The 115,069-nt window shown below is 65.4% G+C and carries 96 protein-coding genes and 1 other annotated feature (1 of these 97 only partly in view); of the genes, 40 read left to right on the top strand and 56 right to left on the bottom strand.

Annotated elements, in window-relative coordinates; genetic code table 11:
* Window positions 1–31 precede the first annotated feature (31 nt).
* The 4 genes from rsfS (at window position 32) to rng (ending at window position 3,758) form a co-directional block, all read left to right on the top strand.
* Window positions 32–940 carry a ribosome silencing factor gene (gene rsfS, locus ACTPOI_RS21010; protein ID WP_440112377.1) on the top strand — a complete coding sequence of 303 codons (909 nt, stop codon included), beginning with the start codon at window positions 32–34 and terminating at the stop codon, window positions 938–940.
* A 74-nt stretch (window positions 941–1,014) separates the two neighbouring features.
* Window positions 1,015–1,482: a 23S rRNA (pseudouridine(1915)-N(3))-methyltransferase RlmH gene (gene rlmH, locus ACTPOI_RS21005; protein WP_010458753.1), complete on the top strand. Its 468-nt coding sequence runs from the start codon at window positions 1,015–1,017 to the stop codon at window positions 1,480–1,482.
* A gap of 120 nt (window positions 1,483–1,602) precedes the next feature.
* On the top strand, window positions 1,603–2,217 hold the full coding sequence (locus ACTPOI_RS21000; protein WP_440112375.1) for a Maf family protein: 615 nt from the start codon (window positions 1,603–1,605) through the stop codon (window positions 2,215–2,217).
* 53 nt (window positions 2,218–2,270) lie between these two features.
* A complete protein-coding gene (gene rng, locus ACTPOI_RS20995) occupies window positions 2,271–3,758 on the top strand; it encodes a ribonuclease G (protein ID WP_440112373.1) in 1,488 nt (495 codons plus the stop codon).
* Window positions 3,759–3,802: 44 nt separating this feature from the next.
* Here the strand turns inward: rng and ACTPOI_RS20990 are convergent, their stop codons facing one another.
* The 6 genes from ACTPOI_RS20990 to lptF all read right to left on the bottom strand — a co-directional run bounded on the left by ACTPOI_RS20990 (window position 3,803) and on the right by lptF (window position 9,225).
* The gene (locus tag ACTPOI_RS20990) at window positions 3,803–4,207 is read right to left on the bottom strand and encodes a VOC family protein (protein ID WP_440112371.1); all 405 of its coding nucleotides are present in this window, start codon (window positions 4,205–4,207) and stop codon (window positions 3,803–3,805) included.
* Between the two features lie 197 nt (window positions 4,208–4,404).
* A complete protein-coding gene (locus tag ACTPOI_RS20985; protein WP_440112369.1) occupies window positions 4,405–5,571 on the bottom strand; it encodes a pyridoxal phosphate-dependent aminotransferase in 1,167 nt (388 codons plus the stop codon).
* A 51-nt stretch (window positions 5,572–5,622) separates the two neighbouring features.
* Entirely contained in the window at window positions 5,623–6,564 is a 942-nt protein-coding gene (locus ACTPOI_RS20980) for a CysB family HTH-type transcriptional regulator (protein ID WP_440112367.1), read from the bottom strand.
* A 43-nt stretch (window positions 6,565–6,607) separates the two neighbouring features.
* Window positions 6,608–6,991 carry a sirohydrochlorin chelatase gene (locus ACTPOI_RS20975; protein ID WP_440112365.1) on the bottom strand — a complete coding sequence of 128 codons (384 nt, stop codon included), beginning with the start codon at window positions 6,989–6,991 and terminating at the stop codon, window positions 6,608–6,610.
* A gap of 33 nt (window positions 6,992–7,024) precedes the next feature.
* On the bottom strand, window positions 7,025–8,131 hold the full coding sequence (lptG, locus tag ACTPOI_RS20970; RefSeq protein ID WP_440112363.1) for an LPS export ABC transporter permease LptG: 1,107 nt from the start codon (window positions 8,129–8,131) through the stop codon (window positions 7,025–7,027).
* Complete coding sequence (lptF, locus tag ACTPOI_RS20965) at window positions 8,128–9,225, bottom strand: LPS export ABC transporter permease LptF (protein WP_440112361.1); 1,098 nt, start codon at window positions 9,223–9,225, stop codon at window positions 8,128–8,130. The genes lptG and lptF overlap by 4 nt, the downstream gene beginning before the upstream one ends.
* Window positions 9,226–9,464: 239 nt before the next feature.
* On the opposite strand from lptF, the gene ACTPOI_RS20960 reads away from it, so the two are divergent.
* From ACTPOI_RS20960 to ACTPOI_RS20945, 4 genes are all read left to right on the top strand, one after another.
* On the top strand, window positions 9,465–10,985 hold the full coding sequence (locus ACTPOI_RS20960) for a leucyl aminopeptidase (RefSeq protein WP_440112359.1): 1,521 nt from the start codon (window positions 9,465–9,467) through the stop codon (window positions 10,983–10,985).
* A gap of 5 nt (window positions 10,986–10,990) precedes the next feature.
* Window positions 10,991–11,425 (top strand): DNA polymerase III subunit chi, encoded by a 435-nt coding sequence (locus tag ACTPOI_RS20955; RefSeq protein ID WP_440112357.1) that lies wholly within the window; start codon window positions 10,991–10,993, stop codon window positions 11,423–11,425.
* A 224-nt stretch (window positions 11,426–11,649) separates the two neighbouring features.
* Window positions 11,650–12,021, top strand: a complete 372-nt coding sequence (locus tag ACTPOI_RS20950) for a hypothetical protein (RefSeq protein WP_440112355.1) — start codon at window positions 11,650–11,652, stop codon at window positions 12,019–12,021.
* Window positions 12,022–12,157: 136 nt separating this feature from the next.
* Entirely contained in the window at window positions 12,158–13,285 is a 1,128-nt protein-coding gene (locus tag ACTPOI_RS20945) for a branched-chain amino acid ABC transporter substrate-binding protein (RefSeq protein WP_440112353.1), read from the top strand.
* 210 nt (window positions 13,286–13,495) lie between these two features.
* On the opposite strand, the gene ACTPOI_RS20940 is transcribed toward ACTPOI_RS20945, so the two are convergent.
* Entirely contained in the window at window positions 13,496–14,503 is a 1,008-nt protein-coding gene (locus tag ACTPOI_RS20940; protein ID WP_440112351.1) for a D-2-hydroxyacid dehydrogenase family protein, read from the bottom strand.
* A gap of 134 nt (window positions 14,504–14,637) precedes the next feature.
* Between ACTPOI_RS20940 and ACTPOI_RS20935 the strand changes: the two genes are divergently transcribed.
* A protein-coding gene (locus ACTPOI_RS20935; protein ID WP_440108155.1) for an IS3 family transposase occupies window positions 14,638–15,863 on the top strand; the annotation gives its coding sequence in 2 pieces (ribosomal slippage) (window positions 14,638–14,926 and window positions 14,926–15,863; 1,227 coding nt in all).
* Window positions 14,916–15,032: a sequence feature (AL1L pseudoknot), on the top strand. It overlaps the preceding gene by 117 nt.
* Window positions 15,864–16,817: 954 nt before the next feature.
* Here ACTPOI_RS20935 and lexA read toward each other — a convergent pair.
* Window positions 16,818–17,492 (bottom strand): transcriptional repressor LexA, encoded by a 675-nt coding sequence (gene lexA, locus ACTPOI_RS20930; protein WP_069105745.1) that lies wholly within the window; start codon window positions 17,490–17,492, stop codon window positions 16,818–16,820.
* 86 nt (window positions 17,493–17,578) lie between these two features.
* On the opposite strand from lexA, the gene ACTPOI_RS20925 reads away from it, so the two are divergent.
* From ACTPOI_RS20925 to ACTPOI_RS20915, 3 genes are read left to right on the top strand one after another with little or no spacing between them, the layout of a single operon-like run.
* A complete protein-coding gene (locus ACTPOI_RS20925; protein ID WP_440112349.1) occupies window positions 17,579–18,532 on the top strand; it encodes an asparaginase in 954 nt (317 codons plus the stop codon).
* A gap of 21 nt (window positions 18,533–18,553) precedes the next feature.
* The gene (locus tag ACTPOI_RS20920; protein ID WP_440112347.1) at window positions 18,554–18,970 is read left to right on the top strand and encodes a hypothetical protein; all 417 of its coding nucleotides are present in this window, start codon (window positions 18,554–18,556) and stop codon (window positions 18,968–18,970) included.
* Window positions 18,971–18,981: 11 nt separating this feature from the next.
* Window positions 18,982–19,452: a DUF6152 family protein gene (locus tag ACTPOI_RS20915; protein ID WP_440112345.1), complete on the top strand. Its 471-nt coding sequence runs from the start codon at window positions 18,982–18,984 to the stop codon at window positions 19,450–19,452.
* A 201-nt stretch (window positions 19,453–19,653) separates the two neighbouring features.
* Here the strand turns inward: ACTPOI_RS20915 and adk are convergent, their stop codons facing one another.
* The 6 genes from adk to ACTPOI_RS20885 form a co-directional block, all read right to left on the bottom strand.
* Window positions 19,654–20,310: an adenylate kinase gene (gene adk / locus ACTPOI_RS20910; protein WP_440112343.1), complete on the bottom strand. Its 657-nt coding sequence runs from the start codon at window positions 20,308–20,310 to the stop codon at window positions 19,654–19,656.
* Between the two features lie 284 nt (window positions 20,311–20,594).
* A complete protein-coding gene (gene kdsB / locus ACTPOI_RS20905; RefSeq protein WP_440112341.1) occupies window positions 20,595–21,422 on the bottom strand; it encodes a 3-deoxy-manno-octulosonate cytidylyltransferase in 828 nt (275 codons plus the stop codon).
* On the bottom strand, window positions 21,419–21,601 hold the full coding sequence (locus ACTPOI_RS20900; RefSeq protein ID WP_069105749.1) for a Trm112 family protein: 183 nt from the start codon (window positions 21,599–21,601) through the stop codon (window positions 21,419–21,421). Before ACTPOI_RS20900 ends, kdsB begins: the two co-directional genes overlap by 4 nt.
* 217 nt (window positions 21,602–21,818) lie before the next feature.
* The gene (gene lpxK, locus ACTPOI_RS20895) at window positions 21,819–22,910 is read right to left on the bottom strand and encodes a tetraacyldisaccharide 4'-kinase (protein ID WP_440112338.1); all 1,092 of its coding nucleotides are present in this window, start codon (window positions 22,908–22,910) and stop codon (window positions 21,819–21,821) included.
* 18 nt (window positions 22,911–22,928) lie between these two features.
* Window positions 22,929–23,366 carry an ExbD/TolR family protein gene (locus ACTPOI_RS20890; RefSeq protein WP_440112336.1) on the bottom strand — a complete coding sequence of 146 codons (438 nt, stop codon included), beginning with the start codon at window positions 23,364–23,366 and terminating at the stop codon, window positions 22,929–22,931.
* Window positions 23,367–23,442: 76 nt separating this feature from the next.
* Window positions 23,443–24,090 (bottom strand): MotA/TolQ/ExbB proton channel family protein, encoded by a 648-nt coding sequence (locus tag ACTPOI_RS20885; RefSeq protein WP_440112334.1) that lies wholly within the window; start codon window positions 24,088–24,090, stop codon window positions 23,443–23,445.
* A 352-nt stretch (window positions 24,091–24,442) separates the two neighbouring features.
* Here ACTPOI_RS20885 and xseA point away from each other — a divergent pair, with 352 nt between their 5' ends.
* Both xseA and ACTPOI_RS20875 read left to right on the top strand, forming a co-directional pair.
* On the top strand, window positions 24,443–25,771 hold the full coding sequence (xseA, locus tag ACTPOI_RS20880) for an exodeoxyribonuclease VII large subunit (RefSeq protein WP_440112332.1): 1,329 nt from the start codon (window positions 24,443–24,445) through the stop codon (window positions 25,769–25,771).
* Between the two features lie 155 nt (window positions 25,772–25,926).
* Window positions 25,927–26,508 carry a superoxide dismutase gene (locus ACTPOI_RS20875; RefSeq protein ID WP_440112330.1) on the top strand — a complete coding sequence of 194 codons (582 nt, stop codon included), beginning with the start codon at window positions 25,927–25,929 and terminating at the stop codon, window positions 26,506–26,508.
* 191 nt (window positions 26,509–26,699) lie between these two features.
* Here ACTPOI_RS20875 and ACTPOI_RS20870 read toward each other — a convergent pair whose 3' ends face one another.
* Both ACTPOI_RS20870 and ACTPOI_RS20865 read right to left on the bottom strand, forming a co-directional pair.
* On the bottom strand, window positions 26,700–27,221 hold the full coding sequence (locus ACTPOI_RS20870) for a DUF192 domain-containing protein (RefSeq protein WP_440112328.1): 522 nt from the start codon (window positions 27,219–27,221) through the stop codon (window positions 26,700–26,702).
* A gap of 215 nt (window positions 27,222–27,436) precedes the next feature.
* Window positions 27,437–27,694, bottom strand: a complete 258-nt coding sequence (locus ACTPOI_RS20865; protein WP_440112326.1) for a hypothetical protein — start codon at window positions 27,692–27,694, stop codon at window positions 27,437–27,439.
* A gap of 264 nt (window positions 27,695–27,958) precedes the next feature.
* On the opposite strand from ACTPOI_RS20865, the gene icd reads away from it, so the two are divergent.
* From icd to ACTPOI_RS20845, 4 genes are all read left to right on the top strand, one after another.
* Window positions 27,959–29,218 carry an NADP-dependent isocitrate dehydrogenase gene (gene icd / locus ACTPOI_RS20860; protein ID WP_440112324.1) on the top strand — a complete coding sequence of 420 codons (1,260 nt, stop codon included), beginning with the start codon at window positions 27,959–27,961 and terminating at the stop codon, window positions 29,216–29,218.
* Between the two features lie 367 nt (window positions 29,219–29,585).
* Window positions 29,586–31,064 (top strand): PAS domain-containing sensor histidine kinase, encoded by a 1,479-nt coding sequence (locus tag ACTPOI_RS20855; RefSeq protein WP_440112322.1) that lies wholly within the window; start codon window positions 29,586–29,588, stop codon window positions 31,062–31,064.
* Window positions 31,061–31,528 (top strand): response regulator, encoded by a 468-nt coding sequence (locus tag ACTPOI_RS20850; protein ID WP_440112320.1) that lies wholly within the window; start codon window positions 31,061–31,063, stop codon window positions 31,526–31,528. The genes ACTPOI_RS20855 and ACTPOI_RS20850 overlap by 4 nt, the downstream gene beginning before the upstream one ends.
* Window positions 31,506–35,129, top strand: a complete 3,624-nt coding sequence (locus ACTPOI_RS20845) for an EAL domain-containing protein (protein ID WP_440112318.1) — start codon at window positions 31,506–31,508, stop codon at window positions 35,127–35,129. The genes ACTPOI_RS20850 and ACTPOI_RS20845 overlap by 23 nt, the downstream gene beginning before the upstream one ends.
* A 12-nt stretch (window positions 35,130–35,141) precedes the next feature.
* Here the strand turns inward: ACTPOI_RS20845 and ACTPOI_RS20840 are convergent, their stop codons facing one another.
* From ACTPOI_RS20840 to ACTPOI_RS20790, 11 genes are all read right to left on the bottom strand, one after another.
* The gene (locus ACTPOI_RS20840) at window positions 35,142–36,581 is read right to left on the bottom strand and encodes an ABC transporter ATP-binding protein (RefSeq protein WP_440112316.1); all 1,440 of its coding nucleotides are present in this window, start codon (window positions 36,579–36,581) and stop codon (window positions 35,142–35,144) included.
* Window positions 36,578–37,456, bottom strand: a complete 879-nt coding sequence (locus ACTPOI_RS20835; protein ID WP_440112314.1) for an ABC transporter permease — start codon at window positions 37,454–37,456, stop codon at window positions 36,578–36,580. Before ACTPOI_RS20835 ends, ACTPOI_RS20840 begins: the two co-directional genes overlap by 4 nt.
* Window positions 37,453–38,421 (bottom strand): ABC transporter permease, encoded by a 969-nt coding sequence (locus ACTPOI_RS20830; protein ID WP_440112312.1) that lies wholly within the window; start codon window positions 38,419–38,421, stop codon window positions 37,453–37,455. The genes ACTPOI_RS20835 and ACTPOI_RS20830 overlap by 4 nt, the downstream gene beginning before the upstream one ends.
* Window positions 38,418–40,025 carry an ABC transporter substrate-binding protein gene (locus ACTPOI_RS20825; RefSeq protein ID WP_440112310.1) on the bottom strand — a complete coding sequence of 536 codons (1,608 nt, stop codon included), beginning with the start codon at window positions 40,023–40,025 and terminating at the stop codon, window positions 38,418–38,420. Before ACTPOI_RS20825 ends, ACTPOI_RS20830 begins: the two co-directional genes overlap by 4 nt.
* A gap of 280 nt (window positions 40,026–40,305) precedes the next feature.
* Window positions 40,306–42,495, bottom strand: a complete 2,190-nt coding sequence (locus tag ACTPOI_RS20820) for a TonB-dependent siderophore receptor (RefSeq protein ID WP_440112308.1) — start codon at window positions 42,493–42,495, stop codon at window positions 40,306–40,308.
* Between the two features lie 219 nt (window positions 42,496–42,714).
* On the bottom strand, window positions 42,715–43,131 hold the full coding sequence (locus tag ACTPOI_RS20815; RefSeq protein WP_440112305.1) for a hypothetical protein: 417 nt from the start codon (window positions 43,129–43,131) through the stop codon (window positions 42,715–42,717).
* Window positions 43,132–43,282: 151 nt separating this feature from the next.
* Window positions 43,283–44,224 carry a 3-hydroxyisobutyrate dehydrogenase gene (mmsB, locus tag ACTPOI_RS20810; protein WP_440112719.1) on the bottom strand — a complete coding sequence of 314 codons (942 nt, stop codon included), beginning with the start codon at window positions 44,222–44,224 and terminating at the stop codon, window positions 43,283–43,285.
* A gap of 55 nt (window positions 44,225–44,279) precedes the next feature.
* Window positions 44,280–44,747, bottom strand: coding sequence for a TfoX/Sxy family protein (locus ACTPOI_RS20805; protein WP_440112302.1), 468 nt, complete (start codon window positions 44,745–44,747; stop codon window positions 44,280–44,282).
* A gap of 86 nt (window positions 44,748–44,833) precedes the next feature.
* Entirely contained in the window at window positions 44,834–46,000 is a 1,167-nt protein-coding gene (locus ACTPOI_RS20800) for an acyl-CoA dehydrogenase family protein (protein ID WP_440112299.1), read from the bottom strand.
* A 38-nt stretch (window positions 46,001–46,038) separates the two neighbouring features.
* Entirely contained in the window at window positions 46,039–46,386 is a 348-nt protein-coding gene (locus ACTPOI_RS20795; RefSeq protein WP_440112717.1) for a lysozyme inhibitor LprI family protein, read from the bottom strand.
* 332 nt (window positions 46,387–46,718) lie between these two features.
* Window positions 46,719–48,242 carry a CoA-acylating methylmalonate-semialdehyde dehydrogenase gene (locus ACTPOI_RS20790; RefSeq protein ID WP_440112296.1) on the bottom strand — a complete coding sequence of 508 codons (1,524 nt, stop codon included), beginning with the start codon at window positions 48,240–48,242 and terminating at the stop codon, window positions 46,719–46,721.
* 144 nt (window positions 48,243–48,386) lie between these two features.
* On the opposite strand from ACTPOI_RS20790, the gene ACTPOI_RS20785 reads away from it, so the two are divergent.
* Window positions 48,387–49,286 carry a LysR family transcriptional regulator gene (locus ACTPOI_RS20785; RefSeq protein ID WP_440112293.1) on the top strand — a complete coding sequence of 300 codons (900 nt, stop codon included), beginning with the start codon at window positions 48,387–48,389 and terminating at the stop codon, window positions 49,284–49,286.
* A 17-nt stretch (window positions 49,287–49,303) separates the two neighbouring features.
* On the opposite strand, the gene ACTPOI_RS20780 is transcribed toward ACTPOI_RS20785, so the two are convergent.
* The 14 genes from ACTPOI_RS20780 to ACTPOI_RS20715 all read right to left on the bottom strand — a co-directional run bounded on the left by ACTPOI_RS20780 (window position 49,304) and on the right by ACTPOI_RS20715 (window position 63,213).
* On the bottom strand, window positions 49,304–50,995 hold the full coding sequence (locus ACTPOI_RS20780; RefSeq protein ID WP_440112290.1) for a PAS domain-containing sensor histidine kinase: 1,692 nt from the start codon (window positions 50,993–50,995) through the stop codon (window positions 49,304–49,306).
* A 255-nt stretch (window positions 50,996–51,250) separates the two neighbouring features.
* Window positions 51,251–51,409 carry a DUF3309 family protein gene (locus ACTPOI_RS20775; RefSeq protein WP_069106699.1) on the bottom strand — a complete coding sequence of 53 codons (159 nt, stop codon included), beginning with the start codon at window positions 51,407–51,409 and terminating at the stop codon, window positions 51,251–51,253.
* Between the two features lie 259 nt (window positions 51,410–51,668).
* On the bottom strand, window positions 51,669–51,872 hold the full coding sequence (locus ACTPOI_RS20770; RefSeq protein ID WP_440112288.1) for a hypothetical protein: 204 nt from the start codon (window positions 51,870–51,872) through the stop codon (window positions 51,669–51,671).
* A 111-nt stretch (window positions 51,873–51,983) separates the two neighbouring features.
* Complete coding sequence (locus ACTPOI_RS20765; RefSeq protein WP_440112285.1) at window positions 51,984–53,627, bottom strand: DHA2 family efflux MFS transporter permease subunit; 1,644 nt, start codon at window positions 53,625–53,627, stop codon at window positions 51,984–51,986.
* 15 nt (window positions 53,628–53,642) lie between these two features.
* The gene (locus ACTPOI_RS20760; RefSeq protein WP_440112283.1) at window positions 53,643–54,974 is read right to left on the bottom strand and encodes an HlyD family efflux transporter periplasmic adaptor subunit; all 1,332 of its coding nucleotides are present in this window, start codon (window positions 54,972–54,974) and stop codon (window positions 53,643–53,645) included.
* 50 nt (window positions 54,975–55,024) lie between these two features.
* A complete protein-coding gene (locus tag ACTPOI_RS20755) occupies window positions 55,025–56,500 on the bottom strand; it encodes an efflux transporter outer membrane subunit (RefSeq protein WP_440112281.1) in 1,476 nt (491 codons plus the stop codon).
* A 101-nt stretch (window positions 56,501–56,601) separates the two neighbouring features.
* Entirely contained in the window at window positions 56,602–57,147 is a 546-nt protein-coding gene (locus ACTPOI_RS20750; protein WP_440112278.1) for a MarR family winged helix-turn-helix transcriptional regulator, read from the bottom strand.
* 196 nt (window positions 57,148–57,343) lie between these two features.
* Window positions 57,344–57,997 (bottom strand): AAA family ATPase, encoded by a 654-nt coding sequence (locus ACTPOI_RS20745; protein WP_440112275.1) that lies wholly within the window; start codon window positions 57,995–57,997, stop codon window positions 57,344–57,346.
* 1 nt (window position 57,998) lies between these two features.
* A complete protein-coding gene (locus tag ACTPOI_RS20740; protein ID WP_440112273.1) occupies window positions 57,999–58,331 on the bottom strand; it encodes a TA system antitoxin ParD family protein in 333 nt (110 codons plus the stop codon).
* 193 nt (window positions 58,332–58,524) lie between these two features.
* The gene (locus tag ACTPOI_RS20735; RefSeq protein ID WP_440112270.1) at window positions 58,525–58,827 is read right to left on the bottom strand and encodes a helix-turn-helix domain-containing protein; all 303 of its coding nucleotides are present in this window, start codon (window positions 58,825–58,827) and stop codon (window positions 58,525–58,527) included.
* 85 nt (window positions 58,828–58,912) lie between these two features.
* On the bottom strand, window positions 58,913–60,748 hold the full coding sequence (locus ACTPOI_RS20730) for an ABC transporter ATP-binding protein (protein ID WP_440112715.1): 1,836 nt from the start codon (window positions 60,746–60,748) through the stop codon (window positions 58,913–58,915).
* A 92-nt stretch (window positions 60,749–60,840) separates the two neighbouring features.
* Window positions 60,841–61,308 (bottom strand): CopD family protein, encoded by a 468-nt coding sequence (locus ACTPOI_RS20725; RefSeq protein ID WP_440112268.1) that lies wholly within the window; start codon window positions 61,306–61,308, stop codon window positions 60,841–60,843.
* Between the two features lie 138 nt (window positions 61,309–61,446).
* Complete coding sequence (locus ACTPOI_RS20720) at window positions 61,447–62,835, bottom strand: diguanylate cyclase domain-containing protein (protein WP_440112266.1); 1,389 nt, start codon at window positions 62,833–62,835, stop codon at window positions 61,447–61,449.
* Between the two features lie 66 nt (window positions 62,836–62,901).
* Entirely contained in the window at window positions 62,902–63,213 is a 312-nt protein-coding gene (locus tag ACTPOI_RS20715) for a hypothetical protein (protein WP_440112264.1), read from the bottom strand.
* Between the two features lie 123 nt (window positions 63,214–63,336).
* On the opposite strand from ACTPOI_RS20715, the gene ACTPOI_RS20710 reads away from it, so the two are divergent.
* From ACTPOI_RS20710 to ACTPOI_RS20690, 5 genes are all read left to right on the top strand, one after another.
* On the top strand, window positions 63,337–66,402 hold the full coding sequence (locus tag ACTPOI_RS20710; protein ID WP_440112713.1) for a bifunctional diguanylate cyclase/phosphodiesterase: 3,066 nt from the start codon (window positions 63,337–63,339) through the stop codon (window positions 66,400–66,402).
* Between the two features lie 316 nt (window positions 66,403–66,718).
* Window positions 66,719–70,243 (top strand): chromosome segregation protein SMC, encoded by a 3,525-nt coding sequence (gene smc / locus ACTPOI_RS20705; protein ID WP_440112261.1) that lies wholly within the window; start codon window positions 66,719–66,721, stop codon window positions 70,241–70,243.
* A 132-nt stretch (window positions 70,244–70,375) separates the two neighbouring features.
* On the top strand, window positions 70,376–71,506 hold the full coding sequence (locus tag ACTPOI_RS20700; RefSeq protein WP_440112259.1) for a cell division protein FtsZ: 1,131 nt from the start codon (window positions 70,376–70,378) through the stop codon (window positions 71,504–71,506).
* A gap of 150 nt (window positions 71,507–71,656) precedes the next feature.
* Window positions 71,657–73,744, top strand: a complete 2,088-nt coding sequence (ligA, locus tag ACTPOI_RS20695; protein ID WP_440112257.1) for an NAD-dependent DNA ligase LigA — start codon at window positions 71,657–71,659, stop codon at window positions 73,742–73,744.
* 66 nt (window positions 73,745–73,810) lie between these two features.
* Entirely contained in the window at window positions 73,811–76,129 is a 2,319-nt protein-coding gene (locus ACTPOI_RS20690) for a penicillin-binding protein 1A (protein ID WP_440112254.1), read from the top strand.
* Between the two features lie 108 nt (window positions 76,130–76,237).
* On the opposite strand, the gene ACTPOI_RS20685 is transcribed toward ACTPOI_RS20690, so the two are convergent.
* Both ACTPOI_RS20685 and ACTPOI_RS20680 read right to left on the bottom strand, forming a co-directional pair.
* Window positions 76,238–76,789, bottom strand: a complete 552-nt coding sequence (locus ACTPOI_RS20685) for an NUDIX hydrolase (RefSeq protein WP_440112251.1) — start codon at window positions 76,787–76,789, stop codon at window positions 76,238–76,240.
* A gap of 83 nt (window positions 76,790–76,872) precedes the next feature.
* Entirely contained in the window at window positions 76,873–77,568 is a 696-nt protein-coding gene (locus ACTPOI_RS20680; RefSeq protein WP_440112249.1) for a fumarylacetoacetate hydrolase family protein, read from the bottom strand.
* 219 nt (window positions 77,569–77,787) lie between these two features.
* On the opposite strand from ACTPOI_RS20680, the gene ACTPOI_RS20675 reads away from it, so the two are divergent.
* The 3 genes from ACTPOI_RS20675 to ACTPOI_RS20665 all read left to right on the top strand — a co-directional run bounded on the left by ACTPOI_RS20675 (window position 77,788) and on the right by ACTPOI_RS20665 (window position 79,870).
* The gene (locus tag ACTPOI_RS20675) at window positions 77,788–78,243 is read left to right on the top strand and encodes a MarR family winged helix-turn-helix transcriptional regulator (protein WP_440112247.1); all 456 of its coding nucleotides are present in this window, start codon (window positions 77,788–77,790) and stop codon (window positions 78,241–78,243) included.
* Window positions 78,244–78,320: 77 nt separating this feature from the next.
* Window positions 78,321–78,989, top strand: a complete 669-nt coding sequence (gene maiA / locus ACTPOI_RS20670; RefSeq protein ID WP_440112245.1) for a maleylacetoacetate isomerase — start codon at window positions 78,321–78,323, stop codon at window positions 78,987–78,989.
* Window positions 78,986–79,870, top strand: coding sequence for a polyphenol oxidase family protein (locus tag ACTPOI_RS20665; RefSeq protein WP_440112243.1), 885 nt, complete (start codon window positions 78,986–78,988; stop codon window positions 79,868–79,870). Before maiA ends, ACTPOI_RS20665 begins: the two co-directional genes overlap by 4 nt.
* On the opposite strand, the gene ACTPOI_RS20660 is transcribed toward ACTPOI_RS20665, so the two are convergent.
* Complete coding sequence (locus tag ACTPOI_RS20660) at window positions 79,790–80,146, bottom strand: hypothetical protein (RefSeq protein WP_440112241.1); 357 nt, start codon at window positions 80,144–80,146, stop codon at window positions 79,790–79,792. The genes ACTPOI_RS20665 and ACTPOI_RS20660 overlap by 81 nt on opposite strands.
* 125 nt (window positions 80,147–80,271) lie before the next feature.
* On the opposite strand from ACTPOI_RS20660, the gene ACTPOI_RS20655 reads away from it, so the two are divergent.
* From ACTPOI_RS20655 to phbB, 3 genes are all read left to right on the top strand, one after another.
* Entirely contained in the window at window positions 80,272–81,972 is a 1,701-nt protein-coding gene (locus ACTPOI_RS20655) for a PHA/PHB synthase family protein (RefSeq protein WP_440112239.1), read from the top strand.
* Window positions 81,973–82,171: 199 nt separating this feature from the next.
* Window positions 82,172–83,350, top strand: a complete 1,179-nt coding sequence (locus tag ACTPOI_RS20650) for an acetyl-CoA C-acetyltransferase (protein ID WP_300472268.1) — start codon at window positions 82,172–82,174, stop codon at window positions 83,348–83,350.
* A 310-nt stretch (window positions 83,351–83,660) separates the two neighbouring features.
* A complete protein-coding gene (gene phbB / locus ACTPOI_RS20645) occupies window positions 83,661–84,398 on the top strand; it encodes an acetoacetyl-CoA reductase (RefSeq protein ID WP_291517367.1) in 738 nt (245 codons plus the stop codon).
* Between the two features lie 528 nt (window positions 84,399–84,926).
* Here phbB and ACTPOI_RS20640 read toward each other — a convergent pair.
* From ACTPOI_RS20640 to dapC, 6 genes are all read right to left on the bottom strand, one after another.
* Window positions 84,927–86,990 carry an ABC-F family ATP-binding cassette domain-containing protein gene (locus ACTPOI_RS20640; RefSeq protein ID WP_440112236.1) on the bottom strand — a complete coding sequence of 688 codons (2,064 nt, stop codon included), beginning with the start codon at window positions 86,988–86,990 and terminating at the stop codon, window positions 84,927–84,929.
* A 114-nt stretch (window positions 86,991–87,104) separates the two neighbouring features.
* The gene (prmB, locus tag ACTPOI_RS20635) at window positions 87,105–88,076 is read right to left on the bottom strand and encodes a 50S ribosomal protein L3 N(5)-glutamine methyltransferase (protein WP_440112234.1); all 972 of its coding nucleotides are present in this window, start codon (window positions 88,074–88,076) and stop codon (window positions 87,105–87,107) included.
* Window positions 88,073–89,272, bottom strand: coding sequence for a succinyl-diaminopimelate desuccinylase (gene dapE, locus ACTPOI_RS20630; protein ID WP_440112232.1), 1,200 nt, complete (start codon window positions 89,270–89,272; stop codon window positions 88,073–88,075). Before dapE ends, prmB begins: the two co-directional genes overlap by 4 nt.
* A gap of 35 nt (window positions 89,273–89,307) precedes the next feature.
* Window positions 89,308–90,471 (bottom strand): PilT/PilU family type 4a pilus ATPase, encoded by a 1,164-nt coding sequence (locus tag ACTPOI_RS20625; protein WP_440112230.1) that lies wholly within the window; start codon window positions 90,469–90,471, stop codon window positions 89,308–89,310.
* Between the two features lie 70 nt (window positions 90,472–90,541).
* On the bottom strand, window positions 90,542–91,375 hold the full coding sequence (gene dapD, locus ACTPOI_RS20620; protein WP_440112227.1) for a 2,3,4,5-tetrahydropyridine-2,6-dicarboxylate N-succinyltransferase: 834 nt from the start codon (window positions 91,373–91,375) through the stop codon (window positions 90,542–90,544).
* A gap of 8 nt (window positions 91,376–91,383) precedes the next feature.
* The gene (dapC, locus tag ACTPOI_RS20615; RefSeq protein ID WP_440112225.1) at window positions 91,384–92,589 is read right to left on the bottom strand and encodes a succinyldiaminopimelate transaminase; all 1,206 of its coding nucleotides are present in this window, start codon (window positions 92,587–92,589) and stop codon (window positions 91,384–91,386) included.
* Between the two features lie 164 nt (window positions 92,590–92,753).
* On the opposite strand from dapC, the gene ACTPOI_RS20610 reads away from it, so the two are divergent.
* Window positions 92,754–94,241: a methyl-accepting chemotaxis protein gene (locus ACTPOI_RS20610; protein ID WP_440112223.1), complete on the top strand. Its 1,488-nt coding sequence runs from the start codon at window positions 92,754–92,756 to the stop codon at window positions 94,239–94,241.
* A gap of 102 nt (window positions 94,242–94,343) precedes the next feature.
* On the opposite strand, the gene rsxB is transcribed toward ACTPOI_RS20610, so the two are convergent.
* From rsxB to ACTPOI_RS20595, 3 genes are all read right to left on the bottom strand, one after another.
* Complete coding sequence (gene rsxB / locus ACTPOI_RS20605) at window positions 94,344–95,069, bottom strand: electron transport complex subunit RsxB (protein ID WP_440112711.1); 726 nt, start codon at window positions 95,067–95,069, stop codon at window positions 94,344–94,346.
* Window positions 95,070–95,113: 44 nt separating this feature from the next.
* Window positions 95,114–96,745, bottom strand: a complete 1,632-nt coding sequence (locus ACTPOI_RS20600) for a polyhydroxyalkanoate depolymerase (protein ID WP_440112221.1) — start codon at window positions 96,743–96,745, stop codon at window positions 95,114–95,116.
* A 139-nt stretch (window positions 96,746–96,884) separates the two neighbouring features.
* Window positions 96,885–97,985: a GTP pyrophosphokinase gene (locus ACTPOI_RS20595; protein ID WP_440112219.1), complete on the bottom strand. Its 1,101-nt coding sequence runs from the start codon at window positions 97,983–97,985 to the stop codon at window positions 96,885–96,887.
* Window positions 97,986–98,329: 344 nt separating this feature from the next.
* On the opposite strand from ACTPOI_RS20595, the gene ACTPOI_RS20590 reads away from it, so the two are divergent.
* A complete protein-coding gene (locus ACTPOI_RS20590; protein ID WP_440112215.1) occupies window positions 98,330–101,035 on the top strand; it encodes a bifunctional diguanylate cyclase/phosphodiesterase in 2,706 nt (901 codons plus the stop codon).
* A 48-nt stretch (window positions 101,036–101,083) separates the two neighbouring features.
* Here ACTPOI_RS20590 and dusA read toward each other — a convergent pair whose 3' ends face one another.
* A complete protein-coding gene (gene dusA / locus ACTPOI_RS20585; protein WP_440112213.1) occupies window positions 101,084–102,133 on the bottom strand; it encodes a tRNA dihydrouridine(20/20a) synthase DusA in 1,050 nt (349 codons plus the stop codon).
* A gap of 425 nt (window positions 102,134–102,558) precedes the next feature.
* Between dusA and ACTPOI_RS20580 the strand changes: the two genes are divergently transcribed.
* Window positions 102,559–103,146 carry a lysophospholipid acyltransferase family protein gene (locus ACTPOI_RS20580; RefSeq protein WP_440112211.1) on the top strand — a complete coding sequence of 196 codons (588 nt, stop codon included), beginning with the start codon at window positions 102,559–102,561 and terminating at the stop codon, window positions 103,144–103,146.
* Between the two features lie 24 nt (window positions 103,147–103,170).
* On the opposite strand, the gene ACTPOI_RS20575 is transcribed toward ACTPOI_RS20580, so the two are convergent.
* Together ACTPOI_RS20575 and ACTPOI_RS20570 are read right to left on the bottom strand one after the other, a co-directional pair.
* Complete coding sequence (locus ACTPOI_RS20575; RefSeq protein ID WP_440112209.1) at window positions 103,171–105,024, bottom strand: AMP-dependent synthetase/ligase; 1,854 nt, start codon at window positions 105,022–105,024, stop codon at window positions 103,171–103,173.
* A gap of 217 nt (window positions 105,025–105,241) precedes the next feature.
* Window positions 105,242–105,877, bottom strand: coding sequence for a GntR family transcriptional regulator (locus tag ACTPOI_RS20570; protein WP_440112207.1), 636 nt, complete (start codon window positions 105,875–105,877; stop codon window positions 105,242–105,244).
* Between the two features lie 143 nt (window positions 105,878–106,020).
* Between ACTPOI_RS20570 and scpA the strand changes: the two genes are divergently transcribed.
* From scpA to bioB, 7 genes are all read left to right on the top strand, one after another.
* On the top strand, window positions 106,021–108,189 hold the full coding sequence (scpA, locus tag ACTPOI_RS20565) for a methylmalonyl-CoA mutase (RefSeq protein ID WP_440112205.1): 2,169 nt from the start codon (window positions 106,021–106,023) through the stop codon (window positions 108,187–108,189).
* Window positions 108,186–109,214, top strand: coding sequence for a methylmalonyl Co-A mutase-associated GTPase MeaB (gene meaB, locus ACTPOI_RS20560; protein ID WP_440112203.1), 1,029 nt, complete (start codon window positions 108,186–108,188; stop codon window positions 109,212–109,214). Before scpA ends, meaB begins: the two co-directional genes overlap by 4 nt.
* A gap of 41 nt (window positions 109,215–109,255) precedes the next feature.
* Complete coding sequence (locus ACTPOI_RS20555) at window positions 109,256–110,788, top strand: acyl-CoA carboxylase subunit beta (protein ID WP_440112201.1); 1,533 nt, start codon at window positions 109,256–109,258, stop codon at window positions 110,786–110,788.
* 155 nt (window positions 110,789–110,943) lie between these two features.
* Entirely contained in the window at window positions 110,944–112,992 is a 2,049-nt protein-coding gene (locus tag ACTPOI_RS20550; protein WP_440112199.1) for an acetyl-CoA carboxylase biotin carboxylase subunit, read from the top strand.
* Window positions 112,993–113,164: 172 nt separating this feature from the next.
* A complete protein-coding gene (locus ACTPOI_RS20545) occupies window positions 113,165–113,638 on the top strand; it encodes a VOC family protein (protein ID WP_440112197.1) in 474 nt (157 codons plus the stop codon).
* A 23-nt stretch (window positions 113,639–113,661) separates the two neighbouring features.
* Complete coding sequence (locus ACTPOI_RS20540) at window positions 113,662–114,120, top strand: YiiD C-terminal domain-containing protein (RefSeq protein ID WP_440112195.1); 459 nt, start codon at window positions 113,662–113,664, stop codon at window positions 114,118–114,120.
* Window positions 114,121–114,481: 361 nt separating this feature from the next.
* A protein-coding gene (gene bioB, locus ACTPOI_RS20535; protein ID WP_440112193.1) for a biotin synthase BioB crosses the window boundary here: on the top strand, window positions 114,482–115,069 show its 5' portion. The gene runs 489 nt beyond the window's last position; the window shows 588 of its 1,077 coding nt (coding positions 1–588); it begins with the start codon at window positions 114,482–114,484; its stop codon lies beyond the right edge, outside the window.

Genomic DNA, 115,069 nt, shown 5'->3' with positions numbered 1-115,069 from the left:
ATTGACTTATTCCCCTTCTATTCCACGCCTGATGACCACCTCCACCAAATCGGAATCCGCAGCCAAAAAAGACGTCACCAAACTCCAGCGCGCCATCGTCGACGGGCTGGAAGACGTCAAGGCGCAAGACATCCAGGTGTTCAACACCGAGCACCTGTCGCCGCTGTTTGAACGGGTGATCGTGGCATCGGGTACCTCCAACCGCCAGACCAAGGCGCTGGCCGCCAGCGTGCGCGACGCCGTCAAGGAAGCCGGCTTTTCCAAGCCGCGCATCGAAGGCGAAGACAACGGCGAGTGGATCATCGTGGACTGCGGCGCTGCCGTGGCGCACATCATGCAGCCCGCCATCCGCCAGTACTACCGCCTGGAAGAGCTGTGGGGCGAAGTGCCTGTGCGTTTGAAGCTGGGCGCGGCCAAGCCGGTGTCTACCGCCGCGGCCGACCTGGCCGACAAGAAGTCGGCCCAAAAGGCCGCCAAGTCGGACGCGAAGGCCGCCGGCAAGGCACCTGCCAAGAAGGCCGCCGCACCCGCAGCACCCGCCCGTTCCGGCAAGGCCACCGTGAAGGCCGTGGCCAAGAGCGCGGCCAAGGTGGCAGCACCTGCCAAGTCCGCTACAGCCAAGCCACCGGTAAAGGCGGCAGCCGGCAAGCCCGCCACCAAGGCCGGGGCCGCCGCAGTAGCCGCCAAGAAGCCGGTCACTGCCAAGACGCCGGCAAAGACGACTGCCAAGGCCCCGGTCAAAGCTCCCGTCAAGGCGCCAGCGAAGGCACCTGCAAAGACCGCCGTCAAGACCGTGGTGGTCAAGCCCGGTGGCGCCAAGAAGCCCGCCGCCAAGAAGTCGTCGCCAGCCGCCACCAAGGCGCCAGCACGCTCGGCGGCCAGGCCAGCCGCTGCAGGCACCAAGCCCGCAGCCAAGAAGGCCCCGGGCCGCAAGGGTTGAGCGGCACGCGCCCCGTGCGCCCCGCCGGGCGCGCGGCGCGACCTGTGTTCTTTTCGCATCCGGGTTGACCATCCATGAAGCTGCTCATCGTGGCGGTCGGGCAGCGGGTGCCCGACTGGGCCCAGACGGCGTATGACGATTACGCCAAACGCTTTCCCCCCGAACTCAAGGTCGAGCTCAAGGCCGTCAAGACCGAGCCACGCGGCTCCAAGACGCTGGAAACCCTATACGCCGCCGAGCGCGAGCGCATCGAGGCCGCCATACCCCGTGGCACGCGCGTGGTGGCGCTGGACGAGCGCGGCACCAACCTGACCACCAAGGCACTGGCAGAGCGGCTCAAGGGCTGGCAGCTGGGCGGCGACGACGTGGCCCTGGTCATTGGCGGGCCGGACGGGCTGGACCCGGCCTTCCGCCAGGGCGCCCACGAGCGCATCAGGCTGTCTGACCTGACCCTGCCGCACGCCATGGTGCGGGTCCTGCTGATCGAGCAGCTGTACCGCGCCTGGTCCGTCAACGCTGGTCACCCGTACCACCGCGAGTGATCGGGGTGGCCGTGCGTAGCGGGCTGCCTGCTGTGCGCGCAACGGTTGATGCTCCTCTTTTGATAGCTACCAGCGCATGTGATGCAAGCGCTACAGCCCAATTTCACTCAAAATCGCCCCATGCCCGACTTCATCTACCTTGCCTCGCAAAGCCCCCGCCGCCGCCAGTTGCTGGAGCAACTGGGCGTGGCCTACCAGCTGCTGCTGCCCAATGTGGACGGCGACGACGTAGAAGATGCGGAGGCGATCGAAGCCGTACTGCCGGGTGAGGCACCTGCCGCCTATGTGCAGCGCGTGACCGGCCTCAAGCTCGACGCGGCCGTGGCCCGCCGCGTGCGCCGTGGCCTGCCCGAGGCGCCCATCCTGTGCTCCGACACCACCGTGGCGCTGGGCGACACCATCTACGGCAAGCCCGACGATGCCGCGCATGCTGCGCGCATGCTGCAGGCGCTGGCCGGGCACGAGCACCAGGTGCTGACCGCCGTGGCGCTGCAGCATGGCGCACGCCGCCTGCAGGCGCTGTCGGTATCGCGCGTGACCTTTGCTGCGATGACGCCCGCGCAGATCGACGCTTACGTCGCCACCGGGGAGCCCCTGGGCAAGGCGGGTGCCTACGGCATCCAGGGCCGGGCCGCTGCCCATGTGGCGCACATGGCGGGCAGCTATTCGGGCATCATGGGGTTGCCCATGTTCGAGACCGCCAATCTCCTGCACGAAGCAGGTTTTGCCGTCTGAACCGGGCACGGGCCGGAGCGCTGCGGCCCCTACAACGATAAAACCGAGACACCATGCAACAAGACATCCTCATCAACTGGTCGCCCCAGGAAACCCGCGTGGCCGTGGTGGAGCACGGCGCGGTGCAGGAGCTGCATGTGGAGCGCACGCTGGAGCGCGGGCTGGTGGGCAACGTGTACCTGGGCAAGGTCTCGCGCGTGCTGCCCGGCATGCAGTCGGCCTTCATCGACATCGGCCTGGAGCGCGCAGCCTTTTTGCATGTGGCCGATGTGTGGCACCGCCAGCCCGACGGCGAGCCACCGGCCTTTGCGCGCAAGACCGAGCCGCAGATCCCGATTGAAAAGCAGGTGTTCGAGGGCCAGTCCCTCATGGTGCAGGTCATCAAGGACCCCATCGGCACCAAGGGCGCGCGGCTGTCCACGCAGATCAGCGTGGCCGGGCGCCTGCTGGTGTTTTTGCCGCAGGACGACCATGTGGGCGTGTCGCAGAAGATCCCCGGCGCCGAGCGCGACGCACTTCGCGCGCGCCTGCAGGCACTGGTGGGGGACAAATCCACGGGCGGGGGCGGCGGCTTCATACTGCGCACCAACGGCGAGGATTCCACCGACGCCGAGCTCTCTGAAGACATTGCCTACCTGCGCAAGACCTGGGCGCGCATCAAGGAGGCATCGCTCAAGCTGCCTGCAGGCTCGCTGCTGCACCAGGATCTGGACCTGCTGCAGCGTGTGCTGCGCGACATGGTGGGCGAGGCTACGCAGAGCATCCGGCTCGACTCCATGGAGCAGTTCCACCGGCTCCGCGCGTTCGGGCAGGAGTTCATGCCCGCCGCCGCAGGCAAGCTGCAGCACTACAAGGGCGAGCGGCCGATTTTCGACCTGTACTCCATCGACGAGGAAGTGGCCAAGGCCCTGGGCCGCCGGGTGGATCTGAAGTCGGGCGGCTACCTCATCGTGGACCAGACCGAGGCGCTCACCACCATCGACGTGAACACCGGCGGCTACGTGGGTGCGCGCAATTTCGACGACACCATCTTCAAGACTAACCTGGAGGCCGCGCAGGCCATTGCGCGCCAGCTGCGGCTGCGCAACCTGGGCGGCATCATCATCGTGGACTTCATCGACATGGTGCGCGATGACCACCAGCAAGCTGTGCTGGCGGAGTTCAAGAAACAGCTGGCGCGCGACCGGGTCAAGACCATGGCGGGCGGCTTCTCGCAGCTGGGCCTGGTCGAGATGACCCGCAAGCGCACCCGCGAATCGCTGGCCCACATGCTGTGCGAGCCCTGTGAGGCCTGCCAGGGCAAAGGCAGCGTGAAGACCGCGCGCAGCGTGTGCTACGACATCCTGCGCGAGATCCTGCGCGAAGCCCGCCAATTCAACCCGCGCGAGTTCCGCGTGGTGGCATCGGCGCGGGTGGTGGAGTTGTTCCTCGACGAGGAAAGCCAGCACCTGGCGGGGCTGTCGGACTTCATCAAGAAACCCATCTCGTTACAGGCCGAAAGCGCCATGGGGCAGGAGCAGTACGACATCGTGCTGCTGTGATGCGGGGGTGAACGCACCGCGGCCGCTTCGGCGCGGGTGCGTGGTCAGGCAGGCGCCGCCGGGTCGTCATGGCACACCACGCACAGCTTGTTGCCGTCTGGGTCGCGGAAGTACGCAGCGTAGTAGTGCGCGTGGTATTCGGGCCGGAGGCCCGGGGCTCCCTCGCTGCGGCCGCCGTGCGCCAGGGCCAGGGCATGCACTGCATCCACTGCGGCCCGCGTCGGTGCCGTGAAGGCCACCATCTGCCCGTTGCCTGGGGCATGTGGCGCCTGGTCGTACGGGCGCCCGATCAGGAACAGCGGGCGCGGACCGGGTGACGACTGCCAGCCAGCCCATGGGCGGCCGGGTTCCGAGAACCGGAACTCGACCCCCAGTGCGCCGAGTACCGGTTGGTAGAACCCCATCGCCCGGTCGAAATCGGCGACGCCCACCATGATGTGCGAAAACATGGCAATCCTTTCTGGGGCCGCAGGCCAACGCTGCCGGGTGTGTGGGTGAGGCGTGCTGCGCGGCAGGGTGTTGTGCTGGATTGTTGCTATTCAATTAATAGCTATCCAGGCAATTAAATCCTGGGCTTGTGGCCAAAAACGCCTGAAAACTGCCTGAACTTGCTCCACAGGGCCCACAGCTATCCTGGCCCATTGCCTCACAACTTGCGCAGCCGCTCCAGCGCCGCGCGCAGGGTGTCGTCCTTCTTGGCAAAGCAAAAGCGCACCACGCGCTGGTCGAACCCGTCGCCATAGAACGCCGACAACGGAATGGCCGCCACGCCCACCTCGCGGGTGAGCCACTGGCAGAAATCGGCTTCGCCCAGGTCGCTTACGGCGGAAATGTCCACACACTGGAAGTAGCTGCCAGTGCTGGGCAGCAGCCTGAAGCGCGAGCCTGCCAGCCCTGCGCGGAACAGGTCGCGCTTGGCCTGGTAGAAGGCGGGTAGCTGCAGGTAGGGCGTGGGGTCCTGCAGGTAGGCGGCCAGGCCGTGTTGCACCGGCGTGTTGACGGTGAACACATTGAACTGGTGCACCTTGCGGAATTCGGCCGTCAGCGGTGCGGGCGCGGCTACGGTGCCAACCTTCCAGCCAGTGACGTGGAAGGTCTTGCCAAAGCTCGACACGATGAACGCTCGGGCGGCCAGGCCTGCAAAGCGTGCGGCGCTTTGGTGCTCGGCGCCGTCGAACACCATGTGCTCGTATACCTCGTCGCTGATGAGGAGGATGTCGGTCGGGGCCAGCAGCGCTTCGAGCTGGCGCATCTCGTCCGCCGTCCAGATGGTGGCGCTGGGGTTGTGCGGGCTGTTGATGAGGATGGCGCGGGTGCGGGGCGTGATGGCCGCCCCGATGCGCGCAAAGTCGGGCCGGAAGGTGCCGGGCGTGAGGGGCACGCGCACGGCCTTGCCGCCCGCCAGCTCGATGTTGGGCACATAGCTGTCGTAGCACGGGTCGAGCACGATGACCTCATCACCCGGGTGCACGATGGCCAGGATGGCCGTGATGATGGCCTGCGTGGCGCCTGCCGTGATCGTGATTTCGGTGTTGGGGTTGTAGGCCTTGCCGTGCAGCGCCTCGATCTTGCGGGCCACGGCCTCGCGCAACACCGGCACGCCGGGCATGGGCGGGTACTGGTTTTGGCCTGCCTGCATGGCCTGCGTGACGGCGTTCACCAGTGCCGGATCGCATTCGAAGTCTGGGAAGCCCTGGCCCAGGTTCACGGCCTTGTGCTCGGTGGCAAGGGCCGACATGACGGTGAAGATGGTGGTGCCCACGTTGGGCAGCTTGCTGGCAAATTCTGGGGTGCGGGCAGTGGCGTGGGTCATGGCGCGACGGGGGCTGGGCGGCAGGTCAGGGCGGGGAAACAGAGTGGCGGTTTACAGCTCGTAGTCGTTCACATGGCCGGACATCGCCCGAGCGATGAGGTCGCGGCTCAGGCGGTCGCTGAGCAGTTCGGCAAATTTGTACACGAAATTGCGCAGGTACGCGCCGCGTTTGAAAGCCACCCGGGCCACGCTCTGGCCAAACAGGTGGCCCACCGGGCGCACGGCCAGGTCGCCCACCGGGTCGTCACGCATGGCCATCTCGGCCACGATGCCAATGCCCAGGCCCAGGCGCACATAGGTCTTGATCACGTCGGAGTCGATGGCCTCCAGCACGATGCGGGGTTCGAGCTTGCGGTTGGCAAAGGCCTGGTCGATCTTGCCGCGCCCGGTGAAGGACGGGTGGTAGGTGATGAGTGCCTCGTGGGCCAGGTCTTCCAGCCCGATGCGTTCTTTCTGGGCCAGCGGGTGCTCGTTCGGAACGACCAGAACGTGCTGCCATTCGTAGCAGGGCAGGGTGACGAGTTCGGGGTAGTCGGCCAGCGATTCGGTCGCCATGCCGATCTCGGCCACTTCGTCCAGGATCATGCGTGCCACTTCGTGCGGGGTGGCCTGGTGCAGGCTGATGTTGACCTTGGGGTAGGCCTCGCGCAGCCTGGCCACCGGCACGGGCAGCACGTAGCGGGCCTGGGTGTGGGTGGTGGCAATGCTCAGGGTGCCACTGTCCTGCGCGCTGAACTGCTCGCCAATGCGCTTGAGGTTGCCTACCTCGCGCATGATGACCTCAATGCTCTTGAGCACATGCTGGCCCGGCTCGGTAATGCGCTTGAGGCGCTTGCCGTGGCGGGCGAACACGTCCACGCCCAGCTCTTCTTCCAGCTCGATGATCGCCTTGGACACGCCGGGCTGCGAGGTGTGCAGGGCCTTCGCGGCTTCCGTCAGGTTGAGGTTGCGGCGGGCGGCTTCCTGGACGAAGCGGAACTGGTGGAGGTTCATATCTGATTGCACCTAAGGAGGTGCATCATTATGCTCCAGGGTTCTAACGTGTGGGCGCGGAAGGTGGAGTCTCGCAGGCGATTTCTGCCATGAGGGCGGTCATGCGCGGATCTTCGCCCACGGCCTGCTGCACAGCGAATTCGATGCCCGGGTGCGCTGCACGCAATTCTTCCACCAGCACCGGCAGGTCTTCGCGGGCGTGTTTGCCGGTACCCAGAAACATGGGCACCACCGTGATGTGCGTGGCGCCCTGCGCCGCCTGCACTGCGGCTGCGTGGGGCAACGATGGTTCGCACAGCTCGAGGTAGGCACATGCCACCGGTCGCCCGGGCTGCTGCGTGGCGATGCGTTGGGCGACGGCCTCCATGGGGGCACGCCAGAGGGGGTCACGCGAGCCATGGGCAAAAAGGATGATGGAGCGGGTCATGGGTAGAGCAGAAGTGTGTAAATGCGCCAGCGGCTACCGCCGCAGCACCAGCCAGCCAAACGCGGCCAGCGAGAGCACGCTGTAGATCAGGCCCGGCGCTGCCGCCGTGAGCCAGGGGGACCATTGCTGCAGGTTGCCTGCGTAGCCAAACACGTTGTTGAGCAGAAAAAAGCTGATGCCCGCCATGACGCCGCCAAACACATACCCTGCAATGCCGCCCGAGCGAAAGTGCAGGTACGCAAACGGCAGCGCCAGCACCACCATCACCAGGCAGCTCAGCGGGTAGAACACCTTGCGCCAGAACTCGATCTCGTACCGCTGCGCCGACTGGCCGTTGGCATCGAGGTGGCGCACGTACTGGAACAGATCGAGCGTGGCCATGCGGTCGGGTTTGAGCACCGATGCCGACACCATGTCGGCGCTGATGCGCGTGGCCCATTGCAGCGACGGGGCCTGCAGGTGCTCCACGCGGGCGCCATCGTCGCCCTGGTGCTGGAAACTGCTGCGCTCGACTTTCTCCAGGTCCCACGTGCCATCGGCGCCAAACTTGCCCGAGGCTGCCCGGGTCTGCGAAGCCAGGCGGCCCTTGCCATCGAACTCGAAGATGCGCACGCCCAGCATGCCGCCATCAGGGGTGAGGGCGCGCACGTTGACGGCGTACGACCGGTCGTCCTGCTTTTCCTTGAGCCAGGCACCGGTGGCGCCCGTGGTGAGGCGCCCCAGATACTTGGCCTTGACGAGTTGCGCGGCCTTGTCGCTCAGCGGCGCAATGTAGTCGCCCACGGCAAAGGTCAGCACCACAAAGAAACCGCCCAGGGTCAGCAGCGTACGCAGCGCCTTCCAGGGGCCCAGCCCGCTGGTGCGCATGATGGTGAATTCGGAGCTCTGGGCCAGGCGGGCCATCACAAAGATGGTGCCGATGAGCACCGTGATGGGCAGCAGCTCATACAGGTGGCTGGGAATGCTGAGCACCACGAACAGCAGCGCGTGTGACAGCTGGTAGCCGTCGGCGCCGGTCTTGCCCACCCAGCGGAGTTCATCCACCAGGTCAAAGAAGAAGAACAGCGCAAGAAAGCCCGCGGTGACAAAGCTCACGGCCACGAGGGCCTCGCGGTGGATGAAGCGGCGCAGGGTTTTCATGGCTGAACGGCCTGACGGCGCAGCAGGTTACGGATGGACCACTGGTTGTGGCGGGCTGCGAGGATGGCGGCGCCCACCACGAGCATGCCTCCGTGCAGCGACGCCATGAAGGGGATCAGGCCCAGCCTTCCGGCGCCCACCCAGCTTTGGCCCAGCGTCATGAGGTTGTAGTACACGATGAAGGCAAACAGCGCGAACACCAGGCTGGTACTGCGCGCTGCGCGCGGGTTGACGCTGGCCACCGCCAGGCCCAGCACCACGAAGTTGAGCGCAGCCAGCGCCAGGCCTAGCCGCCAGCCCAGCTCCGCCTTGAAGGCAGGCAGAGGCTTCATGAGGAGTTCATGGGTGGGCCGGGTCTTGACGGCCAGCTCTTCTGGCGAGCCTGCGGGTGCGGAGCCGATGCGCGTGCCGTACTCCTCGAACTCGCTGATCTTCACGCCCGGCTGGTCGCGCGATGTCTCCAGCCGCTGCCCGTCGCTCAGGATGGCGATGCGCTCGCCGTTCTCGATGGTGATGCGGGCGCTGCGGGCGGACGTGACGGATTCGCGCGAGCCATCGGTCGCGGCGATGAAGATGTTGTTGCCCGCCTGGTTGTCCGGCGTGTCCTTGTCGATGAAGAACACCCGGCTTCCGTTGGATGACTCCTGGAATTCACCGGGGGCGATGCGGTCGATGTCGCTACGCTGCTCGTAGCGGGTGCGCAGCTCCTGGATCTGCGAATTGGCCCAGGGCCATACCAGCAGCGAAAGAATGGCCGTGATAACGAGCACCGGCCATGCAAACCGCAGCAAGGGCCGCAGCAAGGTGACCAGACCGCGGCCGCTGGCAAACCAGATGACCATCTCGCTGTCGCGGTACATGCGCGAGAGCGTGCCCACCACCGAGATGAACAGGCTCAGGCTCAGGATGGTGGGCAGCTGGCCCAGCACCGTAAAGCCCATCACCAGCATCACGTCCGAAGGACTCACGCTGCCGCGCGATGCCTGCCCGAGCGTGCGGATCAGCATCATGGTCATGACCACGGTCACCAGCACGACAAGGGTCGCCCCGAAGCTGCGGGCCAGCTCCTTGCGAATGGATGAATCGAATAACATAGGCTGAGAGCGTGTTGTGAACTTTTACGTGTCTGCGCAGACATCCGGACCCCGATGCCCTGCACCGCGCTGCACGCTGATATGCGTCCCCTGTGCACGGCGCCCACCATCAGCAGTACCAGTTGCGAGGGACTGTCGGATGACGGGCATGCAGCAGCCAATTCGCCTCACCTGCCAGCCGCCTCGCACAACGCCAAACCACAAGAACTGCAAGATTCGCTCGAAGGAAAACGCCGATTATGAACTTTGATCTCAAGACCCTGGCCCCTGCCGCAGCCGCTTCGGAAAAGTGCGACCTTCTGGTCGTGCTGGTGCCGGAAGGCTTCAAGCCGGGCAAGGATGCGCTTTCTTCCCTGGCAGCGCTGGCGCTCAAGAATGGTGACTTCTCCGCCAAGCCTGGCAAGCACCTGCAGATGTACCAGGTGCCTGCGGTGGCAGCACGCCGCGTGGTGCTGGCGGGCGTGGGCGACGGCACGGCACGCGCCGTTCGCCAGAGCCTGCTGGCGCTCGGTTCTGCCATCAAGGCGCCGCTGACCCGGCGCGTTGTGGTGTGCTTTGCAGCGCCCTCTGTGCCTTCCCAGGCCGTCAGCGCCGCAGTGCAGGCCGTGGCAGAGGCCAGCTATGTGTACACCACCACGAAGTCCAAGGCAGAGCCGCGCATCCTGAGCCGATGCATCCTGGGTGTGCCCGATGCCGCGCAGGTGCGCGAGGGGTTCGATGGCGGGGTGGCGCTGGTGGCTGGGGTAGAGCTGGCGCGTGAATGGGGCAACCGCCCCGCCAACCACGCCACACCCTTGCTGCTGGCCGACGCGGCCAAGGCGCTGGCCAAGCTGCCGCGCATCCAGTGCAAGGTACATGGCCCCGCAGAGGTGGCGCGCCTGGGCATGGGCGCGTTCATGGCTGTGGCCCGTGGCTCCGAAGAGCCCTTGCGTTTTATCGAGCTGCGCTACAACGGCGGCACCCGCACCGATGCGCCGGTGGTGCTGGTCGGCAAGGGCATCACGTTTGACACGGGGGGCATCTCCATCAAGCCAGCTGCCGAAATGGACGAAATGAAGTTCGACATGTGTGGCGCGGCGAGCGTACTGGGCGTGTTCCGCGCGCTGGGCGAACTGCAACCGGCCATCAACGTGGTGGGCCTCATCCCCGCGTGCGAAAACATGCCCGACGGCCGCGCCGTGAAGCCGGGTGATGTGGTCACCAGCATGAGCGGCCAGACCATCGAGATCCTCAATACCGATGCCGAAGGGCGGCTGGTGCTGTGTGATGCGCTGACCTATGCGGCGCGCTTCAAGCCTGCTGCCATGGTGGACATCGCCACGCTGACCGGTGCCTGCGTGATCGCGCTGGGCGGCGTTCGCAGTGGCCTTTTTGCCAACAACGATGCGCTGGCGGCTGCCTTGCAGCAGGCCGGCGACGCAGCGCAGGACCTGTGCTGGCGCATGCCGCTGGACGACGAATACTCGGAAGGCCTCAAGAGCAACTTCGCCGACATGGGCAATGTGGCAGGGCGCGCCGGCGGCTCGATCACGGCAGCCAAGTTTCTGCAAAAGTTTGTGGGCGAAACCCCCTGGGCGCATCTGGACATTGCCGGTACGGCCTGGAAGGGCGGTGCGGCCAAGGGGTCCACAGGCCGCCCGGTTGCGCTGCTGGTCCAGTATCTGGTGGCTCAGGCTGAGGCGGCGGCAGTGGGTGCCCCGGCTGCGGCCTCTGGCCGCGCCAGGGCATCCAGGGCTGCCAAGATTCCCAAAGCCAGCTGACCTTCATGACCGAGGTCGCATTTCATTTCAACGCGCCCGACAAGCTCGCCTATGCGTGCCGCTTTGCGCGCAAGGTGCAGCGAAGTGGATCGCGGCTCGTGATCACCGGGGGGGCCGACACGCTGGCCGCGCTCGACCGGATGCTCTGGCTCATGGCGCCGCAGGACTTCGTGGCGCACTGCCTGGCGGGCGCGGACGAGGAACAGGTCCTGGCGTCCCCTGTACTGCTCGCTGAGGATGCGCGCGGCTCTTTGCACCACGACGTGTTGCTCAACCTCACGGACGCGGTGCCGGAAGGCTTTGGGCGTTTCGATCGGCTTGTGGAGGTGGTCAGTGCGCATGACGAGGCCGACCGGCTGCAGGCGCGTACCCGCTGGCGCCACTACGCCTCGCGCGGCTATGCCATCACGCGCCACGATCTCGTTTTGAAAGGCGGCTGATGGCCATACCACCCAGAACCCCTCCGCGCTTTGTGCCAACGCTCACCGAAGTGGTGCAGGTGCCCGGCGCGAAACCGCTGAGCCCGGCGCCCGTGGTGGGTCCGCGTACCTCCGTGATGCCCCCGCACGCAGTGCCTCCCGCTGTGGTGGCCAGCAGCCCGGCTGGCAGGCCGGCTAACACAGCACCAGTGCAAGCGGCGCCTGCGCCACCGGCTGCTGCAGCCATGCCGCGTGCCAGCATGCCGCCCGCCGGAACGCCGGCTATGGGGGCGCGCGTGGGTGCATTGGCAGCTGCGCCAGTTGCCGTTGCAGGGCCTGTTGCTGCAGCCCGGGTGCCTGCGGCGAATCCATTGCCGGGCGTCGCTTCCGCGGCGCGGCTGGCTGATGGCACCGAGGAGTACGTGGTTCATCGCGTGATGCAGCGCGTGGACGTAGTGCTGGAAAAGCGCCTTCGCGACGCTATAGCCACCGTAGTGCAGGAGCAGACCAGGTCGGTATTGCCCCGGTTGCGCGAGGAGATCGAGTCGGTGGTCCGGCATGCTGTCTACGAGGCTGTTGCCGATGAACTGGCCAGCTCTGCAACGCCCCGTCAGTGAGATGACAGGGTATTCCCCTGTGGGATTTCACGCGTTTTATCGTGTTCCCTAATGATCTGGCCCGTAAATTGCGATATGTTCCCCTGCGTTGAGACACAACCCTATTTCTCAGCGTTTATCTTTACTGGAGATTGATATGCAATTGAAGTTGAAACTGACCGTGGTTGCTGCTATCGCGGCTGCTGCTGGTGTGGCCTCTGCACAAGAGCAGGTGGTCAAGATCGGCCACGTGGCTCCGGTTTCCGGCGCCCAAGCCCACTACGGCAAGGACAACGAAAATGGCGCCCGCATGGCCATTGAAGAGCTGAATGCCCAAGGCATCACCATTGGCGGCAAGAAGATCAAGTTTGAGCTGGTTGCAGAAGACGATGCCGCTGATCCAAAGCAGGGCACGGCCGCTGCACAAAAGCTGTGCGACTCCAAGGTCGCTGGCGTGGTGGGCCATCTGAACTCCGGTACGACGATTCCTGCTTCGAAGGTCTACAACGACTGCGGTATCCCCCACGTCACCGGCGCAGCGACCAACCCCAACCTGACCAAGCCCGGCTACAAGACGACGTTCCGCATCATTGCGAATGACAACGCACTGGGCGCTGGCCTGGCTGCTTACGCAGCCGATACCCTGAAGCTCAAGACGGTTGCCATCATCGATGACCGCACCGCTTACGGCCAAGGTGTTGCCAATGTGTTCAAGACCATTGCAGCCCAAAAGGGCATGAAGGTTGTGGACGAGCAGTTCACCACCGACAAGGCCACCGACTTCATGGCCATCCTGACCGCCATCAAGGCCAAGAACCCTGATGCGATCTTCTACGGCGGCATGGACCCCCAGGGCGGCCCCATGCTGCGTCAGCTGGAACAGCTGGGCATGAGCAACGTGAAGTACTTCGGTGGCGACGGTATCTGCACGTCGGAAATCGCCAAGCTGGCTGCTGGCGCCAAGACCCTGAACAATGTGGTCTGCGCTGAAGGCGGTGCATCGCTGGCGAAGATGCCTGGTGGTACGGCGTGGAAGGCCAAGTACGACGCCAAGTACCCCAACCAGTTCCAGGTCTACAGCCCGTACACCTACGATGCAACATTCCTGCTGGTGGACGCCATGAAGCGTGCCAACTCTGTGGACCCCAAGGTCTACACGGCTGAGCTCGCAAAGTCCAACTTCAAGGGCGTGACTTCGACCATCCAGTTCGAACCCAACGGCGAAATGAAGAACCCTGCCATCACGCTGTACGTGTACAAGGACGGCAAGAAGACTCCGCTGTAATCAGGCGGGCACGGGGCTGGCCATCATTGGTGGCCACTCCGCTCAAGCAAAAGGCTTCCCGACGGGAAGCCTTTTTTCATGGGCATTTCAACGCGCGCCAACGCGATGTTCGAGCGCATGAGTCCAGTTCTTCGGCAGAGCCCAAGGAGCTGGCTTCACCCGCACGGGGTAACGGCGGGGCTCAGCCGCGGCGGGGCAGGGGGTGGCGTTTCAGCGACGGACCTGTAGCGAACCGGGATTCACGATGTTGGTCGGTGTGCCCTTGATGAAGTTGACCACGTTATCAAACGCCGCGCCAAAGTACAGTTCGTAGCTGTCTTGCTCCACATACCCGATGTGGGGTGTGCAAATGCAGTTCTCGAGCCGCAAAAGCGCGTGGCCCTGCAGGATGGGCTCGCTCTCAAAGACATCCACAGCCGCCATGCCCGGCCGGCCGCGGTTAAGTGCGGCAATCAGCGCATCCGATTCGATCAGCTCGGCACGGGATGTGTTCACCAGCAAGGCGGTGGGCTTCATGCACGAGAGGTCCTCCAGTGACACCACTCCACGCGTCTCATCGGTCAGGCGCAGATGCAGGGAGATCACATCGCACTGGGCAAAGAACTCTTCCTTGGTGGTGGCAGCCTGGTAACCGTCAATCAGCGCCTGTGCGCGCGACGCTTCGCGACCCCACACACGCACGTTCATGCCGAACGCACGGCCGTACCCGGCCACGAGCTGTCCAATGCGTCCGTACCCCCAGATACCCAGGGTCTTTCCGCGCAACACAGTACCCAGACCAAAGTTGGCAGGCATGGACGCAGTCTTGAGGCCCGACTGCTGCCATGCCCCATGCTTGAGGTTGGAGATGTACTGCGGTAGCCTGCGCATGGCAGCCATGACCAGGGCCCAGGTCAGTTCGGCGGGCGCCACGGGGGAGCCGACTCCTTCGGCAACCGCGATGCCGCGTTCGGTGCAGGCTGCCACATCCACATGGCTGCCCACCTTGCCAGTCTGGGCGATCAGCTTCAAACGGGGCAGTTTCTCGATCAGCTGGCGGCTGATGTGCGTGCGTTCACGCACCAGAACGATGATGTCGGCGTCCTTGAGCCTGACCGAAAGCTGGCCGATGCCCTTGACGGTGTTGGTGTAGACCTTGGCCGTGTAGGCATCCAGCCGGGAAGCGCAATGAAGCTTTCGCACCGCATCCTGGTAGTCATCGAGGATCACAATATTCATCCTCATATTGTGCCTTGCAGCTCTACCGTGGCCCCGAATGCTGGCGAGTGAGGAATCAGGTAGAGAGGGCAGACCCGCGTGCAGTGAACCGCCCCGGGTTTCGAGGAGGCTCAACACTCTGAGAGGATTGAGCCATGAAGAAGACGAACAAGTTCTCGCCTGAGGTGCGTGAGCGCGCAGTGAGGATGGTGCAGGAGCAGCGCGGGGAGTACCCTTCACTGTGGGCCGCCATCGAGTCCATCGCCGCCAAGATTGGCTGCGTGCCACAGACACTGAACGAATGGGTCAAACGCGCCGAAGTTGATGCAGGTACGCGAGAAGGTGTCACCACGGCCGAAGCCCAACGGGTCAAGGAGCTGGAACGCGAGGTCAAAGAATTGCGCCGGGCCAACGAGATATTGAAGCTGGCCAGCGCGTTTTTCGCCCAGGCGGAGCTCGACCGCCGGTTGAAGTGATGTACCGGTTCGTGGACGAACACCGCGAAGTCCACGGGGTCGAGCCGATGTGCAGGCTGCTGCAGATCGCCCCGTCGGCCTATCGCAGGCATGCAGCCCGGTTGCGCGACACCGGCCTGCTCAGCCACAGGGCCCGGCGCGATGCGGTGTTGATGCCGACCATCGAGCGGGTGTGGAACGCCAACTTGCAGGTCTACGGCGCCGACAAGGTGTGGATGCAGCTGAACCGCGAGGGCGAGGTCGTTGCTCGGTGCACGGTCGAGCGCCTGATGAAGCGAATGGGGCTGCAGGGTGTCAGACGCGGTAAGGTGATTCGCACGACCATCAGTGACCGTAAGGCACTGTGCCCGCTGGACAAGGTGAATCGGCAGTTCCATGCACAGCGGCCGAACCAGCTGTGGGTCTCGGACTTCACCTATGTCTCTACCTGGCAGGGCTGGCTCTATGTGGCATTCGTCGTTGACGTCTTCGCCAGGCGCATCGTGGGCTGGCGCGTGAGCACATCGATGACCACGGACTTCGTTCTCGATGCTCTGGAGCAAGCGCTGTACGAGCGGCAACCCGAGCGCGACAGCAGCCTCATTCACCACTCGGATCGCGGCTCGCAGTACGTTTCGATTCGGTACTCGGAACGCTTGGCAGAGGCAGGGGTCGAGCCGTCTGTGGGCAGCAAAGGCGACAGCTACGACAACGCCCTGGCCGAGACGATCAACGGCCTGTACAAGGCCGAGGTGATCCACCGACGGACTTGGAAGACCCGCGAGGCAGTCGAGCTCGCCACGCTGACGTGGGTCTCGTGGTTCAACAACCATCGTCTGATGGGGCCGCTGGGCTACATCCCGCCTGCTGAAGCTGAGGCAAACTACTACCGCCAACTCGTCGAGCAATCAGCTGCAGTGGCATGAGCACTTAAACCAAACAGCCTCCGCGAAACCCGGGGCGGTTCACAGCGTGCCCAGAGCGCGGCTGATGAATCACCGCGAGAAAGCCCCGGTTATGTGGGATGGACGAAAGCCTGTTTCGGTCTTCAGCGCAGGCCAGGACACAAGCAGCAAGCCCGGTGGCTTGCGATGCACCTACGCTGGGCAGACGGGGGTCAGGTAGCCATGCTCCGGCGAAGCTGCAGGGCCTCAAACGCGGCCAGCCTGTCCAGTTCTGCGCATACATCTGCCATTCGACCTGAAATGGCCAACCGGCCCGAACCTGGGTCAGCAAAACGGCGCACAGCGCAGGGCACTCGCCGGCCGGGGCTCTCAGGTGCTCCCAGAGACGTCAACGGTGTGCGCCGATGCGCAGCGGGCGGGGCAGCCCTAAGACCGCGCGCGCTGCTGACAGGTCTTGATACTGGCTGAGCGGGGCCTGAGAGCGGCCGCACCGTAAAGGGCCAGTTGCCCCGCAGAGGAGGCTTGTGAACTGGGGTTACCGACGGCACGGGCGGCCGTTGACCTTGGGCCAAGGTTGAACGCCGCACAAATTGCCGCAAGCCGGGAGTGTCCAATGGGTCAGCGGCCATATCCATATCGGGGTGAACGCTGTCGTTGGCAGCGGCAGGTTCAGCGCTCCAGACCGGTGCACCGCCGGTCGTGGGCTCTCGGCCGGATTGCATCCACAGCACGAGCTTGGAGAGGTGCCGTGGGAGGGCGTTGAAAGCAGGTAAAACAATTCCCATGTGAAAACTCCGAATTTCGGGGGTTGGACATAGGCAGGATTGCAAAACCACTCGCGCAACACCTCCCCTGCAGCTGGTAGAAACCGCTGTTCTGGAAGAACCTGCACAAGGAGATACCGGCTGAGCTGCAGGGCTGGCATGCCACGAGGACACGCCAAACGCCCGCCACCTGCAGTCAACCGTGGTGGGGCTACATGAGCATCGTGTTGCGGATCAACCCGACGGCGAGGCCTTCGATTTCAAAGGGTTCGCCGGGCTGGACCACGATCACGGGATAGTCGGGGTTTTCGGGCAACAGTTCGATGGAACTGGCTGTGCGCCGCAGCCGCTTGACGGTGACGTCATCCCCCAGGCGCGCGACGATGATCTGGCCGTTGCGGGCTTCTCTGGTGGACTGCACGGCCAGCAGGTCACCGTCCATGATGCCAGCGTCGCGCATCGACATGCCCCGCACCTTCAGAAGGTAGTCCGGCTTGTGCTGGAAAAGGCTGTTTTCAACGCAGTAGGTCTGGTCGACGTGTTCCTGCGCGAGAATGGGAGAGCCGGCGGCCACGCGGCCCACCAGGGGCAGAACGAGTTGCGAAAGACCCGGTATGGGCAGGCTGAACTGGCTGCCTCGCGCCGCGTTGATGGACCGCACGGTCTCATTGCGCAACCGGATGCCGCGGGAGGTGCCGCTGACAAGTTCAATCACGCCCTTGCGGGCCAGGGCCTGCAAATGCTCTTCTGCGGCATTGGCCGACTTGAAGCCCAGTTCTGCCGCGATTTCGGCCCGTGTAGGGGGCGCGCCTGTGCGTGCGATCGCAGTCTGGATGAGATCCAGGATCTGTTGCTGGCGGGCCGTGAGTTTCGGGTTGTCGAGCATGAAGGGCTCCGTGGAGTAGCGCTACGTGGAGGGACTGGTTTTTAATCCAGTACCTGTATTTTTCACCAGTTTTTCGGAGTGTGCAAGTGAGTGGGCAAAAAATCGTGGTTCTGGGCACGGGCGGAACCATCGCGGGCACCGCAGCCGATGCCGCGGACAACATCGGCTACAAAGCTGCGCAGGTCGGTGTGCGTGACCTCTTGGCATCGATTCCGGCACTGAGTCAGTCAGAAGGCGTTGCCGTCGAGGCGGAGCAGGTCGCCCAGGTCGATAGCAAGGACATGGACTTCGACATCTGGACGCGCCTAGCTGCACGGTGCCAGCATCACCTGGACCACCCCGCCGTGAAAGGTGTGGTCATCACCCACGGCACCGATACCCTGGAAGAAACCGCCTGGTTTCTGCAGGAAGTGCTCCGTTGCACAAAACCTGTGGTGCTGACCTCTGCCATGCGGCCCGCGAGCGCGCTGACCCCCGACGGTCCCCAGAACCTGATGGATGCAGTTGCTCTGGCGCTGGCCCCCGACGTGCGCGGCGTATTCGCCGTGGCGGCAGGGGAAGTCCACGGTGCCCGGCTGGTTCAGAAGGCGCATCCCTACCGGGTCAACGCCTTTGCGTCGGGCGATGGCGGACCCCTGGGCTGGATGGAGGAGGGCAGCGTACGCTGGGCGCCGAATATCTCGGTAGCGCATGAATCAAAAGGGCGTATTGCTATGATTGTCATAGCCAACGCAGTTTCTGCCCCCCGTGTGGAAATCATCCTGAGCCACGCAGGCGCCCGTGGCAGCCTGGTGGACGCGCTGGTGCGTGACGGAGTGCAGGGCCTGGTGGTTGCGTGCACCGGCAACGGGACCATTCACCATGCGCTGGAGGACGCCCTGCTGCGCGCTCAGGTTGCCGGGGTGAGGGTCGTGCGCGCCACGCGCTGCAGCGGTGGCCAGGTCCTGCCCAAGCCGGGTGACCTGTTTGTGGACTCCCGCGGACTGTCCCCGGTCAAGGCGCGCATCTCGCTGATGCTGGACCTTCTGGTGGGCGCCTAGCCCCGTTGTACCGTGTCATTTTTGGCAGCACTCAAAACCCACAGCTGGGCATACCCGGCGCTGGAGGTCGTCCACATTGCGGGCATCGCGCTGGTGATCGGCAATCTGGTGCTGTTGGAATTGCGCGTGTTCGGCCTCGGGCGGATGCTCCCCGTCAAAGACCTTGCCCGGTTGTGCCTGTCCCTGAGCGTGCTGGGCTTCGGGCTCATTGCCGCGTCCGGCCTCGTGATGTTTGCGACGCAGGCGGCAGAGCTGCTGGCCAACCGGGCATTCACCCTCAAGATGGTGCTGTTGATGCTGGCCGGGTGCAACGCAGCCTGGTTTCATGGCCGAAAATCGCTCGACAGGCTCGATGGAATGGCTCGTGCACTGATGCTGGTCTCGACCATCCTGTGGCTTGCCATGGCCGCCAGCGGCCGCTGGATTGCCTACCTTTAAAGGGGAAACACATGCTTGTTCAACGTCGCCACTGCATCCTGGCACTTGCTACCGTTCCGCTGTGGGCCCGCGCACACCATGGCTGGAGCAGCTTTGACGCAGAACGGCCGATCTATCTGGCCGGAACGGTGCGCAAGGTGCGCTGGCAAAACCCCCATGCCGAGCTCGAACTGGAATTGCCCGCCGATCTTTCGGTGCCCGGCGATCTGGCTCAGCGGGCAATACCGGCGCAGACAGCGCCCGTGGATGGCAAGGCGCTGCTGGCAAAGGCCGTGGTACCCCGCAGGCGTGACCGGCTCTGGCAGGTTGAACTGGCTCCGCTGACGCGCATGCAGGCCTGGCAGGTTGCTGAAATCAAGCCGGGTGCGGCCGTGTCACTGGTCGGCTTCACGCTGCGCGAGGAAAAGGGCGACGCGGTGTTGCGCGCGGAATTTCTGTTTGTGGACGGCAAGGCCTACGCCCTGCGCTCAGGGCCTGCCTGACGCGCTAGTTCCCGCTGTCCATCGGCCAACCCGGGCTACTTTGCCACCGGCGCCGACGTCACGGGCGCCCATGCAGTGAGTCCCTGATCGCGGCGAGAAACCGCAACTCAAAGGCAGGCTTGCTATTCGCGGTGCGCCAACAAAAACGGCGCCTGCAAGAGGCGCCGTTGTGGCCTGCGAATCCTTGCCGGGCTCGTGGTTTCAGCTTGCCAGGGCTTTCAGTGCGCGTTCGGTGATCTCGTCCACGCTGCCGGTGCCGCTGATGGCGCGGTACTTGGGGGCAAGGTCAGGGGCAGTCTTGGCCCAGCTGCTGTAGTAGTCGACCAGCGGGCGCGTCTGGTCGCTGTAGACCTGCAGACGCTTTTGCACGGTCTCTTCCTTGTCGTCTTCGCGCTGGATAAGGTCTTCGCCGGTCACGTCGTCCTTGCCTGCCACTTTGGGCGGGTTGAACTTGACGTGGTAGGTGCGGCCGCTGGCCGGGTGCGAGCGGCGGCCGCTCATGCGTTCGATGATGGCATCAAACGGCACGTCGATTTCCAGCACGTAATCAAGCTTCACTCCGGCTGCCTTCATGGCATCAGCCTGGGGGATGGTGCGGGGAAAGCCGTCGAAGAGGAACCCGTTGGCGCAGTCGGCCTGGGTGATGCGTTCCTTCACCAGTCCGATGATGATGTCGTCGCTCACGAGGGCGCCAGAGTCCATCACGGCCTTGGCCTGCAGGCCCAGGGGGGTGCCGGCCTTGACGGCAGCGCGCAGCATGTCGCCGGTGGAGATTTGCGGGATGCCGTACTTTTGGCAAATGAACGTGGCTTGCGTGCCCTTTCCGGCGCCGGGCGCGCCCAACAGAATCAGTCTCATGGAAATCCTCGAAGGTTAGAAATCGGTTGGCGCCGCTGGCGGGGGCCACGCCGCCACACTGCGGTGGTTGCCGATACGCCCAGGATGCGATGCTCTCGTTACATTCGAGGATAGCATGTGACTCCTTCATCGCGACTTACACGGACGCCTCTCCCCGATATGGTGCGTTGGCCCTGGAGTGCCGCCTATTGCACGCGCCCAGATCGTCGGTCACTGCAGCCCTGCCACAGGTTTTAGAGGGCTGTCTTCGCACCCGTCGCATGCCCCGCGCGGATGCCAGGGGCTCAGACGGCTGCCAGCAGAGCGCGTACCCGCGCCAGGTCGTCGGGCGTATCGACCCCCGGCCCGGGTACCTTGTCCGCCAGATGGACGGCAATGCGGTGGCCATGCCAGAGCGCACGCAGCTGCTCGAGTGCCTCGACCGCCTCGGTGGGGGCCGCTGGCAGGCCCGGAAAGCTCCGCAGGAAGCGCGCGCGGTAGCTGTAGATACCCACGTGCCTCAGTGGCGCAAAACCGGCGGGCATCGCCTGCGCGGCCGATTGCCACCAGGCCGCGTCGGGCAGGTCGCGGCACCACGGAATAGGCGCACGGCTGAAGTAGTGCGCAAAGCCGCGTGCGTCCAGCACAACCTTCACCACATTGGGGTTCAGGTAGTCATCTCGTGATGCAATCGGGTGCGCCGCGGTGCCCATGCTGGCATCGGCAGACGCCGCGAGCAGGCCGCCCACGGCGTTGATAAGGTCGGGGTCAATCAGGGGTTCATCGCCCTGAACATTGACCACCGTGTCGTCACCGTCCAGGCCGAGCAGCACGCAGGCCTCGGCCAGGCGGTCGCTGCCGCTGGCGTGGTCGGTTCGGGTGAGTATGGCTTCCACACCGTGGCGGATGCAGGTGTCCACAATGCGGGCGTCATCCGCGGCCACGACCACGCGGCTGGCGGCGCTCTCGGCAGACCTGCGCGCCACGCGCACCACCATGGGCAGGCCGGCAATGTCTGCCAGCGGTTTGTCAGGCAGACGGCTGGATGCCATCCGTGCCGGAATCAGCACCGTGAAGCCAGGCTGCCCAGAACTGCGCGCCGCCGACTGCGGCAGGCCGGCCAGCGCGCTCATCGCTCCAGTTCCTCATCGCTCAGGGTGCGGGCCTCGTTCTCCAGCAGTACGGGGATGCCGTCGCGCACCGGGTAGGCCAGCCGCGCGCTGCGCGAGACGAGTTCCTGCGCCTCACGGTCGTAGGTCAGCGGGCCCTTGGTCACGGGGCATACCAGCAGTTCAAGCAGTTTGGGATCCATGGCGGAGTGTGTGTGGTGGGCGGATGGCGCCGGAGAGAGAAGCCGCGCGTACAGGCCGCGCGCAGGGCATCCACGATCATAGCTGCGGGTGCCGGACCAGCGGGCGATCCTGATATCCCACGGCGAGACCTGGATTGGGGTGTGCGGACCCGCGGGAAACTGCCCATCAGCCATGCAAGACCGTGCAAACTGCCGAAGGAGTGCCGAGGCGCCCAGTTCAGGGGGTTCGGCGGGTTGGGGCGCTGTTCTGGTCCGCTGCGGACTGCAGTCGCTGGTCAATCGCCGCATCCAGCGCGTGGAAGAAGCCCGGCTCGATCTCCAGCACCAGCGGCACGGCCAGCACCTGCGGGTGCCGTCGCCAGAGCTTGACAGCGTCTTTTTCGGTGCAAACGATGCTGTAGTGCTCACCGGATAATGCCTTCCAGCTATCAAAATCATAGTGATCTGGCAGGCTTTCTGCATGGGCAAGCGTCAGGCCGACCGCTCTGAGCATGTCAAAGAACACCTCGGGCTGCGCCACGGCGGCCACAGCATGCACCGGCTGGCCTTGCAGTGCATTGAGCGCGATGCGCTGCCCGTCTGCCTGCACAGCCCAGGGCGCAAGGCTGCGCCGGGTACTGAAGGCAGGCGATGCCGTCCCGGCGGGCGGAACCGGTGCCGCATGCAGCACAAAATCCACCGGCCGTGGCCACGGCTCGCGCAGCGGGCCTGCGGGCAACATCCACCCGTTGCCGATCCCGTCGGCATTGAACACGCAGATTTCCAGGTCCCGTTGCAGCGCCAGATGCTGCAGGCCGTCATCGCACAGAAGGACATCGGTATCAGGGTGGGCTGACAGCAGCGCCTCGGCTGCATCGATGCGCTGCGCGGCCACATACACGGGCACTCCGGGGCAGCTGCGGGTGATGAGTGCGGGCTCGTCGCCCACATCCTGCGCCGCGCTGTCGGCAAGCACCGCGATGCAGTCGCGCGACTGGCGCCCGTAACCTCTTGAGATCACGCCCGGGCGCAGGCCGCGCGCCTGCAGGTGCCGGGCCAGGGCGATCACCACGGGCGTTTTTCCGGCACCGCCGGCAATGACGTTGCCGACGACGATAACTGGCCGGCCGGGATGTTCGGAAGCCAGAAGGCCGCTGCGGTACAGCCTGCGCCGAATCGCTACCAGTGCGCCGTAGAGCAGGGCTACGGGCCATAACGCCAGGGCGCCGGGCCCGCGCGTCTGCCAGCTGCGTTGCAGCCAGCCCTGCAAGCGCTTGCCGGTTGTGCGGGCCGGCTCGGCAGGCCGCTGCGGCGGCGGGGCAGCGGTCACCGGGCCACCATGCAAAGGTCAGTTGCCGCTGGCCGCCCGTGCGCCTGCGGACGACTGCGTGGCAAAGGTGATTTGCGTCAGGCCCACGCGCCGCGCGGCTTCCATTACGGTGACCACCGACTGGTGGGGCGACATTGCATCAGCGCTGATGATGATGACCGTGCCGGCACCGGCCGTGGCCGCAGCCCGCAGCGCCTGGGCGACCGCATCCACGCTCTTGCCTTCCACGGTCGACTTGTTGACGGCATAGCGACCGTCCGAAGCCACCGCGACGATGACTTCCTTGGGGTGGTCGCGCTGCTGCTCGGCGTCTGCCACGGGCAGGGTGAGCTGCAGCTCGGTGAACTTGCTGTACGTGGTGGTCAGCATCAGAAAGATGAGGATGACCAGCAGCACATCGATGAACGGGATCAGGTTGATCTCGGGCTCATCCTTGGGGCGGGGGCTGAAGTTCATGGCGGATGTTCTGTTGCGCGGACATGGGACCCTGCGGCAGGGGACGGGAAAGTGTCAGCCGATGTCTCAGGATGTCTCAGCGGGCTTTGCGGTGGCGCAGGATGTGGCGCACGAACTGCTCGGATGCCAGTTCCAGGGTGAGCAAGTAGGCATCGACCCGGGCGCGAAAGTACCGCCAGAAGATCAAGGCCGGGATCGCAACGATGAGGCCGAAGGCCGTGTTGTAGAGCGCAATCGAGATGCCGTGTGCCAGCTGCGCCGGGTTGCCGCCGCCCACCGCCTGGCCCACGCCGCCTGTGCCCGTCTGCGAGCCGAAGATCTCGATCATGCCGATGACAGTACCCAGCAGGCCCAGCAGTGGCGCCGCCGACGCAATGGTGGCCAGTGCAGCCAGATACTTTTCGAGCCGGTGGGCCACCGCTCGGCCGGCGCCTTCCATGGCGGCGCGCAAGTCCGCTTCACTGCACTGCGGATTGCTGTTCAGCGTGCGAAGCCCGGTCGCCAGCACCTCACCCAGGGCGGAGTTCTGTGCCAGCTGGTTCACCACATCAGGCGTAGGGACCGAACGCGAGGACACCGTGATGGCTTCGTCGAGCAGTTTGGGGGGGGCCACGCGGGACGTCTTGAGTGCCACGAAGCGTTCGAAAACCAGTGCCATTCCGAGCACGGAACATGCGATCAGGGGCCAGATCGGCCAGCCAGCGGCTTGTATGATGGACAGCAAATCTCTCTCCGGGCACTTGAAGGGCAGCGGCGATTATGGCCCAGCTTGTCCTGTCACCCGCGTCACAAACAGTTACCTTGCCGCGTTCGGATTCGGGCGCGTTGCGGACTCACAAAAACTGTGGATAACTTTGTGGGCAACTGGGTATCGACGGCCCCGAAAGCGGCGCCACGCCGTGCTTGCAACAGATTGATGAAAAATAAGGCAATGAAAAATCGTTATAAATCAACGGGTTGCACGTATTTCCGTGCTTTCGGCAGGATATCTGTGTCCACGTTGGCCCCGCTCGCCGCTCCCTGCCATCTGTGGAGTAGTGCGCCCCGCAGCAACGCCCAAAAGCGCTTGAAGCCTCATGCCTGAGCTCCCAAACCCAGCATTGGCGCCGCGTGTGTGGGAAGTTGGCGCGCTATGCCGCGCCATTGCTGATGCGCTGGAGGCACGGTTCAATCCTGTCGCGGTCCGCGGGGAGATCACGGGCTTCGCGCGCGCAGCCAGCGGTCATTGCTACTTCACGGTCAAGGATGCCAACGGGCAGCTGCGCTGCGCCATGTTCAGGCGGGCGGCCCTGCTGCTTGACTTTTCGCCGAGGGACGGTGAACTGGTGGAGTTGCGTGGACGCCTGGGCGTGTACGAAGCCCGCGGAGACCTGCAGTTCATCGTCGAAAGCATGCAGCGGGCCGGGCAGGGGGCGCTGTTCGAGCAGTTTCTGCGCCTGAAGGCCGGGCTGGAAGCTGAAGGGCTGTTTGATGCTGCTCGCAAGCGGCCCTTGCCCTTGCAGCCGCGCGGCATCGGCCTTGTCACATCGCTGGGCGCCGCAGCACTGCACGACGTGGTGACGGCCCTGCGCCGCCGGGTGCCGCACATCCCGGTGGTGCTGGTGTCCACGCCCGTACAGGGCGCAGGGGCTCCGGCGTCGCTGGTTGCATCGCTATCAAAGTTGTATCAGATGGCCGAGCAGGCACAAGCGCCAGGGGCCGATTTGACGCAGATTCCGGCCATCGACGTGATTTTGCTCGTACGCGGCGGCGGCTCCATCGAAGACCTGTGGGCGTTCAACGACGAACGCCTGGCGCGCACCATCGTGCAAAGCCCCGTGCCCCTGGTGTGCGGGGTGGGGCACGAGACCGATTTCACCATTGCCGATTTCTGCGCCGACCTGCGCGCGCCCACGCCCACGGCGGCCGCAGAGATGGTGTCGCAGCCGCGCGATGTATGGCTTGGGGCGCTGGACTTGCTGGGTGGCCGGTTGGGTGACGCGGTGCAGCGCCAGGTGGATGCGCGCTATCAGCGGCTCGACCAGGTGGCCGCACGCCTGGGCAGGCCGTCTTCACTGGCCGCGCGCCAGCATCTGCAGCTGGCCCGGCTTGCGCAGCGCATGCGCCATGCCGTACATCTGCGCGTACAGCGCCAGCAGCATGCGCAGGCCGTGCTGGCCAGCGGTCTTGCGCAGGCGTTGCACCAACGCCTGCGGGCACAGGCCGAGCGGGTAGACCGCGCCGAACTGCGCCTGGGCCTGCTGGACCCGCGCCTCGTGCTGCAGCGCGGCTATGCCATGCTGACCGACAGCACTGGCCGTGCCGTGGTCAGCACGCAGCAGGCGAGCCCGGGCGATGCGCTCAAGGCCACGCTGGCCGACGGGACGCTGGACGTGACCGTGGCCCGGCAGACGCGGCTGCTTTGATCCGCAGGCCCAGCCGTGACCGGCCCGGCGCAGGCGCAAAGGCCTTTGCTGCAGGGGCCACCCGATGTTCCTACAATGCGCTTTTGCCCCGCGGCCGTCAGAGCTCTGACCTGTCGCCGCGGCGGCCCCGATTTCAAACCACGAGGAAACACACCATGGAACACACCCTTCCCCCGCTGCCCTACGCCATTGACGCGCTGGCTCCGCACTACAGCCAGGAAACGCTGGAGTACCACCATGGCAAGCACCACAACGCCTACGTGGTGAACCTCAACAACCTGCAAAAGGGCACCGAGTTCGAGGCGATGTCGCTGGAAGAAATCGTCAAGAAGTCCAGCGGTGGCGTCTACAACAACGCAGCCCAGATCTGGAACCACACGTTCTTCTGGAACTGCATGGCCCCCCAAGGCGGCGGCGAGCCGTCGGGCGCGCTGGCTGCAGCCATCAACGCCAAGTGGGGCAGCTACACGGCCTTCCGCGAAGCCTTTGTGAAGAGCGCCGTTGGCAATTTCGGTTCGGGCTGGACCTGGCTGGTCAAGAAGGCAGACGGCAGCGTGGACATCGTGAACACGGGGGCCGCAGGCACGCCGCTGACCACAGCCGACAAGGCGCTGCTGACCGTGGACGTCTGGGAACACGCCTACTACATCGACTACCGCAACCAGCGCCCCAAGTTTGTCGAAACGTTCTTCGACAAGCTGGTGAACTGGAAGTTTGCCGAAGCCAACTTCGCCTGATCCAGGCGGCTGCCAGCAGCAGGGGCGCCCACGCGTGGGGCGCCACCTGTTGTCATCGACCGAGATAGAAAAAGACGGCCTGAGGGCCGTCTTTTTCATGGTGATGTGTGACGCGGGTTGCAGTGGTCAATGCCCTCGCGGCACAGCGCCATCTTTGCAGCCAGGCGCAACGCCGCGGCCCCGTTGCCCCGTCACGGCTTGCGCTGAAACACGTTGCCCACCAGCTTGCTGCCCGGCTTCACGTTCTTCTGTGCAAACCATCCCTTGTTCATTTCGAGCACGTAGCGCACCGGCTTGGCAGAGCAGTGCGAATCCAGCGTCTGTGGTTTCATGTCTTCCAGGTTCACGATGGTCCCGTCGTCCTCCACAAAGGCGGCCGTCAGGGGGATCAGCGTGTTCTTCATCCAGAAGCACTGCACGGACGGCTGCTCGAAGACAAAAAGCATGCCTTCATGCTGCGGCATTTCCTTGCGGTGCATGAGCCCGGTCTGGCGCGTCTGTGGTGTCGACGCCACCTGGGCGTCAATGCGGTGAAAGCCCGCGGTCAGCTCCACCCGCGGCAGCGACATCTGCGGCGCATCCTGCGCGCCTGCAGGGGTTGCCACGGCGCATGCCAGCGCGGCCACCAGGCCCAGTGCCCAGTGCCAGAGCCGGTTGCGGGGACAGCTTGCGGTGCCGGTAGCCGGTGCATGCCAGACAAAAGTCGGAATCATTGCTCTTCATCCTCTTGGAAAACGCTGTGAAAGGCCCGCGCCATCTTACGCACGGCAGAGCAGTGTGCCTCGTGCAGGCACTCTGCATGCAGAGACACAACACGGCGTTTGCGACGATGCACTGTGCCTGCCGTGTGGAGGGCCACTCAGCAAAACGCCCGCGGATGCGGGCGTTTATGCGGAGTCCGGGCCTGCCAGTGCGGCAGGCTTGGAGGTCAGGCTGCGCGCTGGGCAGTCTTCTTCTTGGCGACCTTCTTGTGGGTCTTTTTCTTGGCGGTCTTGGTGGTGGTGGCTTTGGTTGCCTTGGTGGCCTTGGCCTTCACGGCAGGAGCCGCGGGCGCTGCAGCCATGGGCTGCGCGGCGGCCGGCGCCATGGCGGGAGTGGTAGCAGGGGCGGGTGCCGCTGCCGGTGCCTGTGCAAAAGCACCTGCAGCGCACAGACCAGTCACCAGTACAGCGAGGAGTTTTTTCATATGTATGCCGTTTCCAGTAATTACTTGCGTTCGAGGCGGCGCGCACCATTGCGCAGCCACGGGTGCAACGATAGCAGCGGCCGGCACGCCGTCAAAGGCTCCTGCTGAAATATTTCTCATTAGAATCTTTCGGGACTTCCCTCACGGCGGCGCCCCTTGCGCCTGTGCCGCTGCGGGTCAGGCAGGCCAGTCAAGGGCCGTGCCTTCATCGCCGGGCATCTCGTCCGTTACCGTTCAATGTCAGTTCTCACAGGATGCGCCGCCATGAGCCATTTCCAACACATCAAGGTCCCGGCTGACGGCCAGAAGATCAGCGTCAACGCCGACATGACGCTGAATGTGCCCGACCACCCGATCATTCCGTTCATCGAGGGCGATGGCACCGGGCTTGACATCACGCCCGTCATGATCAAGGTGGTGGATGCCGCGGTGGCCAAGGTCTACGGTGGCGCCCGCAAGATCCACTGGATGGAGGTGTACGCCGGCGAGAAAGCCACCCGGGTGTATGGCCCCGACGTCTGGCTGCCCGACGAAACCCTGGCCGTGCTGCGTGAGTACGTGGTGTCCATCAAGGGCCCGCTGACCACCCCGGTAGGCGGCGGAATCCGCTCGCTCAATGTCGCCTTGCGGCAGGAGCTTGACCTGTACGTCTGCCTGCGGCCCGTACAGTATTTCAAGGGCGTGCCCTCGCCGCTGAAAGAGCCCGAGAAGACCAACATGGTCATCTTCCGCGAGAACTCTGAAGACATCTACGCCGGCATCGAGTTCGAGGCAAAGTCCGAAAAGGCCCAGAAGCTGATACGGTTCCTGCAGGACGAGATGGGCGTCAAGAAGATCCGCTTCCCCGACACCTCGGGTCTGGGCGTCAAGCCGGTGTCCATCGAAGGCACCGAGCGCCTGGTGCGCAAGGCCATCCAGTACGCCATCGACAACGACAAGCCCAGCGTCACCATCGTGCACAAGGGCAACATCATGAAGTACACCGAGGGTGGCTTCCGCGACTGGGCCTACGCCCTGGCGCAAAAGGAGTTTGGCGCAGAGCTGATTGACGGCGGCCCCTGGTGCCGCCTGAAGAATCCGAAAAACGGCAAAGAAATCACCATCAAGGACAGCATCGCCGATGCGTTCCTGCAACAGATCCTGCTGCGCCCTGCGGAGTATTCGGTGGTGGCCACGCTCAATCTCAACGGGGACTACATCTCCGACGCGCTGGCTGCACAGGTAGGCGGCATCGGCATCGCGCCCGGTGCGAACATGTCCGATTCGGTGGCGTGCTTCGAGGCCACGCACGGCACTGCGCCGAAGTACGCAGGCAAGGACTACGTCAACCCCGGCTCCGAAATCCTGTCGGCAGAGATGATGCTGCGCCACATGGGCTGGACGGAAGCGGCCGACCTGATCATCAAGTCGCTCGAAAAGTCGATCGCGTCCAAGAAGGTCACTTACGACTTCGCGCGCTTGATGGAAGGCGCAACGCAGGTGAGCTGCTCGGGCTTTGGCCAGGTGATGATCGACAACATGTAGTGCTGGCTTGAACGGCGGTCTCTCGCCGCCTTCCCGGAATCGCTGTCTGATGCCCTCGCACCGCTTGCACGGTGCGAGGGTTTTTTTGTGCCTGTCCGGGCGCGGCATTTTACTTATTGATACCCAGGCACTGATATGCATCTTCGAGCGTAATCGGTTGCATAGCACGTAGTATGGAACGCATGCTGCGTCGCACTTCGATGGGCTCCGACCCCAGGCCCTGATACATCGGGCCGGGGATCCAGCGGTCGCCCGCGTCAAGGCACGGTACGGCGCTGCTCTGCTCTGCTCTGCTCTGCACTGCACTGCATCTGCAACAGGCGCGCAGCCGCCCCTGGCGAGAGACTGCATGGATCCGATATTTTCAATGTCCCGCTGCGACGAACACCCCGATGCGTTGCTGGCGCTGACTGCCGACGGGCGCGTGCTCGACTGGAACCGTGCGGCCGAGGTGATGTACGGTTACACGCGTGATGAAGCCGTGAGCCGGGACGTGCAGGTGCTCATTGCAGGCGTGGCGCAAGCTGGCGAGGAGGCCACGCTGCGCGCACAGGCACTGCAGGGTTCCACCGCCGCGCAGGAGCTGGTACGCATGCGCAAGGACGGCTCGCTGCTGTACGTGAATGTGTCGGTCAGCGTGGTCCGCAACCAGGCCGGCGAGGCCGCGTACTTTCTTTGCTGTCACCACGATGTGACCCATCTGCGCGTGCTGCGCGATGCCAAGCTGCTGGAGGCGCGCTTTCGCGACCTGCTGGAGTCCACGCCGGATGCCATGGTCATGGTCAACCTGACGGGCCGCATCGTGATGGCGAACGGCCAGGCTGAGCGGGTCTTTGGCTATGGGCGGGCCGAGCTGCTGGGCCAGCCGGTAGAACTGCTGTTGCCCCCGCAATACCGCCACGCGCATGTGGGACACCGTAGCCAGTTTTTTGCGCAGCCACGCACCCGCACCATGGGTGCGGGCCTGGAGCTCAATGGCCAGCGCAAGGACGGCTCGGAGTTCCCGGTGGAGATCAGCCTGAGCCCGCTGCAGACCGAGGAAGGCCTCTTCGTCTCCAGCGCCATCCGTGACGTGACAGAGCGAAAGCGCATTGAATCCGTGCTGCGCGAGAAGAACCTGGAGCTTGAGAACGCCGCGCTGGTGAAAGACCGGTTCCTGGCCAGCATGTCGCACGAGCTTCGCACTCCGCTGAATGCTGTCATCGGCTTCACGGGGACGCTGCTGATGAAGCTCCCCGGCCCGCTGAACGACGAGCAGGAGCGGCAGTTGCGCATGGTGCAGACGGGGGCACGGCACCTGCTGTCACTCATCAATGACCTGCTGGACGTGGCCAAGCTCAGCGCCGGCAAGCTCGCGTTAAGCCGCGAGCGGGTGGACTGCGCTGCCGTAGCTGCCGAGGCCGTGGCCACGCTGGAGCCCGAGGCGCAGCGCAGGGGGTTGGTGCTGGCGCTGCATGTCCCCGCCGGGCCGGTGTGGCTGCAGACCGACCGGCGTGCGCTCAGCCAGATCCTGCTCAACCTGGTGGGAAACGCCGTCAAGTTCACGGCGCACGGCCGGGTTGATGTGGAGCTGACCCGTGAGCCTGAGGTCCTCGGCAACGCGGGCGCTGGCGTGCGCTTCACGGTGCGCGACACGGGCCCGGGCATACCGGAGGCCGAGCGTCCCCAGCTGTTCCAGGCGTTTGCGCGCATCGACCGGCCGGGGGTGAGCGCGCAGGAGGGCACCGGCCTGGGCCTGCACCTGAGCAGCCAGCTCGCCCAGGCACTGGGCGGCCGCCTTGGCGTGGAAAGCACCGAGGGGCAGGGGAGTGTGTTCACCCTGGTGCTTGCGGAGCCGCCGGCATGAAGGTCCCCACCGTTCCGGTAATCCAGGATGACACGGCCACCCGCGAGCGGGTGGTGGACCTGCTGCAGGCCGCAGGGATGCGTGTACTGGCTGCCGGGAACGGAAACCAAGGTCTTGCCATGGGCCTGGCAGAAAACCCGGACCTCATCCTTGGCGACATGCAGATACCCGGGCTCAGCGGCTCCGAGGGGGCGCAGGGGTTGCGCGCTACTGCCGGGTGGCGGCGTGTGCCCGTGGTGGCCGTCACTGCGAATTCAATCACCAGCGACCGACAGAAAGCCATAGACGGCGGGTTTGACGATCACCTGCCAAAGCCGATTGACCACGAGCTGTTTGCAGCCCGGGTGCAGGCATATTTCGTTGCCGCCGGCGACCCCGCAGCGGAGACTCCCCCAAACCGCCGCCCACTCCCACTTTCACTCCCACTCCCACTCCCACAGCATGGCCAAGATCCTGGTTGTTGACGACGTCCCTGCAAACCGCGCTTTGGTGGTCACGCTGGTGCGGCACGTCGGCCATGAAGCGGTCGAGGCGTCTGACGGTGCGCAGGCCATGGCCATGGCGCGTATGTACCGGCCTGACCTGGTGATCTCGGATGTGCTCATGCCGACCATGGACGGCTTCGAGTTCGTGCGGCAACTGCGTGCCGATGCCGCTGTGGCGACCACCCAGGTCGTGTTCTATACCGCCCACTTTCGCGAAGAGCAGGCTCGGCAGCTCGCCCTGGCCTGTGGCGTGACGGAAATCCTGCTCAAGCCGTGCGAGCCACAGGACATCCTGCGCGTGGTGGAGCGGGCGCTGGGCAAGGCCCCGCTGGCCGCACCGGTGCTGGAGGATGTGGGCGCCTTCGACGCGCAACACATGCAGCTGATCACCGACAAACTGATCGCCAGCGTGGCGCAGCTGGAGGGCATCAACAGCCGGCTGGCTGCGCTGTCAGACCTGAGCCTGCAGCTCGCGTCCGAGCGCGACCCCGATGCGCTGCTGGCCCAGGTGTGCCGCGGCGCGTGCGACCTGGTCAGTGCCAGTTTCACACTGTTGTGCGTCCGGCAGACCGATGCGGATGCCAGCGTGGCTTTCAGTTGCGGGCTGGAAGGCCATGACGGCCCGGTAACGCCCGCACCGGCCATCACCGGCGGCCTTCTGGCGCGCATTGCGCAGGAGCGCACGCCCCTGCGCTGGAGCGGCCCGGCAAGCCAGAGCCAGGAGGTCGGCCTGCCCGCGGGCTATCCACCGGTGACATCGGCACTGCTGGTGCCGGTGCTGTCGTTGTCGCAAGCGTACGGGTGGATCTGCCTGGCCGACAAGGCCGGTGGCGACGGGTTCACCGCAGATGACGAGCAGATACTGTCGATTCTCGGCGCGCAGGTGGGCCGCATGTACGAAAACGCGAGCCTGCTGCGCGAGGTGCAGGCGCACGCCAGCCGGCTGCAGCAAGAGGTGCAGGAACGCCTGCGCGCGCTGGACCATCTGGAGGCCAGCAAGGCCAGCCTGCGCAGGGCGCAAACGTTGGCGCGCATCAGCCATATCACCAGCAATGCCGGTGGCGCCATCGAAAGCTGGCACGAAACCCTGCCGCCCATGCTGCGCCTGACGCCGGACCTGATGCCGCGCAGCGTCCGGCAATGGCTGGCGCTGGTGCACCCTGACGACCGTGCGAAGTTCCGCAACCATTCGCTGCAGGCTGCGCACGACGGTTCGCGCGTGGACTTCACCTACCGGCTACGCCGCGGCGATGGCGAAACCATCTACCTGCGCCAGGTGATGGAGCCGCTGGAGGCCCGCACGGCCAACGACGGCGGGCGGGCCGAGCAGTGGTTTCATACCATCCAGGACGTCACGCGCCACCGCCGGGCCGAAGATCAGTTGCGCGAGAGCGACCGGCGCTTCAACCACTTGTTCGACAAGGTCGAGATGGTCTCGGTCATGCTCGACTGCGAGGGCCGCATCACGTACTGCAACGATTACCTGTTGCGCATGACGGGCTGGGAGCGGCAGGATGTGATTGGCGGAGACTGGTTTGAGCTGTTCCTGCCCGGCGACCATGCTCCCATGCGTAAGGTATTTGCGGACCTGCTGCAAGACCTTCCCTCGGCCTGGCACCACGACAACGATATCCTGACCCGCTCGGGTGAACGGCGCACGGTGCACTGGAACAACACCGTGCTGCGCTCGGCCGATGGCGCAGTCACCGGCGTGGCGAGCCTGGGTGAAGACATCACCGAAAGCCGGGAAGCCGGGCACAAGATCCGGCGGCTCAACCGGGTGTACGCCGTGCTCAGCGGCATCAACACGCTGATCGTGCGGGTGCACGATCGCAGCGAGCTCTTTCAGGAGGCCTGCCGCGTCGCCGTGGAGCTGGGCGGGTTCAAGGCCGCGTGGATTGGCCGGGTGGACCGGCAGCGCCAGCAGGTGATGCCCGTGGCGTCGGCCGGGGCGGGGGCACGGGTGTTGATGGGCATCCAGGACCGCCTCTACCTGCACGACACGCCGCAGCCTGGAGAAAGCCTGAGCGCCAGCGTTGTGCGCAACCGCCGCCCTGAGCTGTGCGACGACATCCTGGGCGATGCGCGCATCGTCCAGCGCGAGCAGCTGTCAGCCTGCGGTGTGGCCGCCATGGTGGTTCTGCCGCTGCTGGCGTCGGCGCAGGTCGTGGGCGTGATGGCGCTGTTTGCCGACGAAAAGGGTTTTTTTGACGAAGCCGAAATGCGGTTGCTGACGGAGCTGGCCGGGGACGTGGGCTTTGCGATGGACCACCTCGACAAGGAAGAGCGGCTGAGCTATCTGGCGTACTACGACGACATCACCGGGCTGCCCAACCGCAACCTCTTCCTCGAGCGGGCCGGGCAGCAGCTACGCCCCCAGGGCGGCGTGGCGCCCATGATGGGCGTGGTGCTCGTCGACATCAGCCGCTTTCGCATGGTGAACGACACGCTGGGCCGCCAGGTGGGTGACGAGCTGCTGCGCCAGGTGGGGCAGCGGCTGTCAAATGCTGCCGGCGAAGCCTGTAGCCTGGGGCGTGTGGGCATCAACAGCTTCGGGGTGGCGGTGCCCGGCATGCGCGAAGCCAGCGCGGTGGCCATGTTGGTGGATCAGTTTCTGCGCATGTGTTTTGACACCCCCTTCAAGCTCTCAAGTACCGAACTGCGTATGGCTGCCAAGGCCGGTGTGGCGATGTACCCCAGCGACGGCGCCGACGCCGAAGCCCTGCTGCGCAACGCCGAAGCCGCCCTCAACCAGGCCAAGGCCTCGGCCGAGAAAATGATGTTCTACACCTCGGCCATGAACGCCAGCGTGGCCGAGGTCCTGGGGCTGGAAGGGCGCCTGCGTGGCGCGCTGGAGCAAGCGCAGTTCGTGCTGCACTACCAGCCCAAGCTTCACCTCTCTACCGGGCAACTCACCGGTGCAGAGGCCCTGATCCGCTGGAACGACCCCGAACGCGGCCTGGTACCGCCAGGCCAGTTCATCCCCATCCTGGAAGAAACGGGCCTGATTTACGACGTGGGCCGCTGGGCACTGCGGCAGGCATTGGCCGATGCGCAACGTTGGCGCGAGGCCGGCCACGCGCCCCTGCGCGTGGCCGTGAACGTGTCGTTCCTGCAGCTGCGCCACCGTGGCTTCATCGACGAGGTGCGCAGCGCGGTGGGGTCTGACCCGCGCTCCGCCGCATCGCTGGAGATCGAGATCACCGAAAGCATGGTGATGGGCGATGTGGAGCACAGCTCGCGCAGCCTGCACGCGCTGCGCCAGATGGGCATCACCATCGCCATCGACGATTTCGGCACAGGCTTTTCGTCGCTAAGTCACCTGGCCACCCTGCCGGTCGACACGCTCAAGATCGACCAGTCGTTCGTGAAGCACATGGACACCATGGCCCAGGGCCAGGCCCTGGTGGCCACCATCATCAACCTGGGGCACTCGCTGGGGCTCAAGGTGATTGCCGAAGGGGTCGAGACGCCCGAGCAGCGCAACACGCTGGCTGCGCTGGGCTGCGACGAGATGCAGGGCTACCTGCTCAGCCGGCCGTTGCCGGCCGAAGAATTTGAGGCAAGGTTTCTTGCATAGGCCATCGCCTGTTCACCCCAGCCCGGCACTCGCCGCCATGTCGGCCAGTGTCAAAGTCCTTGTGCCTACAGCGGCTGCAAGGTGCTGGTCGTGTGTGACGAGCATGAGCGCCGCGCCGTTCTGTTCAACGGCTTCCACCAGCACGCGCATGGTTTCCTGCTGGGTGACCGGGTCCAGTCGTGATGTCGGCTCATCCGCGAACAACAGGGCCGGCTGTGTCATGAGCACGCGTGCCAGCGCGATGCGCTGCAACTCGCCGCCCGATACCTGATGGGGTTTTCGTGACAGCAGATCCTCATGCACCTTCAGTTGCGCCAGCCGTTGCTGGATGTGCCTCCAGTCGCAGCGGTGCAGTCTGGCGGCGTCCCTTAGTCCATCGCCCAGTTTGATATGCGGGGCAAAAGAAGCCACCGGGTCCTGGTACAGCTTTTGAAAGGCATGCGGGTGCAACCCGGCGCTGCGCACCACGCGGCCCGTATCGGGCCTCAGCAGGCCCAGCAGCACATTGCCCAATGTGCTCTTGCCCGTGCCGCTGGGGCCCTGCACGGCCACACGCTCGCCGCGGCGGATCTGCAGGTCCATGGGTGTAAACAGCTGCTGCGCGCCATACGCTTTCGATATGCCCTGCGCCTGCACCACGCTGTCGCCCACCTGCGGTGCGGCAAACGGTAGCCAGCGGGCCGGGTCGGCGTCCATCAGATTGCGGGTGAAGGGGTGCCCGGGCTGCGCCGCCACCTCGTCGATGCGGCCTTGCTCTACCGCCTGCCCGTGTTGGAGCACGATCACCTGCCCGCCCAGCGCCTGGGCCACGCCCATGTCGTGGGTGATTGCTAGCAGGCAGCCCCCTGCCTGCAGCACGCCACGGAACAGCGCCACCGTGCGGTCTCGCCAGTGGTGGTCCAGGCCTTTGGTGGGCTCGTCCACCATCAGCACGGGGGCGCCGCCCGCCAGCGTGATGGCAGCCACCGCCCGCTGGGCCATGCCGCCCGACAGCTGCCAGGGATAGTGCGCCGTGGCCTGGCCCAGCCCGGCGCGGGCCAGCTCTTGCTGTGCCCGCTCTGCTGCCCCGGCTGACGGTTGCGCGTGCAGCAGGCTGTAGACCTCGGCCAGCTGGGGGGCCACACGCTGCAGCGGGTTCAGGGCCACCGATGGCTCTTGTGGCAGCAGGGCCAGCTTGCGGCCCCACAGGGCGCGGCGGCTCGCGGCATCTTCGGCGCGTGTGGTCATGCCGTCCATCGTGATGGCGCCGGACGCCCGCAGCGCAGGCGGCAGATTGCCCATGATGGCGTGGGCCAGCAGCGACTTGCCCGCGCCGCTTTCGCCCACCAGGCTCAGCGCCTCGCCTGCATGCAGCCGAAACGAGATGCCCTGCAGCAGGACGCGGTCGCCGGCATGGATGGTCAGGTCGTCCACCACCAGCAGGGCGGTGGCGGGGTGGGTTGCAGTTTTCATGCGGCCTCCCGTTCGGGTTGGACCAGCATCAGGGCCGCCACCAGCCACAGCAGCACGATGGTGGGGGCGGCAATGAGCCAGGGTGCTTCCTCGTAGTAGGGCATAGCCTCGGTGATCATCAGGCCCAGCTCGGCGGTGGGGGCCTGCGCCCCCACACCCACAAAGCCCAGGGCCGCCAGCGCCAGCACAGCTTGCGCCGTGGTGAAGGCCAGCAGGGTACCCAGCGTGGGTGCCAGCGCGGGCCACAGGTGGCGGCGCAGCACATACACACGGCCAAAGCCCAGCAGGCGCGATGCCTGCACGGCATCCCCCGCCAGCACGGGCCTTGCCATGGCCCGGCACACGCGGAAATATTCCACCCACAGCGCAGTTGCCATGCTCACGTACAGCGCCCACAGCTGGCCGGGCGCCAGCGCTGCAATCAGCAATACCAGCAGCAGCCCGGGGATGGCCAGCACCGCATCGGCCAGCATGACCAGCGTGCGCTCCACATGCCCGCCGCGCCACGCCGCCAGCACGCCCAAGAGGGTGCCGGGCACAGCAGCGCTCAGGGCCGCCAGCACCGCCATGCCCAAGGAGAGTTGCGTGGCATGCGCCAGCCGTGCCAGCCACGAGCGGCCCAGCACATCGGTGCCCAGCCACTGCGCAGCACCGGGCGCGGCCAGCTGGTTGCGCAGGTTTTGCTCGATGGGGCTGGCGTCCACCAGCCAAGGGACGAGCACCGCCCACAGCGCCAGCAGGCCGATCAGCACCAGGCCCGTGCGTTGCTGCGGCGAGGCAGCGGGCTGTGCCGCGCCCCTGGGCGGCATCGGCATGGGCGCCGTGGCTGCAGCCGCCGCCGCCGGGGTTGTTGTCATCGTGTTCTGCGCGGTCATGCGGACACTCCTCTTTGCTGGCGCGGGTCCAGCGCCATGCAGGCCGCATCGAGCAGCAGGTTGAACACCACAAACAACAGCGCCATGGCCAGCGCCGCGCCTTGCACCACGGGGATGTCGCGCCCAAAGATGGCGTGCACCAGCGCGTGCCCGATACCGGGCCAGGCAAACAGTGTTTCCACCACCAGCGCGCCTTCCACCAGAAACAGCGTTTGCACTCCCAGGTAGGCCACCACCGGCACGGCAGCGGCACGCAGGCCATGGCGCATCAGCGCCTGCATGTCGCTCAGCCCTTTGGTGCGGGCGAACTCAAAGGCCGGCGACCGGGCCACGTCTTGCATCGCGCTGCGTGTGACGCGGGCCAGCCCGGCTCCCAGGCCCAGCGCCAGTGCCATCGCGGGCAGCACCAGGCTGGCGCTGTCATCGTCGCCCGCCACGGGCAAAAAGCCCCAGTGCACGGCCACCAGCAGCATCAGCAGCACCGACAGCAAAAACGGTGGCGTGCCACGCAGCACCACTGCCAGCGCCCAGCTGGCACGGTCTGCCCAGCCGCCCGGGCGCAAGCCTGCCCACAGGCCCAGCGGAATGCCCACGGCCAGCGCCACCGCCAGCGCAGCAGCAGACAGGCGCAGCGTGGCGCCCAGATGGTGGGCGACCTCTTCCCACACGGGGCGCTGGGTGATCAGCGACTGCCCCAGGTTCAGCGTGGCCATGTCGCGCCACCAGCCCAGCAGGCCCTGCCAGGCGCTCTGGTTCAGGCCCAGTTCGGCGCGCACGGCGTCGGCGGCTGCGCCACTGACGAGATCGAGCCCGTAGCGGCTGGCAGCCACGCGCATGGCCAGGTCGCCCGGCAGTGCGCGCACCATGAAAAAGCACAGCGTACCGATGATGAGCGCCAGCGCCACCACCTGCAGGCCACGCCGCCCCAGCATGTGCAGCCAGGGGTTGCGAAAGGAAAGATTCATGTGTCGTTGCTCCAGTCCATGTCGCTCAACCGGTATGAGCGCTCCAGCGGGTCGAGCGACACCCCCTGGAGACGCCGGTTCACGGCCACGTGCTGGCGGTACCAGGCAACAGGAATGACGGGCAGTTCGCTTTGCAGCACCTGCGTGACCGTGGCGCGCAGCGCCTGCGCGCGGCGGGCCTCGGGCGCGCTGCGCATCAGCTCGGCCAGGGCTTGCACCACGGCATCGCTGTGCCAGCCCATGGCGCCCCAGTCGCCGCCCTGCGCTGAAAAGTCGCCCGCCAATGTGCCGGCGGGGTCGGGCACATTGGTGTAGTTGCGCGCGGCCAGCGCCAGTTGCAGCGTGCCGTCGCGGTGGCCCATGGGGATGTCGCCCGAATTGCCAATGCGCACCTTCACGGCAATGCCCGCCAGGCGCCATTGCTCCTGCAGGGCGGTAGCCACCAGCGGCAGCTCGGGCCGGTCCAGAAAGGTGCGTATCGCCAGGGTCAGCGGTAGCCCATCGGGTCCGCGCAAGCCGTCGTGGTGGCGCTGCCAGCCTGCCTCGCGCAGCAGGCGCTGGGCGGCTTCGGGGTCGTAGCCCAGCGGGGGCAGGGCGGGGTGGTGCCAGTCTGCCAGTGTGGGGGGCAGCAGCTGCGTGGCGGCCAGGGTTTCGTCGCCCATCAGAGCCTGGGCAATGCCCGCGCGGTCGATGCTCAGGCTCAGGGCCTGGCGCACGCGCACGTCCCGCAGGCTGGGCAGCGTGGCATTGAGCTTGACGATGACAGTGCGCGGCAGCGTCACCGACGCAATGCCCACCCTGGCGTGGCGCTTGAGCCGCCGCAGGCTGGCGGGGTCCAGTCCATAGGCCAGGTGGGCCTGTCCGCCTTCCACCATCAGCGCCCGGGTTTCGGCACGGCTGGCTGCCAGGTAGGCCACGCTGCGCAGCCTGGGGATGGGGCCGTCGTAGGCTTCAAACGCCTCGGTCTCCACCTGCTGCGGTGGCACCAGCCTGGTGATGCGGTACGGGCCGCTGCCGATGATGCGCAGAACCTTGCCGTCCGCGCCGTGGCTTTCGGGCGCCAGCACCAGCGTGCTGTAGTGCGCCAGCTGCGCGGCCAGGGCGTTGTGCGGGCGGCTCAGGCGTATGCGCACCGTGCCGCCGCCCTCTGCCGCGTCTTCGGCGGTGATGGAGGCGATCGGCGCGTTGCTGAGCAAGGCGGGTGCCTTTTGCGCGCGCTGCAGGCTTTGCACCACGGCCTGGGCGGTAACCCGTTCGCCGTTGTGAAAACGGGCCCGGGGCCGCAGCACAAACTGCCAGCTGAGCCCATCGGCAGACACCTGCCAGCGCTCGGCCAGCGCGGGCTGCGGGCGGCCGTTGTCGCTGGCGCCGAGCAGGGTTTCGCACACCTGCAGGTTCAGCAGCATGTAGCCGCTGCTGGCGGGGGAGAGGCTCGTGAACTCCCACGGGCCCACGATTTGCAGGGTGGCGGGCGCCGAGGTTGCACTGCCCTGGGCCAGCACCCAGGGGGCCGCGCCTGCGGTGATGCAGGCGCTGGCCGTTTGCAGCGCAGCGCGGCGTGTGCGGCCCTGCAGCGGCGGGGCGGGCTTGAAGCCGTGTGTCAAATCAATCTCCTGTGTGGCGGTGTAGGCAGGTTGCGCGGCTGGCCAGGGCACGTTGCCGCGGCCTGCGCAGCTTGTGCCCTGACTTCGACAAGCTCAACCCGAACGATGGGGGGAAGCAGGCAGCTTTGGGGGCGACGGCACATCCCCCGCCCGTTTGCTCCGTGCCCGTCGAGAGGCCAGCACATCTGGGGCCCCGGCTTCGACGGGCTCCGCCTGCACGGATGTGCCGGAGCGGGCGGGCAAATGGCATGGCCGTCGTGCTATGAGACCGGGCCCAGCGTCAGAACTTGGCCTGAAGGCCGGCGGTGACGGTGCGCGTCGCCCCTGGCGTCACCCACACGCGGCTGTACGAGCTGGTGTAGTGCACCTTGTTGAACAGGTTGTCCACGTCCAGCGTCAGGTTCACCGTGGGGCTCAGGCGCCAATAGGCCAGCAGCTTGGCGGTGGTGTAGCTGGGCAGGTCAAACGCGGCCGTGCCCGCGTTGGCCTCGGCCTGCGTGCGGGCCTGGCCCAGGCGCTTGCCCATGTAGGTCACGCCGCCGCCCAGACCCCAGCGCTGGTCGTTGGCCAGGGCGTTTTCGTACACGGCCAGCACGCTGCCGTTCACCTTGGGCACGTTCAGCAGGCGCCCGCCCACCTCCAGCGCGTTGTCGCGAGTAATTTCCACGTCGTTGAACACCAGACTGGCGTTCAGGCGCCAGTTCGCGCTCAGGCGGCCCGCCACGTCCAGCTCCAGCCCCCGGCTGCGCACCTCGCCCGCGGCGGCCGAGAAGCCCGCGTTCAGCGGGTCGCTGGTCAGCACGTTGCGCTTGGTGATGTCGAACAGCGCCGCCGTGGCGCCCAGGCGCTGGTCTGCGCTTTCCCACTTGGCGCCCAGTTCCAGGGCGCGAGCCTTCTCGGGGCTGAATGCGTTGCCTGCGGCATCGCTGCCCGTGTTGGGGCGGAAGGACTTACCCGCGTTGGCATACACCGTGAAGCCCTGCGCGGGCAACCAGCTCACGCCCAGGCGGGGCGACACCGCTGAGGGGCTTTGCCGGGTGGTGGTGCCATTCAGGCGGTTCTGCAGGCTCTGCTCATAGTTGTCGGCCCGCAGCCCGGCCATCACGCGCCACTGTTCGCCCAGTTTCACGGTGTCTTGCACATACAGCGCGGTATTGCGCTGCTTCTCCAGCGTGTCGGTGTTGCGCCCCGGCGTGGGCTGCGCCTGGCCGTACACAGGGTTGAAGATGTCGATGGAGTAGGGCGCGCTGGCGCTGGGGTTGGCCCGCAGCATCAGCGAATCCATGTTGAAGCGGTAGCTCTCCACGCCCACCAGCACTTCCTGCTCCAGCCCGCCCGCCCGCACCGTGCCCTGCAGCTCGGCCTGAAGTGCTATGTCGTCCGACTGGAAGTCCCGGTAACGGCGCTGGCGCCGCAGGGTGCGGCCATCGGCCTGCAGCGCGCTGGCCTCGGTCGAAAAGCCCTTCAGCCCCGTCTCGCGGTACGACAGGCCAGTGCGGCTGCGCCAGTCGGCATTCCATTCGTGCGACAGCACCAGCTGGTGCGTCTGGTTGGTCACCGTCACATCGCCGTCAGCTGGCTCGCCCAGGAAACGGCTGGCGGGCACGGCCCCAAGCCGGTTGTTGACTGCCACCACACCCCGGTCCAGCGGCGTGGCGTGGCGCAGGTATTCGGATGTGTACTCCAGCACCGTGTCGGGCGAGAGCTTCCATGTGAATGCAGGCGCCACCACATGGCGCTGGGCGCTCACCTGGTCGCGAAAGCTGCCCTTGTCCTCCACCGCCACGTTCAGACGGTAGGCCAGGTTGCCTGAGATAGGACCTGTGGTGTCCAGCGCCGCGCGCCCCAGGCCGTGGCTGCCCGCGTAGGCCTCCACCGAATGGGCGGCCTTCCACAGCGGTTTCTTGCTCACGATGTTGAGCGTGCCGCCGGGCTCGCTGCTGCCATACAGCGCAGCGGCGGGGCCTTTCAAAAACTCGATGCGATCCACGCCTGCCAGGTCACGTGTCGCGTTAAAGCCCCGGTTGGACGAAAACCCGTTGAGCAGCGTCGCCATGCCCGTGCTCTCGTTTCCGGGCAGGCCGCGGATGGCAATGTTGTCCCACAGGCCGCCAAAGTTGTTCTGGCGCGAGACGCCGCCCACATAGTCCAGCACGTCATCGAGCCGCGTGGCGCCCAGGTCGTCCAGTGTCTGGCGCGACATCACGCGCACGGACTGCGGCAGTTCGCGCAGCGGCAGGCTGGTCTTGGCCCCCTCTGCCTCGTCGGCGTAGTAGGTGCCGGAGGCACTGCGGCCCACCACGTCCACGGCGGAAAGCGTGGGTGCAGAAACCGTGTCACGGTCTGCAGCCGTTGCGCAGAACGGCGCGAACAGGGCGGTGGCCGCCAATGCCGTCAGGGTGCGGCGCGGCGCGCGCGAAGCGGTGCGGGAAGAACGCGGAGAACAGAAAGTCGAGCACGAAAAAAACATGGCATACCAATCAAAGAAGCAAGCGCGGGTGGCAGACGGCGGCACGCCAGCACTTGCGAGCGCGCACAGCCGTGTGCCGCAAAAGGCCTCAGGGAGGCCGTGCGGGCTAAAAAACGGTGAGGAGATGCGCCGGAAGGCGCAGGTGGGCATGGCCCGGTCAACGCAATGGCGGCGCTAAAAGCGCTGCCATCCTGGCCGGGCCGTGTCCTGAGGAAGGCGTCAGGCGCGCTCGTGCCGCGGGGGCGCGCGCGCGGCAAACGGCCAGCGCATTTGCTGGGCCGTGAGAGTGTCTGCGCGGTGAGGTCGAAGTACAGGCTGCGGACCGGGAGGCGGAACCTTTCCAGCCGCGGCGCGCTGCAATCCGGCATCTAGCGCGTGGGTCAGGCACCAAGCGCAGGTTGCGTGTTCGGCCTGTTCTTCTTCCGACTCCTCGGCACCCGAGCTGGTACGCGTAGCGGAGGTCGCATCCGCGGCAACGACCGTAGCTGCTGCAGCATGCCGGGCCACTTCCACTGCCTCATGGATATGCCGTGCCTCGTGCACAGCGGTGCCTGCCAGGGCGTTGAACAACGCCGCCAGCAGGAGCACAAACGGAAGGGTGATGGTGCGGCGCAGCATGAACGAGATGCGAATCATAATCAACTGCGGCTTCGCAGTGGTGGCGCTGGAGCCACAACGCTGCCCCAAGGCTGAAACGCCAAAAAAAACGCCAGCTGAAGCTGGCGCGTGCGGCGAGTGGCAGCGAAGGGGCTACGTATGGCGCCCACCCCGAAGTGGCTGGAAGCAATCAGCCCTTGTGCACCATCTTGATGATGCTGGAGAAATCCAGCGCACCATGGCCCGCCAGGCTGTGCGCTGCATACAGGTTGCGCGCCAGGCCTCCCAGCGGGGTCGATGCCTTGATGGCGGCAGCGTTCTCTTGCGCCAGGCCCAGGTCCTTGAGCATCAGGTCGGTGCCAAAGCCGCCCGCGTAGCCTTTGCTGGCGGGTGCTGTTTCCATCACGCCGGGCATGGGGTTGTACTTTTCCAGCGCCCAGTTGCCGCCGGAGCTGCGGCGCATGATTTCCGAAAGGACCTTTGGATCCAGGCCGTTGGCCACGCCCAGGGCGATGGCTTCGCTGGTGCCCGCCATCAGGATGCCCAGCAGCATGTTGTTGCAGATCTTGGCCGTCTGGCCTGCGCCCACGCTGCCGGCGTGGAAGATGTTGGCGCCCATTTTTTCGAGCACGGGGCGGGCGCGTTCCAGGTCGGCCGTATCACCGCCCACCATGAAAGTCAGCGTACCGGCAATGGCGCCGCCGGTGCCACCCGACACGGGTGCGTCGATGAAAGCTACGCCCTTTGCCTTGGCAGCGTCGGCCACCTTGCGCGAGGTGGCGGCGGCAATGGTGGAGCAGTCGATCACCAGCGTGCCGGCGGGCAATTGCGTCAGCAGGTCGCCCGCACCCAGGAAAAGCGATTCCACATGCTGGCTGGCGGGCAGCATGCTGATGACGACTTCGGCCCCGGCCACGGCCGCCTTGGCGTCGGTGGCGATGGGTACGCCGTCGGCGGCCAGCTTGTCGCGGGCGGGCTGCGAAAGATCAAAAGCGCGGACTTCGTGGCCTGCCTTGTGCAGGTTGTGGGCCATGGGGCCGCCCATGTTGCCAAGGCCGATGAATGCGATTTTCATAGGGTGTCTCCTGTTGGAATGGAAGTGGGATGAGGAACGGGGGTTGCTATCAACTATGTAGCTAACGGGGCATTCAAATATTGGGCTGCAGGCCAAAAAGGCTTGAAAACGGTCAGAAATCGTCCTCAAAGATGCTGTGGCGTTGCCGTGGCGGAGCGCCGGCCGCGCGGGGCGCTGGCTTCGTGGTCGCAGCCCGGGCCGTACTGCCTTGCGGGCTGGTGGATCTTTTGCGCCGCGGCGATGCCTTGGCCAACGGGTTGTAGGCCAGCGCTTCGCTCAGCCAGAAGGTCCATTGCTCACGCGTGGCGTAGCCGTTGGGCTCCACCCAGAAGTAGCCCTGCATGCCGCCGCCGGGTGAAAGCTCGCGGGTGTTTTGCATCTCCTGAAACTCGGCGTGGCGCCCCGGCGGCAGGCGCACCAGCAGCTCGTCACGCTTGATGCCGATGCACAGCTTGCCGTCCACAAAAAAGCACCAGCAGCCAAACATCGTGCGCTCGTCCACATCGGCCCGGTGCGCCAGGGCGGCGCGCACGGCGTCGATCAGGTGCAGGGTTTCGTCGCTGAGGGGGCGGGCGGGCATGATTGGGCGTCAAATTTGCCGGTAGCGCTTGATTTATATGCTGCTATAGCTATCAATACATGAGCAATGGGGTGCAACGCCTGAGGTCAGCGAATCGACTCCGGCGCGTCGCCTTCGAGCATGCGCCGGGCAATGATGACCCGCATGATTTCGTTCGTGCCTTCCAGGATCTGATGCACGCGCGCGTCGCGCAGCAGGCGCTCCAGCGGGTATTCGCGGATGTAGCCGTAGCCGCCGTGCATCTGCAGCGCCTCGTTGCACACGGTAAACCCGGCGTCGGTGGCAAAACGCTTGGCCATGGCGCAGTAGGTGGATGCGTCGCGCGCACCCGCGTCGAGCTTGGCTGCAGCCAGGCGCACCATCTGGCGGGCGGCCACCAGCTCGGTGGCCATGTCGGCCAGCTTGAACTGCAGGGCCTGGAAGCTGGCGATGGGTTTGCCGAACTGCTTGCGGTCCTGGATGTACTGCTGCGCCTGCGCCAGTGCTCCCTGCGCCGCGCCCACCGAGCAGGTGGCGATGTTGATGCGCCCGCCGTCCAGGCCTTTCATGGCGATCTTGAAGCCTTCGCCCTCGCGGCCCAGCAGGTGGTCGGCGGGGATGCGCACGTTGTCAAAGCTGATGGTGCGCGTGGGCTGGCTATTCCAGCCCATCTTCTTTTCCTTCTTGCCGTAGGTGATGCCCGGCGCATCCGCCGGCACCACAAAGGCGCTGATACCGGCCGCGCCCGAGGCAGCGTCGCCCGTGCGCGCCATCAGGATCAGCACATCGGTGCTGCCCGCGCCGCTGATGAAGGCCTTGCTGCCGTTGATGACATATTCATGCCCCACCAGCTCGGCGCGGGTCTTGAGCGATGCGGCGTCCGACCCCGCGCCGGGTTCTGTCAGGCAGTAGCTGGCCAGCTTTTCGCCGCTGCACAGCATCGGGCCCCAGTGGTCGCGCACCGCGGGCGTGGCCCAGGTGCCCAGCATCCAGGTCGCCATGTTGTGAATGGTGATGAAGGCCGTGGTGCTGGGGTCGGCCGCGGCCATTTCTTCGAACACCAGTGTGGCATCGAGCCGGGGCAGGGCGAGGCCGCCTGCAGCCTCGGGCGCGTACAGGCCGCAAAAACCCAGCTCGCCGGCCTTGGCAATCGCCTCGCGCGGGAAGATGGCTTCTTCATCCCAATGGGCGGCGTGCGGCGCCAGCTCGGCCTGGGCGAAGTCGCGGGCAGACTGGGCAAAGGCGCGCTGTTCTTCGGTCAGTTCAAAGTCCATGGTGGTGTCTCTGTGATCGGGTCAATGGGTGGCGCGTATCAGGGGCGGGCCGGGCTGTCGGTGCTCAGCCAGCGCATCAGCCCGCGGCGGCGCTCCTGCGTCTTGCGCGTCAGGCACTGGTGGTACAGGCGGGGCCCGTCGGGCTGGGTTTCGGCTGCCTGCGTCTCGCGCTTGCACTGGGCCGTGCGCTCGCGCAGCCAGGCGGAGTGCTCCTGGCGCAGTTGCGGGCGTTCGTGGGCCGACAGGGCGCGCATCACGTCTTCGTACAGGATCTGGCTGGTGGTGTCGGCGGCCTGGAACTCTTGCACGGCACAGGCATTCACCTCGGCCACCGTGCCCTGGGGTTTGCAGCCAGCACCCGCTTGCGCGTGGGCGCCCAGGCTCATGAGCAGACCTGCGCCCAGAAGCACCACCGCCGAGCTGCGGGCGAGTGTTCTGTTGCGTGTGTTGGGGATGGGCATGGCCTTGTTGTAACACTGCCGATGGGATGCCTGGCTGGCCTTCGGCCGCACAGCGGCTGGTAGTGGCGGCCTTCGACAGGCTCAGGCTCAACGGGCAGGGGAGAAGCAGCAACCTGCCAGCCAACCCCGCCTGCTCCGGCCACACCAGACCAGGCCCTGCGCCAAAAGCTGTGGTCTACCGCCACCCGTTCGCCCTGAGCCTGTCGAAGCCAGTGCGCTGCGCAATGCACGCGGCACGGCACAACGCCCAGTTCGCCTTACTTCAGGCTGATCGTGGTGTTCACACCCTGGGTGCTGGTGCTGTCATCAAACCAGCGTGCAGTCACGGTCTTGGTCTGTGTGTAGAACATCACGACTTGCTTGCCGTACGGGCCCAGGTCGCCCAGCTTGGAAGCGCGCGAGCCGGTGAACGAGAAGATTGGCACAGGCACCGGGATTGGCACGTTGATACCGACCTGGCCCACGTCGATTTCTTCCTGGAACTTGCGGGCCGCTGCGCCGCTTTGCGTGAAGATGGCGGTGCCGTTGCCGTTGGGGTTGCTGTTGATGAACTCGATGGCATCGTCCAGCGTGTCGGCCGCGGCCAGGCACAGCACGGGGCCAAAGATTTCCTGGTCATAGATCGACATGCCGGGCTTGACGCCGCTGAAGATGGTCGGGCCCACGAAGTTGCCCTTTTCGTAGCCGGGCACGCTGGGGTTGCGGCCATCGAGCTCCAGGGTGGCGCCGTCGGCAATGCCGCGCTCGATCAGGCTCACCACGCGGTCACGGGCAGCGCACGAGATCACGGGGCCCACGTCGGTACCCTTTTCGGTGCCGCCGCTCACCTTGAGCGTCTGGGCTTTGGCCACCAGCTCGGGAATCCACTTTTGCGATTCGCCCACCAAAATGACGACCGACAGCGCCATGCAGCGCTGGCCTGCCGCGCCGAACGCGGCACCGGCCAGGGCGTTGAGGGTCTGGTCCTTGTTCGCATCGGGCACCACGATGGCGTGGTTCTTGGCGCCCATCATGCACTGCACGCGCTTGCCGTTGAGGCTGGCGCGGTTGTACACATGGGTGCCCACCTTGGTGGAGCCGACGAAGCTGATGGCCTTGATGTCGGGGTGGTCGCAAATCGCGTTCACGGCGTCTTCACCGCCGTGCACCACGTTCAGCACGCCGGGCGGAATGCCGGCTTCGAGCGCCAGTTCGCACAGGCGCATGGTCACCATCGGGTCTTGCTCGGAGGGCTTGAGCACAAACGTGTTGCCGGTGGCGATGGCCATGGGGAACATCCACAGCGGAATCATGGCCGGGAAGTTGAACGGCGTGATGCCGGCGCACACGCCCAGCGGCTGCATCACGGTGTAGGTGTCCACACCATTGGCCACGTTGTTGGCCAGCTCGCCCAGTTGCAGGTTGCCAATGCCGGCCGCGTGCTCCACCACTTCCAGGCCGCGGAAGACGTCGCCCTCGGCATCGGGCAAGGTCTTGCCCTGCTCGGCCGTGAGGATGGCGGCCAGTTCGGCCATGTTTTCGCGGATGAGCTGCTGCAGCTTGAGGAAGATGCGCGCACGGGTGCCGATGGGCGTCTTCTTCCAGGTCTTGAAGGCTTCCTTGCCCGAGGCCACGGCGGCGTTGATTTCTTCAGGCGTGGCAAACGGCACGCGGGCCAGCACTTCTTGCGTGGCGGGGTTCACCACGTTGCGCCACTGGGTGGTCTTGGACTCGACAAATTTGCCGCCGATCAGCAGCTTGACGGTAGGCGCCAGCACGGCGGTGGAAGTGGGTGCGTTCATCGGGTTGTCTCCTCAAAGGGGGTCGTGAAGGGCCGCGTGGTGACACAGCCAACGTCTGGATGGTAGCTGTGCGAAATTCGCAGGACAATAGTCATCCATGCACGTTTGATCTGCAAATTTGCACATGAAGCACAAGGACCTACGATGGACTGGGACAACCTGCGGTACTTTCTGGAGCTGTCGCGCACGGGCACCCTAGCGGCTGCCGCGCGGCGGCTGGCGGTGGAGCACACCACGGTGTCGCGCCGCATCCAGGCGCTGGAAAAGCAGATGGGCGCGGCGCTGTTTGCCCGCGATGCGGGCGGTCACCGCCTGACCGAGGCGGGCCGGCAACTGCTGCCCGCGGTGGAAGCCATGGAAACCGCTGTGCTGGGGGCAGAGCGCACCGCACCAGCCTCGCACGAGGGGCCCTCAGGCCTGGTGCGCGTGGGCGCCACCGAGGGCTTTGGCACGCTGATCCTGGCGCCGCAGCTGGCGCAGCTCACGCGGCGGCACCCGCACCTGTCGGTAGACCTGCTGGCCTTGCCGCGGATGGTGAACCTGTCGCGGCGCGAGGCCGACATCGTGATCTCGCTGGAGCGGCCCACGCGCGGCTCGGTCATCGTGAGCAAGCTGTCGGACTACACGCTCTACCTGTACGGCCAGCGCGAATACCTGGCGCGCAAGCCGCTTGTGGCCACGCCCGAAGACCTGCGCCACCACGATTTCGTGAGCTATGTGGACGACCTGCTGTTCACCAAGGAACTGCAGTTTCTGGATGCCCTGCACCGGCCCGAGCGCTTTGCGTTTCGCAGCACCAGCATCACCGCGCAGTACGAGGCCGTGCGTGCGGGTGCGGGGCTGGCGGTGCTGCCGGCGTTTCTGGCCGACCGCGACCCGGTGCTCGCGCGCGTGCTGCCGCAGCAGGGGCGCTTTACCCGCACGTTCTGGATGAGCATGCCGTCCGAAGCCAAGCACTTTGCCCGCATGCAGGTCACCTGGGCCTTCTTGCGCGAGGCGGTGGCGGCGCAGCACGGACTACTGCTGCCGGGTACGGTGCGCTAAAGAGAGAGTGCTTCGCGTCAGCCGGCCTTGGTCAGGGGCAGCGTCACCCAGAAGCAGCTTCCCTGGCCGGGCTCGCTCTCCACGCCGATGCTGCCGCCCATGGCCTCCACCAGCCGCTTGCACAGCGCCAGGCCCAGGCCGGCGCCTTCAAACGCGCGGGTAGCAGACCCATCGACCTGCTCGAACAGCGTGAAGATCCGGTCCTGGTCGGCCTGTGCGATACCGATGCCCTGGTCTTCAACCCTGAGGGTCCACACTGGGCTGTGGGGTTCGCCTGGAACCTGGTTCTGCGACATCTCCGCATGCAGCCGGATGTGGCCCGTGTGGCTGAACTTGACGGCGTTGTCCAGCAGATTCAACAACACTTGCTGAATGCGCTCGGGGTCACCTACATGGAGCGCGTCAGCCGTTTCAGCGGGGGTGAGCAGCGACACGCCAAGACCTTTTTCACGCGCCAGTGGCTCGATCAGGCTCACTGCGCTGGCAGCGAGTTGGTGCATCGAAAAAGTCGAGAAGTTGAAGGCCACCTGGCGTGATTCCAGCACCGCAAGGTCGATCAGGTCGTTGAGCAGGCGCATGAGGTTTCGGGACGCATCCATCACCCCCTGCAGCAGGGGTTTGAGGCGTTCGTCGCTCAGTCGGCTGTGCAACAGTTCCGTGGTGCCCAGGATGAGCGTCATGGGCGTGCGCAGTTCGTGGCCGATGTTGGACAGGAAGATGCTCTTGGTGCGCAGCGCTGCCTCTGCCGCTTCCTTGGCCACCGACAGGGCCGCGGTGCGCTCCTTGACCCGCGCCTCCAGCAGGTTGCGCTCGGCCTCCAGGGATTTTTCCAGCTCCAGGCGTCGCGTGACGTCGCGGCCGATGCTGAGATAGCCCGCCCGCTGGCCCAGGGCATCGCGATAGAGGCGGCCCGACATCTCGAACCACCGCACATCGCCGTTCTTGCAGCGCAGCGGCAGGGTGACCAGCGGGTTGTTTTCGTGGATGGCCTGGCGCAGCATGGCTTCGCCGGCGGATGTGAGCACGTCAAAAATGGGTCGTCCGACCACCTCGGTCGCTTCATATCCACGCGCGCGCTCGTCGGCCGGGCTGACATAGGCCACGGTCATGTCGGGGTTGATGTGCCAGATCACCTCCTTCGCGTTTTCCGTCAGCAGCGTGAACATCTGTTCGCGGTCGGACAGGCGGCGATACAGCTGATATCCGTGGCCCACCAGGAGGTAAAAGCCGGCGCTGGTGAGGCCGACCGCCAGGCAGAACACGATGAGTGCGTGGCTTGAATAGGGCGTGGGCTGGGTATGGTTGCTCAGCACCACCACCGCAAGCGCGGCCAACGTCCACGCCACCCCCGCCATCCGGCCTAGCAGCAGATAAGCCGTGCCTACGCCCACGGTGTACCAGATGATGCGCAGCTCGTGCCCCAAGGGTTGCCACAGCGCATACGTGCACAAGATGAGCGCGTTGACCATCTGGAAGCTGGCAATGGGCACGTAGCTGCCAGGGAAACGGCGCAGGGCCCACCACAGCGCCATCATCAACGCGTTGCCGCCCAGCAGCGTGGCGTTCCACGATGGCGGGGTGGGAATCCACCCGAGGAGTCCCGCAGCAAAAAGGATGAATCCAATCCCTACAGTGCACATCAGAAAGCCGCTCATCAGGCGAATCTGGAACTGGCGCAGGTTGCCCAACGGCGGTAGGGTAGGATTCATGTGACGTGGTTTGAGCGTTTTTGCGTGTTTAATGTTCGATAATAACTAATATATTTCGTAATTCCTACGTTTTAAATAGCATATGTGAACTATTTGGCCCCAAGGTGGTTTGACCAATGTGCCATATCTGGAAAATTCCCAATGGCGCTACGCTCCTGAATCACCATGAAAAAAGGTCCCCGAAAGGACCTTTTTTCAGTGCCACCGGTGGGACCGGTGCGCGGGGCTACCAGCGCAGGGCCTGCGCCACATGCCCTATATCCGGCCCATGAGCAGCAGCACCACCAGGATGAGCACGACCAGTCCAATCCCGCCGCTGGGCCCATACCCCCACGACCGGCTGTGGCCCCAGGTAGGCAGTGCGCCGATCAGGATGAGGATCAGTACGATCAGGAGAATCAGCGAGAGCGACATGGCATGTTCCTTGTTGTGTTGCGGTGTCTGCATTGTTCGGGCGGCCATGCCACGCCCCAGCAGGCCGCCCGCCCGCGCCACGGTCGGCGGATTCCGACAGCCAGTGTGGGATGTTGCGCGGCGTGTGTCCTTTCCTGCTGCGCTGATTCAGTGGTGATGATGCTATAAATTATGTAGCTGTAGGCCCAATGGATAATTGGGCTTTCGGCCTGAAAGGCCAAAAATTGCCCTCCCGGTGCCCTTGCAAGGCCCACCAGCTCTATCGGTTGGGCTGGGGCACGGCGGCGTAGTTCAGCGCGATGGTCTGTACCACGGCACCGATGAGCGCGCCGTCTTTGGCGCTCTCGGGGGCTACGGTTTTGACAATCTGGATGGCGTACTCCAGTTGCTCACGGGTCAATGCTGCAGCCATGGCGTTACCGCGTTTCTCGCTGGGCGACGTATCTCGTATCAACAGGCTCATCGCGATTCCTTCGTAGTGGTGACCCAGTATGAGGGCCGGCATGGCGGACGGGCGTTGCCCCCGCAAAAAGGCCTGCGCGAACCACGCGGATACGCTGCCAGGCAGCGCCCGTCAGTGCGCCCCGCCTGCATCTGCCGGTGCGACGCCGCCTGCGCGGGCAGGGCGGCGCGTGAGCCAGATCAGCCCGATCAGCAGCAGGAACAGCCCCGCCGAGCCCAGGAAGATGTCGTTAGCGGCCCGGGTGAAAGCCTGCTGGTCAATCAGCCGGTTGATCTGTGCCAGCGCCTGCATCTGCGTGAGGCCGGATGCGGTGAGGTTGTCCAGCGTCTGTGCAAACACTCCCTGGCCCTGCACCAGCCCTTCGGTCAGGTGCGCATGGTGCATGGCGGCGCGGCTTTCCCACAGCGTGGTCGCAATCGACGTGCCCATGGCCCCGGCCGTGATACGCACGAAGTTGGACAGCCCCGCCGCGGCGGGAATGCGATCGGGTGCAATGCCGGACAGCGTCAGCGTGGTCAGCGGGATGAAGAAGAACGCCATGGCCGCGCCCTGCAGCAGCGTGGGGATCAAGATGTGGATGAAGTCCGTCTGCACCGTGAACTGCGAGCGCATCCACAGCACGGTGCTGAACACCACAAACGCTCCCGTGGCCATGCGGCGCGGGTCCCACTGGCCCACCTTCTTGCCCACCAGCGGCGTGAGCAAGATGGCAAAGATGCCCACCGGCGCCAGCGCCATGCCGGCCGAGGTGGCGGTGTAGCCCATCCATTGCTGCAGCCACAGCGGCAGCAGCACCACGTTGCCGAAGAAGAGGGCATAGGCCACCGACAGTGCCAGCGCGCCAAAAGTGAAGTTGCGGCCCTTGAAGAGCCTGAGGTCCACTACCGGGTGTTTTTCGGTCAGCTCCCACACCAGAAAGACGGCGAACGCCACCACCGCAATCACCGCCATGGTGATGATCTCGCCCGAGGCAAACCAGTCCAGTTCCTTGCCCTTGTCGAGCATGAGCTGCAGCGCCCCTACCCACAGCACCAGCAGGCTCAGGCCCACGGTGTCGATGGGCAGCTTGCGGATGGGTGTCTCGCGCTTGCGGTAGATGCCCCAGGTCAGCAACCCGGCCAGCAGGCCCACCGGCACGTTGATGTAAAAGATCCACGGCCACGAGATGTTGTCGGTGATCCACCCGCCCAGCAGCGGCCCCACTACGGGCGCGACCAGCGTGGTTACCCCCCAAAGTGCCAGCGCGGTACCCGCCAGCGCACGCGGGTAGCTGGCCAGCAGCAGGGTCTGGCTCAGCGGAATCATCGGCCCGGCCACCAGGCCCTGCAGCACGCGGAAGAACACCAGCATCTCCAGCGACGAGGCAAAGCCGCACAGCCAGGACGTGAGCACGAACAGCAGCACGCTCATGGTGAACAGCCGCACCGCGCCAAAGCGCTGCGTGAGCCAGCCCGTGAGCGGCACCGAAATGGCATTGGCCACGCCAAAGCTGGTGATCACCCAGGTGCCCTGGCCGGGGCTCACGCCCAGGTCGCCCGCAATGGCGGGGATGGAGACGTTGGCAATCGACGAATCCAGCACGTTCATGAACGTGGCCAGCGACAGCGACAGCGTGCCCAGCAGCAGGGCCGTGCCTTGCAGTGGCGGGTAGGCAGCAGGCGGGCCGGGCGGAGCGGGTGGTGGCGGCGCAGCGGCAGGCCCTGCCGTGGCAAACGCCGAGCCGGCAGCGTCAGCAGTGGGGTTGGCGGCACTCATGCGGGGTCCACCTGTTTACTGCACCACGGGCGATTGCATGGCAGCCGGCGCCGGGGCCGCGGCGTGCTTTTGGGCCTGCGCGGCAGACCGGCTGCTGCTGCTCACCTTGGGCGATGCGACCGCCACGGCGGCCTTGCCACTGCGCCCCAGGTTGGCGGCAATGATGTGGGCCACCTCGGCGTTGGCAGCGTTGAACTGCTCGTCATACACGGCGGTGGAGGTGACGGGGGCGGTGCGCTGCGTGTCGGCCAGCGCCTTGCCGCTCTGGTCAGCGGTGTCCACCTTCACCTCCATCGACAGGCCCACGCGCAGCGGGTACTCTGCCACTTCCTTGGGGTCGAGCGCGATGCGCACGGGCACGCGCTGCACCACCTTGATCCAGTTGCCGGTGGCGTTTTGCGCGGGTAGCAGGGCAAAGGCTGCGCCGGTGCCTGCGCCCAGCCCGGTTACCGTGCCGTGGTAGACCACCTTGGTGCCGTACACATCGGCTGCCAGCTCGGCGGTCTGGCCGATGCGCAGGGTCTTGAGCTGGCTTTCCTTGAAATTGGCATCCACCCACAGGTCGCTCAGCGGCACCAGCGTCATCAGCGGGGCGCCGGCCTGCACGCGCTGGCCCACTTGCACGCCGCGCTTGGCCACGTGGCCGTCCAGCGGCGCCACCAGCTGGGCGCGCTGCACGGCCAGGTAGGCCTCGCGCACGCGGGCCGAGGCACGCTGCACGTTGGGGTGCTGCTCAATGGAGGTGCCTTCCGTCTGCGTCTGGCTGGCGGCCAGTTGCTCCTGCGCGGCCACCACGGCGGCCTGGGCTGCAGCCACTGTGCTCTGGGCGGCAGCCAGCTGGGCGGTGGCATGCTGGAACTCTTCCTTGCCCACGGCGCCGCTGGCCATCAGGGGCGCGCGGCGGTTCACGTCGTCTTGCAGGCGGGCGGCATCGGCGCGCGCACGGGCCAGGTCGGCGCTGCGCAGGCTGACCTGGGCCTGCAGGGTGGAGTTGTTGGCAAACAGCGTGCGCACCTCGCGCACGGCCTGTGCCAGCTGGGCCTCGGCCTGCTCCAGCGCCACGCGGGCGTCGGCCGGGTCGAGCTTCACCAGCACCTGGCCCGCCTTCACATAGTCGGTATCGTCCGCACCGATGGACACCACGGTGCCGCCCACCTGCGGCGTGATCTGCACTACGTTGCCGGCCACGTAGGCGTTGTCGGTGGTCTCCACATGGCGGCCGTTGGCCCAGTGCCAGCCGCCCCAGCCGATGGCCACCAGCGCAACGGTGGCAGCAATCAGGGTGAGGCCGCGGCGGCGGGCGGTGCCGGCTTCGCGGGGTGTGAGGGGTTCACTGTGAGCGGTCATGGCAGTGGTCTTTCTGGAAAGTGTTTTTGTGGTTTTGGGCGGTGCGCGCGTTATCGGGCAGCGGTGGTCAGCGTGGCTGTATCGTCCTTCCAGCCGCCACCCAGTGCTTTCATCAGCACCAGTCGCGTGTCGAGTTGGCGGGCGCGCAGGTCGACGGCCAGGCGGCGCTGGGCCAGCACCTGGCTCTCGGTGGAAAGCACCACCAGGTAGTTGCCCAGGCCCGCGCGGTAGCGCTCTTGTGCAAAGCGGTAGGCCTTTTCGGCGCTGGCCACGGCCTCGTCCTGCAGTGCTTGCTGGCGGGTGAGCGACTGGATGGAGGCGATGGCGTCGCCCGCCTCCTTCACGGCATCGAGTACGGCGCCGTTGTACTGGGCGATGGCGGCGTCCAGCTCGGCAGCGCGGCCGCCCAGCTGGGCGCGCAGTCGGCCACCGTCAAAAATGGGCAGGCGCAGCGCGGGTGTGATGCCCATCTGGCGCGAGCTGTCGCTGAACAGATGGTCCAGCCCCAGCGCGTTCAGCCCGATGAAGGCGCCGATGTTGATGTTGGGATAGAACTCGCTGCGCGCGCTGTTCACGCGCTGGGTGGCTGCCTCCACACGCCAGCGGGCGGCCACCACGTCGGGGCGGCGGCCCAGCAGGTCGGCGCCCAGCACCTCGGGCACGGCGGCCGGCTGCAGGGCCGCAAGGCGGGGCGCAAGCCGGGGCAGCGCGTCGGGGGCCTGGCCGGTCAGCACCGCAAGCTGGCGGCGGGCCAGGGTGATCTGCTCGTCAAGCGCCTCGATCTGCGTGCGGGCGTCGGGCACGGCACCCTGGGCCTGGGTCAGCTCCACCTGGCTATCGAGGCCCGCCGCGGTGCGCTGCTGCGTGAGCTTGCGCTGTTCTTCGCGCTGCTCCAGGGCACGCTCGGCCACGTCGCGCTGGGCCACCAGCCGCGCCAGGGCTACGTAGCTGCGGCTGACCTGGACGGCCAGCGTGTTGGCAGCGGCTGCGGCATCGGCCTGGGCGGCCCGGGCCTGGCCCAGGGCTGCTTGCAGTTCGGCCGCATGCTGGCCAAAAAAGTCGGGCGACCAGCTCAGCGTGGCCTGCACGGTGCCGCTGTTGTAGGTGTTGCCAGCCACGGGCTTGGGCACCGGGCCATTGGCGGTGTAGCGCTGGCGGGTGGCGTCCACGCCCAGCATGGCCTGCGGGCCGTTGGCTGCCTCGCGTGCCTGGCTCAGCGCCACGGCCTGTTCCAGCCGGGCGCGGCTCACGGCCAGGCTGGGGTTGCCCTGGAGGGCCTGGGCGACCAGTGCATTGAGCGCCGGGTCGCCCAGCGCCTCCCACCATTGCTGCGGTGTGATGATGGCTTGGGCGGGGGTGTCGCGCAGGCCCGCGTCCGCGGCGGTGGTCGGTGCCAGTGGCACGTGTTGGGGGCCCGGCTGGGCACAACTGGCCAGCAGCACGGCGGCCGCAGCTGCGGCCAGCACGGTGACGGCAAGGTGCCGCGCCACGGCAGCGCGGGTGGAGAGATCAGGGCTGGTGTTCATGGAAGCGTTCTGGCTGGAATGCGGTGAAACGTCGGCAACAAAGCGGCAACAAAGCGGCGACAAAGCGGCAATGGGGCGGCAGCGTGGTGGGCGTGCAGCGGTCAAGTGGCGCCGCGCCCGGGGCGTGCTGCGGTCGGTGGCGCGGAGGGCGCAGCCTGCGGGTCCTGCTGGCGCAGGGCCTCGCCATTGACCACCATGCGGCGCAGCAAGGCCAGAAGCTGTTGCCATTCGTCGTGCGTGAAGTCGCTCAGGTGGCCGTTGAGCACGTCGGCCAGCACCTGGGGCACCTGCGCGGCCACGGCCTGCCCTTCGGCGGTGAGGGTGAGTTGCACCACACGCCGGTCGGTGGTGGAGCGCTCGCGCAGCACCAGCCCCTTGGCTTCCAGGCGGTCGAGCGCACGGGTCATGGACGCGGGGTCGGCGTCGGATTCGCGGGCCAGTTCGGCGACGGTCACGCCAGCGCTGCGCGAAATCTTGTACAGGGGCAGCCACTGGGCGTAGGTGAGGTCGTGCGTCGAAAGCCGGGTGTCGGCCTGCGTGCGGATGGACGACATCACCTGGCGCATCAGGTAGCCCACGCTGTTGGGTGGCTCGAGATGGCTGGCGCAGTAAAAGCCCGCAGGCTCTGGATCGGCATTCGGATTCATGCCGGTGAATTTAATTGTCTAGACAATGATTGTCTGGTCAATTAGAAAATAGTAGACTCGATATCAGGGTTTCTACGGAGCGCGACCAAGGACGCTCAGGAGCCGCATCCATTCAAAAGTGCTATTGAATAAATAGCTGAATGAGACCGCGCGACAAGCACCCTGGGCTTTTTGTCCCAATTGCCATGCGCAATGGCTAGATCGCCAGCATGCGTGCCGCCCATGCCGGCGGCGGGTCTTGCAGCAGCGTGGTGCCCGCCGGTGCGCGCACAGCCACCAGCTGCGGGCCGCCGTGGTCGATGTCTTCACCGTCGTACAGGTACGAGACATCGGCAATGCACACGGCCTGGGCGAGGTTGTGCAGGGTGCGCGGGTAGCGCGCCAGGATGCGTTCGGCCGGCACGGGGTGGCCGCCTTCGCGCACGCGCTGGGCCACGCGGGCCGGCAGGCGGGTGGGGTCGTCCAGCGCCACGATATGCAGCGCCACGGTGTAGCCCAGGCGCTGCGCGTTGTCGATGAGGCTCAGCTTGGAGGGGTGCGAAAACACGGTTTCGCTGGCAAACGGGGTGCGGCTGGCCAGCAGTTCGGCACGGCGGGCGTCCGCCCATTGACGCGCGGCTTCCGACCGGGCCTGCCGGTCAGTGATGTGCTGCAGGTGGCTGGCTTCGTGGAGGTCGGCGTTCACGAATTCAAGCGGCGGGCCCAGGATGCCTTCGCGCACCAGGGCGCGGTACAGAGTGGATTTGCCGGCGCCGTTGGGGCCGGCCAGCAGGTGGAACCACAGGGGGGCAGCCTGGGGCGGCGCGGAGCCGTCGGGCGGCCTGGCCGGGCCGGCCTTGCGTGCCGCCATCTCAGGCGCTGGCTTTGGCCTGGTTTTCGAGCACCACGCCGCGCACGCGCTGGGCCAGGGTGCCGCGGGCCTGCGCGGTCAGCAGCCGGGCGGTGAGCGCATCGACCGAGGTGGGCGCGGTGGCCTGCTGGCGCTGGCCTGCGGCGGTTTCATACTGCTCGATGGCCAGACGCGCCTCGGGCACGCTCAGACCAGTGTGCTCGACGATCTGGCCCAGCGTGGCCCAGTATTCGATCTGGCTGGCCACCGAGCGGCGCATGGGCTGCGCGGCCTGGCGCGCCTGCTCGACCAGGGCGCTGGGAAGTTTGACGGAGGCGAAAGCAGTGGTGGCCATGGGGTTCTCCTGATTGGCGCATTTTGCGCCAATTGGGGTGACATTGCCAGTGTTTTGGGCGGATGCCATGCGGGCTTCGGTGGCTGGCATCATCAAAATCCATAGCGGCATAGGCAATTAATACGTGCGCTAAAGGCCGATTTGGCCCCAAAAACCTGCCCTAAGACCTTTTTGGCGCCCCTCCAGGCTTTGTTCAGCTTGCGGACTCTGGCGCGGGGCCGGGGGCGTGCCGGGGTGCCAGGTGGTAGTCCGGGTGCTGGTCGGTGAGCAGCAGGAACAGCGCAAAAGCCGGCCCCTGCATGTTGCGCTCGTCGCTGCTGCTTTCCAGCGCCTGCCAGGTGCGCGACTGGACGCCGCCACGGCTGCCGGTCTGCAGCGGATAGCCCATCAGCTCGGCCGCCTGGGCCTGGCTCAGGCCGGCGGCCACGCGGGCCGCCTTGAGCTGTTCGCCGGTAGGGATGGGCAGGTTGAGCTGGATGGCGGGTGCAGGGGGCATGGCAGTGGGGCTCCAGAAAGTGGTGCGAATCGACAGCCGGGGCGGCACAGGCGCGGCCGGCCGCGGCTGCCCCGGATTGTGCCGCTCAGTCCTCTTCGCTCTCGCCCAGAAAGCCGCCGCTCTGGTGGCCCCACAGCCGCGCGTACACGCCGCCCTGGCCCAGCAGCTGTGCGTGGGTGCCTTCTTCGATGATGCGGCCCTGGTCCATCACGATCAGGCGGTCCATGGCGGCAATGGTGGACAGGCGGTGCGCGATGGCGATCACCGTCTTGCCCTGCATCAGGCCATCGAGGCTCTGCTGGATGGCGGCTTCCACCTCGGAGTCGAGCGCGCTGGTGGCCTCATCGAGCAGCAGGATGGGCGCGTCTTTGAGCATCACGCGGGCAATCGCCACGCGCTGGCGCTGCCCGCCCGAAAGTTTGACGCCGCGCTCGCCCACATGGGCGTCATACCCGGTGCGGCCCTGCAGGTCGGTCAGCGTGGCGATGAAGCTGGCCGCCTCGGCGCGCTCGGCAGCCTTGTGCAAATCGGCCTCGCTGGCATCGGGGCGGCCGTACAGAATGTTGTCGCGCATCGAGCGGTGCAGCAACGACGTATCTTGCGTGACCATTCCGATGGCGCGGCGCAGGCTGTCTTGCGTGACCTGAGCGATGTCCTGCCCGTCGATCAGGATGCGCCCCGCGCGCACGTCGTGAAAGCGCAGCAGCAGGTTGACCAGGGTGGACTTGCCCGCGCCCGAGCGGCCAATCAGCCCGATCTTCTCGCCCGGGCGAATGGTGAGGTTGAGCCGGTCGATCACCGGGGCGCCATCGCCGTAGGCAAAGGTCATGTCCTCAAAGCGCACCTCGCCGCGCGCAACCGCCAGCGGCTGGGCGCCCGGCGCATCCACCACCGTGCGCGGTCGGGTCAGGGTGTTGATGCCGTCCTGGATGGTGCCCACGCTCTCGAACAGCGTGGCCATCTCCCACATCACCCAGTGGGCGTGGCCCGATACGCGCAGTGTCATGGCGATCACGGCCGCCACCGCGCCCGCACCCACCTCGCCCAGCGACCACAGCCACAGCGCAGTACCGCAGGCGCCGAGGATCATGGCCACCACCAGCGCCTGGTTGACGATCTCGAACAGGCTCACCAGCCGCATCTGCGCGTAGCCCGTGAGCTTGAAGGCATCCATGGCCGCGCGGGCGAATTCCGACTCGCGCCGGGTGTGCGAGAACAGCTTCACGGTGGCGATGTTGGTGTAGGCATCGGTGATGCGCCCCGTCATGACCGACCGCGCATCGGCCTGCGCCTTGCCCACCTGCCCCAGGCGCGGCACAAAGTACCAGCAGGCCATGCCGTAGGCCACCATCCACGCCGCAAACGGCACCAGCAGGCGTGCGTCAAAGCCCGCCAGCAGCACCAGGATGGTCACCAGGTACACGCCCATGCCGATCACCACGTCGCTGGTCGTGAAGATCATGTCGCGCACGGCCAGCGCGGTCTGCATGATCTTGGTGGTGATGCGGCCGGCAAACTCGTCGGCATAGAACGCCATGCTCTGGCCCAGCATCAGCCGGTGAAAGTTCCAGCGCAGGCGCAGCGGAAAGTTGATGGCCAGCACCTGGTGCTTCACGCTGGTCTGCAGGGCCACCAGCACTACGCTGGCCACCAGCATGGCCGCAATCAGCGCCAGCGTGCCGCGCCGCTCGGCCCACAACTGGGCCGGGGCCACTTCGCCCAGCCAGTTGACCAGATGGCCGAGCACGGCAAACAGCGCGGCCTCATAGACGGCGATGGCGGCCGACAGCACGGCCATCAGCACTACGGGGCGGCGCACGCCGCGTGTGCAGGCCCACACAAAGGCCATGAAGCCCTGGGGGGGCAGGGCGGGTTCGCCGGGAGGGTAGGGGGTGACGCGGGATTCGAAAAAACGGAACAAAGGCAAATTCAGGCTCCTGAATTCCCGATGTTAGGCCGGGCGGCGCGCCCGTGTGTTCCCGCGCTGCAATGGCCCCCTTCAGGGAGCCGTGTTCACATCAGCAGCGTGATGGCCACGATGGCCACGCCCAGCGCCAGGTTCACGGCCACCCAGGTGCGGATGCTGGCCAGCGCCTGCCCGCCAGTGGCCCAGTCCGACGCAGCCACGGCGCGCGTCAGCCGCTTGAACAGCGCAAACCGGATGTGCCCGAAGATGGCCATCATCACGATGCCCAGCGCAGCCATGATCGTCCAGTCCAGCGGCATGGCAAAGTTACCACCCGACTGCACAGCCTGCTTGGCCACGCGGCCGATCATCCACAGGCCAGTGACCAGCACCAGCCCGATGGCGACGGCAACGCCCGCAAAAAACCGGCGCAGAACGTCCTGCATCAGCCGCAGGCGCTCGGGCGCAGGCAGCTGCAGCGCCGCGGGCCTGAGAAAGAAATGGGCAAACACCATCCCACCGATCCACACGATGATCGAGAGGACGTGGGTGAGCTTGAGCAGGTTGTAGATCATGGATGGGGCCTTGCAGGCAGGGTTGCGGTGGGCGATGGATCGGCAAGCTGCGCGATTGTGCAGTGCACGGCGCGGGCGTGCATTGCCCCTAGGGCATGGCTGGATTGCGCAGCGGCGCCGCACAAGGCCGACGCACTGTCAGCCCGGGCCCGCCGAGGATGGCACAACCGCGACCTGCACCCGGTTGCCGCCGTCCCGCTTGGAGAGGTACATCGCGCCATCGGCCCGCCCCAGCAGCTGGTGTTCGTCCGCACCGTGGTCCGGGAAAAAAGCCACGCCAATGCTTGGCTTCACCGCAACGCTGGTGCACTCCAGATTGAAGGGCTGCACAAACGCGGCCAATATTTTGTGGGCCACCAGCGTGGCGTGGTCGCGTGCCTGCCCGCTCTCCAGCAGCACCACGAATTCGTCGCCCCCCAGCCGTGCCACGGTGTCCGAACCGCGCACGCACTCCAGCAGTCGCTGCGCCACGCGTTGCAGCAGCAGGTCGCCCATGCCATGGCCGTGGGTATCGTTGACCAGCTTGAAGCGGTCCAGGTCAATGAAAAGCAGGGAAATCAGGTGGCGTGCTTCCCGCGCACGGTGCAGGGCCACGGTCAGCCGGTCCATGAAGAGCTGGCGGTTGGGCAGATGCGTGAGCTGGTCGTAGCGGGCCAGGTGCTCCAGCCGGCCCAGCATCTGGGTGCGCTCGACCGCCGCGGCCACCTGGGTGGATAGCAGCTGCACCATCTGCAGGTCGCGTTCGTCGTATCCGGCCGTACCTGGCGGGCTGTGCAAGACCAGTGCACCCATGGCGCCGCGCGAGGTGACCAGCGGCACCCCCAGCCAGCAGGCAATGCGATCGCCCTGCGCCGGGTCGTCAGCAGATTCGGAATGAGCCGCGGGGCATGCATTGCCGCAGGCGCCCTTGCGCAGCACGGCACGGGCGCTGCCCACGACCTCTGCACACAGCGCGTCGCGGGACGGATCGGCGGTCCCGTCAAGATCGCCTGCCGCATACGGGTACTCGAGCGCGCCCGTGGCCGCATCCTGCAGCGCCACTGCAAAGTACGACGCGCGCAGCAGCCCTTCAATGATCTCGTGGATGCGCAGCAAGAGCGCTGACAGGGTCTGGGCGGCATGGGCCGCTTCGGAAATGGCGAGCACCGCCGCATGGATGGACTCGGTGCGCTTGCGCTCGGTGATGTCGTGCGCCACGGCCAGCCGTACCTGGTGCTCTGGCAGCCAGCGCGCTGTCCAGCGGATATGGACGACCTTGCCATCCTTGCGCAGGTAACGGTTTTCAAACTGCAGCTGGAGGTTGCCCTCGTTCACGCGCAGCGCCTGCTCCCGCGTGGCGTCCCGGTCGTCGGGGTGGACCAGGTCGAACATGCGCTTGCCAATGGCTTCTGAAGGCCGGTAGCCAAAAATGCGCTCGAAGGCAGCGCTGGCAAATACGATCTCGCTGTCGGCCCGCACCATGCACACGGCGTCCAGCAGAAGGTCCACCACGTTCAGCGAGGAAATGTCTTGGATGGGGCGGGGCATGTGCGTGCAGGATGGGCGCATCCATTGTGATGGCCCCAGCGGGCCACGGGCGCCAGCGCGCGACATTCAGGCACCGGGGTGTTGCGTAAGCGCTTCATCGGGCACCGTTTTCCATCTGCGCGCGCCGGGGTACGGCGGTGCAGTGCCTCTCCCGAGGATGTCCAGCGGCCGTCGGTTTGCCTCTCTGAAACCGTCCGGCGCGCTCATTTTTTGATAGCTGCTGGTGCTTTCCTTGATTGCACTCCATGCACTTTTTATATAAAACCCAACAGTTACGAAACGTTGAATGGCGTCACAGTTGATTGCTGGTACGCTGCTCAACTTGTCGGCTATGGCCGACGTTTTTTCAGCATCCCGCTCCTGCGCGTGTCCATCCACCGAGGTTTCCTCCTGTCTGCCCAACCCGCATTTACTCCGACCGAGCGGCTTGCCAATGGCCGCTGGCTGCACTGGCTGGCTGGCGCGGCTGTGGGCGCATTGGGGCTCGCGCTCACGGCATGGATGGTGGTACAGCAAGCCGGCTCAGTGCGCGAAATCGGCCAGGGCCGATTTGTGCAGGAGGCGCGTTCCTTCTCAGAAGCGCTGGGCCAGCGCATCTCCGGCAATACCGAGGTGGTGCTGGCGCTGCGCAGTCTGTTCACGGCCAACCCGATGCTCTCGCGCCTGGACTTTGAACGGGTCGCGAGCGAGATGGACGTGGGCCTGCGCTACGCTGGTGTGCGCAGCCTGTCGTTCACCCGCCGGGTGGATGGTGCCGACAAGCAAAGCTATGAGCAACGGGTGCGGGCCGACACATCGCTGTCGCCCGACGGATTCCCGGACTTCGCCATTCACCCGCCGGGCGAGCGCCCTGAATACTTTGTAGCCGAGTACATCTGGCCGCTGGAAAGCAACCGCAGTGTGCTGGGCCTCGATATCAGCGCGCAGCCGACCAACCTGGCGGCCATGCAGTACGCCCGCGATAGCGGCCGCACAGTGGTTTCGGCACCGTTTGACCTGCTTCAGGAAGAAACGCACCGGGCTGGCATCGTCATCCGCGTGCCGGTGTTCGACCCCACCATCGGTACCCCCGAGCGCCGTTTCATGGGGGCCGCTGCCACCACCATCCGTGTGTACGACATGGTGCGGGGTCTGGAGCGGCAGGGGCTGCTGCAGGGCATTACCGTGTCCATTGCCGATGTGGGCTCGGGCGATGGCGGGCTGGTCGACAACGTGGTGCGGCCCATCGTCGAGGCCACGGGCAACGGCCTGCCCGGGGCCGAGCCCTACGTACGCCTGCTTTCGGTGCACGACCGGCGCTGGCGACTGACGTTTTATCCCACGCACACCTTCCTGTCGCCCTACGAGGCACGCCTGCCATGGATGGCCGGGCTTGCAGGCGTGCTGGTGTCGCTGCTGCTGGCCACCACGGTGGGCCTGCTCGTGCGCCAGCGCACGTCGGCCCTGGCACGCCTGCGCATGGCCGAGCGCGCCCGGCATGAAAGCGAGCAGCGTTTTCTGGCGCTGTTCAACCAGACGACCGTGGGCGTTGCCCAGGTGGACGGGGCGGGCAACCTGGTCAAGGTGAACCAGTGCTACGCCGACATGCTGGGCTACAGCCCCGAAGAACTGCATGGCATGAACTTCCGCGTGCTCACCCACCCGGAAGACCTGGATGCGAACATTGAGCAGTTGCAGAGGCTGCGCGCGGGCGAGATTCCCGAGTGCCGGTTCGAGAAGCGCTACATCCACAAGAAGGGCTACCCCGTGTGGGTGGAGCTGGCAGCATCCCCGATGTGGATGCCAGGCACATCACCGGATGACCACATCGCGATAGTGCAGGACATCACGGCACGCAAGCTGATGGAGGCCAACCTGCGCGCCAACGAGCGCCGGCTGCGCAGCGTGCTCAAGCGCCTGCCTATCGGCCTGTGCCTGATCCATGACGACGGCCGCATCAGCTTTCGCAACCAGCGCTTCGTGCAGATCTGTGGGTACACCGAAGCCGAGGTGCCGACCGCTTCCGAGTGGTGGCGACGCGCCTTCCCGCAGGATGTGGAGCGGCGTGCAGCGCGCTCGCTATGGATGCATGCCGACCAGCACTCCCGTGTGGCGGAAGGGGTGATTCCCCAGATGGAGTTCGAGGTCACCTGCGCCGATGGCAAGCGGCGTCCCATCGAAGTCTCGGGCGTGTTCGTCAAGGGCGGGCGCATTGTGACGATGCAGGACCTGAGCCAGCGCAAGGCGGCTGAAAGCGAGATCAACTCGCTGGCGTACTACGACCCGCTCACCAGCCTGCCCAACCGCCGCCTGCTGATGGACCGCCTGCAGCAGGCCTTGGCTGCCAGCGAGCGCCACCAGCGCAGCGGCGCGCTGCTGCTACTGGACCTGGACAACTTCAAGACGCTGAACGAAACCCGTGGCCACGACCAGGGTGACAACCTGCTGCGCCAGGTGGCCGAGCGGCTGCGCGGCTGCGTACACCAGGACGACACGGTGTCGCGCCAGGGCGGCGATGAATTCGTGGTGGTGCTGGAAGACCTGGGCGACAACCCCGAGCAGGCAGCCAACCTCGGCGAAGAGATGGGCCAGCGCATCCTGCATGCCTTGCGCGAGCCTTACGTGATTGATGGCGAAACGCACCACAGTTCACTCAGCATGGGCGTGACGATCTTCAGCGGCATGCAGGAGACGGCCGAAGAGCTGCTCAAGCGTGCCGATCTGGCCCTCTACCAGGCCAAGGACGCGGGCCGCGACACCCTGCGTTTTTACGACCCGAAGATGCAGGCATCAGTGAGCGCCCGCGCAGCCATGGAGCTGGACATACGGGCCGGGCTGGCACAGGGCCAGTTCGAGCTGTACTACCAGCCGCAGATCGACCGCGGCCGCATCACTGGCGCCGAGGCGCTGCTGCGCTGGCGGCATCCGCAAACCGGCTTCATCTCGCCCGCCCAGTTCATCCCGCTGGCCGAAACCACCGGCCTGATCCTGCCGCTGGGTGAATGGGTGTTGCAGTCGGCCTGCGCGTCGCTGGCCCGTTGGGCCCAGGAGCCGGCGTTTGCCAAGCTCAACCTGGCTGTCAACGTGAGCCCGCGGCAATTCCACCAGAGCGGGTTTGTGTCGCAGGTGCTGGCAGCGCTGGCCGGATCGGGCACCGACGGGCGCCGGCTGAAGCTGGAGCTGACCGAAGGCCTGCTGCTGGCCGATGTGGAAGACACCATCGAAAAAATGGGCCAGCTGCGCGCCTATGGCGTGGGCTTTTCGCTGGATGACTTTGGCACCGGCTACTCGTCGCTCAGCTACCTCAAGCGCCTGCCGCTGGACCAGCTCAAGATTGACCAGAGTTTTGTGCGCGATGTCCTGACCGACCCCAACGATGCCGCCATTGCCCGCACGGTGGTGGCCCTGGGCACCAGCCTGGGCCTTCGCGTGATTGCCGAAGGCGTGGAAACGCAGGCGCAGCGCGAGTTTCTGGAGCGGCACAACTGCCACGCCTGGCAGGGCTACCTGTTCAGCGCGCCCGTGCCGGTGGCGGAGTTCGAGGCGATGGTGCTGCGCACCAATGTCGAGGGTTCCACGGGCGTCTGACCCCGGGCGGGTGCAGCCGGCCCCGAAGGCCCCACAGCGCACATCCGCTACAGGGGCGCCTGCGGTGCCATGTACGGCCCAAAGGGTCCATCAAAAATGATAGCAATTCAGGCATATGGAACGTGCGCTATCGCCGTTTTTATGCCTGAATCTGCCCTGCAGACCCCCAAACACCCGAGCCCGGGCGGGTGAGCGCCGGTCTGCGCCGGGCGGGGCGTTATCATTCCCGCTTTGCCCGACAGGGTGCCCCCACGGGGCGCGGCCCGGGGCTTGCCGGCAAACCGCCACCACGCCTTTTTTGCCCAGCCACTGACCCGTGCGTCTTACTTCCATCAAGCTTTCCGGCTTCAAGTCGTTTGCCGAACCCACCAATTTCATGCTGCCCGGGCAACTGGTCGGCGTGGTGGGCCCCAACGGCTGCGGCAAGTCGAACATCATGGATGCGGTGCGGTGGGTGCTGGGCGAGAGCAAGGCCAGCGAGCTGCGTGGCGAGTCCATGCAGGACGTCATCTTCAGCGGCACCACCACCCGCAAGCAGGCCAGCCGCGCCAGCGTGGAACTGGTGTTTGACAACTCCGACCACCGCGCGGGCGGCCAGTGGGGCCAGTACGGCGAAGTGGCGGTACGCCGCGTGCTCACGCGCGACGGCACCAGCAGCTACTACCTGAACAACCAGCCCGTGCGCCGCCGCGACGTGCAGGACGTGTTCCTGGGCACGGGCCTGGGGCCACGGGCCTACGCCATCATCGGCCAGGGCACCATCAGCCGCATCATTGAAAGCCGGCCTGAAGAGTTGCGCCTGTTCCTGGAGGAAGCCGCCGGCGTCTCCAAATACAAGGAGCGCCGCCGCGAAACCGAAAACCGCCTCTCGGACACGCGCGAGAACCTCACGCGGGTGGAAGACATCCTGCGCGAGCTGAATGCCAACCTCGAAAAGCTCGAAAAGCAGGCCGAGGTGGCCGCGAAATACAACACCCTGCACACTGACGCCACGCTCAAGCAGCACCAGCTGTGGTTCTTGAAGCGCGCCGATGCCGAGGCCGACCAGGCCAAGGTGCGCCTCGATGGCCTGCAGGCCGTGAACGACCTCGAATCCCGCATGGCCGACCTGCGCGCGGTCGAGTCCGACCTGGAAACCATCCGCCAGGCGCACTACGCCGCCGGCGACAAGGTCAATCAGGCGCAGGGCAAGCTGTATGAAGCCACGGCCGAGGTCGGCAAGCTCGAAGCCGAGATCCGCTACGTGGTGGAAGGCCGCCAGCGCGTGGAGCAGCGCCTGGTGCAGCTGGCCGAGCAAATTGCCCAGTGGCAGGCCCGCAAGGAAGAGGCGGATATCGAGCTGGAGAATTTGGCCGGTGCCGGTGTAGACGCCGAAGAGCGCGCCGAGATGCTGGCCGCCCAGGTGGAAGAGCAGGCCATGCAGCTGCCCGACCTGGAGGATGCGCTGCGTACCGCCCAGAGCCGCACCGCCGAGCAGCGTAGCAGCGTGGTGCAGGTGCAGCAGCAGATTGGCGTGCTGGCCGCCGAGCAGCGCAGCATCGACGAGCAAAGCCGCCAGCTCGACGCCCGCTTTGAGCGCCTGCGCACCGACCGCAACGCCCTGGCCGCGCCCGATGAATCGCGTCTGAACCACTTGCGCGAGCAGCTCGAAGAAGCGCAAGAGATCGCCGAGACCACCGCGGCCCACCTGCACGAGCTGCAGGAGTCCGTGCCCCAGCTGGATGACGACCGCCGCATGCGCCAGCAGGCCGTCAACACCGAAAGCGCCCGCCAGGCCGACTTGTCGGCCCGCATGGAGGCGCTGAAGGCGCTGCAGGAAAAGGTCAAGACCGACGGCAAGCTGCGCCCCTGGCTCGCCAAGCACGGCCTGGATGGTCTGCAGGGACTTTGGAGCCGCATCCACATCGAACCCGGCTGGGAAAACGCGCTGGAAGCCGCGCTGCGCGAGCGCCTGGCGGCGCTGGAAGTGGGGCGCCTGGACATGGTGCGCGGCTTTCTCGGATCGGGCGGCAACGATGCGCCGCCTGCGCGCCTGGCCTTCTACAGCGCCCCTGCGGCTGGCCAGCCCGAGGCATCGTCACCCCACGCACGCCTGTCTGATTTGCTGCGCCTGAACGATGCGGGCCTGCGCGCCGTGCTCACCGACTGGCTGCAGGGGTGCTTCACTGCGCCCACGCTTGACGACGCCCTGGCCCGCCGCGCCAGCCTGCAACCGGGCGAGACCGTGTACGTGCCCACCGGCCATTCGGTCAGCGCCCACAGCGTGAGCTTTTACGCGCAGGACTCCGAGCAGTCGGGCATGCTGGCCCGCGCACAGGAGATCGAGCACCTTGAAAAGGAGCTGCGCGCCCAGGCCCTGATTGCCGAGGAATCGCGCAGCGCCCTGGTCCGCGCCGAAGCGGCCTACGCCGACGCATCCCAGCGCCTGGTATCCGCCCGCCGCGAAGCCACCGAAACACAAAGCCGTGCCCACGAACTGCAGGTCGAAACCTTGCGCCTGACGCAGCTGGCCGAACAGACCCGTGCCCGCAGTGCCCAGATCGACGGCGACCTGGCCGAGGTGGAGGCCCAGCTGGCCGACCTGCAGGAGCGCCGCGTGGCCGCCGAGGCCCGGTTTGAAGAGCTGGACATGCAGCTGGCCGACAGCCAGGAGCGCGAGGCCCAGCTGGGCGACAAGGTGATTGAGGCCGAACGCAAGCTGGCCGCCTGCCGCGAGCAGCAGCGCGCGCTGGAACGCCAGGCCCAGGAGGCCACCTTTTCGCAGCGCAGCCTGGAGGCGCGCCGCGGCGAACTGAGCCGCTCCATCGAAACCGCCAACCAGCAGGCCAAGGCCCTGGCCGACGAAGAGCAGCGTGCCCGCGATGAACTCGCCCGCCTGTCCGACGCCGCGGCGCAGGGCGGCCTGCAGGCCGCGCTGGACGTGAAGATGGAGCGCGAAAAGGCGCTGGCCGCCCAGCGCAGTGAATACGACGACCTGACCACCAAGCTGCGCGCCAGCGACGAGCGCCGCATGCAGCTCGAACGCGCGCTCGATCCGCTGCGCGCCCGCATCACCGAATTCCAGCTCAAGGAGCAGGCCGCACGCTTGGGCCTGGAGCAGTACACCACGCTGCTGGCCGACAACCAGGCCGACCTGGACGCGGTGGCGCAGTCGATTGCCGATGGCAACGTGCGCATGACCGGCCTGCAGGGCGAGATCGACCGCCTGCACCGCGAGATCGCTGCGCTGGGTGCAGTCAACCTGGCCGCGCTCGATGAGCTGAAGCTCGCCAGCGAGCGCAAGGTGTTCCTCGATGCGCAGACGGCCGACCTGACCGAAGCCATGAACACGCTGGAAGACGCGATCCGCAAGATCGATGGCGAAACGCGCCAGCTGCTCTCGGGCACGTTTGACACCGTCAACGGCCACTTTGGCCGCATGTTCCCCGAGCTGTTCGGCGGCGGGCAGGCCAAGCTCATCATCACCGGCGACGAAATTCTGGACTCGGGCGTGCAGGTGATGGCGCAGCCTCCCGGCAAGAAGAACCAGACCATCCACCTGCTCTCGGGCGGCGAAAAGGCCCTGACGGCCATCGCGCTGGTGTTTGCCATCTTCCAGCTCAACCCCGCGCCGTTTTGCCTGCTCGACGAGGTGGACGCGCCGCTGGACGACGCCAACACCGAGCGCTATGCCAAGCTGGTGACCAGCATGAGCAAGGGCACGCAGTTTTTGTTCATCAGCCATAACAAGATCGCCATGGAAATGGCCGAGCAACTCATTGGCGTGACCATGCAGGAGCAGGGCGTCTCGCGCATCGTGGCGGTGGACATGGAGTCTGCCTTGTCGATGGCCGACATATGAGTACCCCCCTGAGTCGCTTCGCGCCTTCCCCCAAGGGGGACGACGCCCTTGCTGCGGGGCGGCCCTTGCTTGGCGTCTCTCGCACGAGGGCGCGCCAGTGCGACACGCGGCAAGCAGCCCAACATTTTTGATATGAGCACTTTGCAACTGAGCTTGGCCATCATCGGCGGCCTCGTGCTGGCCCTGATCGTGGCCTACAACACCTGGACCACGCGGCGCAATGCGCCCAAGCGGGCGCTGCCGCCTGACCCGGAGCTGGACCGCACGGGCGAGCCTGCGCTGCGCCAGGAGCCTGGTTTCGATACCGGCCTGACCACCGGCACCCCGCTCACGCCCGAGGAGTTCCAGGAGCTGGACCGCGGCCGCGAGCCCACGGCCGCCCATGTGGTGGACCCGACCGAAGCCCTGCAGATGCCCGTACCCGCATTTTCGCTGGAGCGCCGCCCGGGGCTGGACCCTTTGATCGACGTGATCGCGCCGCTGCAGGCTGAGCATCTGGTGTCGGGCGACGCTGCACTGGCTGCGCTGCCGCCCACGCGCCGCGCGGGCAGCAAGCCCTTTGCCATCGAAGGCCTGAATGAGGCCACGCAGCAGTGGGAAACGCCCGCGCCCGGCCAGCGTTACCAGAGCTTCCAGGCGGGGGTGCAGCTGGCCAACCGCATGGGCGCGCTCAACGAGATCGAATACTCGGAATTCGTGATGAAGGCACAGGCTTTTGCCGACGCCATCAACGCCGCCCCCGACTTCCCCGACATGCTGCAGGAAGTGGCCCGTGCCCGCGAGCTGGACCAGTTTGCCGGGGACCACGATGCCCAGCTGGCCTTCATGCTGCGCGCCCGCCAGGCCGCGTGGAGCCCGGGCTATGTGCAGCAGAACGCGGCCCGCCTGGGCTTTGTGGCGGGCGCGATGCCCGGCCGTCTCGTGCTGCCTGCAGGAACCCCGGGCCTGCCGCCCATCCTGACGCTGGCTTATGACACGCAGGCCGCGCTGGCCGATGATCTGGACCAGTCCGCCATCCGCGACGTCACCCTGAGCGTGGATGTCCCCCAGGTCAACCGTACTGAACAACCATTTGCCCGCCTGCGCGAGATCGCCGCGGCCCTGTGCCAGGCCATGGACGGCGTGCTGTGCGACCAGAACGGCCACCCGCTGCCCGCGATGGCCATGGACCCGATTGCGACCGATCTGGAGCTGCTGTATGACCAGCTGGACGGGCGGGAGCTGTCTGCGGGGTCGGTGCTGGCGCGGCGGCTGTTTAGTTGAGCATGAAACACCCCCTGAGCCGCCTTCGGCGTCTTCCCCCTCAAGGGGGACGACACCTGCGCTGCGGGGCGGCCCTTGCTGGGTGTCCCTCGCATGGGCCGCGCCAGTTGCACAGATCACGCGCGATACCGTGCTGCAGACAACACTGACATGACCGAAAGTTTGGATCTTTTTTCGGCCGCAGCGCAGACCAGTCAAGCGCAAGCCGCTATCAAAACAAAAGCATTGCGCGCGCAGCTCCATCGGTGGGCGCACGAGTACTACGTGCAGGACGCCCCTTCGGTACCCGACGCCGAATACGACCGCGTGTTCCGCGAGCTGCAGGCGCTGGAAGCCGAGCACCCCGACCTGATCACGCCCGACTCGCCAACACAGCGCGTGATTGGTGCGGTGATGGAGGGCCTGGCCCCGGTGCGCCACGCGGTGCCCATGCTCAGCATCCATACCGAAACCGACACCGAGGCCACGGGCGCGCAGGCGTTTGATGCGCGGGTGCGGCGCGAGCTGGGCCTGGGTGAAGCGGACCCCGCCATCGAATACGTGGCCGAGCCCAAGTTCGACGGGCTGGCCATGAGCCTGCGCTATGAAAACGGCCGCCTGGTACAGGCCGCCACGCGCGGCGACGGCGAGGTGGGCGAAGACGTGACGCACAACATCCGCACCATCCGGCAGATTCCGTTGACCCTGCCTGAGGGCGTGCCGCCCGTCTTGGAAGTGCGTGGCGAGGTCTACATGCGCCGGGCCGACTTTGACGCCCTGAACGAGCGCCAGCGCGAAGCGGGCGGCAAGACCTTTGTGAACCCGCGCAACGCCGCCGCGGGCGCGGTGCGCCAACTGGATTCGGGCATTGCGGCGCAACGGCCGCTGAGCTTTTTTGCCTACGGGCTGGGCGCCATCACACCGGCGGCCGAGGGCGGGCCGGACTTCCGCACGCACTACGACCTGCTCCAGCAGCTCAAATTGTGGGGTTTTCCGGTGGCAGCCCAGGTAAGTATTGCCTTGGGTGCTACTGAATTGGTAGCGTACCACCAGCAGGTGGGCGCCAGCCGCGATGCGCTACCGTACGACATTGACGGTGTGGTCTACAAGGTCAACGCGCTGCAATTACAGCGCGACCTGGGCTTCAAGACGCGCGAACCGCGCTGGGCCGTGGCGCACAAGTATCCGGCGCAGGAGATGGCTACCCGGGTTGAGGGCATCGACGTGCAGGTGGGCCGCACCGGCAAGATCACGCCCGTGGCGCGCCTGGCGCCCGTGTTTGTGGGCGGCGTCACCGTGACCAACGCGACGTTGCACAACCTGTTCGAGATTCGCAAGAAGGGCGTGCGCGTGGGCGATACGGTCATCGTGCGCCGGGCGGGCGATGTGATCCCCGAAGTCGTCGGCGTGATGCCCGGCAACCGCAGCGGCTATGTGAAGAACTTCCGCATGCCCGGCCACTGCCCGGTGTGCGGCAGCGATGTGGTGCGCGAAAAAGGCGAGGCCAACCACCGCTGCACGGGCGGCCTGTTCTGTGCCGCACAGCGCAAGGAAGCCATCCTGCACTTTGCCGCCCGCCGCGCCATGGACATCGAAGGCCTGGGCGACAAGCTGGTGGACCAGCTGGTGGACGCCAACGTGATCCGCACGCTGCCCGACCTGTACCGGCTTGGACTGACGTCTCTCATCGCGCTGGAGCGCATGGCCGACAAGTCGGCCCAGAACGTGCTGGCCGCGCTGGAGAAATCCAAGCAGACCACGCTGCCGCGCTTTCTGTTCGGCCTGGGCATCCGCCATGTGGGCGAGGCTACGGCCAAGGATCTGGCGCGGCACTTCGGCACGCTGGACGCGATCATGGACGCCAGCGTGGAGCAACTGCTGGCCGTGAACGACGTGGGCCCCGTGGTGGCGCAGGCCCTCCATACGTTTTTTGAGCAGCCGCACAACCGCGAGGTGGTCGAGCAGCTGCGCGCCTGTGGCGTGACGTGGCCCGAGGGCGTACCCGCCGAAAAGGCCCCGCAGGTGCTGGCCGGCAAGACAGTGGTGCTCACCGGCACCTTGCCCACCCTGAGCCGCGACGCCGCCCGCGAAATGCTGGAGGCCGCCGGTGCCAAGGTGGCGGGCTCGGTCAGCAAGAAGACGAGCTATGTGGTGGCGGGCGAAGAGGCCGGCAGCAAGCTGGCCAAAGCCGAGGAGCTGGGCGTGCCCGTGCTGGACGAAGCGGGCATGCTGGCGCTGCTGGCCGGGCCCGCAGCCTGAACGCGACATGACCCCGACAGCCGACACGGTTGAACCCGGCGCAAGCCTTTCATTGCAGGAATTCGCATGGCATCCCTCTTGCTGACGCTCAAGACCCGGCTGGCGGGCTGGTTCAGCTTCATTCCGCAACCGCTGCGCCGCGTGCTGGGCTGGGCCATGCTGGCCGGGCCTGCGGCCGTGTTGCTGTATGCGCTGGCGCTGGTGCCGTTCACCCCGTCCACCGCCGATATCCGCAAGGCCAAGAGCGAAATGCCTGCGCAGCTGATGTCGGCCGACGGCAAGCTGCTGGCTGAATACCGCTGGGCCAACCGCGAATGGGTGGAACTGAACCAGATCTCACCCAACGTCATCGACGCGCTGATCGCCACCGAAGACCACCGGTTCTACGGCCACTTCGGGCTGGACTGGCGGCGCACCGCGGCGTCGGTGGTGCACACGCTGCGGGGCGATCCGCAGGGCGGCTCCACCATCACGCAGCAGCTGGCGCGCAATCTGTTTCCTGAGGAAATCGGCCGCTCGCGCACCATCACGCGCAAGCTCAAGGAGGCGATCACCGCGCTGAAGATCGAGGCGTCATATTCCAAGGACGAGATCCTGGAGACGTACCTCAACACCGTGCCGTTTTTGTACAACGCCTACGGCATCGAGATGGCCGCGCGCACGTATTTCGACAAGTCGGCCGATAAGCTCAATGTGCTGGAAAGCGCCACGCTGATCGGCATGCTCAAGGGTACGGCCTACTACAACCCCGTGCTCAACCCCGACCGCGCGCTGGCCCGTCGCAACACGGTGCTGGGGCAGATGCTCAAGCACGGCAAGCTCGACCAGAAGCAGTTTGATGCCCTGCAAAAACGCCCCCTGCGCGTGAACTTCGAGCGCCAGACCGAGGTGATGGGCCCGGCCCCGCACTTTGCGATGCAGCTGCGCAAGCAGCTCATTGCCTGGGCCGACAGCAACGGCTACAGCCTGTATGCCGACGGGCTGGTGATCCGCACCACCATCGACTCGCGCCTGCAGGCCTTTGCCAACCAGGCCGTGGCGCGCCAGGGGCGGCAGTTGCAGTCGGTGGCCGATGCCGCCTGGTCGCAGAAAAACGGGTGGGTGCCGGGCAACGAGCTCATCCAGACCCTGGTGCGTGAAACCACGCAGTACCGCGAGGCGGTGGAAAAAGGCGAGGCGGCTGACGAGGTTCTGAAAGCCCTGCTGGCCGACACCGCCTTCATGCAAAAGCTGCGCGCCGAAAAGACGCGTGTGCAGGCTGGCTTCTTGGCGCAAGACCCCGTCACCGGCCATGTGCTGGCCTGGGTGGGCAGCCGCGACTTTGGTGTGGACCCGTTCGACCATGTGCAGGCAGCCCGCCGCCAGCCGGGCTCCACCTTCAAGCCGTTTGTGTATGGCGCGGCCTTTGCACAGGGGGCATCTCCCGACGACGTGCTGATGGACACCGCGGTCGAGATCCCCCTGGGCGGCGGCCGCGTGTGGCGGCCTACCGACGGCGGCCCGCCCAGCGATGCGCCCATGACGCTGGCCGAAGGCCTGGCGCTATCCAAGAACACCATCACCGCACAGGTGATGCAGCAGGTGGGCCCGGCCCGCGTGGCCCAGGTGGCGCGCGCCCTGGGCGTGCGCCAGTCGCCGCTGGAAGAAGTGCCATCCCTCGCGCTGGGCACCAGCCCCGTCACGCTTAAGGAAATGGTGTCGGCCTACAGCTCCATCGTGAACCTGGGCCGCTACATCGAGCCCGTGCTCATCACCCAGATCGAAGACCGCCACGGCAAGGTGCTGGAAACCTTTGCCAAGCCGGTGGCCGAAGAAGTGTTCTCGCCCCGCGCCGCGCAAACCTTGCGCAACACCATGCGCGGCGCGGTGGACCGGGGCACGGCCGCGGCCATCCGCTCGCGCTACGGCATCCAGGCCGATGTGGCGGGCAAGACGGGGACCACGCAGGACAACACCGACGGCTGGTTCATCCTGATGCACGCCCGCGTGGTGGCGGGCGCCTGGGCAGGCTTCAACGATGGCCGCATCACCCTGCGCAGCGATGCCTGGGGGCAGGGCGCCCGCAGCGCCTTGCCCATGGTGGGCGACTTCATGCAGCAGGCGCTACGCACCAAGGTGATCAGCAACACCGACCGGTTTGTGGACGAGTTTGCGACGCAGCCCGAGGCGCCACCGGCCGATGCGCCGCTCAGCACCATGCGGGACTGGCTGCGGGGTCTTTTTGGCGGCGGTGAGGGCGCCGCGCCTGCGCCGGTGCCGCCGCCTGCGTGGCCCAGTGGCCCCGTACAGCGCCCACAAGGCGACGGGCGCCTGCCGCCCGTGACGACCGATCCGGGCTACCCGTCGGGCCCACCGGTGCCGGCGGAAGAGCGAATCGGCGGGTGAATGCGCCACCGCCTGTAATGGCTGCAACGCTGGGCAGTCAGGACACCCGCTGACCAGGGCACGGCCGGTGGCGACCGCCTCTGAATGGGTCGCAGCCCGTTCCTGACCTCAGTCAATATCGATGCAGTGCAGCCCGATGGCACCCGCCTTGCGGTCGGCAAAGTACGCTTCCAGCGTCTCTTTGACGGTGCGAAACGCAATCTCGTCCCATGGCACCTCCTGCTCCTCGAACAGGCGGGCCTCGATGGTTTCGTAACCGGGGTTGAACTGGTCGCTGAGCAGACGGGCCTGGTAGAACAGGTGGACCTGTCCCACCCGGCGCACGTTGAGCAGGCTGAACAGCGGGCCGATCTCGATCTGGGCGCCGGCTTCCTCGTCCGTCTCGCGGGCGGCGCCCTGGGCGGTGGTTTCATCCAGTTCCATGAACCCGGCAGGCAGCGTCCACTTGCCCCAGCGCGGCTCGATGTTGCGCTTGCACAGCAGCACGCGCCCATCGTCGAGCACCGGCACCGTGCCCACCACGTTCAGCGGGTTCTCGTAATGCACCAGTCCGCAGGCGGGGCACACCGCACGCAGCTTGGTATCGCCATCGTCGGGCAGGCGGTAAGCCACGGCGGTGCCGCAGTCGCGGCAGTGTTTGATGGGGCTGCGGTAGGTCATGCGGAAATATCAGTCAAAGTGGGCTCTGGCGCACGTTTTATATGCACCTTAAGCTATCAAAATGTGAGTAAACGGCCGCTGGTTCACACCACCGTCAGGCGCAGGCTGCCCAGGCCGTCCACGCCACCGTCGAGCGTGTCGCCGCGCACCACGGCGCCCACACCCTCGGGCGTGCCGGTGTAGATCAGGTCGCCGGGCTGCAGCTCCCATGCGGCCGACAGGTGCTCGATAGTCTCGGCAATGTTCCAGATGAGCTGGCTCACGTTGCTGCGCTGCCGGTCTGCCCCGTTGACCTGCAGCCAGATGGGCGCCTTGCCCACATCGCCCGCCTGCGCGGCCGGGGTGATGGGGCCGATAGGGGCGCTGGCGTCAAAGCCCTTGCCGATGCACCATGGGCGGCCCTGCTTTTTCATCTCGCCCTGCAGGTCGCGCCGGGTCATGTCGAGGCCCACCGCATAGCCGTAGATGTGCGCGAACGCATCGGCGGCGGCAATGTTCTTTCCGCCCTTGCCGATGGCCACCACCAGCTCGATCTCGTGGTGCAGGTTGGCGGTGAGGCTGGGGTAGGGGAGCTGGCCGGTTTCTCCCGCGTTGACCACTACCAGCGCATCGGCCGGCTTCATGAAGAAGAACGGCGGCTCGCGGCCGGTAAAGCCCATCTCCTTGGCGTGCTCTTCGTAGTTGCGGCCCACGCAGTAGATGCGGTGCACAGGGAAGCGGTCGGCGCTGCCCACCACGGGCACGCTGACCATGGGCGCTGGAGAAAACACATAGCTCATGTCGGTCCTCGTCTGTCTGTATGGATGCGGATGGAATCGGTCGGCAAAAAAACGGTTCAGGCAGATCGGGCCTGCCCGCGGCTGCCACCGGGCAGGAGCCGGCCGGAGTCCAGCGCGGCCACCGTGCCCGAAACAGCCCGGTTTCAGCGATCTCAATGGGCCATATGGCAGTGTGCCATGGCCGCAGAGGCCGTGTTGCGGGACGCTACACTCGCGCCCATGGCAAAGAGCTTCGACTTCCAAAACACGCCAGGGCACCTGGTGCGCCGCGCCCACCAGCGCACGGTGGCGCTTTTCATGGAAGAAACCGCGGGTTTTGACGTGACGCCGGTGCAGTTCGCCATCCTGCACGAGCTGCTGGCCCAGCCCGGGGAAGACCAGGTCACGCTGGCATCGCGGGTGGCGTTTGATGCCGCCACGTCGGGCTCGGTGATCGGGCGCCTTGAAAAGCGCGGCTGGATCCGCCGCGAGCCCGACACCCGCGACCGCCGCCGCAAGCTGCTGTGGATCACCCCCGAAGGCGAGGTGGCCGCCCTGCAGATGCGCGCCGCTGCCGAGCGCGTGCAAGAACGGCTGACGGCACCGCTCAACGCCACCGAACGCGCCCAGCTGATGGCCCTGCTGACCAAGGTTGTCTACCAGCACCAGGACCCGGCCGGCACCTCGGGCGCCTGACTGACCCCTTGACCCCCGACCGGCGTCGCCTGCCGCACCCGTGCAGGCCCTGGCCCGGCTTCTTACGGTAATTCACCATGCAGCTGTACAACTATTTCCGCTCTTCGGCCTCGTTTCGCGTGCGCATCGCGCTGGAAATCAAGGGCCTGGGCTACGACTACATCCCCGTGCACCTGGTCAAGGGCGAGCACCGCGACCCCGCCTACCTGGAGCGCGTGGGCGATGCGCTGGTACCCACGCTGGTAACCGACGGCGGCGCGGCGCTGTCGCAGTCGATGGCCATCATCGAATACCTGGAAGACACCCACCCCACGCCCGCGCTGCTGCCTTCCACGCCGCTGGCCCGTGCACGGGTGCGCGCCCTGGCGCAGATGGTGGCGTGCGACATCCACCCCATCAACAACCTGCGCGTGCTGAAGTACCTGGTGCACGAGCTGAAGGTGACCGAAGACGCCAAGACAGCGTGGTACCGCCACTGGGTGCGCAGCGGGCTGGAGGCTTTCGAGCGCCAGTTGCAGCTGCTGGCCGATGAGCGCACCTCGCAGGGCCTGGCGCCTTCGGTGCTGTGCTGGGGCGACACGCCGACGCTGGCCGACTGCTGCCTCGTACCACAGATATTCAACGGCCAGCGCTTTAATGTGGACCTGGGGGCCCTGCCGCTGACCATGGGCGCGTTTGAGGCCTGCATGGCGCTGCCGGCGTTCCAGCGGGCCCAGCCGTCGGTCTGCCCGGACAACGAGGCGTGAGCGATTTTTCACTGCCTCCAGACTGGCTGACGCCCGACTGGCCCGCGCCTGCGGGCGTCCACGCGCTGTGCACCGCGCGTAGCGGCGGCGTGAGCACCGGGTCCTATGCCAGCTGCAACTTGGGCGACCATGTGGGGGATGACCCCGCGGCCGTGCGGACCAACCGCACGCGGCTGACGGACACGCTGCGCCGGGTCACGCCCGGGGCAGCGCCGGTGTTCCTCAAGCAGGTGCACGGCAATGGGGTGCTGGCCCTTGCGCCGGGCATGGCCGATGGCGCCGAGGCCGATGCCTGCGTGACCACCGCTGCGGGCGTGGCCTGCACCATCATGGTGGCCGACTGCCTGCCGGTGCTGTTGACCCACACCTCAGGCGCCGTGGTGGCTGCAGCCCACGCGGGCTGGCGCGGGCTGGCCGGGCAGGGTGCTCAGGCCCATCAGGGCGTGCTGGAGGCGGTTTTTGATCGTTTTAGTGCCATAGCGCTTGATTTGATTGCACCTGTTGCTATCAATAACATAGCAAGCGTGGGCAAATCAGCTAGCAGCGCAGTGGCCGCTGAAACGCTGGCCTGGCTGGGCCCGTGCATCGGGCCTACTGCGTTTGAGGTGGGCGGTGAGGTGCGCGAGGCTTTCTGTGCCACCGACCCCGCCGCGGCGGCCTGCTTTGTGGCCAGCACTGAACTCCCTGGCAAGTTCCTGTGTGACCTGGCGGGCCTGGCGCGGCTGCGGCTGCAGGCGCTGGGCATCACCCGCATCTACGGCAACGACAGCAGCTCGCCGTGGTGCACGGTCACCAACGCTTCACGGTTCTTTTCGCACCGCCACGGCAGCGCCCAAGGCGGCGGCAGCGGGCGCTTCGCTGCCTGCATCTGGAAGGGGTGATGGGACTGCGGGGTGCGCAATCGCCTCGGGCTGTGCCGCCTCTGCCGCGCCCTGCCGCTGCGCTTCGTCATAGGCAGCCTGCTCAGCCGCTTCGCGCGCCTTGATGGCGCGCTTGCGCGACGGCGTGCCCAGGATGTACACCAGGATACCCATGGGCAGCAGGCCATACAGCCCAAACGTGATGATGGCGCCCAGCACGGTGCCGTTGGGTGCGGTGGCCTCGGCCACCGCCATCATCAAGGTCACGTAAGCCCACGCGATGACGATCAGATACATTGGAATTCCATCAAAAGTAGCGTTGTTACATTGCCTGCAGGCGCGGCGTGGGCAACAATGGAAGCGGATATTCCGCAAGACTTCAAAGCCTGCATTGCAGGGCGTTCACCCATCGAGGACACAGCATGACGACCGAATCACCCTGGGGCCAGAGCGCCCAGCAGTTCCAGCAGATTTTCGGGCAAGGCTGGGCGCAGGCACTGCAATCGCTGCAGAAACTCGACGGGGGTGCGCAGATACCCGCGGCCCCGCCCATCAAGTTTGCCCCTGAGCGGCTCCAGGAACTGCAGCAGCAGTATCTCAATCAAGCCCAGGACCTGTGGGCGCAGGGCCTTCAGGGCAAGGCCGAGATCAAGGACCGCCGCTTTGCCGGCGAAGGCTGGGCCAGCAACCCCGTGGCGGCATTTTCGGCCGCGGCCTATCTGCTCAACGCCCGCACGCTGATGGGACTGGCCGATGCCGTCGAAGGCGATGAAAAGACCCGCGCGCGCATCCGCTTTGGCGTAGAGCAATGGATGGCGGCCATGGCCCCCAGTAACTATCTGGCTTTCAACGTCGAGGCGCAAAAAAAGGCCATCGAAACCAAGGGCGAGAGCATCGCCAAGGGGATGCAGAACCTGCTGCACGACATCACCCAAGGCCATGTCTCGATGACGGACGAGAGCCTGTTCGAGGTAGGCCGCAACGTGGCCACCACCGAGGGCGCGGTGGTGTTTGAAAACGAACTGTTCCAGCTGCTGGAATACAAGCCGCTCACGGCCAAGGTGTACGAGCGCCCGTTCCTGCTGGTGCCGCCCTGCATCAACAAGTTCTACATCCTCGACCTGCAGCCCGAGAACTCGCTCATCCGCTACGCGGTGGAGCAGGGCCACCGCACCTTCGTGGTCAGCTGGCGCAACCCCGATGCATCGCTGTCGCACAAGACGTGGGACGACTACGTGGAAGACGGCGCCATGGCGGCAGTTGACGTGGTGCAAAACATCACGGGTGCCGAGCAGATCAACGCGCTGGGCTTTTGCGTAGGCGGCACCATCCTGAGCAACGCACTGGCCGTCTTCGCAGCGCGTGGCGATGAGCCCGTGGCCAGCGCCACCTTCCTGACCACCCTCATCGACTTCACCGACACGGGCATTCTCGACGTGTTCATCGACGAGGCGTTTGTGAAGTTCCGCGAGATGCAGATGGGCAGCGGCGGGCTGATGAAAGGTCAGGACCTGGCCTCGACCTTCAGCTTTTTGCGCCCCAACGACCTGGTGTGGAACTACGTGGTGGGCAACTACCTCAAGGGCGAAACACCGCCTCCGTTCGACCTGCTGTACTGGAACAGCGACAGCACCAACCTGCCGGGCCCGTTCTACGCGTGGTACCTGCGCAATTTCTACCTGGAAAACAAGCTCGTGAAGCCCGGCGCGCTCACGGTGTGCGGCGAAAAGCTCGACCTCAACAACCTCGACCTGCCCGTGTACATCTACGGCTCGCGCGAGGACCACATCGTGCCCGCCACCGCCGCATACGCATCCACGCAGGTGCTCCCCGGCAAGAAGCGCTTCGTGATGGGCGCATCGGGCCACATCGCAGGTGTGATCAACCCACCCGCCAAGGGCAAGCGCAGCCACTGGATCCGTGCCGATGGCAGGTTCCCCGGCACGCTCGACGAATGGCTGGCAGGGGCCACGGAACATCCTGGCAGCTGGTGGACCGACTGGTCCGGCTGGCTCAAAGGCCACGCGGGCAAGCAGATCGCTGCGCCCAAAACCTACGGCAAGGGCACGAAATTCAAGGCCATCGAACCGGCTCCCGGCAGCTACGTCAAGCAAAAGGCCTGAGGTAGCGCGCGCCCGCAGCGGGGCTGCAAGCAGCGCGTCATGCACGCTCTGCCGGCCAGACCGCCGGGCACGCGAACCCTGTTGGGCAACACTGTTCGGCGCGGTCCGCAGCCCGATTCACACGCATACGCAGTTGCACTGACATGGCGCACTGCGAGAATCACACCCGTCAACTTCTCCCAACCACAAGGACAATCCCATGGAAGACATCGTCATCGTTTCGGCCGCCCGTACCGCTGTGGGCAAATTTGGCGGCGCACTCGCCAAGGTGCCGGCCACCGAACTGGGCGCCATCGTCATTCGCGAAGCCATCGCCCGCGCTGGCCTGTCGGACGCCCAGGTGGGCGAAGTCATCATGGGCCAGGTGCTGACCGCAGGCGTGGGCCAGAACCCCGCGCGCCAAGCCTCGATGAAAGCCGGTGTGGCCAAGGAAACCCCGGCCCTCACCATCAACGCTGTCTGCGGATCGGGCCTGAAGGCCGTGATGCTGGCAGCACAGGCCGTGGCCTGGGGCGACAGCGAAATCGTGGTGGCCGGTGGCCAGGAAAACATGAGCCTGGCTCCCCACGTGCTCAACGGCTCGCGCGACGGCCAGCGCATGGGCGACTGGAAGATGGTCGACTCCATGATCGTCGATGGCCTCTGGGACGTGTACAACCAGTACCACATGGGCATCACCGCCGAGAACGTGGCCAAGCAGTACGGTATCAGCCGCGACATGCAGGATGCACTGGCCCTGGCCAGCCAGCAAAAGGCTGCTGCCGCGCAGGACGCAGGCCGCTTCGTCGACGAAATCGTGAACGTCTCGCTGCCGCAAAAGAAGGGCGACCCGATCATCTTCAACACCGACGAGTACCTCAACCGCAAGACCAACGCCGAAGCGCTGGCGGGCCTGCGCCCCGCGTTTGACAAGGCTGGCAGCGTGACGGCCGGCAATGCGTCGGGTCTGAACGACGGTGCAGCCGCGGTGGTGGTGATGACGGCCAAGAAGGCCGCTGCCCTGGGCCTCAAGCCCCTGGCGCGCATTGCCGCTTTCGGCACCAGCGGCCTGGACCCCGCCACCATGGGCATGGGCCCCGTACCCGCTTCGCGCAAGGCGCTGGAGCGTGCGGGCTGGAATGCGGCCGACGTCGACCTGTTCGAGCTGAACGAGGCCTTTGCTGCGCAAGCCTGCGCTGTGAACCAGGAACTGGGCATTGACCCCGCGCGCGTCAATGTGAACGGTGGTGCCATTGCCATCGGCCACCCCATCGGTGCGTCTGGTTGCCGCATTCTGGTGACGCTGCTGCACGAAATGCAGCGCCGCGATGCGAAGAAGGGCCTGGCTGCGCTGTGCATCGGCGGCGGCATGGGCGTGTCGCTGGCTCTGGAGCGCTGATCGCACGTCAGTTGGGCGGCGCCCCGGCAGGTCATCTTTTGGCTTGCGGGCCGCTCGCTTTGCCACCCCAGAAAACCGCGCCATGCGCGGTTTTTTTACGCCCGTGCCCTCTCGGCTTCGCTAGCGAAAGCGTGGTGCCGATGCGCATCGGGCCGCGTAAAGCATGCGGCGAACCGGCAGCAATGACGGCCCCGACACCACCGGGGCGAAAAATGCCGCAGCTTTAGTGTTTTCCTTCACGGCAGAGCGTGTTTTCTTGGTTAGAGTGATGGTGAGTCCGAACATCAACCGGCGAACAGGAGAAAACCACATGAGCCAAAAAATTGCATACGTCACGGGTGGGATGGGGGGCATCGGCACCGCTATCTGTCAGCGGCTCCACAAAGAAGGATTCCGGGTCATCGCAGGCTGCGGCCCCACGCGTGACCATGCCAAATGGCTGGGCGAGCAAAAAGCCCTGGGCTATGATTTTTACGCGTCGGTCGGCAATGTCGGCGACTGGGATTCCACGGTCGAGGCTTTCACCAAGACCAAGGCCGAGCACGGCACCATCGACGTGCTGGTGAACAACGCCGGCATCACACGCGACCGCATGTTCCTCAAGATGTCCCGCGAAGACTGGGACGCCGTGATCGAAACAAACCTCAACAGCATGTTCAACGTGACCAAGCAGGTCGTGGCCGACATGGTGGAAAAGGGTTGGGGCCGCATCATCAACATCAGTTCGGTCAACGGTGAGAAGGGCCAGGCCGGCCAGACCAATTACTCGGCAGCCAAGGCCGGCATGCACGGCTTTTCGATGGCGCTGGCGCAGGAACTGGCGACCAAGGGCGTGACGGTCAACACCGTGAGCCCGGGCTACATCGGCACCGACATGGTCAAGGCCATCCGCCCTGATGTACTGGAAAAGATCGTGGCCACCGTGCCCGTCAAGCGCCTGGGTGAGCCCAGCGAAATCGCGTCCATCATTGCGTGGCTGGCGTCGGAAGAAGGCGGCTATGCGACGGGCGCTGACTTCTCGGTCAACGGCGGTCTGCACATGGGCTGATCGCCCGGATCCTGGCGGCGCCTGAAGCCGCCGGGTCCAGACAGCAAAAAACCCCGCGTTGCGGGGTTTTTTTATGGGGCCTGCATGAGGCCTGTGGCTGGTGCCGGAATGTCAGGACAGGGGCCGGTGCCAGGAATGCTTGCCAGTTTGTGCAAGCTACCGTCAGGTGGACGGTCTGGCTGCTGTCTGCGAAGCCTGCTGCTCGGGTTGCAGTTTATGCAGAATTTGCGCAACCCCCAAAGTGTCGGTTCAGAAGCGGGCCGGGGCGCGCTTGCGATCGCGTTCGTCTTCGGGCCAGGCTGACAAGATTTCGTTGCGGTTCATGTGGAAAAACTCCTGTGATGTACCAACAACGTGCGCCGATCACAGGGCGTTGACACCTTTCTGAAAAAAAATGCAATCAGGAGGCGGCGGTACTTGGTGTAACAGGCGACTCCCGAATTGATAGCAGTTTGGCCAATGCCTGATTACGCTTCCCGCTGTTTTCAGCATTTTTTCATTACACCAGCTTACATTTTTACCGGCTGCTTAGGCCGCGATTTCTTCCAGGGCGGAAGAAATTTCGAGCCAGCGCTCTTCCAGGCCGGCGGTTTCATCGCTGTTGGCCTTGAGCCTGCGGCCGCACTCCGCGATCTCGGCCGGCGGCACGGGCTTGGTCAGCGTTTCCTCCAGCGTTGCCCGCTCGGCCGTCAGCGCGATCAGGCGCTTGTCGATCTGCTCCAGTTCCTTGCGCAACGGTTTGGTCTTTTCCGCCAACATCTGCCGCGCCTGTGCGTCCAGCTTGCGCTGTTCGCGGCCGTCTTTGCCTGCGGCGGGCTGCTGCGCAGCGGGTGCGGGGACTGAAGGCGCTGTTGGGGTGGCCGGTGCGGCTGGTGCAGCCGCGGCTTTGACCACGGCCGTATCTGCGGTGTGTGCGTCAGCCGTACCCTTGCCGGGTTCATCCTTGACAGCGTCGGCCAGGCGCGCCAGCTCGCGCAGGCGTTTGGATTCTTCCAGCAGGTAACGCTGGTAGTCATCCAGATCGCCGTCAAACGGCCCGACCACACCGCGGCCGACCATCCAGAAGTCCTCGCAGACCGAGCGCAGCAGTGCACGGTCGTGGCTGACCAGCATGACGGTGCCGTCGAAGTCGTTGAGCGCCATGGCCAGGGCCTCGCGGGTGGCGAGGTCCAGGTGGTTGGTGGGCTCATCCAGCAGCAGCAGGTTGGGGCGCTGCCAGACGATCATGGCCAGCACCAGGCGGGCCTTTTCACCGCCGCTCATGGTGCCCACGGCCTGCTTGACCATGTCGCCCGTGAAGTTGAAGCTGCCCAGGTAGCTGCGCAGGTCCTGCTCGCGGCTCGGTTGCTTGGCGTCGGGCCCCAGCTCCCGCGCCAGGCGGATCATGTGCTCGAGCGGGTTGTCGGCTGGGCGCAGAACATCGAGTTCCTGCTGGGCAAAGTAGCCGATGTTCAGGCCCTTGCCTTCGGTGATGTTGCCGCCCAGCGCCTTCATGGTGCGCGCAATGGTCTTGACCAGCGTGGACTTGCCCTGGCCGTTGGCGCCCAGGATACCGATGCGCTGGCCCGCCAGCACCGAGCGGTTGACGCCCGAAAGGATGGTGGTCGGCACGCCCTCGTCGTCCGCATAGCCAAACGATGCATCGCTGATGGCCAGCATCGGGTTGGGCAGGTTGGCCGGTTCCTTGAACTCGAAGGTGAAGTCCGCCTCGGCCAGCACGGGGCCGATCTTTTCCATGCGTTCGAGTTGCTTGACGCGGCTTTGCGCCTGCTTGGCCTTGCTGGCCTTGGCTTTGAAGCGGTCAATGAACTTCTGCAGGTGGGCCATCTTCTCCTGCTGCTTGGAGAAGCTGGCCTGTTGCAGCTCCAGCTGCTGGGCGCGCAGCTCTTCGAACTTGCTGTAGTTGCCGCCGTAGCGGTTCAGCTCGCCCTGCTGGATCTGCAGCGTGACGTTGGTGATCGCGTCCAGGAACTCGCGGTCATGGCTGATCACGATCATGGTGCCCGCGTAGCGCTTGAGCCATGCCTCCAGCCAGACGAGTGCGTCCAGGTCCAGGTGGTTGGTGGGCTCGTCGAGCAGCAGCAGATCACTGGGGCACATCAGCGCCCGCGCCAGCTGCAGGCGCATGCGCCAGCCGCCCGAGAAGCTGCTCACCGGCTGGTCCAGCTCGCTCACCCGAAAGCCCAGGCCCAGGATCAGCGCCTGCGCGCGGGCTACGGCGTCGTGGGCGCCTGCGTCGTGCAGGTCGGAATACGCGTGGGCGATGGCCATGCCGTCATCGCTGGCTTCGGCGTCTGCCAGTTGCTGCTGCACTTCGGCCAGGCGCGTGTCGCCTTCCAGCACAAAGTCGGTGGCCGACTGGTCGGTTTCGGGCATGTTCTGCGCAACCTCGGCCATCCGCCAGCTCGATGGAATGTGGAAGTCTCCACCGTCCTCGTGCAGCTTGCCGCTGAGCAGCGCAAACAGGCTGGACTTGCCCGCGCCGTTGCGGCCCACAAGCCCGACGTTTTCGCCGGGGTTGATGGTGGTGGACACGCTGTCGAGCACGACTTTCGTGCCGCGTCGCAGGGTTACGTTCTTGAGGGTGATCATCCGGGAATCAGAAAAAAGCGCACCCGCACATGGCGGGTGGCGTCAAAAAATCGGTGCGCCGGCATGGCTGCCATCGGTCTCACCGCGGCAGCCACCAGGGTGGCGCAAAGCCCTCTATTGTGCCGTGAGCCGGCTTTGGGCAGCCAGGGCCTGCTTTGTGACGAGCAAAACCTGGTCTTCACCGGCACTGGTATCGAGCCAGAACACCGGCAGCTGCGGAAATGCCGCCTCGAAATAGGGGCGCTCGTTGCCGATCTCCAGAATGATCACGGCATCGTCGCTCATGCACGCTGGCGCGGCCTTGAAGAGCTGGCGAACGAAGTCCATGCCGTCCTGTCCGCCGGCCAGGGCCAGCTCTGGTTCGGCGCGGTATTCGCTGGGCAGCGCGTCCATGCTGGCAGCGTTCACGTATGGGGGGTTGCACAGGATCAGATCCCACGGGCCGGGCACGGCAGACAGGCCGTCGGAGAGGCACAGCGCAATGCGGTCTGCCAGGCCATGGCGATCCACGTTGATGCGTGCCACGGCCAGTGCGTCGGGCGAGATGTCTGCCCCGGTGACCTCGACTTCAGGCCAGGCCATGGCCGCCAGCACGGCCAGGCTGCCGTTGCCCGTGCACAGGTCCAGCACGCGCCGGGTCTGGTCGCTCAGGAAATCATCGGCCATGCCATCGACGAGGATCTCGGCAATGAAGCTGCGCGGCACGATGGCACGCTCGTCCACGTAGAACGACACGCCTTGCAGCCAGGCCTCGCGCGTGAGATAGGCGGCGGGTTTGCGGGTGCGGATGCGTTCTTCAAAAAGTGTAGCAACCAGGGCAGAAGATTCGGGCGCTACCGGCTGTTTTTGCACCGAGTCGGGGTTGTCCGACAGATCACTGTCCAGCGGCAGGCCCAGCCGCCACAGCACCAGCCAGGCGGCCTCGTCGTGGGCGTTGGTGGTGCCGTGGCCGAAGGCGACGCCTGCCGCGACAAGCGACTGCGCACCGGACTCGACCAGCGCGCCGACCGTGTCGCCTTGCACGGGCTGCACGGCGCTGGTGGGCGCAGCGTCAATACCTGGTTTGACGGATGTGGGCCCCGTCATGCCTGCACCGCCTGCGCACGCGCTGCCACGGCTTGCGCGTGCAGGTTTTCCAGCGTGCGGCGGTAGATGTTCTTGAGCGGCTCTATGTCGGCAACGACGATGTGCTCGTCGATCTTGTGGATGCTGGCGTTGGGGGGGCCCAGTTCGATGACCTGGGGGCACACCTGCGCAATGAAGCGGCCATCGCTGGTGCCGCCGGTGGTGGAGAGTTCAGTGACGATGCCAGTCTCAGCCTGGATTGCCTGCTGCACGGCCGTGACGAGTTCGCCAGGCGTGGTTAGAAACGGCTGGCCGCCCAGGGTCCAGCGCAGGTCGTACTCCAGGCCGTGGCGGTCCAGCACGGCATGCACGCGCTGCTTGAGGCCGTCGGCGGTCGATTCGGTCGAGAAGCGGAAGTTGAAGTCGATGACCACCTCGCCAGGGATCACGTTGGTGGCCCCCGTGCCGCCGTGCATGTTGCTCACTTGCCAGCTGGTGGGCGGAAAGAATGCGTTGCCCTCGTCCCAGGTGGTGGCGGCCAGCTCGGCCAGCGCCGGCAGGGCCTGGTGGATGGGGTTGCGGGCCAGCTGCGGATAGGCGATGTGGCCCTGGATGCCGCGCACGGTGAGCTTGCCGCTCAGGGTGCCGCGGCGGCCGTTCTTGATCATGTCGCCGGTGCGCTCTACCGAGGTCGGCTCGCCGACGATGCAGTAGTCCAGCACCTCGCCGCGGGCGTGGAGCTGTTCGACCACGACCTTGGTGCCGTCAACCGACGGGCCTTCCTCATCGCTGGTCAGCAAAAAGGCCATCTGGACCATGGGCTCAGGGGTGGCAGCGAGAAACTCTTCGACCGCCACTACAAAAGCGGCGATGGAGGTCTTCATGTCACTGGCGCCGCGGCCGTAGAGCTTGCCTCCGCGGTGCGTGGGCACGAACGGGTCGCTGCTCCACTGCGCAAGCGGTCCGGTGGGCACCACATCGGTGTGGCCGGCAAATACTACTGTTTTGATAGCAGAAGAGGCAATTGAATCAAGGGCTACGGGCCGTTTTGCCCATAAATTGCTGACCCGGAAGTCTGCAGGGCCGCTGTCCATGCGTTCGCACACGAACCCCAGGGGGGCCAGGCGGGTGGCAAGCAGATCGAGGCATCCGGCGTCTTCGGGGGTGATTGAGGGCCGGGAGATCAGTTGCTCAGCCAGGTGCAGGGTGCGTGACATGGGGATAGGAAAGGGGGATGTGGGGCGTGGAACGATCAGGCCGCTGGCTTGACGTCCAGCACGATTTCGGTAAAGGAAGGTTGGTCGTCCTGGACATCGCGGGCTTCTTTCTGTGCTTTGGCCGCGTTGGCCGCCAGCGAGAAGTCGTTTTGCAGGCGCCACATCAGGTTGGTGGGCGAATCGGCGTAGGCCATGCCTTCCTTGCGGTCGATCTTGCCGTCCATGATGAGTTTTGCGAGGGCTTCCTCAAAGGTCATCGAGCCTTCGGCCATGGACTTTTCCATCGCCTCGCGCACGCCCGAAAAGTCGCCGTTCTCGATGAGGTCGGACACGAGCTTGGTGTTGAGCATCACCTCGACAGCCGGTACGCGGCCGCCCGCCACGGTGCGCACGAGTCGCTGCGACACGATGGCCTTCAGTGCCGAAGCCAGGTCGCCCAGCATGGTGGGGCGTACTTCCACGGGGTAGAAGCTCAGGATACGGTTGAGCGCGTGGTAGCTGTTGTTGCCGTGCAGCGTGGCCAGGCACAGATGGCCCGACTGCGCATAGGCAATGGCAGCCGACATGGTTTCGCGGTCACGGATTTCGCCGATCAGGATCACGTCGGGTGCCTGGCGCAATGCGTTCTTGAGCGCCGTTTGCAGGGACTGCGTGTCGCTGCCGATCTCGCGCTGGTTGACGATGGAGCGCTTGTTCCTGAACTGGTATTCGACGGGGTCCTCGATAGTGAGGATGTGACCTGTCAACACTTCATTGCGCGTGTCGATCATTGACGCGAGCGAGGTGCTCTTGCCCGAGCCCGTGGCGCCCACCATCAGGATGAGGCCGCGCTTTTCCATGATGAGGTCCCGCATGATGGGCGGCAAGCCCAGCGAGTCGAATTCAGGAATCAGCTGCGAGATGAAGCGGACCACTACGGCGTAGCTGCCGCGCTGGCGCATGGCGCTGACCCGGAAGCGGCCGACACCGCTCAGGGGCACGCCCATGTTCAGCTCGCCGGTCTCCTCGAGCTCTTCGATGCGGTCGGGCGGAACGATCTCCGAGAGCAGGTTGCGCGGCGCATCGGCCGGCAGGATCTGGTTGTTGACGGGGATGCACTCACCGTTGATCTTGATGAGTGCCGGCGCGTTGGCAGACAGGTAGACGTCCGAGGCCTTTTTCTCGGCCATCAGCCGCAGGATCCGTTCCATCGTGCTCATGTAGCTCCCCCTCTCGTTGTCGTTGTCTTGAACAGCCCTGGCCGCACAGGTGCAGCCGGGGCTTCAGCCATCAGTCGCGCAGCAGGTCGTTGATGCTGGTCTTGGAGCGGGTCTGCGCATCCACCTGTTTGACGATGATGGCGGCGTACATGCTGTAGGGAGCGCCATTGGCGGCCGTCTTGGGCAGGTTGCCGCTGACCACCACCGAACCCGCGGGCACGCGGCCGTAGCTGATCTCGCCGGTGGCGCGGTTGAAGATGGGGGTGCTCTGGCCCAGGTACACACCCATGCCCAGCACCGCGTTCTCTTCCACCACCACGCCTTCGACGACCTCGGAGCGGGCGCCGATAAAGCAGTTGTCTTCAATGATCGTGGGGCCGGCCTGCAAGGGCTCCAGTACACCGCCGATGCCCACGCCACCCGACAGGTGCACGCCAGCGCCGATCTGTGCGCACGAACCCACGGTGGCCCATGTATCCACCATGGTGCCTTCGCCCACATAGGCGCCGATGTTCACGTACGAGGGCATCAGGATGGCGCCCTTGGCGATGAAGCTGCCGCGGCGTGCCACTGCGGGCGGCACCACACGCACGCCGGTGGCCTTCATTTCGTCTTCGCTCAGGTGCGCAAACTTGGTCTGCACCTTGTCGTAGAAGCCCAGGTCGCCAGCGCGGACCACTTCGTTGTCACGCAGACGGAACGACAGTAGCACGGCCTTCTTGATCCACTGGTGCACGGTCCACTGGCCTACGGCCTGGCGCGTGGCCACGCGCAACGTGCCGTTGTTCAGCTCGGAGATCACCTGCTCGACAGCATCCACCGTTTCCTTGGGCGCCGTTGCAGGAGAGAGCGAGGCACGGTTTTCCCACGCGTTGTCGATAAGGGTTTGCAGTTGTTGGGTCATTTGGGATGTCAGGCAGTACGGGATTGAATGAATTGGACAATGCGCAGGGCGGCTTCCACGCACTCCTGCACATCGGCGACCAGCGCCATGCGCACACGCTGCGCGCCGGGGTTGCTGCCTTGCGCCTCACGGGCCAGATAGCTGCCGGGCAGCACCGTCACATTGTATTGAGCCAGCAGCTCACGCGCGAACTCGGCGTCGTCCATGCCCAGCGCCTCGGGTACCTTGGCCCACAGATAGAAACCGGCATCCGGCAGGGCCACGTCCATCACGCCCGCCAGCAGCGGTGTGACCTGCGCGAATTTCTTGCGGTAGCGCGTGCGGTTCTCGACCACGTGCTGCTCGTCGCCCCAAGCTGCAATGCAGGCCGCCTGGATAACGGGGCTCATGGCGCTGCCGTGGTATGTGCGGTACAGCAAAAACGCCTTGATCAGGGTCGCGTCGCCCGCAACGAAACCGCTGCGCAGGCCCGGCACATTGCTGCGTTTCGAAAGGCTGGTAAACGACACCAGGTTGCGGAAATCACTGCGACCCAGTTTCGCGGCCGCCTCCAGGCCGCCCAGTGGGGGCTCGTCCCGGAAATAGATCTCGCTGTAGCACTCATCGGAAGCGATGACAAAGCCGAAACGATCGCTCAACTCGAAGAGTTTTTTCCATTCGCCCAGCGGCATGACCGCGCCCGTAGGGTTGCCCGGGGAGCAGACGAAAAGAAGCTGCGTGCGCTGCCATACCGATTCCGGAACCGCATCCCAGTTGACCGCGAAGTTGCGCGACGGGTCGCTGGCCGCATAGTAGGGCGTCGCTCCCGCCAGCAAGGTGGCGCCTTCGTAGATCTGATAGAAAGGGTTGGGGCACACCACCATGGCCTGACCGCCTGTGGGGTCGATGATGGTCTGCGCAAAAGCAAACAGCGCCTCGCGCGAGCCGTTGACGGGCAGCACCTGGGTGGCTGCGTCCAGCGTTAGCGCGTAACGCCCCTTCACCCAACGCGTGAACGCCTCGCGCAAGGCCGGCTCGCCTGCTGTTGCAGGGTAACTTGCCAATCCCGCAAGGTTGATACTTATCGCATCTTTGATAAACTGTGGTGTCGGATGGCGAGGTTCACCCATCCCCAGACTGATAGCGCTGTAGCTGGACGGGGGCGTCACCCCGGCAAACAGCTGCCGCAGACGCTCAAAGGGGTAGGGCTGAAGGTGGGAGAGCAGGGGGTTCATGGGCTGCCATTATGAAGTGCCGCCACAGCGCCCCGGCACACTGGTGGCAAGGCAATTGCGCTGACCGTTGGTGGTAAACCCTACGCCCCATTGTCAATTGACAGTAAGAACGCGCCCATAGGATCCGGGCGCGCACGCAGTAAATAATGACAACAGGAGACACGATGCCGGAGTACCTCCCCTTACGACCAGGGCTGTGGTGGATGCGCAAGTGGCGTCTTCCCGGCAAGGTGCTGACCCTGGCCCTGATGATTTTGGTGGCAGTTGTCACCGTCGGCTTGCAGGCCCCGTGGTGGGTCGCGGGTGCGGCTTTGACAGCGGTGCTTTATGTGCTGGTGGCTTTGTACGCGAGCCTTGCTGCAGACCTGGCAGGTCTTTCGCGCACCATGGAGCTCACCACCGGCGGCGATTTGTGTGCCCGGTCGGCGGCCTATGGGCAAGATGAAATAGGTGATCTTGCAAAGTCGCTCGACCGGATGGTGGTAACGCTGTCGTCGATGGTGGCCGATATCCGGAGCAATGCGGCGCTGGTGGCCCACGCCGGCAAAAGCCTGGCTGAAGGGAACCGGTCGTTGGCAGACCGCACCGAGCAGCAGGCTGCCAACCTGGAGCAAACCGCCGCCAGCGTAGAGGAGTTGTCTTCCACCGTACAGAACAACGCCCAGACCGCCCAGGACGCCAACGCGCGCGCGGCGCAGGTACGCACGGCTGTCGATTCCGGCGCACAGGCGATGTCGCGCGCCGTCGAGTCGGTCGAGGCCATCCAGCAAGGTGCGCGCCGGATGAGCGAGATCATTGGCGTGATCGACAGCATTGCCTTCCAGACCAACATACTGGCGCTGAACGCTGCGGTGGAGGCCGCGCGGGCGGGAGAGCAGGGCAGGGGGTTTGCCGTGGTGGCCGCCGAGGTCCGGAGCCTGGCCAAGCGCTCTGCCGACGCCGCACGCGAAATCCGCGAACTGATCAGCGCATCGGTGAGCCAGGTGGAAACCAGCGCCGGACTCATCCGCTCGGCCGGTTCCGGCATTGCCGAGATGGCCAGCGGAATCCGCAGCGTGGCGGGCAGCATGAGCGAGATATCGGGCTCGAGTTCTGACCAGAGCACAGGGCTGCGCGAAATCAGCGCAGCAGTGCAACAGCTCGACCAGATCACCCAGAACAATGCCCAGATGGTGGTCGAAGCCGTTCACCAGGCAGAGGCGCTGGAAAGCCGGGCATCCACGCTGTCGCGTGCCGTGGCGGCCTTCAGGCTACAGCAAGGTACGGCAGAAGAGGCGGTGGCGCTGGTCAGCCGCGCCATATTGCTGCACAAGACTACAGGCCGCGAGCAGTTCCTCCGGACGCTTACTGACAAGAGCCAGCCGTACCATGACCGCGACATGTATGTGTTCGTCCTCGACACTGCGGGAACCTACCTTGCGTTCGGAGGCAACCCCGCCAAGGTAGGTACCCGCGTTCAGGACATCCCAGGCATCGCGGGAGACCGGCTGGTGGCGGACATCACCCAGCAGGCGGACCGCGCACCGGGCTGGGTTGAATACGACATTACCAACCCGGCAACGGGCGTGGTGCAGACGAAGATGTCCTATGTCAGCAAGGCCGGTGATTTCTATGTAGGCTGCGGCGTCTACAAAACCCTTGCCGCACGCTGACTCGCGGGGTTGACCGCGTGCCTGCCGGGCATCCGGCGTCTACTTGTACGGTGCAGTCGTTCAGGATCCTGCCGCGCGCTGTTTTTTTGTGGGCTGGTCCGGTCAGCGCTTGCGGGCGAAGGCCCGCCGCTGTCGCGCCCGCTCAAGTGCCGCAGCGATGGCTGCCCGCCGGGCGGCGGCTCCTGCATCTTGTAGTGCAGGCGCTGTAGCGAGTGGATTTTTGGGCACATAGGCTTCGTCAGCCTCAGGCCCCATTTCTTCGCAGCCCGCGTCGGCGTCCGGCGACGCACCCCTGTTGTCTTCTGTGAGTGCCTCCCACTGCAACCGATCCTTGCGCCGTTCGTATCGTGAACGCGCCTGCGCGGCATCTGCGACTGACCACGCTGCCCACCCCGTGAGCGCGCCGCTTGCACTCTCGATCTGGATGCAGTCCACAGGACAGACTGGAACGCAAAGCTCGCAGCCTGTGCAGTACTGTTCCATCACGGTGTGCATCCACTTGTTGGACCCCACGATCGCATCGGTAGGGCAGGCCTTGATGCACAAGGTGCAGCCGATGCACCAGGCTTCATCGATGAAGACTGTAGTTCGAGGTGCCTCTAGGCCGTGGGCGGTGTTCAGGGGTTGAACATCGTTTCCCGTGATCTGTGCCAGCCGTGCAATGCCCCCGGCGCCGCCAGGCGGGCACTGGTTGATAGCTGCCGTGCCCTCCGCGATTGCGCCGGCATACGCTGCGCAGTCAGGGTATCCGCAGCGCGTGCACTGGGTTTGCGGCAAGGCCGCATTGATCTGCGCGGCGAGCCCTGCCAGGCCCGAGAGCGAAGGCACAGCCTCCCGTGCCACCGGGGCAAGGGAGGCGACGGCCCTTTCCGTCAAGCCTTGCCAGCCGCGGCGCGGCGCTTGCCCGAGGGCGCGGCGGGAACCGGCGAAGCCGCTGCTACCGCGGGCGCTGTTTGCGCTGCCTTGGGGATGACAGCAGCGGGGGCAGTCGCAGGGGCTGCGGCTTCGTCGGGCGTCACCCAGCGGGTGGCGACCTTGCCAGCAGGAGCCCGGACGGACGGCGCCGTCGCCTTGCTCACCGGCTGCTTGGCGGCAGGCTTTGCAGTCGCCTTCTTGACGGTAGAAGCCTTGCTGGGTGCCACAGCAGCATCCTTGGCAGCCACGATCTTTTCAGCCATCGCAGGCGCAGACAAGGTTGCGGGCGCGGCATTTTGCAGGACCAAGGGCGCCTTTATCCTGGGCGCATCGTGCGAAAGGATGAATGCGCGCACCTGCGGGTACACCACGTCGCGCCAGCGGCGGCCGCTGAAGATGCCGTAGTGGCCTGCACCCTTGGCTTCCAGGTGCTTTTGTTCCTTGTGCGTGATGCCGCTGCACAGGCCATGCGCTGCCTTGGTCTGGCCAGAGCCCGAGATATCGTCCAGCTCGCCTTCCACCGTGAACAGCGCAGTGGTCTTGATGTCCTGGGGGCGTACGCGCTCGATCTTGCCCTTGGGCGACCGAACGTCCCAGGTGCCGTGCACCAGTTTGTAATCCTGAAACACGGTCTTGATCGTTTCCAGGTAGTAGTCCGCGTCCATGTCGAGCACGGCGTTGTACTCATCGTAGAACTTGCGGTGGGCTTCGGCGCTCGCGTCGTCACCCTTGATCAGGTCCTTGAAGTAGTCGTAATGGCTTGTGGCGTGCCGGTCGGGGTTCATGGCCACGAAGCCGGTGTACTGCAGGAACCCGGGGTACACGCGCCGCCCGGCACCCGGGAAGTTCTCCGGTACTCGGTAGATCACGTTGTTCTCGAACCACTCGTAGCTGCGGTTCGTGGCAAGGTTGTTGACCGATGTCGGCGACTTGCGCGCATCAATGGGGCCACCCATCATGGTCATCGTCAGGGGCGTCGTCTCGCCACGGCTTGCCATCAACGACACGGCAGCCAGAACGGGCACCGTGGGCTGGCACACGCTGATCACGTGACAGTTGCCGTATACGCCCTGCAAATGCCGAATGAACTCCTGCACGTAGTTCACGTAGTCATCCAGGTGGAACTCACCATCCGACAGCGGCACCAGGCGGGCGTTTTTCCAGTCGGTGATGTAGACCTTGTGGTCCTTGAGCATCGTCCGCACGGTGTCGCGCAGCAGCGTGGCATAGTGACCCGAAAGCGGCGCCACGATCAGTACCACCGGCTGGGTCTTGAGCTTGGTGAGGGTCGCAGGATCGTCGGAGAAACGCTTGAACCGGCGGAGCTCGCAAAACGGCTTGTCCATCTCGATGCGCTCGTGGATGGCCACGCCCACGCCGTCCACATCCACCGACGTGATACCAAAAGCCGGCTTTTCGTAGTCCTTGCCCAAGCGGTACAGAAGGTCGTACCCGGCAGACATGCGCTGTGCCAGAGGGCTCTGGCTGAGCGGGGACAAGGGATTGCTGTACAGCTTGGCGGCTGCCTGTGCAAAGTCGGTGAATGGCTCCATCAGCGAGCGCTGGGTTTCGTAGATGTGATACAGCATGGGGCGAAACTCCGTTATGTTGCAGTGCAATATAGCAGCAGATACCCAGTAACGCATGGAGTGGAACCACCAATGGCGAGTCGCGGGCGCGACATGGGCTAATTCAGCACTGCGTCAGCGTCGAATGCTCAGGAATCTGTCAGCCTGTGGCCGAAACCTTGGGCTCCCCCTGTTCAGAAAGCCAGGCAGAAAACGCTTCACGGGCGGAATTACGCAGTGCGGGCCGAAAAACCGACCTGTCGTGCATAAAAAGGCAGTGCCGCATGACGGTGTACGGGTTGAAGCTCGCCTGCGGGTTTTGCTCTTCAAAGTGCTGCTTGTAGCGTTTGACGACCGCCACGGTTTCGCGCATGAGCGCGTTGAACCGGGCCCGCGTCATCCCGGGCGACCATGCGTGGATGTCGTCCACAAAACCATCCACCTTGGACGGCTCGAACTCGAAGTCCTTGAAAAAGTGTGTCGCAATCTTGAGGAAGGTGAAGGCATTGAGTTCGCTGTTGGGCGTACCCGCCGATTTTTCCGAGGCCGGCGTGGGTTGCTGCCCGGCTTCTTCAGCGGCTTCTGCCGTTTCATCGGGCGCCTGCAGGATTTCGGCCGCTGTGGCGTCCCGGATCTGCCGGAACTCGCGGTCGGCCAGCTCAAACAGGGCTGACAACACATTGATTCGCCGCTTGAGCTGCCCCGGAATGGACTTCTTGTACTTGATACGGTGGTCCAGCACGCTCCACGAATCCTGAATGATGGTGCGGACCTGCAATTCGAACGGCAGGTAGACCCACGGCGAATGCTCGGGTGGCACCTTGTCGGGCGTGGCGAGCTTCAAATCGAGGTGAAGGCCCTTGTAGCCAAAAGACGCCTCGGTGCTTTCCACCGCCGAAGCCTTGTCGGTCACATCGATCACGGCAAAGTGGCTGCGCACGATGTCGGCAACTTTCTCCAGTTCGTCTTCATACAGGCAGACGACCCGCACACCGATCAGGTCCGTGATGAACGGGCGAATCTCGTACGGGGTGTTCTGCTCTTCCAGCACCGAGCGGTACTTGCGCACAAACTTCCGGATGCACTCGTCGATGTCCTTGACGCGCCCCTCCACCTTGGCAATGTCCACCCCGCCGGTCTGGGCGACTACCTTGCCCACGATGCGGGTCAGCTGCCGGCAAGCCTGGTCGAGTGCAGCATGCTGTTCGGCATAAAGACGGCGAAATTGTGATTCCTCGAAATCAAAATCGAGCGTGGGCATGAAACGGTCCGGCGAAAGAAGTTGTGATGTAGCGGATGGAGTCCGCGGTGCCGCGGAGCCATACCGCGCAGTCGACGCGGTGGGCCAGCGGCGGTAGCCAGCGTTCCTGACAAGAGCATAGCGAGCAACAGGGCGGCGGCCGAAGCCAACAGCAGAGGCCAGCGGGGATGTCCGTCATCATTCACCATAATAGGGCAGCGTTGGCCATCAGGCTGCGTCACTGCATGCGTCTCATGAACCCACCTACGCCCCCTGAACCCAGGGTCCCCACAGATCTGTCCCCGTCAGGCATCGGCGACGCGCGTGAGGATGCCACGGCTAGTCGCAAGTGGCTTGCATGGGCCATGCCACCGATGCTGGCTGCGGTTCTGCTGGGCATAACGTTTCTGTATTGGCAAACCGCAGCGCGCAGCGCACACGATAAGCGCGAACGGAACTTTGAGGTCGCAGCCGACCATATTGCGTCCAATATCAAGGACCGCATGGCGGTCTATGAAATGGTGCTGCGCGGCGTCAAAGGGTACTTTGAAGGATCCGACCAGATCGACAGGGAAGAGTTTCAGACGTACGTGTCCGCACTCCGGTTGCCTGAAACCCGCCCCGGACTGAGGGGTGTGGCGCTTGTCCCTCTTGTCTCGCCGCACACCTTGGCAGCGCACGTTGCGGACATGCACCAGCGTGGCATGCGCAACTATGCAGTCTGGCCGTCGAACGAAGGCAATGTGACTGCGCCGGTGATGCACATCGAACCTCTGAACGTATCGAACCGGAAGGTGCTGGGATTCGACGCGCTGACTGTGCCCGCACTGAGGGCGGCCATGGAGTCGGCTCGCGCGTCCGGAGAACTCCGCATCTCCGAGCCTGTGGTGCTGCCAGCGGATCCATCCGATGCCCCCACTGGCGTGGTGATGTACCTGCCACTGTACTCGCCCGAGGCAGAGACCAGCACAGGGGCCGGCCGAACCGCAGGACTGGTGGGATGGGTGTCCGCTGCGTTCCAGATGAGGCAGGTCGTCCAGGGACTTGCCGCCGAGTTCGACGCTGATATCGATATTCACATTGCCGATGCCGCTCCTGAAACCGCCAGACGCGACCTGTACGGAACGGCTGGCGAGCCAGCCGCGCGCGATGCCGCTGCTGGCGGCGAGCTGATAACAGAAAGGTGGATTGAGGTCGGTGGGCGCAGATGGCTCGTTCGCATGACGCCGACGCCGGCGTTCGACCTGCGCTTCAGGGACGATGGACACCATGCGATTGCTGCCATTGGCGTGGTTCTCAGCGGGCTTTTGGCATGGTTCGCATGGGTGCTGGCCACGCAGCGCGAACGCGCAGCGGCCTTGGCCCGCACCGCCACAGCCAGCCTGCAGATTGCCCGCGATGAACTGGAAAGCACGCTGAACGCGGTGCCCGACCTTCTTCTGGAGCTTGACGGGAAGGGACGGATCCACCAGTACAGGTTCTCCCGATCAACAGGACAGACCCTTGCGGCGCAGACATGGGTGGGGCGGCTCTTGCAGGACGTTGTGTCTCCCGATGCTGCTGCAGGCTGCATTGCGGCCCTGGAAGCAGCCGAACGCAACGGTTATTCAGCCGGTCACCAGTACACCCTGGATGCAGGCGACGGGTCCACGCGCTGGTTCGAGCTGTCGATTGCGCGCAAGGAAAACACGGCACTCCAGCCGAGGGCACGTTTCGTCGCGTTGGCGCGGGATATCACCGAACGCAAGTTCGCCGAGGCCAAGGCACGGCAACTGGCCAATTTCGACGTACTGACCAACCTGCCGAACCGCAGGATGTTCATGGACCGCCTCGACCATGCGTTAGCCCTGGCGCGACAGTCCGGTCAGGTTGGGGCCTTGCTCTATGTCGATCTGGACAACTTCAAGCAGATCAATGACGCATTGGGCCATTCGCTGGGCGATGCACTTCTGGTGAGCGTGGCAGCCCGGTTGTCGGGCCTGCTGCGTCCGGGCGATCTGGTAGCCCGGATGGGAGGAGACGAGTTTGTGGTGCTCGGGCAAAACCTCGGGGCCGACACGGAGACCGCGGGTCGACTGGCGCTGATAGAAGCCGAGCGCATACGCACCGCGCTGGAGGCACCTTATGCCATCGGCTCGCGGGAATACACCAGCGCGGGCAGCATTGGCATAACACTGTTCCCCAAGCACGGGGAAGCCGCCGAAGACCTGCTGCGTGAGGCCGACACGGCCATGTACGGCGCCAAGGGCCAGGGACGCAACCGCGTGCGGTTTTTCGAAGTGGCAATGCAGGCTGACGTGCATCAGCGGATGTCGCTGGAGCAGGACCTGGGCAGGGCCCTCGCAGAGGGGCAGCTCTCGGTAGCCGTTCAAAGCCAGGTCAACGCTGCCGGGAAGCTTGTGGGGGGCGAGCTGCTGATGCGATGGATGCATCCCGATCGCGGCAACATCACACCTGCCGTCTTTATTCCCATCGCGGAAAGTTCGGGCCACATCGTACGCATGGGCACCTGGATGATCGAGCAGGCCTGCGAGGTCCTGGCTCGGATGCAGCGCCTGGGGCTTTCGCTTTCGCTGTCGGTCAACGTGAGTCAGCTGCAGTTCCGGCAAGACGATTTCGTGATCCGCATTCGGGAGGTGCTGGAGCGCACAGGGGCGAGTGCACAGCTGCTGGTCCTGGAGGTGACGGAAAGCCTTCTGATCGAGAACCTCGATGACACCATCGCGCGGATGACGGAACTGGTCGCGATGGGAATCCGGTTTTCCATCGACGATTTCGGCACCGGGTATTCCAGCCTGGCCTATCTCAAGCGGTTGCCGCTGTATGAACTCAAGATCGACAAAAGCTTTGTGCAGGATACTCCGCAGGACCCCAGTGACACCGCCATCGTGCAGTCGATCATCTCAGTGGCCAGCCATCTGAAGCTGCATGTGGTGGCAGAGGGCGTGGAAACCGCTGCCCAGGCCGATTTCCTGGTGGCCAGCCATTGCCCAGGCATGCAGGGGTACTTCTTTGGCAGGCCAGTGCCCATGCAAGAGTGGCTGGCCATGCTGCCAGACGCCCAAGGCTGACAAGCGCCGGCCGGATTTCCGGGGTGCAGGGTGCCGGTACGCCCGGGACTAGCCCGCGGCAGTCATGGAGTCCGGGACACCTTGCGGCGTCTCTGGTCCGGGCGCGGCATACGATTCTTTGGCCAGTGCGTGGACTTCGCGAGCGGGCCGGTCCTTCAAAAGGTGGTTGCTCCAGACCTGGCGCCAGATGCGTGCACCCGGCAAGCTGTGTCGCAAGCCGAGCATGTGCCGGGCGATGTGTGGCCAGGGAGTTCCGTACCGGGCTGCCTCTTGCTCCATGTAGGAGACCATGGCTTCCTCGACCTCCTCGCGCGTCAATGGGCACGGCTGACCGCCGTAGTAAAGCGCGTCCCATCGGGCAAGCCACCAGGGGTTGTGGTATGCCTCGCGGCCGATCATGACCCCGTCCAGCAGCGCCAGCTGTTCCTGCACCACAGCGTCCGTCTGTATGCCACCATTGATGGCAACTACCAGGTGGGGAAAATCGTTTTTCAGCTGCCGTACGACTTCGTAGCGCAGTGGAGGAATGTCGCGGTTTTCCTTGGGCGACAAACCTTGCAGCCAGGCGTTTCGCGCATGCACGATGAACACCGTGCAGCCGGCGTCCGCCACGGTGCCCACAAAGTCGCGCACGAACGCATAGTCTTCGTTCTTGTCGATCCCGATGCGGTGCTTCACCGTGACGGGCACATCGACCACGTCCTTCATGGCCTTCACGCAATCAGCCACCACCATCGGTGCTTTCATCAGGCTCGCTCCGAACGCGCCCCGCTGTACACGATCGCTGGGGCACCCGCAGTTCAGGTTGATCTCGTCGTACCCCCACTGCGCACCCAGCCGGGCCGCCTCGGCAAGGGGCCCGGGCTCGTTGCCTCCCAGCTGCAAGGCCACCGGGTGCTCCTCAAGGTTGAACCGCAAATGCCGCTCGGTGCCGCCGTGGATGATGGCGCCCGCGTTGACCATTTCCGTGTAGAGGAGCGTCTGGCGCGTGAGCAGGCGGTGAAAGTAGCGACAGTGGCGGTCTGTCCAGTCCATCATCGGCGCGATGGACATGCGCCATGGGCTGTGGCTACCCGGGCTGAAAGAGTCTTCGGTCATCTTGAAAGAGGCATTGCCAGCAGCGCTGCGGTGTACCGCCTGGAGCTGGCTGAACGGAGGGTGATGGAGCGCACGCGCAATTCCTGACAAGCGCTGCAGACACCTATTTTCGCAGGGCTAAGCCCGGACTGGTGGGATGCTCCGGCGGCGATCCCTTCATCGAAACGGGTGGATTGTTCCTTTCCCGGCGCCTCCGACCCAGACCGGACACCGCCGGTGGATATCTCGGCAGTCAGGTTGTAGCAAAACGTTTCAGCGATACTTCCGAGTTCTGGCTTGCTGGCGCTCATGGCCGGGTGGTGCACTGCGGGTTGGCTGCTGCTTGATGACGGGCAGGCAGGCCGCATCGAAAAATCACGCCAGCCTGCAGCCTGTTCTGAAATCTTTTTTTGCAGTGGCGCTGGTCCATCTGCCACTGAAACCCCATGCATTCGACGATCTTCGACACGCCCGTCGTGAACACCATGCTGCGCGGCCTGTCGCGCTTCATCCTGCGCGCCGCCGGCTGGAAAGTGGAGGGGGCACTACCCGCCCATGCCGCAAAAAGCGTGCTGATTGCAGCGCCACACACCAGCAACTGGGACCTTCCATTCACTCTGATGCTGGCCTTCTCGCTGCGGCTGCGGGTGTACTGGATGGGCAAGGCCAGCCTTTTTCGCATGCCGTTCGGGGGCGTGATGCGCTGGCTGGGGGGCATCCCCGTGAACCGCTCGCAGTCGAACAATCTGGTGGCCATGTCTGCCCAGGCGCTCAAGGATGCCGACGGCCCCATGCAGCTGGTAGTGCCGCCAGAGGGCACACGCGGCAAGACGCGGCACTGGAAGACGGGCTGCTACCACATCGCACGCGAGGCCGGGGTTCCCATCGTGCTGGCCTACGTGGACTACGGCCGCAAGGTGGGCGGTCTGGGCCCTGTGTTTCAGACCACCGGCGACGTGGATCAGGACATGGCGGCCATCAAGGCGTTTTACGCCCCCATCAAGGGAAAGAACCCGCACCAGTTCGAGACCTGATCGGAGGCGCACCTGCGCGGCCGGCTACCGCCCCGCAGGCTTTTGATAGATGGCCTCGATGGCCTGCGCGAAGTGTGCGTTGAGGTTGTTGCGCTTGAGCTTGAGCGTGGGCGTCATGAAAGTGTTTTCAATGGTCCAGGGCTCCAGCGTCAGGTGCACGGCGCGTGGCACGGCGTAGCGGGCAAACATGGCGGTGTTCTTCTCCATCCGCGCCAGTACGGCGCGGTGCACGCTGGGCTGGTTCAGGTGGGCGGCGTCACGGGCATCCAGGCCCAGGTCAGCGGCAAGGCGTTGCCACTCGTCACGGCGCACCACGGCAATGCACGCGATGAACGGCCTGTTCTCACCGATCACGAAAGCCTGCTCCAGCAGCGGGTCGGCCAGCAGGGCCAGTTCCAGATCGCCAGGTGGCACCTTTTCGCCCGTGGAGGTGACGATGATCTCCTTGATGCGGCCCCGGATGTAGATGCGGCCGTTGACGATGTCGGCCTGGTCGCCCGTCCCGAGCCAGCCGTCGGGCTGGATGATCTTTGCGGTGTCTTCGGGCCGCTTCCAGTAGCCCTTCATCACGATGTCGCCGCGCACCTGCAACTCGCGGTTGTCACCGATGCGCACCTGCACTCCGGGCAGCGCCTTGCCCACGCAGGCCGGGTCGTTGTCGTCCAGAGAGTTCACGGCCACCACGGGTGATGTCTCCGTCATGCCGTAGCCCTGCACCAGCGGCAACCCCAGGCCCAGGAAACACCTGGCAATGGTGGGCGACAACGGTGCGCCCCCGCTGACCGCCACACGCACGCGGCCGCCAAACTGCGCGAGCAGCGGCTTGGCAACCAGTGCGCGCAGCACGGGCCAGGGCAGGGCGCCCATCCAGCCTGCTGCGGCCGGGTCGGCCTGCGGTGCGGGCAATCGCTGTGCTGCGCAAAAGCGCGCCCAGCCCATGGCCTGCGCGGCCTCGTACAGCCGCATCTTCCATGGGGTGGGCGACAGCTTTTCCAGCAGCTTTGCGTGGATGCGTTCATAGATCCGCGGAACCGACACCAGCACGGTGGGGCGCACGGTCTTGAGGTCTTCCGCCAGCAGCGCCACCGAGCGCGCATACGCAACGCAGCTGCCCGCCGCAATGGGCAGGTAGTAGCCGCCCGTGCGTTCAAAGGTGTGCGACAGCGGCAGGAACGACAGGAATACGTCGTCCACCGTGGGCGCAATGCGGTCAAGCACCGCCTTCACATCGCTCACCACGTTGCGGTGCGTCAGCATCACGCCCTTGGGTTTGCCAGTGGTGCCTGATGTGTAGACGATGGCCGCTAGGTCGCCTGCAACGGGCTCTTCGCGGGCGTGCGAAGTGCCTGCGTCTGCCGCGCCCGCCAGCCATTGCGCCAGGCTGCCCACCACGGGCCCGCCTTGCAGCGGCGCAGGTAGCGCAGGCTCGGTGCCGGGCTCCGTCACGATGACGGCGCGCAACGCCGGAAACGCGGTACCGGTGGCGCTGATGCTTTGCCACTGCGCCAGGGTGCTGACGAACAGCACCGACGCTTCGCAGTCCGCCAGTATGTACGCGATGCTCCCCGCGTTATCGATGGCATGCAGCGGTACAGGCACGCAGCCAGCCGCCAGCACCGACTGGTCGGCGCACATGGCGTGGATGCCGTTGGGCAGCAGGATGGCCACCCGTGCCGCGGTCGGCAGGCGCATGGCAGACAGCGCGTGGGCCCAGCGGTTCACGCGCTGGGCGGATTCGGCCCAGGTGAGCGTGACCCAGCTCGCAGATGCGGGGTCGTACGCGCGGTAGGCGGCTGAATCGGGGGTGCTGGCAACGCGGTAGGCCAGGAGCTGCGGCAGCGTCTGGACGCTGGCAAGGTCGGTCGGGAAAGGGGTCATCAAGCTCTGCGGTAGCGGCACGGGCCAGAGGGCACGCATGCCTCAGTGAAAACCCTAGGGATGTTACCCGCCTAACACCGGGCAGAGGCCTGGGCGCAGGCCGGTTGTGTTGCAAATGGTGCGTTCCTGATTTCGGAACAGTGGCCGTATGCCCGCGCCACGGAATGCCTCCGCCGTCTTGGCGATGTGAGGCTGTCCCTCCCCAGAGGGTTTGCAGTTAGGTCGCTGCTACCAGCCCCTGCGCAAAGTGTGCCTGCATGGCCTTGCGCGTGCGCTTGGCATCTTGCGCCTGCAGGGCCGCCATGATGGCCCGGTGCTCGTTGAGCGAATCAGCGATCCGCCCCTCCTTGAATAGCGAGTTGTGCCGGTTGAGCTTCATGACCTTGCGCAGGTCGGCCACCATCTGGCTGCGCCAGCGGTTGTCGGCCAGCTCCAGCAGCAGCATGTGAAAGCGTTCGTTGACGGCGAAGAATTGCTCGCGTTCGGCCGCGGCTGCCTCCAGCTCGGCGTGCAGTGCCACCAGCGTGGCCAGCTGCTCGGTTGTGGCGCGCTCGGCCACCACGCCCGCGGCGTCGCTCTCCAGCAGGCTGAGCAGGTGGTACACGTCGCGCAGGTCTTTTTCGCTCATCTCCGTCACGTAGGCGCCGCGCCGCACCTTCATCGTGACCAGGCCTTCTGCCGCCAGCACCTTCAGTGCTTCGCGCAGCGGGGTGCGGCTGATGCCGAATTCCTCGGCAATCTTCAGTTCGTCGATCCAGCTCCCGGGCTCCAGCTCGCGGCGGAAGATGCGCTGGCGCAATTGCTCCGCCACTTCTTCATAAAGCGCACGAGGGGTGAGGGTGAGGGCTGACATGGAGCGGATTGTAAGCTGGGTGGAATATTTTGAATCAATAATTATGAATGATGTAAACTCGCCGCGACATTTCTGCCACTGCGCAGACATCGCTTGCGCGTCGTGCCCGACGCCCCAACGCCATCTTCGGAGAAGCCTTCGCCATGAGTGACACCCCCGCCAACAACGCCCCCGAGTTCGCTGCTTCTTCGCTGGAAGCCTGGGCAAAGGCTGCTGCCAAGTCCGCCCCCGGCGGCGATGTGAACGCGCTGAACTGGGTCACGCCCGACGGCATCACCGTCAAGCCGCTCTATACCGCCGAAGACACCGCCAGCCTGCCGTACGCCAACACGCTGCCGGGTTTTGAACCCTACCTGCGCGGCCCGCAGGCCACCATGTATGCCGTGCGGCCGTGGACCATTCGCCAGTACGCGGGTTTTTCGACCGCTGAAGAATCCAACGCCTTCTACCGCAAGGCCCTGGCCGCGGGCGGGCAGGGCGTGAGCGTGGCGTTTGATCTGGCCACCCACCGCGGCTACGACAGCGACCACCCCCGCGTGACGGGCGATGTGGGCAAGGCCGGCGTGGCGATCGACTCGGTCGAAGACATGAAGATCCTGTTCGACCAGATCCCGCTCGACAAGGTCAGCGTGTCGATGACCATGAACGGTGCCGTGCTGCCGGTGCTGGCGGGCTATGTGGTGGCGGCGGAAGAGCAGGGTGTGAGCCAGGACAAGCTTTCCGGAACCATTCAGAACGACATTCTGAAAGAGTTCATGGTGCGCAACACCTACATCTACCCGCCCAAGCCGTCGATGAAGATCATTGGCGACATCATCGAGTACACGGCCAAGAACATGCCGAAGTTCAACTCGATCTCGATCAGCGGTTACCACATGCAGGAAGCCGGTGCCAACCAGGCGCTGGAACTCGCCTTCACGCTGGCCGACGGCAAGGAGTATGTGAAGACCGCCATAGCCAAGGGCATGGACGTGGACGAATTCGCCGGGCGCCTCTCGTTCTTCTGGGCCATCGGCATGAACTTCTACCTGGAAGTCGCTAAGATGCGCGCCGCCCGCCTGCTGTGGTGCCGCATCATGAAGGCCACCGGCGCGAAGAACCCCAAGAGCCTGATGCTGCGCACCCACTGCCAGACCAGCGGCTGGAGCCTGACCGAGCAGGACCCCTACAACAACGTGGTACGCACCACCATCGAAGCCATGGCGGCCGTGTTTGGCGGCACGCAGAGCCTGCACACCAACAGCTTTGACGAAGCCATTGCGCTGCCCACCGAATTCAGTTCGCGCATTGCACGCAACACGCAGCTGATCATCCAGGAAGAGACCCACATCACCAATGTGATCGACCCCTGGGCCGGCAGCTACATGATGGAAAAGCTGACCCAGGACATGGCCGACGCCGCCTGGAAGATCATCGAAGAAGTCGAAGCCATGGGCGGCATGACCGCCGCAGTGGACAGCGGCTGGGCCAAGCTCAAGATCGAAGCCGCCGCCGCCGAAAAGCAGGCGCGCATCGACAGTGGCAAGGACGTGATCGTCGGCGTGAACAAGTACCGCCTGGCCAAGGAAGACCCGGTCGACATCCTCCAGATCGACAACGTCAAGGTGCGCGACGGCCAGATCGAGCGCCTGGCAAAAATCAGGGCTAACCGCGATGCAGCCAAGGTGCAGCAAGCACTGGATGCTCTCACTTCTGCAGCAGAGAGCGGCGAAGGCAACCTGCTGGAGCTGTCGATCAACGCCGTGCGCCTGCGCGCCACGGTGGGCGAGGTGTCCGACGCGCTGGAAAAGGTTTTTGGGCGTCACCGCGCCGATACGCAGAAGGTGACCGGTGTGTACGCAGCCGCTTACGACTCGGCCGAAGGCTGGGACAAACTCAAGACCGAGATCAACGAATTTGCTGAAGCGCAGGGCCGTCGCCCCCGCGTGATGATCGCCAAGCTGGGCCAGGATGGGCACGACCGTGGGGCCAAGGTGGTGGCTACTGCCTTTGCCGACCTGGGGTTCGACGTGGACATGGGACCGCTGTTTCAGACGCCCGAGGAATGCGCGCGCCAGGCCATTGAAAACGACGTGCACGCCGTGGGCGTGAGCACCCTGGCCGCGGGGCACAAGACACTGGTGCCCGCCATCATCCAGTCGCTCAAGGACCAGGGTGCCGACGACATCATCGTGTTCGTGGGCGGGGTGATCCCCGCGCAGGACTATGAGTTTTTGTACGAATCGGGCGTAAAGGGCGTGTATGGCCCCGGGACGCCGATTCCCGCCAGCGCGAAGGATGTGCTGGAACAGATCCGCAAGGCGGTGGCGTGAACCCAGGCGCGTTGCTGGAGGGCATGCTGCATGGCAATGCTGCCGTGCAGCGCCGCGCCATGTCCAAGGCGATCACTTTGCTCGAGTCGACACGGGCAGACCACCGGGTGCAGGCCGATGAGCTGCTCACCGCGCTCCTGCCGCACAGCGGCAAATCCTTCCGCCTCGGCATCAGCGGCGTGCCTGGAGTGGGCAAGTCCACCTTCATTGAGGCGTTGGGCCTTTACCTCATTGCCCAGGGCCACCGCGTGGCCGTGCTCACCATCGACCCGTCCAGCACCGTCTCGGGCGGCTCCATCCTGGGCGACAAGACGCGCATGGAACACCTGTCGGTGCACGAAAAGGCCTACATCCGGCCCAGCCCGAGTAGCGGCACTCTGGGTGGCGTTGCCGAGAAAACGCGCGAGGCCATGCTGGTCTGCGAGGCCGCAGGTTACGACGTGGTGATTGTCGAAACCGTGGGCGTGGGCCAGAGCGAAATTGCGGTGGCGGGCATGACGGACATGTTCGTGCTGATGCAGTTGCCCAACGCGGGCGACGACCTGCAGGCCATCAAGAAGGGTGTGATGGAGATCGCCGACCTCGTGGTCATCAACAAGGCCGACATCGACAAGAATGCCGCCACGCGGGCCGAAGCGCAGATCACCTCGTCGCTGCGCTTGCTCAGCCAGCACGGCAACCCCGAGAACGCGCACCACGACGAAACGCTGTGGCACCCGAAAGTGGTGCAGATCAGCGCACTGCTGGGGCAAGGGGTGGACAGCTTCTGGGCTGCGGTCACGCAGTTTCGCCAGTTGCAGACGGCCAATGGCCGCATCGGCACGCGGCGTGAAAAGCAGGCGCTGTCATGGATGTGGGAGCGCATCGACGCGGGCCTGAAGCTCGCGTTTCGCCAGCACCTGCAGGTCCGCGAGCTGCTGCCGCAAATGCAGGCCGACGTGGCCGCAGGGCGCATTGCGGCATCGACTGCAGCACGAAATCTGCTCCAGGCCCAGGCAAATCAATCCCTGATAGCTATTAAATAAATAGCACTCAAACTCACACAGCATTTCACCAAAGGACGACCATGCAAGACATCCTGGAGCAACTGGAGAAAAAGCGTGCGCTGGCACGCCTGGGCGGCGGGCAAAAGCGCATTGATGCGCAGCACGCCAAGGGCAAGCTCACGGCGCGCGAGCGCATCGAGCTGCTGCTGGACGACGGCACGTTCGAGGAATGGGACATGTTCGTCGAGCACCGCTGCACAGACTTCGGCATGGAAGACAACAAGATCCCTGGCGACGGTGTGGTGACCGGCTACGGAATGATCAACGGCCGTCTGGTCTTCGTCTTCAGCCAGGACTTCACCGTGTTCGGCGGTGCCCTATCTGAGACCCATGCCGAGAAGATCTGCAAGGTGATGGACCAGGCGATGAAGGTGGGCGCACCGGTGATCGGCCTCAACGATTCCGGCGGCGCGCGCATCCAGGAAGGCGTGGCGTCCCTCGGCGGCTATGCCGACGTGTTCCAGAAGAACGTGCTGGCCAGCGGCGTGATTCCGCAGATCAGCATGATCATGGGCCCTAGCGCCGGTGGCGCGGTGTACTCGCCTGCCATGACCGACTTCATCTTCATGGTCAAGGATTCGAGCTACATGTTCGTGACCGGCCCCGAAGTGGTCAAGACCGTGACGCACGAAGAAGTCACCGCCGAAGAACTGGGCGGCGCCATCACCCACACCACCAAGAGCGGTGTGGCCGACATGGCGTTTGAGAACGATGTGGAGGCGCTGATGATGCTGCGCCGCCTGTACAACTACCTGCCGCTCAACAACCGCGAAAAGGCCCCTGTTCGCAAAAGCAACGACCCGGCCGACCGCATGGACCGGAGTCTGGACACGCTGGTGCCCGACAACCCGAACAAGCCCTACGACATGAAGGAGCTGATCGTCAAGACGGTGGACGATGGTGACTTTTTTGAGCTGCAACCCGAATACGCCAAGAACATCCTGATCGGCTTTGCCCGCATGGAAGGCCAGACCGTGGGCATCGTGGCCAACCAGCCGCTGGTGCTGGCCGGTTGCCTGGACATCAAGAGTTCCATCAAGGCCGCGCGCTTTGTGCGCTTTTGTGATGCGTTCAACATCCCGGTCGTCACCTTTGTGGACGTGCCCGGCTTCATGCCCGGCACTTCTCAAGAGTACGGCGGCATCATCAAGCACGGCGCCAAGCTGCTGTATGCGTATGCCGAGTGCACCGTGCCCAAGATCACCGTCATTACCCGCAAGGCCTACGGCGGTGCGTACGACGTGATGAGCAGCAAGCACCTGCGCGGCGACGTGAACCTGGCCTGGCCCAACGCCGAGATTGCGGTGATGGGCGCCAAGGGCGCGGTGGAAATCATCTTCCGCGAAGACAAGAACGACCCCGTGAAGCTCGCCGCCCGCGAGGCGGAATACAAGCAGCGCTTTGCCAACCCCTTTGTGGCGGGCGCACGCGGGTTTATCGACGACGTGATCCTGCCGCATGAGACGCGCAAGCGCATTTGCCGCTCGCTGGTGATGCTGCGCGACAAGAAGCTGGAAAACCCCTGGCGCAAGCACGGCAACATTCCCCTTTGAGCGGCACTGCCACAGCCCTTGGGGCGTCGTTGCCGGACCTTGTCGTAGCGCTGCTACTGCCTGCGGTCCGGCGCCTAGCCCCAACCGCTTCGCTGGGCTGTGCCAGCACCTAACCCAATACGTTTCGGGTAAGAGCCCTTGGAAAGAGACACAACATGTTCACCAAAATCCTGATTGCGAATCGCGGCGAGATTGCTTGCCGGGTCATCGCCACCGCCAAGAAAATGGGTATCGCCACCGTCGCCGTCTACTCCGACGCCGACAAGGAAGCCCGCCACGTCAAGCTGGCCGATGAGGCCGTCAACATCGGCCCCGCGCCCAGCCGCGAAAGCTACCTGCAGGCCGAGAAAATCATTGCCGCCTGCAAGCAGACCGGCGCACAAGCCGTGCACCCCGGCTACGGCTTCCTCAGCGAAAACGAAGCCTTTGCCAAGCGCTGTGAAGACGAAGGCATCGCCTTTATTGGCCCCAAGGCCCATTCGATTGCAGCCATGGGCGACAAGATCGCGTCCAAGAAGCTGGCCAACGAAGCCAAGGTCAACACCATCCCCGGCTACAACGACGCGATTGCCGGCCCCGAGCAGGCCGTCGAGATCGCCAAGGGCATCGGCTACCCCGTGATGATCAAGGCCTCGGCCGGCGGCGGTGGCAAGGGCCTGCGCGTGGCGTTCAACGACAAGGAAGCGTTTGAAGGGTTTGCCAGCTGCCAGAACGAAGCCCGCAACAGCTTTGGCGACGACCGCATCTTTATCGAGAAGTTTGTGCAGGAGCCGCGCCACATCGAGATCCAGGTGCTAGGCGACAGCCACGGCAACGTGATTTACCTGAACGAGCGCGAGTGCTCCATCCAGCGCCGCCACCAGAAGGTGATCGAAGAGGCGCCATCGCCCTTCATCTCTGATGCCACCCGCAAGGCCATGGGCGAACAGGCGGTGCAACTGGCCAAGGTCGTCAAGTACCAGAGCGCGGGCACGGTCGAGTTCGTGGTCGGCAAAGACCAGGACTTCTATTTTCTGGAGATGAACACCCGCCTGCAGGTGGAGCACCCGGTGACGGAATGCATCACCGGCCTGGACCTGGTGGAGCTGATGATTCGCGTGGCGGCGGGCGAAAAGCTGCCCCTCACGCAAGCCGACGTGAAGCGCGACGGCTGGGCCATCGAGTGCCGCATCAACGCCGAAGACCCGTTTCGCAACTTCCTGCCATCGACGGGCCGTCTGGTGCGCTTTCAACCGCCGGAAGAGAGCATGTTCCAGTCCGACACCAGCAAGAAGCTGGGCGTGCGGGTGGACACGGGTGTGTACGAGGGCGGCGAGATTCCGATGTTCTACGACTCGATGATCGCCAAGCTCATCGTGCACGGCACCGACCGCAACGACGCGATTGCCAAGATGCGCGCTGCGCTCAACGGGTTTGTGATTCGCGGCATCAGCAGCAACATCCCGTTCCAGGCCGCGCTGCTGGCGCACCCCAAGTTCGTGACCGGCGACTTCAACACCGGCTTCATCGCCGAGAACTACGGCAAGGGCTTCCATGCCGAAGACGTGCCGCACAGCGACCCGTTGTTCCTGGTGGCACTGGCTGCCTTCATGCACCGCCGCTACCGCGCACGTGCCTCGGGCATCAGCGGGCAGCTGGCGGGGCACGAGGTGAAGGTGGGCGAGCAGTTTGTGGTGGTCACGCTGGGGGCCGAAGGGCAGAACCAGCACCACGAAGTGACGGTGTCTGACTTTGAAGACAAATCGGGCTCTAGCGCAGTACAGGTGGGCGATACCAGCTATCAGATCAGTAGCAACGCCACGCTGGGCCAGATCCGCGTGCAGGGCGCCTGCAACGGCCAGGGCTTTACCGCGCAGGTGGAGCGCGGCGTGGGCAAGAACCCGCTGGCACTGCGCATTGCGCACAATGGCACGCAGGTGGATGCGCTGGTGCTGTCGCCGCTGGGCGCGCGGCTGCACAAGCTGATGCCGTTCAAGGCACCGCCGGATCTGAGCAAGTTCCTGCTCTCGCCCATGCCCGGCCTGCTGGTGGATGTGGCGGTGCAGCCCGGCCAGAAGGTGCAGGCGGGCGAGAAGCTGGCCGTGATCGAGGCCATGAAGATGGAGAACATCCTCTTTGCCGCGCAGGACGGCGTGGTGGGCAAGATCACCGCAGGCAAGGGCGATTCGCTGGCGGTGGACCAGATCATTCTGGAGTTTGTCTGACGCTACGCCCCGTCAGTGGCTCGGAAAGGCGCTGGCCGCCTTTTTCACCCTCTGCGGGGCTTTTTCATGTTTTTTTGGCCGGTAGCCCAGGTGCTATTTGCACCTATAGCTATTAAAGATATAGCAATTGCACAGGGTGCGTCATGTACGCAGTGTGCGGAGAGCAACTTACATGACTGCCATCAGCAACCGCCCGTTCCGGGTCCTCGGCATCCAGCAGGTCGCCATTGGCGGCACCGACAAGCAGCGCATGAAGACCCTGTGGGTGGACATGCTGGGGCTGGAACAGACCGGCACCTTCCAGAGCGAACGCGAAAACGTGGACGAAGACATCCTGGCCATGGGCAAGGGCGCGTTCAAGGTCGAGGTCGACATCATGCAGCCGCTCGACATCGACAAAAAGCCCGCCGTGCACACCACGCCGCTCAACCACATCGGCCTGTGGATCGACGACCTGCCCAAGGCTGTGGAGTGGCTGACTGCCAAAGGCGTGCGCTTTGCGCCCGGCGGCATTCGCAAGGGTGCGGCGGGTTATGACATCACGTTTTTGCACCCCAAGAGCAATGACGAGTTTCCGATTGCGGGGGAGGGCGTGCTGATCGAGCTGGTGCAGGCGCCTGCGGACGTGATCGCAGCACTGGGCTGAGCGCAGAGGTCGGCATGGCGGCGATGACCCCTGACGAACTCGAACGCTACCTGCACGAGCACATTCCGCTGTCGCGTGCGATGGCGGTGCAGGTGGTGTCTGCCGACCCGGCCAGCGTGTTGCTGCGCGCACCGCTGGCGCCCAACATCAACCACCGCGACACGGTGTTTGGCGGCAGCGCGTCGGCGTTGTCCATCCTGGCTGCCTGGTGCCTGCTGCACCAGCGGCTGCGGGCTGAGTGTCTGGAAAGCCGCCTAGTGATCCAGCGCAACACCATGGAATACGAACAGCCCATCGCGGGTGCCTTCCAGGCCCGGTCAGCGTTGCTGGAACCTCAGCAGTGGCTCCGCTTTACCCAGATGCTCTCGCGCAAGGGAAAAGCGCGCATTGCCGTGGCGTCGGTGCTGATGGACGACGAGGGAACGCCCGCCGGGCGCCTGGTGGGCGAGTTCGTTGCGTTGGGCGCCGGCTTACCCGCCTGAACGCGCTTTTGCCGCGCTGCTTCTGCACGCAACTCCGAGGCTGCGCTGCCGGTCGACATGGCGAATTCCCTCACGTAGCGCGCTGATCGGGTGGAGATGCTGCGAGCGTGCCACTGCCTGCTCCAACGTGCGGGCAAAGCCGCCCATCCTGGCGTCATCGTCGCCCAACTTTCCCTCGCGTTGGGTGCTGAAGCGCACGCGAATACATTGGCAGTTTTTGTGACTTTTGAGCGCACTTCGAGCGCAGTTTTAAAAGGAAAATCCGCGAACTCGCTGCAGCCACGCAAACCTGCCATGGCGCAATTTGTTACTTTCAGTTCGAACGCTGCAAGCGTGACGGACTTCGTCCAGAAAGGAAACCATGGATTCCATCCCCACTGCTTTCACCGCTACTCCCGCCACTGAGCCCGCAAGCCAGCCGGTGCAACTGCACCGCCGCCCGCCAGCGCCCGGTACGCAAGGCCCCTGGACGGTGGACGCCATCCAGGCGTTGCTCGACAAGCCGCTGATGGATCTGCTCTTCGAGGCGCAGACCGTGCACCGCCAGCACTGGCCTGCCGGCGACATCGAGCTGGCCACGCTGCTATCCGTCAAGACCGGCGGATGCCCTGAAAACTGCGGCTATTGCCCGCAGGCGGCCGAGTTCGACACCGGCGTGAAGGCCGACAAGCTGATGGAGGTCGATGAGGTGGTGCGCGCCGCGCAGGCGGCCAAGGACGCGGGCGCCACCCGGTTTTGCATGGGTGCCGCATGGCGTGCGCCCAAGGATCGCGACATCGAAAAGGTCAGCGCGCTGATTGGCGCTGTGAAGGGCCTGGGCCTGCAGACCTGCGCCACGCTGGGCATGCTCGAATCGCACCAGGCACAGGCCCTGAAGGACGCCGGGCTGGACTACTACAACCACAACCTGGACACCGCGCCCGAGTACTACACCGATGTGGTCAGCACC

Source organism: Acidovorax sp. BL-A-41-H1, from assembly GCF_051942715.1.
This window is presented reverse-complemented; position numbering and strand designations above follow the sequence as displayed.

Coding starts and splice junctions, on each gene's coding strand:
- ACTPOI_RS20835 (WP_440112314.1), bottom strand. CDS start 37,456: ATGACCGCGCAGAACACGATGACAACAACCCCGGCGGCGGCGGCTGCA.
- rlmH (WP_010458753.1), top strand. CDS start 1,015: ATGAAGCTGCTCATCGTGGCGGTCGGGCAGCGGGTGCCCGACTGGGCC.
- ACTPOI_RS20745 (WP_440112275.1), bottom strand. CDS start 57,997: ATGGCGGCACGCAAGGCCGGCCCGGCCAGGCCGCCCGACGGCTCCGCG.
- ACTPOI_RS20830 (WP_440112312.1), bottom strand. CDS start 38,421: ATGAATCTTTCCTTTCGCAACCCCTGGCTGCACATGCTGGGGCGGCGT.
- ACTPOI_RS20790 (WP_440112296.1), bottom strand. CDS start 48,242: ATGAACGCACCCACTTCCACCGCCGTGCTGGCGCCTACCGTCAAGCTG.
- dusA (WP_440112213.1), bottom strand. CDS start 102,133: ATGACCGAAGACTCTTTCAGCCCGGGTAGCCACAGCCCATGGCGCATG.
- ACTPOI_RS20545 (WP_440112197.1), top strand. CDS start 113,165: ATGACTGCCATCAGCAACCGCCCGTTCCGGGTCCTCGGCATCCAGCAG.
- ACTPOI_RS20955 (WP_440112357.1), top strand. CDS start 10,991: ATGACCGAGGTCGCATTTCATTTCAACGCGCCCGACAAGCTCGCCTAT.
- ACTPOI_RS20960 (WP_440112359.1), top strand. CDS start 9,465: ATGAACTTTGATCTCAAGACCCTGGCCCCTGCCGCAGCCGCTTCGGAA.
- ACTPOI_RS20950 (WP_440112355.1), top strand. CDS start 11,650: ATGCCGCGTGCCAGCATGCCGCCCGCCGGAACGCCGGCTATGGGGGCG.
- ACTPOI_RS20795 (WP_440112717.1), bottom strand. CDS start 46,386: ATGAGCCTGGGCGCCCACGCGCAAGCGGGTGCTGGCTGCAAACCCCAG.
- ACTPOI_RS20590 (WP_440112215.1), top strand. CDS start 98,330: ATGCCACCGATGCTGGCTGCGGTTCTGCTGGGCATAACGTTTCTGTAT.
- kdsB (WP_440112341.1), bottom strand. CDS start 21,422: ATGAGCGCGCTGGCCGGCCTGCCGCAGTCGGCGGCGCGCAGTTCTGGG.
- ACTPOI_RS20805 (WP_440112302.1), bottom strand. CDS start 44,747: ATGCCCGCCCGCCCCCTCAGCGACGAAACCCTGCACCTGATCGACGCC.
- prmB (WP_440112234.1), bottom strand. CDS start 88,076: ATGACGGGGCCCACATCCGTCAAACCAGGTATTGACGCTGCGCCCACC.
- ACTPOI_RS20850 (WP_440112320.1), top strand. CDS start 31,061: ATGAAGGTCCCCACCGTTCCGGTAATCCAGGATGACACGGCCACCCGC.
- ACTPOI_RS20800 (WP_440112299.1), bottom strand. CDS start 46,000: ATGGACTTTGAACTGACCGAAGAACAGCGCGCCTTTGCCCAGTCTGCC.
- dapE (WP_440112232.1), bottom strand. CDS start 89,272: ATGTCACGCACCCTGCACCTGGCTGAGCAACTGATCTCCCGGCCCTCA.
- ACTPOI_RS20570 (WP_440112207.1), bottom strand. CDS start 105,877: ATGTCAGCCCTCACCCTCACCCCTCGTGCGCTTTATGAAGAAGTGGCG.
- ACTPOI_RS20890 (WP_440112336.1), bottom strand. CDS start 23,366: ATGAACTTCAGCCCCCGCCCCAAGGATGAGCCCGAGATCAACCTGATC.
- lptF (WP_440112361.1), bottom strand. CDS start 9,225: ATGTTATTCGATTCATCCATTCGCAAGGAGCTGGCCCGCAGCTTCGGG.
- ACTPOI_RS20540 (WP_440112195.1), top strand. CDS start 113,662: ATGACCCCTGACGAACTCGAACGCTACCTGCACGAGCACATTCCGCTG.
- ACTPOI_RS20625 (WP_440112230.1), bottom strand. CDS start 90,471: ATGAGCACGATGGAACGGATCCTGCGGCTGATGGCCGAGAAAAAGGCC.
- ACTPOI_RS20940 (WP_440112351.1), bottom strand. CDS start 14,503: ATGAATATTGTGATCCTCGATGACTACCAGGATGCGGTGCGAAAGCTT.
- icd (WP_440112324.1), top strand. CDS start 27,959: ATGAGCCATTTCCAACACATCAAGGTCCCGGCTGACGGCCAGAAGATC.
- ACTPOI_RS20945 (WP_440112353.1), top strand. CDS start 12,158: ATGCAATTGAAGTTGAAACTGACCGTGGTTGCTGCTATCGCGGCTGCT.
- xseA (WP_440112332.1), top strand. CDS start 24,443: ATGCCTGAGCTCCCAAACCCAGCATTGGCGCCGCGTGTGTGGGAAGTT.
- ACTPOI_RS20610 (WP_440112223.1), top strand. CDS start 92,754: ATGCCGGAGTACCTCCCCTTACGACCAGGGCTGTGGTGGATGCGCAAG.
- ACTPOI_RS20980 (WP_440112367.1), bottom strand. CDS start 6,564: ATGAACCTCCACCAGTTCCGCTTCGTCCAGGAAGCCGCCCGCCGCAAC.
- ACTPOI_RS20840 (WP_440112316.1), bottom strand. CDS start 36,581: ATGAAAACTGCAACCCACCCCGCCACCGCCCTGCTGGTGGTGGACGAC.
- ACTPOI_RS20985 (WP_440112369.1), bottom strand. CDS start 5,571: ATGACCCACGCCACTGCCCGCACCCCAGAATTTGCCAGCAAGCTGCCC.
- dapC (WP_440112225.1), bottom strand. CDS start 92,589: ATGAACCCCCTGCTCTCCCACCTTCAGCCCTACCCCTTTGAGCGTCTG.
- ACTPOI_RS20710 (WP_440112713.1), top strand. CDS start 63,337: ATGGTGGTACAGCAAGCCGGCTCAGTGCGCGAAATCGGCCAGGGCCGA.
- ACTPOI_RS20595 (WP_440112219.1), bottom strand. CDS start 97,985: ATGCCCACGCTCGATTTTGATTTCGAGGAATCACAATTTCGCCGTCTT.
- ACTPOI_RS20735 (WP_440112270.1), bottom strand. CDS start 58,827: ATGCCCCCTGCACCCGCCATCCAGCTCAACCTGCCCATCCCTACCGGC.
- ACTPOI_RS20975 (WP_440112365.1), bottom strand. CDS start 6,991: ATGACCCGCTCCATCATCCTTTTTGCCCATGGCTCGCGTGACCCCCTC.
- ACTPOI_RS20865 (WP_440112326.1), bottom strand. CDS start 27,694: ATGAAAAAACTCCTCGCTGTACTGGTGACTGGTCTGTGCGCTGCAGGT.
- lexA (WP_069105745.1), bottom strand. CDS start 17,492: ATGCTCGACAACCCGAAACTCACGGCCCGCCAGCAACAGATCCTGGAT.
- dapD (WP_440112227.1), bottom strand. CDS start 91,375: ATGACCCAACAACTGCAAACCCTTATCGACAACGCGTGGGAAAACCGT.
- ACTPOI_RS20855 (WP_440112322.1), top strand. CDS start 29,586: ATGTCCCGCTGCGACGAACACCCCGATGCGTTGCTGGCGCTGACTGCC.
- ACTPOI_RS20845 (WP_440112318.1), top strand. CDS start 31,506: ATGGCCAAGATCCTGGTTGTTGACGACGTCCCTGCAAACCGCGCTTTG.
- ACTPOI_RS20725 (WP_440112268.1), bottom strand. CDS start 61,308: ATGATCTACAACCTGCTCAAGCTCACCCACGTCCTCTCGATCATCGTG.
- ACTPOI_RS21000 (WP_440112375.1), top strand. CDS start 1,603: ATGCCCGACTTCATCTACCTTGCCTCGCAAAGCCCCCGCCGCCGCCAG.
- ACTPOI_RS20785 (WP_440112293.1), top strand. CDS start 48,387: ATGGACTGGGACAACCTGCGGTACTTTCTGGAGCTGTCGCGCACGGGC.
- ACTPOI_RS20550 (WP_440112199.1), top strand. CDS start 110,944: ATGTTCACCAAAATCCTGATTGCGAATCGCGGCGAGATTGCTTGCCGG.
- ACTPOI_RS20990 (WP_440112371.1), bottom strand. CDS start 4,207: ATGTTTTCGCACATCATGGTGGGCGTCGCCGATTTCGACCGGGCGATG.
- phbB (WP_291517367.1), top strand. CDS start 83,661: ATGAGCCAAAAAATTGCATACGTCACGGGTGGGATGGGGGGCATCGGC.
- ligA (WP_440112257.1), top strand. CDS start 71,657: ATGACCGAAAGTTTGGATCTTTTTTCGGCCGCAGCGCAGACCAGTCAA.
- ACTPOI_RS20720 (WP_440112266.1), bottom strand. CDS start 62,835: ATGCCCCGCCCCATCCAAGACATTTCCTCGCTGAACGTGGTGGACCTT.
- ACTPOI_RS20655 (WP_440112239.1), top strand. CDS start 80,272: ATGACGACCGAATCACCCTGGGGCCAGAGCGCCCAGCAGTTCCAGCAG.
- ACTPOI_RS20675 (WP_440112247.1), top strand. CDS start 77,788: ATGGCAAAGAGCTTCGACTTCCAAAACACGCCAGGGCACCTGGTGCGC.
- lptG (WP_440112363.1), bottom strand. CDS start 8,131: ATGAAAACCCTGCGCCGCTTCATCCACCGCGAGGCCCTCGTGGCCGTG.
- ACTPOI_RS20770 (WP_440112288.1), bottom strand. CDS start 51,872: ATGAGCCTGTTGATACGAGATACGTCGCCCAGCGAGAAACGCGGTAAC.
- ACTPOI_RS20820 (WP_440112308.1), bottom strand. CDS start 42,495: ATGTTTTTTTCGTGCTCGACTTTCTGTTCTCCGCGTTCTTCCCGCACC.
- ACTPOI_RS20580 (WP_440112211.1), top strand. CDS start 102,559: ATGCATTCGACGATCTTCGACACGCCCGTCGTGAACACCATGCTGCGC.
- maiA (WP_440112245.1), top strand. CDS start 78,321: ATGCAGCTGTACAACTATTTCCGCTCTTCGGCCTCGTTTCGCGTGCGC.
- ACTPOI_RS20575 (WP_440112209.1), bottom strand. CDS start 105,024: ATGACCCCTTTCCCGACCGACCTTGCCAGCGTCCAGACGCTGCCGCAG.
- ACTPOI_RS20555 (WP_440112201.1), top strand. CDS start 109,256: ATGCAAGACATCCTGGAGCAACTGGAGAAAAAGCGTGCGCTGGCACGC.
- ACTPOI_RS20640 (WP_440112236.1), bottom strand. CDS start 86,990: ATGATCACCCTCAAGAACGTAACCCTGCGACGCGGCACGAAAGTCGTG.
- ACTPOI_RS20700 (WP_440112259.1), top strand. CDS start 70,376: ATGAGCACTTTGCAACTGAGCTTGGCCATCATCGGCGGCCTCGTGCTG.
- ACTPOI_RS20815 (WP_440112305.1), bottom strand. CDS start 43,131: ATGATTCGCATCTCGTTCATGCTGCGCCGCACCATCACCCTTCCGTTT.
- ACTPOI_RS20740 (WP_440112273.1), bottom strand. CDS start 58,331: ATGGCCACCACTGCTTTCGCCTCCGTCAAACTTCCCAGCGCCCTGGTC.
- ACTPOI_RS20660 (WP_440112241.1), bottom strand. CDS start 80,146: ATGTATCTGATCGTCATCGCGTGGGCTTACGTGACCTTGATGATGGCG.
- ACTPOI_RS20650 (WP_300472268.1), top strand. CDS start 82,172: ATGGAAGACATCGTCATCGTTTCGGCCGCCCGTACCGCTGTGGGCAAA.
- ACTPOI_RS20900 (WP_069105749.1), bottom strand. CDS start 21,601: ATGGATCCCAAACTGCTTGAACTGCTGGTATGCCCCGTGACCAAGGGC.
- ACTPOI_RS20680 (WP_440112249.1), bottom strand. CDS start 77,568: ATGAGCTATGTGTTTTCTCCAGCGCCCATGGTCAGCGTGCCCGTGGTG.
- ACTPOI_RS20755 (WP_440112281.1), bottom strand. CDS start 56,500: ATGAACACCAGCCCTGATCTCTCCACCCGCGCTGCCGTGGCGCGGCAC.
- scpA (WP_440112205.1), top strand. CDS start 106,021: ATGAGTGACACCCCCGCCAACAACGCCCCCGAGTTCGCTGCTTCTTCG.
- ACTPOI_RS20690 (WP_440112254.1), top strand. CDS start 73,811: ATGGCATCCCTCTTGCTGACGCTCAAGACCCGGCTGGCGGGCTGGTTC.
- ACTPOI_RS20875 (WP_440112330.1), top strand. CDS start 25,927: ATGGAACACACCCTTCCCCCGCTGCCCTACGCCATTGACGCGCTGGCT.
- ACTPOI_RS20685 (WP_440112251.1), bottom strand. CDS start 76,789: ATGACCTACCGCAGCCCCATCAAACACTGCCGCGACTGCGGCACCGCC.
- rsfS (WP_440112377.1), top strand. CDS start 32: ATGACCACCTCCACCAAATCGGAATCCGCAGCCAAAAAAGACGTCACC.
- ACTPOI_RS20870 (WP_440112328.1), bottom strand. CDS start 27,221: ATGATTCCGACTTTTGTCTGGCATGCACCGGCTACCGGCACCGCAAGC.
- adk (WP_440112343.1), bottom strand. CDS start 20,310: ATGAGACTGATTCTGTTGGGCGCGCCCGGCGCCGGAAAGGGCACGCAA.
- ACTPOI_RS20760 (WP_440112283.1), bottom strand. CDS start 54,974: ATGACCGCTCACAGTGAACCCCTCACACCCCGCGAAGCCGGCACCGCC.
- ACTPOI_RS20600 (WP_440112221.1), bottom strand. CDS start 96,745: ATGCTGTATCACATCTACGAAACCCAGCGCTCGCTGATGGAGCCATTC.
- ACTPOI_RS20775 (WP_069106699.1), bottom strand. CDS start 51,409: ATGTCGCTCTCGCTGATTCTCCTGATCGTACTGATCCTCATCCTGATC.
- ACTPOI_RS20765 (WP_440112285.1), bottom strand. CDS start 53,627: ATGAGTGCCGCCAACCCCACTGCTGACGCTGCCGGCTCGGCGTTTGCC.
- ACTPOI_RS20780 (WP_440112290.1), bottom strand. CDS start 50,995: ATGAATCCTACCCTACCGCCGTTGGGCAACCTGCGCCAGTTCCAGATT.
- ACTPOI_RS20750 (WP_440112278.1), bottom strand. CDS start 57,147: ATGAATCCGAATGCCGATCCAGAGCCTGCGGGCTTTTACTGCGCCAGC.
- rng (WP_440112373.1), top strand. CDS start 2,271: ATGCAACAAGACATCCTCATCAACTGGTCGCCCCAGGAAACCCGCGTG.
- ACTPOI_RS20915 (WP_440112345.1), top strand. CDS start 18,982: ATGCTTGTTCAACGTCGCCACTGCATCCTGGCACTTGCTACCGTTCCG.